Here is a 105,789-nt window from a genome sequence, read left to right as displayed (position 1 = left end):
GGGGGGGGGGGGGGGGCGCGCCCCCGCGGTCAGTGGATGCCGTGTGCCTGGAGCCAGAGCTCCAGGGTGGCGACCTGCCACAGCGTGTTGGCTCCGCGCTTGGCGCGGTGCCGGTCGGGTTCCGCCAGCAGCCGCGCCACGTACCGCTGGTCGAAGACCCCGCGCCGGCGCGCCTCCGGCGCGGTCAGGGCGTCCCGTACCCGGGCCAGCACCGGCTCGGCCATGTGCCGGACCCCGGGCACCGGGAAGTAGCCCTTGGGGCGGTCCACGACCTCCGGGGGCAGGATCTTGCGGCCGATGTCCTTGAGGACGGCCTTGCCGCCCTGCGCCAGTTTGAGCTCGGGCGGGCACGCGGCGGCGAGTTCGACCAGCTCGTGGTCCAGGAACGGCACCCGGGCCTCCAGGCCCCAGGCCATCGTCATGTTGTCGACCCGCTTGACCGGGTCGTCGGGCATGAGCGCGTGGACGTCCATCCGCAGGGCCGCGTCGAGGGCGGTCTCGGCGCCCGGGGCGGCCATGTGGGCGCGGACGAAGTCCGTGGAGGCGTCGCGGGCCGCGCCGGTGCCCGGGTCCAGCATGGCGGCGAGGTCGTCGTGCGTCCGGTCGAAGTAGGCGTCGGCGTACGCGGCGGGCGCGTCCTCGCGGGCCACCGCGGCGATCGGCGGATACCAGTGGTAGCCGGCGAAGACCTCGTCCGCCCCCTGACCGCAGAGCACCACCTTGACGTCCTTGGCGACCTGTTCGGACAGCATGTGGAACGCCACCGCGTCATGACTGACCATGGGTTCGCTCATCGCGGCGATGGCGCCCTCGAGTGCGGCGGGGAGCCGGTCGGAGGGGATCATGAACTGGCTGTGGTCGGTCGAGAAGGTGCGGGCGATCAGGTCCGAATAGTGGAACTCGTCGCCCTCCTCGCCGTTCTCGGATTCGAAGCCCATCGCGAAGGTCGGCACCTTCTCGTGGCCCTCCTCGGCGAGCAGGGCCACGATCAGGCTGGAGTCCAGGCCACCCGACAGCAGCACGCCCACCGGGACGTCCGCGACGGTGCGCCGGCGTACCGCCGTGCGCAGCGCGTCGTGCACGGCTTCCCGCCAGAGCGCGGGGTCCGCGCCGAGCACGGAGTGCCGGGTGTAGGAGGGCTGCCAGTAGCAGTGGTCCCGGTGGGTGCCGTCCGGCTCGATGACGCGGACGGTGGCCGGCGGGATCTTGCGTACGCCGGCCAGTACGGTGCGCGGGGCCGGCACCGTGCCGTGCCAGCTCAGGTACTGGTGCAGCGCCGCCGGGTCGAGGGAGGTGTCGACTCCCCCGGCGGCCAGCAGCGCCGGCAGGGTGGAGGCGAACCGCAGCCGGGCGGCGTCCTGGGTGACGTACAGGGGCTTGATGCCGAGGCGGTCCCGACCCAGGACGACGCGGCCCGTGTGGTGCTCGACGAGCGCGAAGGCGAACATGCCGATGAGGTGGTCGACGCACTCACGACCCCATTCGGCGTAGGCCTTGATGAAGACCTCAGTGTCGGACTCGGAGAAGAACCGGTGCCCCACGCCTTCGAGCCGGCGGCGCACCTCGCGGTGGTTGTAGACGCAGCCGTTGAACACGACGGTGAGACCCAGCCGGGCATCGGTCATGGGCTGGGCGCCGCGCTCCGAAAGGTCGATGATCTTCAGCCGTCGGTGCCCCAGGGCGACCGCCCCCTGCGACCAGGCCCCGCGGCCGTCGGGTCCCCTCGGCTCCAGCATGTCGGTCATGCGTTCGACGGCGGCGAGATCGGGGCGGCCTCCGTCAAAGCGCACCTCACCGCTCAGGCCGCACACGGAGTGCCCCCCGACCGGTGGGCGTGCGGCAGCGGACAACCTTCGACGGCCCTCGCATCGGAGGGCCCCACCACGTCCATCATGTTCTTCGCTCCCGTGCCCTTCGATCCGGGCCGTGTGCGGCCCGGCCGAACGGGCGATCGACTCCTCGGACGCCTGCCCGCCCACTCGCGCCTTAAGCCCCGGGCCTGCTCAGCCGGGGCGCGGACCCGATCGGCGCGCGGCGCCTACAGTGGTGAGTCCCTGTCGGCCGCCGCCGACGCGAGTCCTCGGGACGCGACGTCGCCGGCGCGAGGATCACGGAGTGCGGTCATGTTCGACCCTGCGGCCTCTGGCGTCCCCCGGCCACCGGACGGGACCGGCCGGGACCGCGCGTCGCGGGCCCCCGAGGACGACGCGGACGCGCTCTTCGGCTTGGAGGAGCTGCGGTCCGGGCCCGGGGACACCCCCGCCGACCGGGCCGCGCGGGAGCCGTCGTACCGCGACTCCCCCGCCGCCCGCCGGTTGCTGTCCGTACGGGAGATCCACGCGGAACCCGCCGCCGCGGCGTCGCCCCGCGGCCGGGCGATCCTGGCCCGCTTCCCCGACGCCCGGGTCATCGACGTGGACTCGCACTGGCGGATCCCCGAACTCCACGGCAACGAGGGCAACCTCGAACGCTGGGTCCGGGTCAAGAGCGAGGTCCTGGTCCTGGGCGAGAAGAAGACCCTCGCCACCCGCCCGAACGGCAGATCGGCCGACTGGATCGCCCCGGGGCCGTCGAACGGCTGCGCGATGGCCTGCGCCTACTGCTACGTGCCGCGCCGCAAGGGCTACGCCAACCCGATCACCGTCTTCACCAACATCGAGCGGATCATCGCCCACCTGGACCGGCACATCACGCGCCAAGGGCCCAAGCGGGAGCCGAACCAGTGCGACCCGAGCGCCTGGGTCTACGACATCGGCGAGAACGGCGACTGCTCGGTGGACGCCCTCATCAGCGACAACGTCGCGGACCTGGTGCGCGCCTTCGCCCGCCGGCCCACCGCCAAGGCCTCCTTCGCCACCAAGTTCGTCAACCCCGACCTGCTGCTGCTCGACCCGCGCGGCCGCACCCGGGTGCGGTTCTCCGTGATGCCGCCGCGGGACTCCCGGCTGCTCGACATCCGCACCAGCCCCGTCGAACAGCGGATCGCGGCCGCCGGCGATTTCCTGGAGGCCGGGTACGAGGTCCACTTCAACCTCTCGCCCGTCGTCGTCCGGCCGGGCTGGGAGGCGGACTGGAGCCTGCTCCTGCGACACATGGACGACGTCCTGCCGCGGGCGGTCAAGGAGCAGGCCGCGGCCGAGGTGATCATGCTGACGCACAACAAGGACCTGCACGAACTGAACCTCGGCTGGCACCCGCGCGCGGAGGACGCCCTGTGGCGCCCCGAGCTGCAACAGCCCAAGCGTTCCGAGAACGGCAGCTGGAACGTCCGCTACCGCAACGACACCAAGGCCGAGGCCGTCGACACCGTCCGCCGTCTGGTGGCCGCGCACGCCCCGTGGCTGCGGATCCGCTACGCCTTCTGACGCCGGCCGCCGCCCGGGCCCGGCATCCCGGTCCGGTTGCCGCGCCTCAGCCGTCGAGCTCCGCCAGCCCGTCCCGCCACCGCGCGGCGCGCTCCGCCGCGCTCTGGTCCCACCACGGGGTGCCGCGTTCTCCGAGGGCCACCTTCGCGATCCGCACCCGGTCCCGGGCCGCTCGCTCCGCCCCGGGGTCGTCGGCCCGCAGTGCGACGCCGACCGCTCGGCGGGCCGCCATCAGGTGCACCCGCAGCCGGGCACCGGCGTCCTCGGGCACGGCCGGATCGGTGGCTCGCCAGCGGCGGCCCCCGACGATGATGTAGCGCCCGTCGGGGGTCAGCGGCGGCGGTGGCTTGCGGGTCACCGGGAGCGACTGCCCCCGGCACCCGGGATCAACCCTCCCGGACCGGCGTACGGCTCAGTCCCCTCCCCCGGACGGGTGTCCCCGCCGCGCCTCACGGAGAGGCGGCCGCGAAGAGCCCGCCGGGCCGGTCCCCTCGCCGTTCCCAGCGCCGACCAGTGGCCGACGTCTCCGGCCGGCGTGCGGCGACCGGAGCGGGGCAGGCGCCCCACGACGGCCGCGAAGGCGGCCCCCGCGACGCCGAGGAGGACCACATGGCCGGACACGATGACGAACTGCACCGGGGCGACGAGGTCACCTGGAAGAGCCACGGCCGGCGCGTGGCGGGGGAGGTCAAGCGTCGGATCACCCGGCGCACGCGATCCTCCGGCCGGACGGTCGCCGCCTCGCCCGAGGAGCCCCAGTACGAGGTGGAGAGCGAGAAGACGGGTCGCACCGCCGTCCACAAGCCCGGCGCACTGCGACGCAAGGGCGGCGCCTGACCACTGCCGGCGCGCCCCCGCCGGCGCCGGGCCGCAGGGTGGGCCATCGCGGCCGCCCCGTACATGGCCCCGCGTCCCGCGCGCATACGAACGCCACGGGCGGGCACACGGTGCACACAAGGTGTGATTGGCGTAGAGAAGGAGTGCCCGTGCTGCCCAGCAAGGTGACCGACAGTGGCGTGCTGATCATCCGTCTGCGAGCGGACCTCGACATCGGCGGCCGCGCCACGGCCGCATGGGACATCGACGACCTCCTCGCCGCCCACCGCGCGGCGCCCGTCGTCCTGGAACTGTCCGGTGAGGCGATCAGCCCCGCGGCCGTGAGCACCGTCGTACGGGCGCACCGCACCTGCCTGGGCTTCGGTGTGCCGCTGGCCGTGGTCACCCCGGGTGTCGAGGCGCGCCGCACCCTGGAGGCCGGCGTCGGTGTACCCGCCCCGGACGTCCACGCCACCACGGCGCAGGCCGTCGCCGCCGTGGAAGCCCGCTGCGCCGCGGTCGCCGTCGCCGCCTAGCACCCGTGCGGTGATCACGCGCCGGCACCGACCCGGCCGGAGCCGCCGCCTGAACAGGGAGCACGACCATGCGGCTGCGTACGAGTCGCCCCGACCGACCCGGCTACGGACGGGTGCGCCACGGACGCGGCTTCCGCTACCTGGACACGGCCGGTGCCCCTCTGCGGGACCCGGACGAGACGACCCGGCTTCAGGCGCTGGCGATCCCGCCCGCCTGGGCCGACGTGTGGATCTGCCCGTGGCCGACGGGTCACATCCAGGCCATGGGGACCGACGCCGCGGGCCGGCGCCAGTACCTCTACCACGAAGGTTTCCGGGAACGGCAGGAGACCGCCAAGCACGCGCACGTCTTGGAGGTCGCGACGCGGCTGCCGCGGCTGAGGAAGCAGATCGCCGCCGACCTCGCCGCGAGCGGGCTCGGCCGGGACCGGGTGTTGGCCTGCACCGGCCGCCTGCTGGACCTCGGCTTCTTCCGGGTCGGCGGCACGACGTACCGCAGGGACCACGAGGCCTACGGGCTGACGACGCTGCTGCACGAGCACGCCACCTGCCGTCGGGGAGAGGTCGCGTTCAGCTACCCGGGCAAGTCCGGCCAGGACCAGGTACGGGCGCTCGTGGACCCGGCCGCCTACGAGGTCGTCAGGGCCCTGCTGCGCCGGCGCGCCATCGAGTCCCAGCTGTTCGTGTACCGCCAGGGTCGGGTGTGGCACGACGTCCGGGCGGGCGACGTCAACGACTACCTGCGCGCCCGGTCCGGCGCGGACATCACCGCGAAGGACTTCCGGACCTGGCACGCGACCGTCCTGGCGGCGGTGGCCCTGGGTGTCTCCAGCAACGTGGCATCGGGCTCCCCCACCCAGCGCAGGCGGGCGATGACCCGAGCGGTCCGCGAGGTGAGCGGCTACCTGGGGAACACCCCAGCGGTGTGCCGTGCCTCCTACATCAACCCGCGGCTCTTCGAGCTGTACGAGAACGGCGTCACGATCGGACCGGCCCTGGACCGGATCGGAACCGGCGTCCTGTACGGCCATCCCGCCACGCACGGCGAGGTGGAGGCGGCCGTCCTAAGGTTGCTGGGGTGACGCGCCGCCACCCGGGAGCCGCGCGGGCGGCCGGGCTTCGCGGGCCCGGCCGACCGGCCGGGCTAGTGTGGGAACGTCCGTCACCCGTGAGCGGCAGATGGGGCTGGTGACCGTGTCGACATCGAGCCACGACATCTCGGGGGCGCCCTGCTGGGTCAGCCTGCTGGTCCGGGACCTCGGCTCCGCGCAGCAGTTCTACGGCGCCGTGCTCGGCTGGGAGTTCCGGCCCGCACCCTTCGGTGACGGCTTCAGCGTGGCGTTCCGCGACGGTGCGCCCGTGGCGAGCATCGGCGCCGTGACGGACGTGTTCAACGTGCCGGCCGCGTGGACTCCGTACTTCGCCGTCCAGGACGCCGACGTGGCCGCCTCCCGGATCCGCGAGCGGGGCGCCACCATGGCCGTCGGTCCCCTGGCCTTCGGTACCGGGCGGGCCGGGCTGGCCGCGGACCCCGCGGGAGCCGTCTTCGGGCTCTGGGAGGGCGACGTGCTCCCCGACTGGTCGGTGGGCCGCGGCAGCGCCCCGGCCTGGCTCGAACTGCGCACGCGGGACGCGTTCGCCGCCGCGATCTTCTACGGCGAAGTGCTCGAATGGGCCGGCGAGCGGCCCGGCTGCTGCACGGTGTCCTACGAGCACGACCACGTCGTCCTGCGCCACGGTCGGGACACCATCGCCCGCATCCGCGGCGGGGCGCTCGAAGCGGCGCCGGATCCCGCGGTCCGTGCCCGCTGGCACGTCCACTTCCGGGTGAACGACCTGGAGGCGGCGGTGGAGGCCGCCGGACGGCTGGGCGGCAGGGCCGGCTCCCCGGTCGAGACCTCCCCCGCGAGCCGGCGCGTCGTCCTCATCGACCCCGACGGGGCACCGTTCACCCTGGTCGCCCCCGGCAAGACGGCCCGGACCGCGCAGACCTGACCAAACCACGGATCTGACCGGACGGATCTCGGCCGTACCGGTGGACGGGCAGGCACGCCGGCCGCCAATCCCGTCCGCCCGATCGGCCTCAGCGGTGGGCGGCGATGGTCCGGTCGATCCAGCCCTTGTACGCGGACACCGACGTCCAAATGCCGGGACCGCTCCCGCAGTGCGGGTCGACGGCGTAGTCGCCGTCGCCGGAGGTCACGCCGACCAGCTCCCAGCGGCCGCCCACCCGCTGGACCTGCGGGCCGCCCGAATCCCCGGAGCAGGCCATCGCGCCCCGCACCTTGCTGCTGGTGCAGAGCTCGCCCTTGCCGTTGATGTCCATGCAGTCCGACGTCGCGGTACGCCGCGTGTCCAGTTCCTGGAGCCGGTCGGGGAACACCCACCGACTCGGCTCGGGGTCGTCGACCACCGTGCCGAATCCGATCACCCGGGTGTCCGCGCCCACCTCGGGCGCGCTGCCCGCGATCCGGATCGGCCGCTCACGGACGGGACGGTCCAGTTTCAGCAGGGCGATGTCGTCGTTCGAGCGCCTGTCACCGACGGCGTCGAACCCCGGGTGGACGATCTTGGCGACGATCTTGCGTACGGTGCCGCCCGCCTTGCGGTGGTCACTACCGACCCGCACCGTCCCGCTGGGGTGCGCCGGCATCACCTCCTGCGCGCAGTGCCCGGCCGTCACCACCCACTGCGGGGCGATCAGGGCCCCGCCGCACATGGCGTCCATGGACCCCTCGCCGTCCCCGGGGGTCATCGGGATGGCCACCATGAACGGGTACGGCTCGGAGGAGTCCGTTCCGCGCACGATGGCCTGCGCTCCGGTCCCCGTAGCCGCCGTGTACAGCACCGCGACCGCTCCGACGGCCACCGCCCGGGTCAGCAGCCGACGTCCCGGTCGGGGCCGGACGGCTCGCTGTCGGTGCTGAGCGGGCAGGGGGGCGGAACCAGCCATGACGGGGACTTTCGAACGGGGGCAGGTGGATGATCGGATTGAGTGCTTCCGGTCCCGTTCCCTGTTCCCCGTCCACGGCGCGCTACACCTCCGGACGGCAGGTCACGGCCGCCAGTACGTACCCGCTGCCCGTACGCGACACGGCATCCCGGCCGCGCCGCGGTTTCACCGTCGTCGACGGCAACTACGTCTGCGCCCGCCGGCCCGGCGACTGCCACCGTCCGGCGGCGGACTACCTGGCCCTGGTGCGGGCCCACGCGTCGGGAGCGGCGCAACCGTCCGCGTGAGTCCGGTCCGCGCCCGGCCGCCGGCGGGTCGGCGTCCGCGACCGACCGGCCCGGCCGCACGGCCGGGCCGGTCCCGCACGTTCGGCCGAGTCGGATCCGGGCACATGGTCGTATCCCGTGTTTACCTTCCTTCATGGAGATATCCGCAGGACGTCCGTACCCCCTCGGCGCGACCCACGACGGCTCGGGAACGAACTTCGCCCTCTTCTCCGACTGTGCCCACAAGGTGGAGCTCTGCCTGATCGGCGAGGACGGCGGCGAGCGTCGGATCGCGCTGCCGGAGGTGGACGGCGGTGTGTGGCACGGCCGGGTGGCGGATGTGGGTCCCGGGCAGCGGTACGGCTACCGCGTCCACGGGCCCTGGAACCCCGACGAGGGCCTGCGGTGCAACCCGGCCAAGCTGCTGCTCGACCCGTACGCGCGGGCGGTCGACGGTCAGATCGACGGTGACCCCTCGCTGAGCGGACACAGCACCGAGGAGCCGGGCCGGCCCGACGACCGCGACAGCCTGGGCCACGTCCCGCTGGGCGTCGTCACGGGCGGGGAGTTCGACTGGGAGGGGGACCGCCCACCGGGCCACGCGTTCCACGACTCGGTCATCTACGAAGCCCACGTGAAGGGGCTGACCCGCCGCCATCCGGAGGTTCCCGAGGAGCTGCGGGGCACGTACTCCGGGGTCGCGCACCCGGCCGTCATCGCACACCTGCGGGCGCTCGGCGTCACCGCGCTCGAACTCATGCCGGTGCACCAGTTCACCCAGGACGGCTTCCTCATCGACCGGGGCCTGTCCAACTACTGGGGGTACAACACCATCGGCTTCTTCGCCCCCCACCACGCCTACGCGGCCGGCGGCAGCCTCGGGGGCCAGGTCTCCGAGTTCAAGTCCATGGTGAGGGAACTGCACCGGGCGGGCATCGAAGTCATCCTCGACGTGGTCTACAACCACACCGCCGAGGGCAACGAGCAAGGGCCCACGCTGTCCTTCCGAGGCATCGACAACCCGTCCTACTACCGTCTCGTCGACGACAGCCCCGGCCACTACTTCGACACCACCGGCACCGGCAACAGCCTCCTGATGCGGCACCCCGCCGTCCTCCAGCTGATCATGGACTCGCTGCGGTACTGGGTCACCGAGATGCACGTGGACGGCTTCAGGTTCGACCTCGCGGCCACCCTGGCCCGTCAGTTCCACGACGTCGACAAGCTGTCCGCCTTCTTCGACATAGTCCACCAGGACCCGGTCATCAGCCGGGTCAAACTCATCGCCGAGCCCTGGGACATCGGCGAGGGCGGCTACCAGGTCGGCAACTTCCCCGCTCTGTGGAGCGAGTGGAACGGGCGCTACCGCGACGCCGTACGGTCCTTCTGGCGGGGGGACGAAGCGGCCCTGCCGGAGTTCGCCGCCCGCATCGCCGGCTCGGCCGACCTCTACCAGTCCGACCGCAGGCGCCCCCGCGCCGGCATCAACTTCATCACCGCACACGACGGTTTCACCCTGCGCGACCTGGTCTCCTACAACGACCGCCACAACGAGGCGAACGGCGAAGAGGGCCGCGACGGCGACGCGGACAACCGGTCCTGGAACTGCGGGGTCGAGGGCCCCAGTGACGACGAGGAGATCCGCCGCCTGCGGGCGCGGCAGCAGCGCAACATGATGGCGACCCTGTGCCTCTCCCTGGGCGTACCCATGATCGCCCACGGCGACGAACTGGGTCGCACGCAGGACGGCAACAACAACGTCTACTGCCAGGACAACGAACTCGCCTGGATGGACTGGGACCTCGACGAGGAGCACGCCGATCTGCTCGCCTTCACCCGCCGGGCCCTGGACCTGCGCCGGGCGCAGCCCGTCCTGCGCCGACGGCGCTTCCCGCAGGGCGCGCCGACGGACGCGGCCGCACCGGAGGCCGACATCGTCTGGCTCCACCCGGACGGCATGAGCATGACGCAGGAGGACTGGGACCGCTCCGATGCCCGCAGCGTCGGCGTCTACCTCTGCGGGGACCGCCTCACCGCGGACGGCGGCGACGGAGCCGGCGCGCCGCCGGACTCGCTGCTGCTGATGTTCAACGCCTCGGCCGAGGACACGTCCTTCCGTCTTCCGCCAGCCGCCTACGGCGAAACCTGGACGGTGGCCCTCGACACCGCCCTCGACGGTGACGACGCCCAGGACGAGACGGAGATCAAGGCGACGGCGACGACCGTCCTCGGCGCCCGCAGCATGCGCGTCCTGCGCCGCCCGGGCAGAAGGCCCTGAGGCCCTGAGCGGGGGACACCTCCGCGGACGGGACCGCTACGCGTACGGGCCGTCGTCCGGGTCGCCGGGCTCGATCGACTCGTCCGGCCGTACGTCGACCACGTGCATCGCGGCCTCTTCCGCACCGGCCGCGCCGCCGTCGATGCCGTGGTCCTCGGCGACGAGTTCCTTCGTCGTGTTCGGGTGCGCGCCCTGGTCCGGAGCGGTCAGCCGGCCCGCGCGCACCGTGCCGACCTCGGCGTCCCACAGTTCTCCGTCGCCTCCGGGCAGGTCACCGAGCCCGTCGCCCGGGTCCGGCGCGTTCTCGGCCACCTCCTGGGCCAGCCGCTGGTCCAGGGACTCCCCCTCGTGCTGCTCGGCAGCGGTCGTTCCGTACTTGGTCACGCCCAGCGGTTTCTCCGGCGGTGACCAGCCCTCGTCCAGCCTGTCGTCGTACGTCCGCTCCCCCACCGCGTTCTGCAGGTCCAGCGGCGCCGCGTCCTCCTGGTCCTCGTTCCCGCCGGTCGGCTGGTACACGTCGTCCGCCATCTGTTGCTCGTCACTCATGGCGCTCACCCGTCCCGTTCGGTCCGGCCGTCGCGCCCTGGGCCCGCCTCGTCGTCGTCCTTGTCGTTCCCGGCGTCCCCCGTCCCGGGAACGATCGCGTCCTGAGCCTCCTCGCGGGCCGCACGGTCGCCGCTCTCACCGGGCGCCTCGGAGGGCGGGGTCGGCTTGCGCTCCTGCTTCTTCTCGCTCATGGGGCGTTCCTCTCGTCCGGGCATACGTACCGTTCAGCACACTCGGCGGCCGGTCCGGCCGGGCCTGCGCACCGACCGACCTCCGAGACAGGGCGCCTACCCCACATCGTCCCCCGCAAGCGGGTACGGGCCCGTGGCTGATCGCGGAGATCGACGCCCTCAGCGAGGAGGAGGCCGCCGACCGGTTGAACTGACCGCACCCGCCCGCCCGCCCCACTCCCTCCCCCGCACCGCACCGCATCGCACCGCATCGGAGAACGCCATCGCCACCACCGTGCCGCCCGCCGCGACGACCGTCCCTGAGCTCCTCGACGCACGGGCCGCCGAGCACCCGGACCACAGCGCGCTACGGGTCGTCGGCGGTGGGGAACTCACCTTTCGCCGCTGGCGGGAGGAGGCGCTCCGCGCCGCCGTCGGACTGGCCGCCGCCGGGGTCGCACCGCGCGACCGGGTGGTGCTGCGGTTCTCCAACGCGTGCTGGGAGCGGTACGCCGTCGCCTTCCTCGCCGTCCAGTACGCGGGCGGGGTGCCGGTGCCGGTCCGCGAGGACCTGTCCGAGGCCGACGCCGCCGCACTGGCCGCGCTGGCCGAAGCCCGCACGGTCCTGCGGGAGGGCGGGGCACCCGCGCTGCCGGGGTCGGCGGACCTGTGTCTGGACGCCCTGCTGGCGGCGCACCCCGAGCCGCCGGCCGGCCCGCCGCACCGGGTCGGTCCGGGCGACCCGGCCCAGGTGATCGGCACCTCCGGCACCACCGGCGCGCCCAAGGGCGTACTCGCCGCGCACGGCAACCTGACCGCAGGCCTGACCACCCACCCCCGCCGCCGTGCCTACGCGCACTCGCGGCACGCCCTGCACGCCTTCCCGATCGGCACCAACGCGGGCCAGGTGATGCTGCTGGGCGCGCTGACCGCCGCGCCGACCACGCTCAGCCTGCCGCGTTTCGACGCGGACCGGTTCGGCGCCGCCGTGGAGGAGTTCGGGATCGGCACGGCCTTCCTGGTGCCCTCGATGGCGATCGAACTGGTCAACGCGGGCACCGCCGGGCGGTACGACCTGAGCAGTCTGCGCCTGGTCAACTCCTCCGCCGCCGCACTGCCCGTGCCGGTGGCGGCGGCGCTGGCCGCGGCGCTGCCGGGAGCGACGCTGGTCAACACCTACACCGGAACGGGGACCGTGACGCCGTACCTGGCCGCGCTCCGTGCGCAGCCGCACGCCGTCGCGCTCACCTCCCAGCAGGAGAACTTCTTCCGCTGGATGGCCGAGGCCCCCGGGCGGGACGCCGGCGCGGTGACGGCCCTGTTCCGGGTCACCGACCGGCTGGAACCGGAGACGCTGGGCCTGGCGCTCACCGAGGCGGTCCGCCGCCATCCGGCCCTGCGGACCCGGTTCGAGGCGGTCGGCGAGGGGGTCGTGCGGGCGGTGCTGGACGAGGAGCCCCGGGTACGGATCACGCTGACCCGGGCCCCGGGGGCCGGCGACGCGGAGGTCGACGCCCTGCTGCTGGCCGAACGCGACCGCCTCACCGACCTGGCCCGTGACCCGATGGCGCGCCTCCTGGTGGTCAGCCGATCGGAGACCGACCACGTGGTCCTCGTCGCGATGCACCACATGGTCGCCGACGGCTGGTCGGTCGGTGTGCTGCTGGCCGACCTCGGGGTGTTCTACTCCGCGCTGCGGCGGGGCCGCTCCGCCCCGCCGGCCCGATCGGGCCCGGGCTACGCCGAGTTGGTGGACTGGGCGAACGCGCACTGGCCGGCCTCCCGGGCCCACTTCGGGACCGCGCTCGCCGGTGCGCCGGAGGCCGTCGAGCGGTTCGCCGACCGCCGGTCGGTGGACGAAGTACTCACCGCCGCGCACGAGTTCGAGGTGCCGACGGCGTTGGCGGGAAGCCTGCGGGCCCGGGCGGCCGAGCTGGGCGCCACCCCCTTCCTCGCCGTCGCGGCGGCCTGGACCGCACTGTTGGCGCGCCGCGGCGATCAACCCGACCTGGTGGTGATGACCCCGGTGCCCGGCCGTCCGCGCCCGGACGCCGAGCGGACGGTGGGCTGCTTCGTCCAGTCGTTGCTGCTGCGGGTGGACGCGAGCGGGGGACCCGGCTTCGCCGAACTGGTGGACCGGCTGAGAACGGTGCACAGCGAGGCGTTGGACCACCAGCTCCACCCCTTCGCCGAGTTCAGCCCGTCCGTCCCCTTCGCGGCCTGGCTCCGCTACGAGGCGTGGGCCGCGCCCGCTCAACTGCCCGGCCTGGCCTGCGAGCCCTGGGAACTACCGCGCGGCAGCACCGTCCCGTGGCCGCTGCCGGGCGGCGACCGGGGCGTGCCCGAGCTGACCGTGGTCGAGCAGCCGGACGGCGGCATGCGGTGCTGGCTGCAGTACAACGCCCTGGCCTTCGACCTCCCCGTGATCACCGAATTGGCGACGGAGTTCACCACCGCCCTGACCGCCGCCTGCGGTTGACCTGCGGACGCCCCCCATGACGCCGACCGGCCGCCAACCACCCGCCGACCACTGCCTCGCCGGAGGCGGCCGGGATCCGGCCCGCTGACGGTCCGGTAGATTCGGCGACACGGCTGATCTTCAGGGGAGCGGCAGGATGCCGCGCGTGCGACACGGGGGCAGTGGGTGCGGAGCGGACACGCGCAGGACCGTCGGCGGAAGGCCCTGCTGGAGTGCTGGCGCGCGATCGAGCTGTTCGGTCCGCCGACCATCCCGACGCTGCCCCGCCGACGTCCCGCCGCGCGGTCAGGGCCGAGGGACGAGTACGTCGTCGACCTGACGCCGGAGCCGGGCCGGGTACCGCCGCCCCTGCCGTGGGCCCCGGATCATCCGGAGACGGGGGCTCGGCGGGCACCGTTCGGTCGGATGTGGCGCCACGAGGTCTACGGCGGGGTCTTCGACCTGGAGTTGCTTCGCCGAGCGATGATCGCGGTACTGCCGCCGGGAACCGATCCCGATCCCGGCGTGCCGCAGTCCGAGCTGGTGCTCTCCGGACAGAGCGCGATGTTCGCGCTGGTCCTGGATGACGAGGGCCGGCCGATCGAGGACACGTCCGTGGTCTCCGCCTGCGCTTGGGCCACCGGCCGACTGTTCGATCCGGGGCCGTCCGCACCAGGGTGGTTGGACGGATTCGAGGAACTCGACACCGCGTTCGGCCAGGCGATCGGTGAACTCACCGCCACCACGATCCCGTACGGCCCCACCGCGTCGACCGCCGGCACCGCGTACGAGCGGTGGCCGGACTCCGCGGGTGCGCGGGGCGCGACCGACGGCAGGAGCTGGCAACTGCTCCTCGCCGAGATTCTGGGCGGCGCTGCCGTCGGCGCGGTCGGGGCCCTGTTCGGGGAGGTCGCCGGCGCCGCGCTGCAGGGCGCGGCGGAACCTCTGGTTCGCCGTGCCGCGGACTGGGTCGCGGCCCGGCGCCCCACCGAGGACCGGGGGGAGTCCGGGCAACCGGACGGCACCGGCGGCGTCCCCGAGGGGGCGCCGACCGACGGTCCGGACATGCCCACGGATCAGGGGGCCTGCGCCGGTCCCCGTGCGCTGGGGTTCGCCGACCTGGTCGCCCTGACCGCCCAGATCGCCGACCTGTGCGGGGTACGGGACCATTTGCGGCCGCAGGTGCTGCGGGTGCGCAGCAGGCTCGTCCGCCGACCGCAGGACCCCGGTTCGAAGGTCACCGCCGCAGCCCCGTTCCTGAACAGTCTGCTCCCGCCCGATCTGGCCCGGGTATCCGCGGCCGTCGGCACGGACATCGGGCCGGCGTTGGAGGCGTACCTGACCGAACTGGACGCCGTCGCGGCGGAGGCTCGAACGGATGTGCGCCGGGAACGCGGGATCGTGCTGGAAGGAGTGGCTCCAGACCTTGTCCCGGCCGGCCGTTGGCCCGCACCGTCGAAGTTCCCGCTCGCTCTGAGCCAGCAGTTCGCGGTCAACCGCCTGCTCGCCGACCGGGCGGGGACCGAGGGCGGCATGTTCTCCGTGAACGGTCCGCCGGGCACGGGGAAGACCACGATGCTGCGCGACCTGGTCGCCGCCCTGGTCGTCGAGCGGGCCGCGGTACTGGCCACCTTCGACCGGCCCGAGCAGGCGTTCACCGGTCCGGTGTGGCGCGGCAAGGACCGCCAGGGCCGGCACGCCCGGTTCGTGTCGCGGCTCGACCCGCGGCTGACCGGGTTCGAGATCGTGGTCACCTCCTCCAACAACGGCGCCGTGGAGAACATCACCGCCGAACTGCCCGGCATCGGCGCGCTCGGCGAGCACTGGCACGACGACCCCGACCACTTCTCCGACCTCGCCTCCGCGCTCCTCGGCGGGCCGGCCTGGGGTCTGGTCGCGGCGGTGCTCGGCAACAAGTCCAACCGCAGGGAATTCGGGGACCGGTTCTGGTGGGGCCGGTTGCCCGACAAGGAGACCCAGGCCCGCAAAGTCGCGGGACAGCCGCCGCTGCGCGGCATGCGGGAGATCCTGAGCGATTGGATTCCACCCAAGCCCACGCCCGGCGGCCGGCGCGCTGTGACCCCCGCGGACCGAACTGCGGCGGCCGGACCCGCCCAATCCGTACCGTCGTGGACCGACGCCGTCGCGGCGTTCCGTACCGCTCTCGCCGAGGTCGAGCGACTGCGGGCCGGCCGCACCCGGCTGGCCGGAGCCTTGGCCGCCGTCGAGTCCCCGTCGGCCGGGCAACGGATCGCGGGCCTGGAAGCCGCCGTGACGCGGGCCGACCATCTGGCCATTTCGGCTGCCGCGGACCTGGACCGGGCCGCTGCCGCCACCGCCGCCGCCCGGACCGCCACCGCGGCGGCCGAGGCCGGACACCGGGCGGCCTCCGCATACGTGCCGCAGGCTCGCCAGGAACTGGCCACCGCCCGCGCGGAGCTGTCGGTCGCCCGGGAACTCGCCGCTCAGCAACGTGAGTACGCCGCCGCGCTCACCGCCCACCACGACGCGCCCCCGGCCGTCGAGCAGGGCCTGCGCGGCGGGCTGCGCCGGCTGCTGCGGAGCACGGCCGAACGACAGGCCGCCGAACGGCAGCAGGAGCTCGCCCGGGCCGAGATCGCGTACCTGCTCGTCCGGCAGCGCGCCGCACTCGACGACTCCCTGGAGCGGGTCGCCGCCGCCGTACGCGCCGAGTCCGCGGCCGCCGACCGGCACAACAGGTCCGGCACCGCCGTCGACGCCGCCGCCACCGGCCTCAGCGCCGCCCTCGACCACGAACGGGCAGCGCGCACGCGGGAGGCCGCGGCGGCCACGGCCCTGCGGCACTCCCGGCAGGCCGCCGACTCCTCCCGCCGCGGCCTTCGGATCGCCGTCACCGAACTGGACGACCGCCACCGAGAACTGCGGGAGGCGGCCCGGACGCTGCCGTCCCTGCCGCGCGGCTGGTCGCACCTCGACGAAGCCCGACAGGAACTCGGCTCGCCCTGGTCCGACGAGGCATGGTCCACCGCGCGCAGCGACCTCTTCCTGCGCGCCCTCGACCTCCACCGCGCCTTCGCCGCCGGGGCCGCGAAGAAGATCCGGGGCAACCTCCAGGTCCTCATGGAACTGATGACCGGGACCAACGGGCCCGTCCCCGACGCCGAGGTCGAGAGCGCCTGGCAGACCCTCTTCCTCCTGGTGCCCGTCGTCTCGACCACCTTCTCCTCCATCGGCAGCATGTTCGCCCGTCTCGGCCGGGAGTCGATCGGCTGGGTCCTCGTCGACGAGGCCGGCCAGGCCACCCCGCAGGCCGCCGCCGGCGCACTGTGGCGCGCGCGTCGTGCCGTCCTGGTCGGCGATCCGCTCCAGCTCGAACCCGTCGTCACCATGCCCACGGCCCTTCAGCGCCGGCTGCTGCGCGCCTACGGCGTCGACGAGCACTGGCTTCCGTCGGCCACCTCGGCCCAGGCCGTCGCCGACCGGACCAACCGCTACGGCACCTACCTGCCGGCCCCGGACTCCGACGACGAGCACGTCTGGGTGGGCGCGCCCCTGCGCGTGCACCGGCGCTGCCAGGACCCGATGTTCACGGTCAGCAACGAGGTCGCGTACGGCGGCCTCATGGTGCACGGCACCGATGACAAGCCGTTCCCCGACGCGGAACGGGACGGTCTGCTCCCCAGCCGCTGGCTCAACACCGACGACCCGGCCCGCCCGGCCGACGCCCCCTGGGGCGAACGCGACCGCCGGGCCTTCGAGTTCGTCCTCGACCACTTGCACCGGCACGGCGTCGGCGTCGAGCGCGTGCGCGTCATCGCCCCGTTCCGAGCCCTCGTCGGCGCATGCCAGAAGGTCTGCCGCGGCCGTGCGGGCTGGACGTCGGAACTGATCGAGGAGCGCTGCGCCACCGTCCACCGGGCCCAGGGCAAGGAAGCCGACGTGGTCGTCCTCGTGTTGGGCGGCGGCCGGCCCGGAGCCCGCGACTGGGCGGCCCGCACCCCGCACTTGCTCAACGTCGCGGCGAGCCGCGCCAAACGCCGCCTGTACGTCATCGGCGAGCGCGGCCTGTGGGCCCCGCTCCCGCACTTCGACGTCCTCGCCTCCGAGCTGACGGAGTTCCACCATCTCCGTGACCGCGCCACCTGGCCACCGGACGGCGTTTGACCGGACACGCACCGCCGCGGCGTTCAGGACAAGACGTCCGACGCGCGGAGCCTCCTCTCCCGGCCGGCGGAACCGATCGGTCCGCCGGACGGGACCCGGGCCCGTCGAAGGACTCAGCGCTTGAGCATGAAGGTGAAGTCGCTCGAGAGCTTGCCACCCAGGCGAACCGTCGACACGAGGTTCCCCTCGGCGAGCAGCCTCTCGACCTCGGCCCGCGCACAGCCGAACCCTTCGGCGATCAGTCGCACGGGCCGCACCGGCACCCGCGCCGCGAAACGGACCCGGACCTCGATCGCCTCACCGTCCGGCCGATCCGCAGGCTCCGGCGTGCCGCGGTCGAGGCGCCAGGCGTTGTCCCAATCGAGGGCGACGCGGTTGCGGCGCAACAGGAGGGGATCCTGCAGCAGTTCGGCTGCCAGGCCGAGGTCGTTGTCGTGCATCAGGTTCAGCAGCTCGGGTCGTACGGAACGCACGCGCGTCCGTTCCAGGACGGCGAGTTTGGTGGTGTCCCCGCAGCCGGCGCACAGCGCCAGGAGCCAGGCATCGAGGAGTTTGTGGTGTGCGTTGACGCGGAACTTGCCGTGCGTGCGGAAGCGCCCGGAAGGGCACCTGTGGCAACGGTGAAGAACGATCGGAGGGCAGGTGGGAACGACCACCCAGGTTCTGGACATGCGAATACACCGGTTCCAGTGAGAAGACCGCAGCGAAAAGGAGCACGGCGCACAGGTGCGACGCGCGACGGTTCAGCGCTCGGGGGGTCTCACTTGGTGTACAACGGCACGTCCTTGCCGGGGGCGACCACGGGCGGGAGCACGTTAGCGGCGTACAGGAGCAGGGCTCCACTGAATTTCGGACGGATGGCCGTGCCTCGCGGCAGCCGACCGCGAACGCCACTCACGCCTCCGGGGGTACACTGCCGCCGGCTCCGGCGGGGCCGTCCGGGCGCGCTCCTGGTTGAACCGCTGGTCACCGGTGGCCGTCTTGGGGCCCAGTAGCGGCCGCGGCGCGGTGGAGCCGCTCCGCTCCGGCCGGGGGCCGGAGCGGGTCTCGGGCCGGGGTCAGCCGTTCCTTGCGCGTCGTTGGCGTCGGAGGATCACGGCGGCCGCGCCCCCGAGGGCGAGTGCCGCACCGGTACCGCCGGCGAGCAGGGGGGTGGGGGAGGTGCCGGCGTCCGCCTGGTGCGGAAGGGTGTAGCCGCTGGAGTAGCCCTGGGAGTCGTACTGTGAGCCGGGGAGCTTGTCGGCGTAACGAGCCTTGACCAGCTGTTGGTAGTCGCTCAGCGAGACCGACGTCCGGCCGTCCAGTCCTTGTCGGGCCTGGTCGTTGAGCGGTTCGACGGTGGTGAGCTTGAGCTGGTACCAGCCGCGGATCTGCGGCTCGGTGAACACCAGCGTGCCCAGGGTTGCCTTGGCGGCCTGGGCGGCGTCTTCGTCGCCGTCGCGTACGGCGGCCAGGTGCCAGCCGCCGCCCTGGGTGGGGGCGAGCATGACGGTGGCGTTGCGACCGTTGACGGTGGTGCTCAGCGACGAGACCAGCTGTGTCAGCTTGACCGCTTCGGTGGGCAGTGCCGGGGAGGTGCCCGCGACGAAGCCGGGCGTGATCTCGTTCACTGCCACCGGGTCCTTGATGGTGAAGGCCGGCAGTCCCTGGCACGGCTCGGCCGTCTCGGGGATCGTCTGCACCGGCTCGCCGGCCCCGGCGGGCAGCGGAGTGCTCAGGAAGCGGCAGACGGTGTTGCGGACGTCGGCGGACTTCACCGCGTCGAGAGCGGCCTGATAGCCGGGGATGTCCGCGGGGAGCGGGTCCTTGACCGGCGCGGCGTGGGCCGGGTGGGCAAGGGAGAGCAACGCGGACGCGCTCAGTGCCAGGAGGAGGGACAGGCGCCAGGAGCGGGGGTTCGACCGCTCGCCGACTGTTTCAAAGGTGCTGGTGTCGCGCATGTCGCCTGCCTTAACGGGAGATGCCGATGCGGGAATGGGTCCACTTGGACGAGCTGTTGCTCACGTAGTCGTTGTAGTTCCACCACGTGTAGGTGGTGGTGTCCGGCCACGGGTCGGCCACCGCGATCGTGTTCTTCGACGTGTCGAAGCCGTAGACCACGTTCATGTGGCCGCCCCCGGACGTCCACCCGATGCGGGCACCGATCGGCCGGGCCGCCTTGACGTCGGTGTAGACCTGGTTGAAGGTGGCCGCGCTGCTCAGCCCGGTGCCGGTGTGGGCCATACCCAGGCTGCTCCAGCCCTTGGCCATGTCGTCGAGCGTGGCGGGCTGGTTGTTGCAGCCGTAGTAGGGCTGGGCCCGGGTGCAGAAGTCGCTCTGGGTGGAGCCGACGCCGTGGAACTTGGCGATGGTCAGGCCGGAGGCGACCCAACACCACTGGGTCTTCTCCTGCTTGTACATGTTGATGGTGTCCTGGCCCGCTTCCGCGTGAGCTGTACCTCCTGCGGCTGCGAGCAAGCCTGAGACCGCCAGCGCGACGGCCGACACTGCGGTTTTGCACCTGAAAGTGCCCATGGTTCTGCCTTCCCCTGCTGGGTGCGACGAGACGAGCGGGGCAATCCTGCAGGGAATATGACAGCGCAACATGTCACGGCCATAAAGGGGCATCGCATAAGTTCACGCCTTCTGACTATTTGTCAGGTGATCGCCCGAAACGACTCGTCACCCAGGCCGGGGAACACCCTGGAGGGCAAGATCGAACCCGGCGTCCTCCAGCAGGCCACAGGACGCCGGAGGAGAGATGAACTCCTGCCCGTCGACATCGGTCAGGCGGGACGTCGCCGGAGGTCGCCTGGGCGGAGGGTCACAATAGCTTGGCGGAGGGTCACAACAGCTTGATCGTCGGCGGGACACGACCGGCATCACCCGGCGGTCCGGTCGATCGGGAGCGGCCCGCGCCGCAGTGCGCCTCGATGCCGTGCCCATGCCTGTTCACGACGCGCGCACCGCTTGGCGGACGGCGGGGGCCGTTGCGACGTCGACGTCTCCCGCCGCGATCACCCGGCAGATGCCGGACCCAAAGCCGCGCTTCGCGCGCGGCGCGCGGGCCGTACCTTCACCGTACGCCCAGTACGGCCCACGGTGCCGGGCCGCCGTTCGGGCATCGTCCGGCGACACGACTTCGCAACTGTGGAGTAGCCGCATGCCACGCAGTTCTTCGGGGCAGGCGAAGGGCACAGTTCGCACATATGGAAGGACTGTCGATCATGCCTACAGCGCGCGAGATCGTGACTCCGATGCCACCTGCGTCGGCGCCCAGGACAGCGTCCTGGACGCCGCGGAGAAGATGACCAGCATGAGTGTGGGTGCACTGCCCAGCCGCGGCAGGGTCAGGCTCTCTCCAGCGACCTGACAGTGCGCTGGACGCGCCTTTTCGCGTAGCCCTCGGGAGTGCGGCGGCCGGCCATCGAAGGCGGTGAGGTCATGAAGGACACGGCACTCGTCGTGATCGACATACTGAACACGTACGAACACGAGGACGCCGACGCACTCGTCCGCTCGGTCCGCGGCACCCTGCCGGCGGTCGAGCAGCTGATCAAGCGGGCCCGGGACGCCTCGGTGCCGGTGATCTACGTAAACGACAACTTCGGCCAGTGGCGTTCCCACCACGGCGAACTCGTCGAGGCCGCACTGGCCGGCCGCCACCCCGAACTCGTCGAATCCATCGTGCCGGACGAGGACTCCCTCTTCGTCGTCAAGGCCCGGCACTCGATCTTCTACGAAACCCCGCTCAACTACCTGCTGGGGCAGCTGGGCGTCCAGCACCTGGTGCTGTGCGGGCAGGTCACCGAGCAGTGCATCCTCTACTCCGCCCTCGACGCGCACATCCGCCACTTCGACGTCAGCATCGCCCCCCAGACCGTCGCGCACATCGATCCGGAGCTGGCGGATGCCGCACTGCGCATGATGGAAACCAACATGTCCACCACCCTCTTCCAGCCCGACGAACTCGCCTTCGACAACACGAAAGCGTGACCGGCGGGCCAGGCGCGGCGGGCCCAGGGCGCCGGGACGCGTTCGCGTGCAGCCCCGCCGTCAGTGGTCCGGCGGGAGCCGGGCGTGACGCATCACCCGATGGCTCTGCGGGCAGTCGCGGAGCCTGAACCGACTTCCCGGTGCGAGCCGACGTGGTACTGGTCGGCGCGGGAACCGCCGGTCCCAGCACCGGGTGGGAACTCTCCCCTGTCGGCTTGCGCGTGATCGTGCCTGAAGCGGGCCGGGTCGCGGCAGGGGTCACCCGGCCATACGACGGGAAAAGTCACCGCCTGCACACGAGCATCTACGGTCAGCTCCGGCTGATCAGCAAGGCCCCGGTGACGCGGCCCTGCGCGCCCCGTTCACCCACGTGGAGGGGGCCGGTGCGCCGGCGGAACTCAACGAGACCCCCGCGAAGATCCGGGCCGCAAGACAGCGGGCGAGCTGATCAGCCGCCCGTTCCGCCTGGGCGTATGGACCGTGACCACCCTCACCGGAGCCCGCACCGCATGGCCCGGGGCCACCCGAACGGTGAAGTTCGTCCTGACCGTTTCAACCCTCTCGAACCCCTCGCCGACGTCGCCCCCAGCCCCCGCCTGTCGCAGGTCGGCGACACCTGGCCGCTGGACGGCCGCGTCGTCGGCATCGTCGCAGGCCAGGACATCGACATGATCGGTGTGGACGCGCTCCGCCAGGTCATCCTGGACGCGGGGATGGTCCCGCTGGTCATCGCCGCGGCGGGCGGGGTGCTCGGCGGCGCCGAGCCGGTCATCGTGCAGCGCACCTTCGCCACCGCCCGCTCCGTCGAATTCGACGCCCTGGTCTTCGCCGGTGTGCCAGGAGCCGGTGCCGACGCCTACGGAGCCCGCGACGCCAAAGCCGGAGCTCCCCAGCCCCCCGTCAGCGATCCTCGGGTCCTCGCTCTCCTCACCGAGGCCTACCGGCACGGCAAGGCACTCGTCGGCCTGGGCGACGCGGGGAGCCTCTTCGAGGCCGCCGGAATCCTGGTCGGTGAACCGGGCGTCGTCGTGACCGACGGAGCCCAAGGAATGCGCCGGCTTACGGAACTGCTCGCAGCCCACCGCGTCTGGGAACGCTTCCCCGCCGCTGTGTGACCCCCTCGCCTCCGTCGGCGGCCGGGTCCCCCCGTGGGGCCCGGCCGCCCTCGTGAGGCCCGGCCGCGGCCGGAACGACAGCGCTCGGTCGGACCAGGCGGCGGCGCCCCGACGTGAGGCAGGGTTTACGGTCTGGCTTCGTGCAGTGAGTCCGTCAGGGCTGCTGGGCGCGGATCAGGATGAGTTCTTCGTGTTCCTCGGCCTCGTCTGCCGAACCCCGCCTTTGCGGCCAGACCCGGCGGGAGCGCGGGACCGGGCCCCGAGATCCGGCCTCGTCTCGACGAAGAGGCCGGGGCGAGGCGGGCGCCGGGGTGGGAACCCCCTGCGGCGCGGCCTGCGCCCCGGCCTCGTGCCGGTCGCGTGATCAGCCCTGCCCGGGCGGACTCTGTGTCCGGGGGTCGCTGCGTACTTCGGCGGCCGTGTCCTGTCCGGCCTGGCGCAGACCGTCGGCCGTTTCCCGGCCCGCTTGCTGTGCGTGGTCGGTGGTCGTCGACACGGCGTCCTGAGCCGTACCCTTGACCGATTCGACGGCCTGGGCCACCGGCTCCTTCAACTCGTCGCGGACCTCGTGGGCGGCGTCAAGGGCAGTCTGCTTGACGGGCTCCAGCAGTTCGTCGGAGTGTTCTCGCAGGCGCTGCCCCGCGTGCTCCTCGGCCTCGGTCGTCGGCAGCAGGGCGGCGGCGAGCATGCCGGCGCCGAACGCCATCAGGCCGGCTGCCAGCGGGCTGCCCTGGGTCTGCCGCTTGATCCGGGCGGGAGCCTGCTGGATGGCGTCCTGAGCGCCACTGCCCGCTTCCCGGGCGGTTTCGGTGATGCTGTCGGCAGCCTGGTGCAGGCTGCCGGAGGTCCCCCGCGCGGTGTCCTGTGCAGTGCCCATGACGCGCTCCTTCACTCCGGTCACCCGGTCGCGCATCGAGTCGACCTTGCGCTGGGCGATCCTGCTCGGGGTCATCCTGTCGGCCAGGAGATCGACGTTGCGCGCGAGGTGCGCACGCCGGTACTCGACGTCGGTCCTCAGCTCGTCGGGTGTCGCGCCCATCGGGCATCCTCCTTCAAGGTTTCCACGGTCTGTTCGGGCTTGAGGTTGACGCTCCGCAGGCGCTTGCGGCCCGTGGAGTAGAGGACGCCTCCCACCACGGCCCACAGGGCCGTAACGATCAGAGCAGCCCAGGCGGGGTCCATCACGTTGGCGAGGGCGAAGACGACGGTCAGGCTCGCGAAGAGCAGCACCGCGTGTCCGGCGTAGCCGGCTCCGCCCAACATCCCGACGGCCTTGCCCGCCTTGGCGGACTCCTGCTTGAGCTCCGCCTTCGCCAGCTCGATCTCGGTACGAACCAGCTGGGACACGTCCTGGCCGATCTCGCCGATCAGGTCGCCCAGCGAAGGTTCGGCCTCCGTCGGCGGGGGCGGCGCGGGCGCCGCCGGTCGGTCATGGGAGGAATGAACCATGCTCAGATCCCTTTCCCGGGCCGCGGGGAGCCGGTGGCGGGCGGGCCGGCCTGCGGATAGGCCGGGGGCGCCGGAGCGATGTGCGGCGGCTGCGACGGGCCGTGGGTGTCGAGGGGGTCCTCGTACCCGGCTGGTATGCCGCTGCGGTCAGGGACCGGACGCTGGACCGGTGCGGGGGTGCCCGTCCCGGCGGTCGGCCGGTCGGCCCCTGCAGCGCTGCCGCTGCCGGCCGCAGTGGTGCCGGCGGTCTCCGCGGAGGCTGCGGCGCTGACGCTCTTTCCGGCTCGGGCTACGACGAAGCCGGCCAGCGCCGCTCCGGCGAGGAAGACACCGGGGCGGCGGCGGGCGAAGTTCTGCAGATCGCTGACCAGGCCGTCCGGACCCCGCGTGTCCATGTGCGAGGCGACCTTGTGTCCACCGTCAGCCAGCTGACGGGCCACGTCCGCCATGGTGGAGTCGGGTTTGCCGTTCTCGCCCAGTTCACGGAGCTCCTGCGAGAGGCGGCGTACGTTTTCCGCGAGGCGCTGCGTCTGGGTCTCGGCCTGGCCGGTCAGCTGGGTCCGCAGCTCGCCTACGAGATCGCGTGCCTGCGCGGTGGCCTCCCCGACCACGTTGGCGGCCTGCTCCTTTGCCGTACCGCCTACCTCGGCGGCCTTGTCACCGACCAGCGAAACGCTTTCGCCGGCCTTTTCCTGCACCGTGTGTGCTGCGGCCGTCGTCCTGCTCTCATCCTGACGGCGCGCATCCTGGAAGTCACTCAAGGCTCCTCCTCCTGATGAATGGCGGTGATGCGTCTCGCACCGCCGCCTGCCCTCCTTTCACCGCCTCACCCTCCGATGCGGGACTTCCGATGTGTTTGTCGCAACGAGTGGAGGCAGACGCGGAGCCCCGAGGCCCATGGCGGGAAGGGCCGCCTTGGCCCATCGGCAGAAACGGTGGGACGAACCGAGGGCCCGGTCGTACACCCCTCCTCCGACCGCCGGCACGGGCCGGACGGGACCGCAAGGGGCAGTCACCATGCGCCCGGAATTTCACAGTCCGTTCGATGCAACGGGGAGCGGCCCGTGATCCGCCGTCCGGCGGCGCCGGTGTGCCTCGGCCCGGCCAGTGGCCCGGTACCAGGACACGGCCACGACGGTGGCCAGGGCGGCCTCGACCAGGTCCCCGCCGTAGTACATGAGCTGTGCTCCGGCGTGCACGTCGGCAGCGGCGAAGGCAGTGCCTGGGGGTGGCGTCGCGTACAGCGTCTTGGCCAGCACGGCGTGCGCGGCGCCCGCGGCCAGCAGGCTCGCCCCTCGCACGCCGATGCTCCAGCGGCGGGCAACGGGTTCGAGTTGGCAGACAGCGAAGGCGAACAGCAGGCCGACGGCAAGGACGTGCGCGTGGACGAGGGCGTGCAGCCAGGGCTCGTGGCTCATGCCCGCGAAGAGCTGGGTGCGGTACAGCACCCAAAGCCCCGCGGCATTCAGGAGGGCTGCCAGCGGGGGAAAGAGCAGCCAACCGACGAGGCGGGAGCGGACGAGGGCCAGCAGTGCGCGGCGCGGTGTGCCGGGGGCCAGGACGCGGAGGGCCAGGGTGAGGGGGCGGCCGAGCACGAGCAGAAGCGGTGCCACCATCCCGACGATCAGGTGCTGCGTCATGTGGGCGGTGAACGGCCCGCCCGGCAGTCCCCCTGTGGCGGCCCAGGCCACCCCGGCGCTACCTGCGGCGAACGAAGCGTCTCTCCGACGGTGCCAGGCGTCGCCGCGCCGCCGCAAACGGCACGCGGCCGGCATGTAGACCGCGCAAACCAGCATCACGGCCACGGCCGCACCCACTACTACCGCGCCGGAAACCGCCGTCGGGTCGGAACGGACATGCGGGAGGATCACGGCGCCGGCTCTGCTTCGGGGTCGCGTCCTGCCCGGACGGCCAACGCCGTGCCGATCAGCAGCAGGACCAGGGCGACGGTGTTCCAGGCCCAGTCGTAGGGGGTGACGTCCACGCCGTAGCGGATCTGGTGAAGGCGCAGGAGTTTGTGGTCCACGATCCCGTCGAACAGCTGGAAGATGCCCAGCCCGAGGAAGAACCCGGCCCGGGCATGGCCCGGAGCCAGGGCTCGGCGCCGTCGGAGATCTGCGTACAGAAAGAACCCGGAGACCAGAGCCAGCAGCTCGGCCGTGTGCAGCAGACCGTCGGACATGAGGCCCACGCCGAGGGTGGAACGGTCATAGAAGTGATGCCAGCCCAGAATCTGGTGGAAGACGATCTCATCGATGGCGGCCATGACCCCCATCCCGATGAGGCCGCACACCAGAAGCGATCTCCCCCGCTCACACGGCGGGCCGGGCGTCGTGGAACTGTGGGCCGGTGCACCCATGGACTTCACCTTCCGCCGTAGTGGGATCGCGAATGACCAGATCCTCGAGAAGTTACCGGCGTTGAACCGCCCCAACCCTGGCGAGCGACACCCCGAAGCACCACCGGGGTTGCCGCCCAACGGGGAGGGCTGTCAGCCGGCGACCCTGCCGAACAGGTGATTGGCGGGAGCGTCGGGGTCGTTGCCGTAGAAGAACTCGGTGAGCGCCTGGTGGAACTCCGCGCGGTCGAGTGCACCGGAGCCGTCACGGTCCAGAGCGGCGAAGACCGTCGCGCAGTCCTCGCTGGGGACACCGGCGACTGCGTCGAACATCTGCTGGAACTCGGCTCGGTCGATCTTGCCGTCGGCGTTCAGGTCGACGAGGTCGAAGAAGCAGTTGGTCACCGGCGCGATCTGTTCCGGGTACAGGGCGGGGTCGGTCAGGACCTGCTTGAATCCTTGGGTCATCTCGCGCAGATCGACCTTCCCGTCACCGTCCTGATCCATGGGGGCGATGACGTTGGCCCAGAACCCGTCCATTCCGTCGGTGAGTCGGCGCGCGGTGGCCGGGTCCGGTACGGCGCTGCGGGCGCCGATGTAGCGCTCGCTCATCATGCGAACGTCCTGACGGGTGATGAACCCGTCGCCATCGACGTCGGCGCCCTTGAACCACTGGCCGTACTTGAGGTCTTGAAGTGCAGTCACGACCACGTACGGTATTCAGTCGGTCACTCAAAACACAAACGGGCTCGTGATGGGCCCCTCGGCGGGCTTGGGCGGGGAGAGCCCTTCGTGTCACTGTTCGAGCTCGGGTGGGGAGAACGCCCGCACGTCAGGAAGGGGATCGTCGTAACGTTCGACATCGACCAGCGCACTGAGTGCACTCGGCCCCTGGGACAGGCGCGAGCACGGTCGATCCGCTGTGAGGACGTTCGGGTTGCCGTGGCGGTCCAGTGTTCCGCTCAGGCCCGGCCGGACCGGATCCCACCACGCTCCCGTGGAGAGCTGTACGACGCCCGGCATGACGTCGTCCGACAGGACCGCGCCCGCCAGACAGCTGCCCCGATCGTTGTGGACGCGTACGATCATGCCGTTCTCGATGCCGCGCGAAGCGGCGTCCGAGGGGTTGAGTGTGACGGGTTCCCGGTCGCGGATCTTCGAACTGAGGCTGTGGCCGCCGTTGTCGTACTGGCTGTGCAGGCGTGAGGCGGGCTGGTTCGAGATCAGGTGCAGCGGGAACCGGGCCGACAGGTCGGCATGGAGCCATTCCACCGGTTCGTACCACGTCGGATGCCCGGCGCAATCGTCGTAACCGAACGAGTCGATCTCCTCGGAGAAGATCTCGATCCGGCCCGAGGGCGTGGGCAGCGGGGAACGCCGCGGATCTGCGCGCAACGCTTCGAAGCTGCCGGGGAACGGTCCGGTCAGCGCCGGCAGCTCGGCGGTGGAGTTCCGCCAGAAGTCGTCGAAAGCCGGCAAGGCCGCATCGGTGCCGAGCTCAGCCCTCGTCTGCTCGTAGAGGTGCCGGACCCATTCGAACTCGGAACGCGACTGGGTGAACTCCTGCTCGTATCCGAGCCGGGAGGCCAGGGCGGCGAAGATCTGGTGGTCGGTGCGCGACTCGCCTTCCGGCTCGCGGACCTTCGGCATCGCGACGAGGTGTGGGTCGGAGAAGCCGGCGGCGAAGTCGTCGCGTTCCAGGGTGGTGGCGACGGGCAGGACGATGTCGGCGAACTTGGCCGTGGCGTTCCACCAGGCTTCGTGGACCACCACCGTGTCAGGGGTCTGCCAGGCGCGGGTCAATCGATGCAGGTCCTGGTGGTGGTGGAACGGGTTGCCTCCGCACCAGTAGATCAGGCGGAGCTCGGGCAACGTGAGGCGTTGGCCGTCGTAGTCGATGGTCCTGCCCGGGTGCAGCAGGGTGTCGGCGATCCTTGCCACCGGGATGAAGTCCGCCACGGGGTTGGAGACTTTGGGTACGGACGCCACGGAAGGGCGGCCGGGGGCGACGCCGGTCGCGTCCATGGTCGCGTAACCCGCGCCCCAGCCGCAGCCGGGCCGGCCCATCGAGCCGGCCATGGCGGCCAGCACGACGGACATCCAGATGGGCTGTTCGCCGTGGTCCGCCCGTTGCACCGCGTAGTTGACCATGATGAGGGAGCGCTGGGTGGTGAGGCGGTGGGCCAGGTCAACGAGCGTGTTGCGGCTGATGCCCGTGATCTCCGCTGCCCAGGCGGCGTCCTTGGGGATGCCGTCGAGCTCACCGCGAAGGTAGGAGGCGAAGCGGTCGAAGCCGACGCAGCACCGGCGGAGGAAATCCTCGTCGTGCCACCCGTTGACCAGCATCGTGTGGGCGATGCCGAGCATCGCGGCGGTGTCGGTGTTGGGGACGACGGGCAGCCATTGTGCGTCGAGGAAGCCGGCGACGTCACTGCGTAAGGGACTGACGTTGACGAACCGCACCCCCGCCTCGCGGCACCGGCGCTGCAGGTTCCGCGTCTGATGTCTGGCCAGCCCGCCGGGGTTGATCTGGCTGTTCTTGAGAGCCAGCCCGCCGAACGCCACCACCAGCTCGCAGTTCTCGGCGATCTCGTCCCACATCGGCATCCGGGACTGGTAGCTCCACGGGTGCCCGCCGATCACGTGGGGGAGAATGACCTCCAACGCCGCGGTGCTGTAGGTGTTGCGGGAGTCGGTGTATCCCCCGCCCAACGCCAGGAACCGTTGCAACTGACCTTGTGCGTTGTGGAAGCCGCCCGCGCTCGCCCAGCCGTAGGATCCGCCGAAGACCGCGCTGTCTCCGTGCTGTGAACGAACCCGGGACAGTTCATCGCTCACCATCGTGAGCGCGTCGTCCCAGCTCACCTCCACGAACGCGTCCGCACCTCTGGCCGTGTCCTGGATGCGCGGCAGGCCCTTCAGCCATCCCTTGCGCACCGCCGGGCGCAGCACACGGGCGTGGTCGTCGGCGGCCATCACCATTCCAGGGCCGATGGGCGACGGCGCCGGGTCATCAGCCCGGGACTCAATGCGTACCAGCCGGCCGGAATCGACCACCGCGATGAAACTGCCCCAGTGCGTCGCGACCGGCAGACGTCGTTCCACGTGCATCAACTCCACATACGAAGTTTCCGCTGCTCTCGGACAACGGATGTCGACCGACGGTCCGCGGGACAAAGACTTCCCCTGTCACCGCCTGCGCAACCCCGCCGGCCGGCGCGGCCGCCGCCTGGTCGCTGAGGTCCGGGTCCCGGGACGCGGGAAGGCCCTAGGTCAGCGGCGCCCCGGGCACGCTTCGCGTCCACGCCGGCGGGCGGCGCCCGCCCGCGGTAGGTCGTCGAAGCCGAGAGGCCCGCAGGAGCAAGGCCGGCCCGAACAGCCCTCAACCGAGGCCGTTTCGCTTCAGCCTTGGGAGATCGGCTTCGTTCGCGGCCGTGTGTGGAACGCGGACCGCACGACGCGGGCCGCGGCGAAACTGATCAGGGCCGTGGCTGTCGCCAGGCCGATGCCGGTCCAGTCGAGCGGCTCGGTTTCCAGAATCGATCGGAGTGCTGGTACGTAGAGTGCGGCCGCCGCGAGGAGTGCGGAGGAGAGGACCGCCACGGGGAGGAACAGATTCTCTCTCGTCAGGAGGCGGGCTCGAAGGCCCAGGACGACTCCGAGCTGGGCGGCGAGCAGGGCGAGGAAGAGCACGCTCTGCCAAGGCAGGTCCCAGGCGCGTGCGGTGAGGGCTGCCGCGAGGCAGGAGGCGGTGACGACGGTGGCGAGCAGGAGGAGTCGCTGCCAGGCGCCGGCGCCGAGGATGTGCTGTCCGGTGGGGCGGGGAGGCCTGTTCATGGCGCCCGGTGAGACGGGTTCGGCGCCCATGGCGACGCCGGTGAGGCCGTGGGTGAGGAGGTTGATCCAGAGGATCTGTCCGGCCCGCAGCGGCAGGGGGAGCCCGATGAGGGGGCCGGCGAGCATGACGAGGATCTCGGCTGTTCCGCCGGCGAGGCCGTAGATGAGAAAGCGGCGGATGTTGTCGTAGACGCGCCGTCCCTCCTCGACGGCTTTGACCACGGTCGACAGTTCGTCGTCCGTGAGTACGAGGTCGGCGGCCTGCCGGGCGACCTCCGTGCCACGCGCGCCCATGGCGACGCCGATGTCGGCCTGGCGCAGCGCGGGGCCGTCGTTCACGCCGTCGCCGGTCATCGCGGTGACGGCCCCGCGGGAGCGCCAGGCTTCCACGATGTCCAGCTTCTGCTGGGGATTCGTGCGGGCGAACACCCTCACGGCGGTGAGGTCGTCGACCTGGTCGGCGGCGATGTCCGCGCCGGTGACCACGTCCTTGGACGAGGCGCCGGCAGCGAGCAGTCCGACCTGGGTGGCCACGGCGCGCGCGGTGGCGGGGTGGTCGCCGGTGATGAGGATGGGGGTGATGCCCGCGGCCCGGCAGGCGGCGATGGTGGCTGCGGCCTCCGGTTTGGGCGGATCATCAATGGCGACCAGGCCGAGCAGGTGGAGGCCGGACTCGGCGTCGGCGGCGTCGTCCGGCAGGGCGTCCCGCGTCCCGGAGGCGACGGCGAGGACGCGGAAGCCGCGTGCGGCCAGCAGCGCGGCCTGCTGGTCCGCCCTGTGCAGCAGGTCGGTGTCGTCGGCGAGGACGGCGGGGTCCAGGATCGCCTCGGGTGCGCCTTTCAGGCAGACGAGCACCCGGTCCTCGGGCGTGGTGTGCAGGGTGGTCATGCGTTTGCGCAGGCTGTCGAAGGGTGCTTCGTCGGCGCGCGGGTGGCTTTCGAGGAGGGTGGCTTGATCGGCGCAGCCCGCTTTGGCCGCGGCCGTCAGGAGGGCCGCCTCGGTGGGGTCGCCCAGTGCGGTCCAGCGGTCGTCGGGCGGGGCGGGGCCCGTCGGCGGCCGGATCGAGGCGTCGTTGCAGAGCGCCGCCGCGGTCAGCAGTTCGCGTAGCGGCTCCCATTCGGCCGGCGTCGGGGGTCGGCCGGCGATCAGGACGTCACCCTCCGGCTCGTAGCCGACGCCGGAGAGGTCAGCTGTGGAGTGGGGTGTCCAGACGTGCTGGACCACCATGCGGCCTTCGGTGAGGGTGCCGGTCTTGTCCGTGGCGAGGACCGATACGGAACCGAGCGTCTCCACGGCGGGAAGGCGGCGGACGAGCGCGTGCCGGCCGGCCATGCGGCGGGCGCCGAGGGCGAGGGCGAGGGTGACGACGGCGGGCAGGGATTCCGGTACCGCGGCGACCGCGAGACTGATGGCGGTCACTGCCATGATCCCGACGGGCAGGCCTTGCAGGAGGCCGAGTACGAAGACGACCAGGCAGAGTCCGAGGGTGGTGGCGGCCAGGATCCGTCCGAGGGAGGCGAGGCGGTGTTGCAGTGGTGTCGGCTCCCGTGCTCCGTCCAGGAGGGCGGCGATGCGGCCGAGTGCGCCGGCCGCGCCGGTCGCCGCCACCGTGGCCACGCCCCTCCCCCGTACGACGACCGTTCCGGCACTCAAGGTCGTACCGGGATCCTTGTCCACGGCGACGGACTCCCCGGTGAGCATGGACTCGTCGACGAGGAGGGCCGATGCCTCGGTCAGCTCGGCGTCGGCGGCGACGATGTCACCTTCGCCCAGCAGCAGCACGTCACCGGGTACGACGTCGGTGGCCGGGACTTCGCGTGGCGTGCCCTCTCGCAGTACCCGTGCTCCCGGGGCCGACATGGCCGAGAGGGCTGCCACCGCGTTGTCGGCGCGGATCTCCTGGGTCACGCCGACGGTGGTGTTGAAGAGGATCACCAGGCCGATGACGATGGAGTCGGCGTGGTCGCCGATGGCGATCGTGAGCAGGACCGCCCCGATCAGGACCATGATCAGAGGGTCTTTGAGCTGCGCCAGAACCCGGACGTACAGGGGGGTCGCCGACTGGGCGGCGACTTCGTTGCGGCCGTGCTCGGCGAGGAGGCGCGCGGCCTCCCGTTCGGTGAGTCCGGTGGACTTCTGCGAGGTGGCGGGTGCCTGGCCGGCCGCGGGCGCGGACATCAGGTCCCCCGCGGGACGGGGACCGTGATGACCGGGCAGTGGGCCCGGTGCAGCAGTCCGTGGACGACGGAACCGAGCCGCATGCCCGTGTAGCCCCCGTTTCCCCGTCGGCCCAAAACCAGCGCCAGGGCGTGTTCGGCCGCCTTCGCGAGTTCCTCGACCGGGTGACCTGCCAGCACTTCATGGGTGAGGGTGACGTCCGGGTACTTCCCCGGCCGGCCGGCGACGGTCTCGGACAGCATGCGGCGCTGCGCCTGGAGACCCGCGTTCTTGTCCTGGAACGAGAGGAGGGGCTGGTGCCACACCGAGATCGCCCGCAGGGCGCACCCTCGTATGCTCGCTTCCTCGAAGGCGACGGCCAGCGCCGCCCTCGACGACTCGCTGCCGTCGACCGCGACCACCATGTACGGCGGCTGTTGGCCGGCATGTTCGGCGTCGCCGACCACGACCACCGGGCAGTGCGCCTGCGCGACCACGGGCACCACCAGGGAACCGGCACTGAGGAATTCCTCGGTGCGGCTGAGGTGTCGTGACCCGAGCACCACCATGGGGGCCTTTCGGGACAGCTGACCGAGGGCGGGCGCCGGGAACCCGTCGAGCAGGTGGGTGGACAGTTCAAGATCCGGGTGCCGCGCGCGCGCCCATGCGGCAGCCGCTTCGAGGGTCTCCGATCCGGACCGGCGCAAGTCGATGCGATTCGCGGTCCCGTCGACGTGCTGCGTGTCGTGTTGCGGCGACACCGCCAGTGCCAGAGCCAGTCCGAGCGACCGGCGGTGCGCCTCGTCGGTGGCCCAGGCCAGGGCCATGTGCCAGTCCCTGACCGGGTCGATGCCGACGACGATCTCACGGCCTGTCATATGCGTCATCACGACTCACTCCCCTGGTCATTGCCCTGCCGCGGGATGAGCAGCACGGGACACGACGCGTGGTGCAGAAGGCTGTGGGTCACGTGCCCCAGCGTGCGGCCGATGTAGCCCGGCGAGCGCCTCCCGCCGACGACCAGCAGGTCCTCGCCCCGCGAGGCCTCGGCCAGTACACCGGCCACCGAGAAGCTCTTCTCCAGGTCGGCGTACACGGTCAGATCCGGGAACTCCTCGCGGATCAGTTCGGCCATGACCGACAGGCGGTGGGCATGCCGGTCGCTGATCTCCTCGACATCGTCGAGCATGCTCACGACGTCGCCCACGGACTCCAGCAGGTTCCATACGTGCAGCAGCCGCAGCGACGCCTTGCGCAGCTCTGCCTCGCGCGCGGCGTACCGGACGCAGTCGAGGTCGTGTTCGTCCCGGACACCGACCAGCACGCTGCCCGTCTCGACTCCCGGGTCCGTACCCCGCACCACGGCGAACGGGGTGGTGGCACTGGCGGCGGCCTTGAGCCCGACGGAGCCGAGCATCAGCGAAGCGAACCCGCCGAGCCCGCGGTTGCCGACGACGACAGTGCCGTGGACGCCGGCGGCCCGGCGGAGGCTGGGTACGGCCGGGCTGCGGCTGAATTCCGTGGTGACGTGCAGACCGGGATGGAGATCCGCAACGGCCGCGGCGGTGTCATCGAGGAGTTCGCGGCCCGCTGCGCGGACCCGTTCGATGGTTTCCACCGAGGCGTAGACGGCTCTGCTGTCCGTGTCGGCGGCATGGACGATGTGCAGGGCCTTCCCCCGCCGTGCCGCTTCCGCCGCGGCCCACAGGGCGGCCCCGCGTGCGGGGTCCGACCCGTCGACGCCGACGATGACCGTCCCGAGTTCCGGACCGGCGGTGGTGCCTTCCATGGATTCTCCTGATCGAGGGCGATCGTGCTTCTCCTCCCACGCTGGCATCGCGGACGTGTGGACGGCGAGGGCCGTAGAGGCCAGGACGAGGGCCGACCGGTCCCTCCCTCGCTCCCAGAGCCGACGCAAGCCCACGTAGACGCACCCGGTCGGCCCCCGTACAGGACCGTTCGGCCCTCGATAGGGGCGTCGGCCGGGGGGATGGTGGCTGGTACGGGTGGTGCACACCAGCCCTCTGCGCCCCCGCACGACGACGTACAGGAGGTCCGCTCGTGAAGCACACCCAGGTCGGCGAGGTGATGACGGCCGCCGTCATCTCGGTGGATCGCTCGACGACGTTCCGGGAGATCGTCAAGCTCCTCGCCGCCTACGACATCACCGGAGTGCCCGTCGTGGACGAGGACGACCGGGTGGTCGGCGTCGTATCCGAGAGCGACCTGCTCGCCCGTACGGCCCGTACGGCCGCGGAGATCATGTCGGCTCCCGCTGTCACGGTCCGCACACGGGAAAGCGTCACCGGGGCCGGACAACTGATGACACGACGGGGCGTGGAACGCCTTCCGGTCACCGACGAGGAAGAACGCCTCATCGGCATCGTCACCCGGCGGGACCTCCTGCGCGTCTTCCTTCGCCCCGACGCCGAGATCCGGCGGCACGTGAGCGAGGACGTGCTCTCCGACACCATCGGAGCGGGCACCGGGGCGGTGGACGTGCACGTCCTGGACGGCGTCGTGACCCTCGCAGGCCGGCTGGAACGGCAGAGCCAGATCCCCCTCGCCCTGCGACTCACCGCACGACTGGACGGCGTCGTCGCCGTCGTGGACGAGCTCACAGCGCGCACGGACGACTCCCGACTGATCCCACCGGAGCGCGGAGCGCACCCCATCACCTGGTGACAGCGAAGTGCTCCGCCCAGCCTGAGGAGGCCACCCTCATGAACCACCACGTAAGCGTCGGAGTCGACGGCTCCCCCGAAAGCCTCGCCGCAGCCCGCTGGGCAGCCCGTGAGGCCACGCTCCGCCAGGCACCCCTGCGGATCGTCCACGCCGAGGACTGGTCCTCCGCCGCGCTGGTACCCGAGCTGGATCCCGGGACGCGCGACCGCTGGGCCGATGAGGTCCTGGGCTCCGCCACCGACGAGCTGAAGCGGGCGTATCCCCGTCTGGAGATCTCCACGCGTCGCCTCTCGGGAAGGCCTTCCACGGCCCTGGCGGCGGAGGCCGAGAGCGCCGGCCTCCTGGTGCTCGGCTCCCGCGGGCTGGGCAGTGTGGTGGGCTTCGTCGTCGGCTCCGTGAGCCTGTCCACCCTCACCGCCACCGACACGCCCGTCGTCCTCGTACGGGCGGCGGAGGACGGCCGGGAGAACGCGGCCCGCACCCCCTACGGCGACATCGCCGTGGGTGTCGACATCCACCAGGCCTGCGACAGGGTCCTGGCCTTCGCCTTCGAGGAAGCCTCGCGCCGCGACTGCGCGTTGCGGGCGGTGCACGGCTGGAAGCTCCCTCCCGCGTCCGGCTACTCGCCCGTCCTCAATCCCTCGGTCGCCCGCGAGGTCGACCGCACCGTCGCCCAGATGCTCGACGACATGCTCATGCCGTGGCGGCTGAAGTTCCCGGACGTGCGACTCGAGGAGAAGACGTTCATCGGATGGGCGGGACGGGAGCTCGTCCAGGCCACCACGGGCGCGGACCTCGTCGTCATCGGACGCCGCATCCGCCGCTCGCCCATGGGCACACACCTCGGCCCGATCGCCCACGCCGTCCTCCACCACACGGCCGCGCCGGTGGCCGTACTCGCCCACGACTGACCATCCACCAGAACCGACCGGTGCCTCACCGTCCCCGGTGGCCCCGCCGAGGACATGCATGCCCGCTTTCGGAGGAGGGCCTGTGAAGCGCGTGAGCACCAAGGTGACAGCGGAGCTGGAGCCCCGCCCCTCCCGCCGGTTTTTGGTGGCTGCTCGCCGTCCCCCCGGACGTCACCCCGTAAGGGCCGGTCGGCTCCACAACGGGCTCCTCGGCCCCTCTCGGAAGCGGTGGCCGGTGGACGAGATGATCCGCCCCTGGTGCGAGAAGTACCCCTCGGTGGCGGTCACCCCCGAGGTCCGCATCGGCCAGTCCGCGATCCAACTCGTGGACGCCTCCCAAGGGGCCGCGCTCGTCGTCGTCGGCAGGCGCATCCGACGGTCCGCCTACGGCACCCACATCGGCGCGATCGCGCACGCGGTCCTGCACCACTCCGCCTCGCCCGTCGCCGTCATCGCCCACGAGTGAGCGCGCCGGTCGTCCCTGGTCGTCAGGCGTGCGCGGGCTTACGGGTACACCGTCTCAGGCGCCGCAGTTCGTCGGTGCCCCGGACCAGGACGGGGAAGACCACGATGAGGGCGACCACGTAGAGGGGCAGGGCGGCGGTTCCGAAGAGGCCCTGCAGGGCCGGGACGTAGACGAGGGCCACTGTTCGGCCCTCTCGGGTCGGCCCGCCCCGGGGGCTTCCGTGGTGCGGGGGTCAGTCCGACGGGAGACGGAACCAGTGCTCGTCCCCGGCCGCCGCCACGACGGCCTGTTCCCCGGGCAGCACGAGGTTCACGGGACCTTCGAGGGATTCGGGGACGGTGATGCCGAGCCTTCCGGGGAGCAGCCGGATGCGGACGCCGCGGTGTCCGCGGTGGCAGAGCGTGAAGGAGACGGGCTCGATCTGCCCCAGGGGGACGGGTTCGACGTACAGGCCGGCGGGGCCGGTCTCCAGGCCTGTGACGCCGCGTTCCGCGAGGTCGAGGGTGCCGGCCATGGCGCCCAGGTGGATGCCTTCGCCGGTGGTTCCGCCCTGGATGTCGGTGACGTCGCCGAGGAGCGCCTCTTCGCAGTGCTTCCAGGCATCGGGCTCCTCCAGGCGGGCCAGTACCCAGCCGTGCACGAGGCTGCTGAGCGTGGATCCGTGGCTGGTGCGCGGCAGGTAGTACGCGACGGTGGCCCGCCATGTCGCGTCGTCGAGCCGGTAGCCGAGCCGGTCGAAGAGGCCGTACAGCTCGGCGGGCCGGAAGAGGTAGCCGAGCATGATCACGTCGGCCTGTTTCGATGCCTGGTAGCGGTTGACCGTGTCGCCTTCGGATTCGAGGATCCGGTCGAGCCGGCGCACGTCGCGGTAGCGGGCGCGGTAGGCCGCCCAGTCCAGCTCGGCCAGCTCTCCGTATCCCTCGAACTGGCTGATGACGCCACGGTGGAACGGGACGTACAGACGGCGGGACACCTCGTCCCAGTGCTCCAGCGCGGCGCGGTCCAGGGCGAGGTTGCCTGTCAGCTCCGTCCGGCGCGCGGGGGGCAGCTCGTCGAGCAGTTCGAGCGCCTGCTGGATGACCCATGCGGCCATCACGTTGGTGTAGGCGTTGTCGTCGATTCCGGGAGCCGTGGCATCCGGATAGGCGTCGTGGTACTCGTCCGGGCCGAGCACACCGCGGATGCGGTACCGCTTTCGTCCGGTGTCGTAGACGGCGGCTCCGGCCCAGAACGCGGCGATCTCCAGCAGGAGTTCGGCGCCGGGGCCGTGCATGAAGCCGGTGTCCCCGGTGGCGCGTCCGTACCGGCAGACGTTCAGGGCGATCGCGGAGCCGACGTGGCGTTGCAGGTGGGAGTGGTCGGGCAGCCAGCGGCCTGAGCGGGGATTGAGGTGCAGGGCCTGGCTCTCCTCCTGGCCGGAGCTTCCGCTCTGCCAGGGGAACATGGCCCCGCTCCGCCCGGCGTGACGGGCGGCGGTGCGGGCGGCCGGCAGCCGTCGGTGGCGGTACATGAGCAGGGCCCGCGCCACGTCGGGAAAGTGCAGGGTGATGTAGGGCAGGATGAAGAGTTCGTCCCAGAAGACGTGGCCCCGGTAGGCCTCGCCGTGCAGCCCTCGGGCGGGGACGCCCACGTCCAGCTCGGCGGTGTGCGGGGAGAGCGTCTGGAGCACGTGGAAGAGGTGGAGCCGCAGGATCCGGCCCTTCTCCCCCGAGACGCTGATCTCGCCTTCTTCCCAGAGCCGTTCCCAGGCCGAGTGCTGTGTCGTGAGCAGTGCCGGGAATCCAGGTGCCTGTGAGGCGTGTTCGATCGCGCGCTCCACGAGGTCCCCGGCGGGCCGGTCGAGGGAGGTGTACAGGGCTGCTGTCTTCACCACCGTCGCGGATCGCCGGGGGGCGACGGGCAGCCGGAACGTCTGTACCGTTCCGGTCGCGGTGGGGCTCGTCACGGCGGGTGCGCCGGGTCGGGTGACCGTCCTGGCGGCGAGGGCGATGTCGATGTGGGAGGAGGTGGTGCGGCAGGCGATCCATGCGACGCCGTGCGGTGCGAAGCCCGTCCGGTGATCCGTGAGGTGGTGGCCGTCGAGCCCGCTGTAGCGATCCACGCCCGCATTGGTCACCGCTCCGTCGAGCCCTGATTCCACCTCGACCAGGCCGCTCCAGCCGTACGCACGGAACGTGGTCCGCTGGGCGGCCAGGAACGGGTCCCCCATGTGCACGATGCGGACGTGGGTGACGCCGAGGCGGCGGCCCTGGCCGTCCTGGAAGAGCATGTGCCGGGTGAGCGTCCCCCGGCGCAGGTCGAGCACCACCTTGTAGTGCAGCATCCCCGGGTCGTCGGGAGTCAGCCAGCCGCCCGCGAGCCCGTCGTCGGCTACGCAGCGGTACCGCAGTGCCGTCCAGTTGGGCAGGTTGACCATGTCCTCGTTGTCGACCTGCTGTCCGGCCACGTGCGAGGTGAGCCGGTTGTAACAGCCGGCGGCGTACGTGGCGGGATAGTGCATGGGGCCCGCCGGGGTCTCGGGGGCCGCGCCACGCGTGGCGAACCTCCCGTTGCCTACGGTGCACAGGGCTTCCACGAGTCGCTCGGTCTTGGGCTCGTAGCAGTCGTACTCCCACGTCCACGAGGCGGTCACGGTCCTGCCCCACAGACGGTATCGGCGACGGCGAGGAGTTCGGCGGCGACCAGGTCCGCTCCTCGTTCTCGCAGTGCCCGCGCGGTGGTGGGGGTCATCGTCCGGTCAAGGCCGATCACGAGGCCGAAGTGACCACGCCGACCTGCTTCGACACCCGCGAGGGCGTCTTCCACCACCGCGCAGCGGGCGGGGTCCGCCCCGAGCCGCTCGGCGGCTTCGAGGAACAGGGCGGGGTCCGGCTTGCCCGCCAGTCCCAGCTCGGCGGCGTCCGTGCCGTCCACCACCGCGTCGAAGAAGCCCAGAAGCGAGGCTGATCCGAGAAGTGGCCTGGCATGCCGGGAGGCCGATACGGCGGCACATGCCACACCTTGATCCCGCATCCGGGCAAGCGCCGGAGCGACGTCGGCGAAGGCGTCGACGGTCCCGGCCTCCAGCGTGCGTACGAACTCCTTCTCCTTGCGCGCCGCGACCGCCCGGACCGTGTCGTCGCCCGGTGCGCTGTCGGGGCTCCCCGTCGGCAATTGGATGCCGCGGGAGGTCAGGAAGGAGTTCGCCCCGTCCAGCCGGGGCTTGCCGTCGACCCACTGGCGGTACTCACGGTCCGCGTCGAAGGGCGGCTGCCTCCCGTTGCCGGACGCGGCCCAGGCGTCCAGACAGCTGTCGAAGGCGGTCTTCCAGGCCGCGGCGTGCAGTCGTGCCGAGTCGAGCAGCACCCCGTCGGTGTCGAACACGACGGCACGTAGCGCCATCACGCGGATCGCGCGCGACGGCCGCTGATCCGGTCGGGGGTGATGGACATCCAGTGCGTCCGGGGGCCGCCGGCCCAGGGCAGGGAGCGCGCGACCGAATACAGGTGGCTGACGCGCGCCCCGTCCGTGACGCCGGACACCTCGCCGACGGCCATGACGCTCCAGCCCTCTCGCATCGCGTCGTCGATGTGGTCCACCTCGAAGGCGACCTCGGTCCCGGATGCCTCGGCGAGCCGTGAGTTGGCCGCCGTGCGGAACGCGATCTCGTTTCCCACAACGACATAGTTGACAGGAAAGACGGCAAGTCCTTCCATGCCGGAGAACCCGACCCGGCCGATGCCGTGGGTGGAGAGCAGGCGGAGACACTCGGCCTCACTCAGCACCGTCAGCTCGGAATCACGCATCGCGGTCCCCATGCCGGGGGGACTGTCGGTCGTTCTCCCGGTCAGCTCGGCGACGGTGGTCCCCAGCCCGTCCGCGAGACATACGAGCATGCCCATGCTGGGCGCCGCCGCCCGCTCCTCCACGTACACGATGTACGACGTGGCGGCTCCGCAGCGCTCTCCAAGTTCTTCGCGCGTGATTCCCAGCTCTTCGCGGCGGGCGGTCACGCGTCGTCCGAGGTCGCCGCGGGCAGCCGGAACCTTGATCGGGGACCTACCTGCTGTGGCCTCTCCCATGATCGTCACACCCTTGCAGTTGGTAGCCGGTACAGAATTTTTGCGACGCACCAGGCGTTAACCTCAGGCTGTACCCGGCACCGGTGCAAGCACAGGGCCGGACGGTCCCCTACCGGGGCCGGTCGGGCCCATTCGGCCCACACGCGCTCCCCCGAACCGCGGCCCGAGGTCCTGGCGCGGGGTGTGGGCGCCATCAGCCCCCGCGGGTCCGGTACGTCACTGTGCGGGAGATCCACTACCGCTGTCCGCTTCCGGAACCAGTCGGCGGTGGAGTTCCGTGGTCATCGCGTGGATGGCCCGCGTCAGTTCCGTATTGGTCTTGAGCTCCAGCTCCTGCTCGACGAAGTCGTGGTCGGCCTTCGCCTGCTGGAACGCCGCCTGCCGGTTCTGGCCGATCATCACGAACGTCGACAGGAAGATCGCCTCCAGGGAGACGACGAGCGTCAGCATCGGCCAGGGATCGGCCTCCACGAACAGCATCCAGAGAGCGAAGCCGATCGCGTGGAGATAGACGAACGGCATGGAACCGGCGAACCTCGTGATCGCGTCGGCGACGCGCAGCTGGACATCGGCGGCCCGGTTCGTGCGGTGTGCGACGACCACCGGATGATGCCGCGCCTCTGCCTCCGTCTCGGCCTCGGCCTTTGTTCCCTTCACCTGCCTGCCTCCCCGGGACGAGCGCCCTGACACGCTCCCGCGTCGTTTCCCGGCGTACCGCCAGGGCCCGCCGTCAGCCGGGGCGGCGGGCCCTGCCGGTACGCCTGCCCACACTCCACCCCCGGCCGCCGGCACAGAAGGGGCCGACCGGCCCCCATACAGGGGCCGCACCTGCCCTTCCCTCCCCCGGCCCGCGGGAGCACGGTTCGGATATCGCCTCGTCCGACGCATGCCGCAGCAGCCCGCGGTTCGAAGGAGCACTGATGACCACCACGTACCGGATCGCGGAGCTGGACGCGCACTGGCGCGCCGCGAACTATCTGGCCGCCGGCCAGATCTACCTCCTGGACAACCCGCTGCTCACGGAACCGCTGCGGCCGGAGCACATCAAGCCCAGACTGCTCGGCCACTGGGGCACCGCACCCGGCCTGAACCTCGTCCACACCCACCTGAACCGGGTGATCAAGGAGCGTTCGCTGGAGGCCCTGTGCGTCTGGGGACCCGGCCACGGCGGGGCGGCCGTCCTCGCCAACTCCTGGCTGGAGGGCACGTACAGCGAGGTCTACCCGGACATCGGCCGGGACGCGGACGGGATGCGCAGGCTGTTCCGCCAGTTCTCCTTCCCCGGCGGCGTGCCGAGTCACGTCGCGCCGGAAACGCCGGGCTCCATCCATGAGGGCGGCGAGCTCGGCTACTCGCTGGCCCACGCGTACGGGGCCGCCTTCGACCACCCGGAGCTGCTGGTCGCCTGCGTCATCGGCGACGGCGAGGCGGAGACCGGGCCACTGGCCGCCTCCTGGCACTCCAACAAGTTCCTGGACCCCGTCCACGACGGTGCCGTCCTGCCGATCCTGCACCTCAACGGATACAAGATCGCCAACCCGACCGTGTTGTCACGCATCCCCGAGGCGGAGCTCGACGCACTGCTGCGCGGCTACGGACACGAGCCCTTCTACGTCTCCGGCAGCGACCCGGCCCTCGTCCACCCGGCCATGGCCCGAGCCATGGACCAGGCCCTCGACCGTATTCGCGCCATCCAGCAGGAGGCGCGGGCCGCGGGCACGGATCCGGGCGCCGAGCGCGCACGATGGCCGATGATCGTCCTGCGGACCCCCAAGGGCTGGACCGGCCCCGAGACCGTCGACGGCCAACCCGTCGAGGGCACCTGGCGGGCGCACCAAGTGCCGCTCGCCGGGGTCCGCGAGAACCCCGGACACCTGAAGCAGCTGGAAAGCTGGATGCGCTCCTACCGCCCGGAGGAGCTCTTCGGCTCCGAGGGCCGTCCGGTGCCCGCCGTACTGGCCTGCGTACCGGAGGGTGAGCGCCGCCTGGGCGCGAGCCCGAACGCCAACGGCGGCCGGCTCCTGCGCTCGCTCCCGCTGCCCGGGCTCGACGCGTGGGCCGTGCCCGTGGAGAAGCCCGGAAGCACCCTGCACGAGCCGACCCGCGTCCTGGGCCGCTACCTCGCCCAGGTCATGAGGGACACGGCCGGACGGCGGGACTTCCGGGTCGTCGGACCGGACGAGACGGCGAGCAACCACCTCGACGACCTGTACGACGTGACGGGCAAGGCCTGGCAGGGCATGACGGAACCCACCGACCAGAACCTGTCCCACGAGGGCCGGGTCATGGAGATCCTTTCCGAGCACGTGTGCCAGGGCTGGCTGGAGGGCTACCTCCTCACCGGCCGCCACGGCCTCTTCTCCACCTACGAGGCCTTCGCCCACATCGTCGACTCCATGGTCGGCCAGCACATCAAGTGGCTCAAAAGCGCCCGCGAGCTGTCCTGGCGCGCGCCGGTCGCCTCCCTCAACTACCTGCTCACCTCGCACGTCTGGCGCCAGGACAGCAACGGCTTCTCCCACCAGGACCCCGGATTCGTCGACCACGTCCTCAACAAGAGCCCGGACGTCGTACGCGTGTACCTGCCGCCGGACGCCAACACCCTCCTCGTGGTGGCCGATCACGCCCTGCGCAGCCGCGACCAGGTCAACGTGATCGTCGCGGGCAAGCAGCCCTGCTTCGACTGGCTGCCCATCGCGGATGCCCGCGCGCACGTGGCGCGCGGCGCCGGCGTCTGGGAGTGGGCGGGGACCGAAGACGGCTCCCGCGAGCCGGACGTCGTGCTCGGCTGCGCCGGCGACGTACCCACCATGGAGGTCCTCGCCGCCACGGCCCTGCTCCGCGAACACCTCCCTTCGCTGGCCGTACGGGTCGTCAACGTCGTCGACATCGCCCGGCTGCTGCCCCACGAGGAACACCCGCACGGCATGACCGACACCGAGTACAACGCCCTCTTCACCACCGACAAGCCCGTGATCTTCGCCTACCACGGCTATCCCTGGCTCATCCACCGCCTCGCCTACCGCCGGACCGGCCACGCCCAGCTCCATGTGCGCGGATACAAGGAGTCCGGCACCACGACCACCCCCTTCGACATGGTCGTGCGCAACGACCTCGACCGGTACCGGCTCGTCATGGACGTCATCGACCGCGTCCCCGGCCTCGCCGGGCGCGCCGGGGTACTGCGCCAGACCATGTCCGACCAGCGGACCCGCCACCACGACTGGATCCGAGCCCACGGAACCGATCTCCCGGGGGTCGCCGACTGGTCCTGGCCTTACTGAGCGGCCGCTCCGGGGCAGAACACGGGGGCCGCCCGGGTCCGGGAGGGTACCGAACGGCCCTTCCCGGGCCGGCCGCCACTGGCGGAGACTGAAGGCGGACCCGAACGGAGAACCGCCATGAGCACCTCTTCCCAGCACCGGCTCACCTCCTCCCCCAACCGCTTCGACCACGCCTTCTCCCCGGAGCAGCGGGGCAGCCTGCTGGCCCTCGCCCACGAGGCGGACTTCCCCGCCGGCGCGCGCCTGTTCAACCAGGGCGGCCACACCAGCCACTTCTGGGTCATCCGGTCGGGCAGCGTCGGCATGGACGTACATGTCCCCGGCCGGCAGGCCGCGGTCGTCGAGACGGTCGGCCCCGGCGAGCTCGTCGGCTGGTCCTGGCTGTTCCGTCCCTACACCTGGCACTTCGGCGCCGAGGCCATGACGCCCGTGCGCACCGACGAGTTCGACGCCGCCGCCGTGCGCGAGCTGATGGACGCCGACCCCGCGCTCACCTCCGCGATGTGGCAGTGGGTGGGCCAGGTGCTCGCCCACCGGCTCGTCTCCGCCCACATCCGGCTCCTCGACCTTTACGCGCCCCACGGCAGCGGAAGCCACATCTGAGATGATCGACCCCAGACGTAACCCGACCCGAGGGCGTGGCGCGGATGTCCGATGCACCAAATGCGGCCCCGGCACCCACCCGGGTGTTCCTCCTCGACGACCACGAGGTCGTCAGGCGCGGCCTGCACGACCTGCTGGACTCCGAGCCCGACATCGAAGTGGTCGGCGAGGCCGCGACGGCCGCCCAGGCCCTGGCCCGGGGGCCCGCGCTGAGGCCGGACGTCGCGGTGCTCGACGTCCGGCTGCCCGACAGTGACGGCATCACCGTCTGTCGTGAGCTGCGCTCGCGCATGCCGGATCTCGCCTGTCTCATGCTGACGTCCTTCGACGACGAGGACGCGCTGCTCGACGCCATCATGGCCGGCGCCGCCGGGTACGTCCTGAAACAGATCAAGGGCTCCGACCTGGTCGCCGCCATTCGCACCGTGGCGACGGGGCAGTCGATGCTCGACCCGGCGACCACGGCCCGCCTGATGCGCTCGCTCCGGGATCCGGGCGGCAGCAAACCTCAGGAAGACCAGCGGTTGACGGTGCTCTCCGAGCGCGAGCGCGCCGTACTGGAGCTGATCGGCGAGGGCCTCACCAACCGCCAGATCGGCAAGCGGCTCTTCCTGTCCGAGAAGACGGTCAAGAACCACATCTCCCGGCTCCTCGCCAAGCTCGGGGTCGAACGCCGCGTCCAGGCAGCCGTGATCGCCGCCGAGGTCCGCGAGCGCGACGAAACCGGTCGCTGACGCGCGTACTCACATGGGAGGAAGGAGCGGGATCCGCCAGTCCAACCGGGTTCCGTCACCGTCCGCGCGCGGGGAGAGGGACAGCGCGCCCGCGCGGGCCTCGGCGCGCTCCGCGAGGTTGCGCAGCCCGCTCCGACGGCCGCCCTCCGCGACGCCCACGCCGTCGTCACTCACCGTCACGGTCAGCACGCCTTCCGCCAGGACGATCCCGACCTCCGCACGAGCCGCCCGCGCGTGCCGGGCCACATTGGTCAGGGCCTCGACGAGGACGGCGACCACTTCGTCGGCGACCGGGGCCGGCACGTCGGTGTCGATCAGCCCCTCCATGCGCAGGGCGGGCGTGAATCCGAGCAGCGCAGCCGCCTCGCCCACGGCCCGCACCGCGCGGACCCGGAGTCTCGGCGTGCTGTCCGCCGCGTCGTGGTCACGGAGTCCGAAAATGGTCGTACGGATGATCTTGATGGTCTCGTCCAGGTCGTCGATCGACCGGCCCAGCCGCTCGGACGCCTCGGGGTGCTCCACGAAGCGCTGGGCGCTCTGCAGGGTCATCCCCGTCGCGAAGAGCCGCTGGATCGCGAGGTCGTGCAGGTCACGGGCGATCCGGTCGCGGTCTTCGAGCAGGCTCACCTGTTCACCGTCCCGGCGCCGGTCGGCCAGTTCCAAGGCCAGGGCGGCCTGACCCGCGAAGCCGGGCAGGGGCGCCACCTCGGTCGCGGCGAACGCCCGCCGGCCGGTACGCCGCGCCAGCATCAGTACACCCCGTAGCTTCGCCCGGGTGCCCACCGTGACGGCCACGGCCGGCCCGAAGCCCGTCCAGACGTCCGGCTGCGCCGCCACCCGGGTGTCGGTGGCCACATCCGCCAAGGTGACGAGTCCGTCCCGCGCCATGCCAGGCCCGGCCAGAATCCCCTCACCGCCGGGCAGGACGATCCCGCGGTGCGCTTCGGCGCCTTCCCCCAGGGCCAGCGAGCCGCGCAGCTCGCCGCTGGGCCCCACCTGGTAGAAGACGCACATCTCGGCCGAGATGATGTCCCGGGCCCGCTCCAGCATGCCTTCCAGCACTTCGATCTCGGAGGCGCCGGACAGCAGCGCGCTCGTGAAGTCGGAGCCGGCCGCCTGCCAGCGCTCCCGGAGGCGGACCTCCTCGTACAGGCGGGCGTTGTCGATGGCCACTCCCGCGGCGACCGCGAGGGTCGACAGGACCCCTTCGTCATCCGCGTCGAAGTCCGTGCCGCCCCGCTTCTCCGTCAGGTAGAGGTTGCCGAACACCTCGTCCCGGACCCGGATCGGCACGCCGAGGAAGGAGCGCATCGGAGGGTGGTCATCCGGAACACCAGCGGAAGCCGCATGTTCCGAGAGGTCTCCCAGGCGCAGTGGCCGCGGGTGCCGGATCAGCTCGCCCAGCAGTCCGTGCCCGGTGGGGAGGGTGCCGATCCTCGCCCGGAGCTGGTCGCTGACGCCCACCGGGATGAACTCGGCGAGTTTCTCGTCGTCTCCCACCACGCCGAGCGCGCCGTACTCCGCGTCCACGAGGACGACAGCGGCCTCCACGATTCCGCGCAGCACCTGGGCCAGGTCCAGCTCCTGCCCCAGCGACATGACCGCCTCCAGCAGGCCCGTGAGCCGGTCACGGGTGCCCCGCGCGTCACGGATCTCCGCCTGCAGCGCGTCCAGCCTCGGCTGCGGAATCGGGCTCGTCGGCGCATCGCGATCGTCCCCGACCATGGACACCTCCGACGGTATCGAGGGGCTCTGCGCACCAGTCCGGCCTTCAGCCTAGCTGTGGAACGGCGTCGGGGGCGCTTTCACACCATCACCCGGACCGGCGCGAGGAATGGGCCGCGGGGGGGCAGTCATGGGACCGAAGGTCCCTTGTCCGTCACGCACCGATTCACCGACCGCACCCGGCCGGGACCGGTCAGCCTGGCAGAGGGCCCGTTCGGCCCTCGCACTGTGGGCGGACGCGGCGGATGGTGGCTGGTGAGGGCGCTCCACAAGGTGCGCTCACCGGCCGGAGCCGACAGGAGGGCCGCTGATGAAGCATGCCAAAGTCGGCTTCCTCATGACCGACGAGGTCATCTCGGTCGTCGGGCGCACTCCGTCCGCGGACGTGGCCGCGCTGCTCGTCGAACACGACATCAGCGGGGTGCCTGTCGTGGACGCGGACGAGCGCGTCCTCGGGGTCGTTTCGCGGACCGATCTGCTCGTCCAGGGCCGCCTCACCGCTCAAGACGTGATGACCGCGCCGGCCGTCACGGTCCACGCCGAACAGACCGTCACCGAGGCCGCCCGCCTCATCACACGACGGGGCGTGACGCGACTGCCGGTGGTGGACGAGGAGGACCGTCTGGTCGGCATCGTGACCCGACGGGACCTGCTGCGCGTGTTCCTGCGCCCGGACCACGAGATACGCCGCGTGCTGGTCGAGGACGTGCTGGCGGACACGATGGGCATCGCTGCCGACGCCGTGAACGTGCGTGTCGTGGACGGGATCGTCACCTTGGACGGCCGACTGGCCAAAAGCAGCCAGATTCCCGTCGCGCTCAGGCTCGCAGGGCAGTTGGACGGCGTGGTCGCGGTCATCAACCAGCTCACGGCCCACTCCCACGACGCCCGCTCCCTCACCGCTCCACCGGCCCGCAGCGCCGAGGACGTACCCCGCTGACGCAGGATGCGGACCGTTCGGCCCCTGCCCGCCCCGCGCGACCATGAGAGCGAGGCGGGCTCGCCACACCCGGTCGCACCGTGCCGAGCCCCGCGGACGGACCCGGGTCATCCCCCTACTCCGCCAACACGCTTCGTGAGGAGCACCTTCATGAAAGTCCTGATCTTCGCGCTGATCGCCCTGGCCGCCGTTGCCCTGATAGGGCTGTCGATGGCCCTGAAGATCGTCAAACAGTACGAGCAGGGCGTGCTGTTCCGCTTCGGCCGGCTCATCGGCACCCGCGCGCCGGGCCTACGGGCGATCGTGCCGTTCGCGGACGTCCTGCACCGGGTGTCCCTGCGGATCGTCACCATGCCCATCCAGTCCCAGGGCATCATCACCCGGGACAACGTCAGCGTCGACGTTTCCGCGGTCGCCTACTTCCGCGTCGTCGATGCCGTGAAGTCGGTCATCGCCATCGAGAACGTCGGCGCGGCCATCAACCAGATCGCCCAGACCACCCTGCGCAAGGTCGTCGGGCAGCACACCCTCGACGAGACCCTCTCGGAGACCGACCGCATCAATCTCGGCATCCGCGAGATCCTCGACGTCACCACCGCGGAATGGGGCGTCGAAGTCACCCTCGTCGAACTGAAGGACATCCAGCTGCCCGACAGCATGAAGCGCGCGATGGCCCGCCAGGCCGAAGCCGAACGGGAGAAGAGGGCCAAGATCATCAACGCGGAGGGCGAATCGATGGCCGCCGCGGCACTCGGGGACGCCTCCGACACGATGATGGCCCACCCCCTCGCCCTGCAACTGCGCAACCTGCAGAGCCTCGTGGAGATCGGCGTCGACAAGAACACCACCGTGGTCTTCCCCGCCCCGCTCATGAGCACCATCGGCGAACTCGGCGCCTTCCTCGCCCGCGAGTCCTCCGCCGCCGCGGCCGCGCCGGTCCAGGCACCGCCCGTGGTGGAACTCGCCCCGCCCCTGCCCAACGGAGCGGCCAAGACCGTGTAACCGACAGTTGGCACCGCCGGCCCGCGTCAGCACCGGCGACGCGGCACACCCGGGTCCGTCAGGCCTTCTGGATGCGCGACGGGTTCGACACGACCAGGTCGTCGTGGAGCGGCCCGCCCAGCACGACCTTCAGCGCGCCCGTCTCACCGGCGCGGGAGAACACCTCGTACGCCTCCTCCATCTGCCCCAGCTCGAAACGGTGCGTGATAAGCGACGAGGTCGGCAGCCGGCCCGCCGCCAGCATGCGCAGCAGCATCGGCGTGGAGCTGGTGTCCACGAGCCCGGTGGTGATGGTCACGTCCTTGATCCACAGGTCTTCGAGGTGCAGGGTCGCGGGTTTGCCGTGGACGCCCATGTTCGCGACCCGGCCGCCCGGACGGACCATGCGGGTGCACATCTCGAAGGTCTCGGGCACGCCGACGGCCTCCATCACGACATCCGCGCCGAGACCGTCGGTCAGGGCGCCCACGAGCGCTTCCGGTTCCTCGGCGGCGTTCACGACCGCGTCCGCCCCAAGCTCTCGGGCCTTCGCCAGCCGGGACGGCGCGAGGTCGACGGCGATGACGCGGGCCGGCGAGTAGAGCCGTGCCGTGGCGATGGCCGCGAGTCCCACGGGGCCGGCCCCGACCACGACCACGGTGTCCCCGGGCCGCACGTTGCCGTTCAGCACTCCCACCTCGTAGGAGGTGGGGAAGATGTCCGCGAGCAGAACGGCATCGGCGCTGTCGACCGTGCTCGGCAACGGGTACACGGAAAGGTCCGCGAACGGCACACGGACGTACTCGGCCTGGGTTCCGTCGATGGTGTGGCCGAGCACCCACCCGCCTCCCCCGCGGCACTGCCCGTAGCGGCTCTCACGGCAGAACCGGCACCGGCCGCACGAGGAGATGCATGACACCAGCACCCGGTCGCCGGCCCGCACCGAGCGGACGTCACCGCCGCTCTCCACCACCGTTCCCACGGCCTCGTGACCGAGCACCCGCCCCGGACCCACATCCGGCAGGTCACCCTTGACGATGTGCAGGTCCGTACCGCAGATGGTCACCGCGTCGACGCGCACGATCACGTCGCCGGGATCCTTGATGCCCGGATCCGGGACCTCGTGCCACGCGGTGCGCCCAGGCCCCTGGAAGACGAGTGCCTTCATCACGCCACCTCTCCTCGTGTCGTGCACGCTCCGGCAAAGTTCACCTCATGCTGTCCCCGCCGCTCGGTTCCCGGCCAGGGCCGGACGGCCCCGCACCGGGGCCTGACAGGCCCGTCCGGCCCTTGCCGTGGACGTGTGATGGTGGATGGCGGGGCCGCCTCCTCCACCGGAGCCCGGCCGCCGCTCTCCAGGACAGCCCGGAGAACCTGTCGCCGTCTCATCGAGGACCACGCCATGACCTCCAGTCCGCACCTCGTCCGCGACGTGATGACGAGAATCGTCATCAGTGTCACGCCCCTCGCCGAGTTCAAGGAGATCGTCGCCGTCATGAACCAGTGGCGAGTGACGGCAGTACCGGTCATCGAGGGGGAGGGCGCGAGCAAGGTCATCGGTGTGGTCTCGGAAGCCGATCTGCTTCCGAAAGAGGAGTTCCGCGATCACGACCCCGGTCTCATCGAGCAGATGCAGCGGCTGGGAGACACGCTGAAGGCCGGCTCGACCCTGGCCAAGGACCTGATGACTACCCCCGCCGTCACCGTCCGGCCCGACACCACCCTGGCCCGGGCGGTCCGGATCATGGCGGAACGGCACATCAAACGACTGCTGGTCGTCGACCCGGACGGCACCCTCCAGGGCATCGTCAGCCGCACCGATCTGCTCAAAGTGTTCCTGCGCCCCGACAGCGAACTCGCCGACGACGTACGGCGCGAGGTCGTCGGCCGACTGTTCCCGCTCGCCCAGCACCGGGTGCGGGTCGATGTCCACCACGGCGTGGTCACCCTCTCCGGCGGCATCCTCGACGCGTCACTCATTCCGGTGGCAGCACGGCTCGCACGCGCCGTGGAAGGCGTGGTCGACGTCAACTGCGCCCTGACCACGTCGGCATGCCGAGGCCTACACGCCTTCGACTCCTCCGATGGCACGGCAAGATCCGGCGAGCCCAGGGGAAACGGGATACCCGGACGGTGATCGCTCCGCCGCCGCGTCAACGTTTTGTGGGCCCTGATCCGTGACCGTCGCCACCGCCGCACATCACCGGTTAGCGGCCGTTCGCTGGAGATCCACGAGATCCCATAGGCGTGTGCGAGCGCGAGTGATGGGCCAACGTGGCGAAGCGACCCAGCATGTTCATCGGCCGGACTACGCCCTCGACGTAAGCACTCCCCCCACCAGTTCAACGACTGGGTGCGGCAGTCGGTAGACCGATCCGCAGCGTGGACTCCTTCGACTGGACCTGACCACAGCCTGCTTCACATGAGACACGACCTCAAGATCAGGAAGCCCCTCCAAAGACGGCGTTCCCTTCCGCCGGACCTCTGGAACCGGAACGAGATGACAGCCGCCTCATCCGACCGCAACCCCGGACATCAGTGCAGTTCAGCGCACCCTTCCCCTAGGCTTCAGGCGAGTTGGGGGCAGTTCCGGAGCCGGAATCGGAGGGCCGTCGTAGCCCTTGACCTCGCCGTAGCGGGTCCCGTTCATCCAGTCCTCACGGAAGCCTGCGACATCCTCCTGGGACCGTCCGATCCAGTTCCAGAACGTAACACGAGATTTCCGTCTTCGTGCAGGTCAGGAACGCATTGCACCCTCCAGTGTCAGCAAAAGGTCAGCATTGGCGCCCGAGGAGTCCCGCACCGCATGGCAACGAAGTCGCGCGCCCACGGCATGGGCACCTTCTACAAGGACTGCGAGCATGCCCAGTCCCGCTGGTCGAAGTGCCCGCACGAGTACAAGATCCGCTACCGCAGCGCGGCTGGGAAGCAGACCGAGGAAGCCGGGTTCTCCACCCAGGAGAAGGCGATCGCCCGCCTCACGACGGTCTACCAGGAGAAGGCCGCACCCCGGAACCAGAGCAAGGCCGAGCGCATCCAGAAGTACGGCGCGATGCAGTTCCGCGAATACACCGCGGAATGGAAGGCCGGCCAGCGCGACCTCGCCGAGTCCTCGCTCCGCACCCTGGAGTCCCTGCTCGAGCACCACATCCTCCCGACCCTGGGCAGCCGCCGGATGAGCACCTTCGACCACAAGGTCGTCGACGGCTTCATCCGCACCATGGAACGCAACGGCGCCGGCCTGGCCACCCAGTCCAACGCCTTCGACAAGGTGAAGTCCGTCCTCCTGGACGCGTACCGCCTCGGCATCTACAGCGAGAACCCCGTCCTGGGCGTCAAGCCCCCGCAGTACGACCCCGAGCGCGCGGTCATCCCCTCCCCCGCCCAGCTCCGCGCCATACGCACGGCCGGTGACGACCGGTTCCTCCTCATCGCCGACCTCATGAGCGGCTGCGGCATGCGCAACGGCGAGGCCTTCGCCGTCAACATCAACAACCTCGTCGCCAGCGACGTCTACCGCATCACCGAACAGGTCAACCAGACGACGAAGACCTACGGCCGCCTCAAACACCGCAAGCTCACCGACTACCGCGACGTCCCCCTCCCGGCCCGCGTCCGCGAGACGATCGAGTGGTACGCCGACAAGCACGGCACGGTCGACGGCTACCTCCTGCGCCACCCCATCGACCCCACGAGGCCGTTCCTGGCCTACTACCTCCAGAACCAGTGGCAACGCATCAAACGCGCCGGCGAAGTCGACATCCCCGACGGCATGGTCATCTACAGCCTCCGCCATTTCTTCGCGTCGAACTGCCTCTCTAACGGCATCCCCATCACGGACGTCGCCGAGTGGATGGGCCACAAGATCCTGGACATCACCTTCAAGATCTACCGCCACCTCATGCCCGGCTCCATCGGCAAAGCCGCCAAGATCCTTGATGTTGGTCTGGCTGCCTGAGACGTGATGGGTGACGACCAACATTCACCACTTCGGCCGGGAAGCCGCAGAGCGCGCACACCTGGCCCGCGACAACGCTGCACATCATGCCCTCAGAGCTCGTGCCGCCGCGAGTTGCAAAGCAAGCAGTTGATCCGCTGAGCTGCCCAAACCACCGGCCCGAGCATCGCTGCTGCCTCCCCACCCTGTCCTCGACCCCGAGAAGCACCCCTGCATCGTGCCCATCGTGGTCCTGGGGCGGGCTCTATCACTTCCTCGGTGGGCTCCTCCTTAGAATCATTCACGCTTACCCAATCTGGACGGATCTCCCGATCTAGTGATCCTTCCAGTACAGCGGACATCGCACCCCAGCCAAAATGACGGCGGCCACGGCCGCGGAGTCGCTCAGCGGCGGACGGTGAGGGCTGCCAGGCCTGCTGGTCCGCCGAAGGCGATCACCGGGTCCGTGGTGTCCGACATGCTGCCGTCGGGCAGGGCGCAGAGGGAAGTGAGGGGCGTGCCAGTGACCACCCGCATAAGCTCTTCCCCTGTCCACGGGTTCCAGAGGCGCACGGTGGTGTCGCTCGAACCCGCGGTGGCGAGGAGCGGCTGCGGCGAAGTGGGGGTGGGCGGCAGGAGGCTGATGGCGGACACCGGGCCGTCGTGCCCGTCGAGAACGGGGTACGCCTCCGTCCGAGGAGCGTCCGGAGACCAGAGCCGGACGCAGCCGTCGCTGCCGCCGGTGACCAACAGGGAACTGCCGTCCTCCGCGGGGCACACGGCGAGCGAAGGGGCGGGGCCCGTGCGGCCGGGCAGGCGCAGGTGCGGCGGCACACCGATGCGGCTGAACCCCACGGTACGGCCGCTAGAGAAGGCCACGAGCGGGCCCGTCTCGGTCGACAGAGCCGCGAGGGCGCGCACGGCCGCGTCCACGCGGACGGGCTCCCCGCGTTGCTCGCCGCTGGCGAGGTCATGGAAGCAGATGCTTCCCGCGCTCGTGCCGCTGACTAGGACGACGTCGTCGGCACCGGGGAGGGAGAGCGTGGCGAGAGAGCGCACGCTCGCCGCTTGCCAACTCTGGCCCACCGGAAGGGACTTCCAGCCGCGCTGTTCGTCCCAGCAGCCGATCAGGCCGTTCTTCAGTCCGATGACGACGGACGCCGACCCGTCCGGCCAGACGTAGGTGGCCAGGGCGGTCAACGCGTCTCGGTCCCATTCGGCGGGCCACGTCAGCTGCTGGGGGCGCGGTCGCGTACGCCGCGGCTGTCCCCGCGCCGCCGACCGGATGCTGACGGCACCTGAACGGGCGGGCGTCAGCAGACTGGGGCCGTCGTCCGATCCGGGGAGCACGGCCAGGAGGGAGCCGTCTCCCGACGCCTCCAGGTCGAGTTCCAGCTCCGACGTGCGCCCGGCGGGATTCCAGATGCGGACCGTCCGGTCCAACGATGCGGACACCACGAAGGGCATCCGCTCTCCCGTAGCGATCGCGACCACAGCCTTGACCCTTCCCGTGTGGTCGGGCGCGGATGTGTACACCTCTTCTCCCGTGGCCGGATCCCAGAGGCTCACGGGCCCCCCGTCACCGCCGCCGAGTGCCAGCAGTGTTCCGAAATCCGGATGGGGGTAGAGCCCGAGGGAGGCCGCCGGCCGCAGGATGCGCGCTGCCTTGTTCTCCTCGCCGGTGAGCGCGTCGTAGGTGCGTACGCTGCGCGTCGTACTCGAAGCCGCAGCGAGCTGGGGCCGGTCCTGCCGGTCGAGGTACAGGGCGAGCGCGACCGCTCCCCTGCCCTGCCCGTGCACCACGGTGACGACGTCGAGCGATTCTGCGTCAAAGATCTCCAACGTGCTGTTCTTGCCGCCCGCGGCGAGCAGCGTCCTGCCCGAGGCAAGCCGCAACGTCGCCAACGCCTTGACCGAGGGACCCATCACGCCGTCGAGGGGCCTGAGGGGCAGGACCGGTGTCTCCCCGTCGAAGGGGTCACAGGTGATCAGTCCCGCGTCAGTTCCGACGGCCAGCCGGACCCGTCCGGTCCTGGTCCTGAAGGCGGCGAGGGCGAACACTGCTCCTGTCACCGGTAGCTGGGTCGCATCCCCGCTCTGCGGGTCGTAGATCCATACGCCGTGGGCGGTGCCCACCGCGAGCAAGGGACTCTCCGCAGGGGCGGTCAGCACGGCCAGGGCGCGTACGTACGGGGCCGGCCGGAAGGGCAAGCCGAACTCCGTTCCCGTGCGTGGGTCCCACACGCGCACCTCACCACGCTGGTCGCCCGCCGCGACGAGCGGGCTGCCGTCCGGAAGGGTGAAGGACACCAGCGAAGCGAGGGGGGTCGACGTACGTGCCAAGAGGTTGTCGGGCACCCGCAGTTGGTTCCACCGCGGTGTGACGCCGGAGCCGTAGCCGGGTAGAGGCCGCGTCGCGACCAGGTTCCCGGCGGCACCACGCCCGACAGCCGTGCCCAGGAGGGACAGGCTGAGGCTGTCGGCCCGGGCCGCCGCTCCCGCATCACCCAGGAACGCTTCGATACGAGCCCACGCGGCAAGGTTCGCAGCACTGGCGTGGAAGTCGGCTGGGAGTCCGAGGACTGCCCGGACCGTGCCGCTCGTCTCCCATGGCAGGAACCGCCAGGGGACGTGCAGGTCGTCGACCAGTCCGGCGGCGGCGACGTGCGCAATGAGGTGGCGTCGCAGGTACGGGTGTGGGGGCTGGTTCAGCTCCGGCGGGAGGAGCTCTTCAAAAGCCTGTACGAGTTGCGCGTGCGTGACGGCTATCGAGATCTCGGGGATACGCTCCGGCGGGTCCGTGTCCGCGTCCGGGAGGCCGAGCAGGTACTGCGGTGAGTACCGGAGGGTTTCGCTGATCCGTTCGTGGATCGGCCGGTACACGGTCCGCTCGTCCTCGACCGCGGTGGTCAGGTAACCGTTGAGACGGCTGGCCATCACCTGGCGGATGACCGCGTCTGGGTCGGCCACGGGGGTCAGACACAGCGCCCTCACCGCGGCGGGCCAGATGTTGGCCCAGGGCAGTCCCGCCCCCTGCCCGAAGGCGGACGTCCGCAACACAGCCATCAGGTGTTCGGCCGGGGTGTCGTGCCAGCGTGCCACCTCACCAAGGTCCTCGCGGAGGAGCGCCTCGGTCCCCTCACGCAGGGTCCGGCGCCACGGAACGTCGTCGGGGCTCGGAAGGACACGCATCGACCGAAGTCGCTCGGCAGCGATCCGGGCGTCCAGGAAGGACGGGGACACCTCTTCGGCGACCGCTGTGGCCAGCGAGCGGTGCTGGTATCGGAGCTGGGGCGGGGCGGGGTCCAGTCCCGGGAGCTCCGGCCGCCCTTCCTCGGCGCCGCCCTGGCCTTCATACGAGGCCCGGAGCAGCGCGCGGACGTACCCGGCGATGTCGCCCCGGGTCGCCTCGACGTCGTCCGTGCGGATCAGGTTCCTGGAGTGAGTGGCCCGGAGGAGGAGCTCGAGCAGGTCGGTGGAAGGGGCCGAGGAGGTGGAGGGGCGCCGTGCTTCGCCCTCGGCAGCCGTCGTGTACTCCCTGGGGCTGCGGACGCCTAGGAGCAGCCGAACCGCGGGGCGTCCGCCCATATACGACTGCTGGGTGAGGGGGCGGAGCAGGTCGGTGATGACGCGCGTCGGGTTCCTGGCCTCGTCGATGCCGTCGACCACGAAGGTCAGAGGTCGTCCCCGCAGCAGGGCGAGCTCCCCCACGAGCTTGCACAGGGCCGCCACCGGGCCCTCGTCCCGGGGCTTCGCCGGCCCGCTGGATGTCGTCCGGGTGCGTGCCGTACGCGCCGTGCCGAAGACGCTCGGGGAGCCGCCGAGCGCCTCATACAGGGTCTGGGCGAGTTCGTCCGGATCGGAGTTGCGGGCGAGGACGGCCGCGTCCACCGACCCCACCGGGACGTCGAGTTCTTCGGGGATGTCGGCGATGAGCGGACCGTAGTGCGGGTCCGCACGGAAACGCGCGTCACTGAGGGTCACCATGCGGGCCAGGAGGGCGGACTTCCCCGAGCCGGCCTCGCCGGTGACGACGAGTACGTTCTCGGTGCCGACCAGGAACGCGAGCACCCGCTTGACCAGTTCGGTGCGCCCGGTGAAGTACCAACCGGGGCCGCCGGCTCCCGGCTGACCGGCGGCGCGCGAGATCCAGTACGTGTCCAGCTCGGTCCGGGTCCACCCGACCTGGCTGAGGGAGGCACCGAGTACCGGTTCGACGGCCGCGTAGCCGGGGTTCGGAAGGCAGGGGCTCGGCTGTTGGTGCGCCCTCTGGACCGTGGCGGACGGGGTCGGCCAGATCTCGTGGACGTCGGCCATGGTCTTCGCGTCGAACACCGCGCCCACGACGCCCTTCCAGTCCTGCCAGCTGAGGTGGGACCCGGCGTAGCCGTTGGCCCGGTCCGCGCAGTGCTCGTGGGCGGCCCGGAGCAGGTTGGTGAACTGACCGAGCCGGGGCCTGCTCTCGTCGTTCCCGGCCGTGAGGACGACGAGCGAGCCGAGCGAGCGGCGCCCTTCCCGGAGCGCCTTCAGGTTGGCCTTGAGCTCGGTCTCGAGCCGGCCGGAGAAGCAGGAGTCGACTATCACGAGGACATGTGTGGCCCGGGAGTCCAGCACGGTCGCGATCAGTTCGGCGGTCGGGAAGGCGGTGCTGAGCGGCCGGTCCTCGTAGGAGTCGGGCAAGCGCAGGAAGTGCTGCGGGGAGTTGGCGGGGGCCAGACCGTGACCGGTGACGTAGACGACGAGGGCTTCGTCGTCGTCCACATCGGCGAGTTCCTCGTCCAGGAGGAACTCGCGCAGGTCCCTCAGGTCACGGAGCTGCTTGGGCCGGGCGGGGGTGAAGCGGCGCCCCTCGTCGAGGCCGGGATCGGCCCACCAGTCCTCCACGACGGTCACCTGGGCCGAGACGCCCGTGCTGAACTCCTGCTGCTGTGCCGGGGTCCCGTCGTCGTACTCGGTGACGGCCATGACCAGGAGACGACGGGCGTACGTGCCGGGGACCGGGTCGCGCGTCATGGCCGACCGCCCGCCACCGCGCGGGCCACCGGCTCGCTGCGGAGGTAGCGCACGGCGCTGTGCGGGTCGCCCACGCCGTTGCGGACCGCGGCATCGACCAGGCCCGGCGCCACCCGGCACAGCCCCGCGCCACCGGTGACCACGTCGTCCGGGTCGTAGACGTTGATCCACCGGACGTGGTCGGGCAGGCGCAGGTGGTCGCCGTCCTCGATCTTCATGAGCCGCCGCACCGAGGGGATGCCCAGCGGGGAACCGCAGGTGATGAGGGTGTGGACGGCGGGCCCGGGAACGTCTCCGGGTGTCCGACCCGCGGCGTCGTCCTCGTGGCGGAACAGGTCGAAGGCGATGACGCTGCCGAGGGAATGGCCGATGACCACGGAGGTGGTCGGGGTGACGTGGTCCCGGACGAGTGCGCGGACTTTGACGGCCAGGTCCGGCTCCGTCAGATACGAGCGGACTTCCCGCATCCGCTGGACGAAGAACCGCCCGCCGCCGCCGGGGAAGCGGTGGTCATAGGCCATCAGCAGTCGGGTGATCCGGGGCGGCCAGAGCTTCGGCGGGCCCAGTACGGCCAGCGGCTGTTCCTCGGCGTAGGCGAGGTCCTGCAGCCCGACGACGTCACCGAGGGCCTCCGCTACGAACTGTTCCTCAGCCGGTGTCATCGACGCGGCGTAGGGGTCGTCCTGCGGCCCCAACCGGTCCGTGCCCTGAGCGAGCAGGGAAGTCCAGTGCGGCGTGCGGAGCGTGGGCGGGCGGTCGGGCCAGTCCGTGAACTCCTTGATCCCGCGCCCGAGCGCCTTCCCCCAGTCCCGGTTCAACTGCTCCCCCGAGGTCCTGGACTGCCCGATTCCGTGCACCCCGACGATTTCCACTGCCCGCATCCGTTCCCCACTCCGCCCAGCCCGTTCCGTGCCGGCATCCGTCGGCCGTTACTGGCGACCGTCGGCCATCGTCACTTGGTCGGTTTCCGGGCCGTCGGCCGGTTCATGATTGTGCTGTATCCGGAGAGCACTTGTCGCTCGATCGGCCGGACTCCCGAAAGACCCTCGCCGCGACCGTGGCTTAGTAAGCAGGGTGGTCGGTGCCCCGCTGGGCGAGCGGGTACATCCGATCACTGGCAGACGGGTCTCGTACACGGCCTGCGAGCTGACCGGCGGGACCGCGCATGTCGCGGACGTAGACGAGATCGCCGAAGTCGCATGGGTGACCCCTTTCAGAGATCCCGCAGTGCATTCCGTACGGACTCTTCGAGCCGGTCCAGCGACACCTGAACACCGTCCTCCAATCTTGACCGCAGCTACCAGGACGAGAGCCGCCACCGCTTGACCCAAGCCTGCACGTTCGACACCTTGAACTGGGTCTTCGCGTTACGGCCAGCGCCGAGCAGCGGTACCAGTGAGCGGTCCAGCACCCTGGGGTAGAGGGCGTGATCGCGAACTAGGCCAGCCGGGCGGTACCTTCGGTGGATCGGGTGGGAGTACAGAGAAGGGGAGGGGCAGCATGTCGACGGACAATGTGTCGTTGGGTGCGCAGTTGTGGCGCGGGCTCGGCCTGGCGGTAAGAGATGCGGCCAAGGAGAGCGTACTGGCGACCTACCGCGACGAGTACGATCTCGGCTTCAACGAGGCGGCGCAGATCTGCATGGGTGTCCTGTCGGACGCCACGGACGAGCTGCTGGCGAAAATGAAGTCCGGGAACCTGTCCAAGCAGGAACAGGCGCTGTACGCGCGGCTGACTGAGCTCACGAGTGAGATGGACCGGCGCCTCCGGAGCGCCTGCGAGGCAGAGCCGACAGGAGAAGCCCTGCCGCCGTCGTCCAGCACCCGTCCCCGCCAGCCGAATCAGCTGTCCTAAATCTCACTTCCGGGGGTCGGCCCCCATACGTCACGGCGTCGGACACGCAGAGGACCGTGCCAGGGGTGCAGCCCAACAAGGACGGTGCGGACACGGTGGATCGGTGACTGGCTGACGGTACGGCGCCGGTCACGAAGTGGCAGACGCCGCGGACGCCTCGTCCGCCTCCCACGGCAGGACGGCCTGCTGGGGCATCCTCGACAGCGTCTGCACCAGGTCGGAGCGGTGCAAGGAGTCGCCGGACGCCAGAAGCAGCCGAACGTAGGCGTCCAGTACTCGCAGCAGTTCCTCCGGCACCCCGCGCGATGCAGGAGCCTCCCAGACGCCGGCGAGTACTCTGTCGGCCTCGTCCCCGGTCACCCGGAAGAACGAGTGTCGGTCCCAAGGCGCCATACGCTGCAGGGCGCCTCGGTCGCTCCGACTGTTCCGGCCCATCAGGCGGTTGCCTGCCAGTTCCAGGACCCGGACCACCACCATCTCAGACACCCCGACCACCGCTGCCGTCGGCTGAGCCATTCCCTCTCCCCCAACTGTGCAGATTTCACGCTCGGCCGCGGTCTCCCGGCTCCGGCTGAGCGAAGCACTGTAGAGCCCAGTGGATCTCCTCGAAGCAGGACGTACATGCGTCTCTGACAGTCTGCCAAATAGCAGACCACGGCGAAAAATACGAAGAAGCACTGAGATTTCGACCACTACGCTGGGCCCAGTATCAGCTGAACCGACGCGGGCGCCCGCCGCTTCCGCCTCGGTCCAGATGGCGTTCGGGAAGCCTCTAGGAGAGGGAGTCATGATCATGATCGACAGCGCCACGCTGGACGCCCTCAACACGGCGTCCCAGGGTTTCGTGCTCTACTCCGACATCTCCGACCGGCTCGGTGCCGCGTCGAGAAACGCCACCGGAGAACTCGACGAGGAGCACGCTGAAACGCTCCGGGCAGGGTTCCTGTTCTACCTACGCACCGATGACAACTTCGTCGGCGCATACGTAGGGGCCGGATCGCAGCCGTGGCCACGTGACCTGTCCAAGATCAGCGGGCGGGCGATGGAAATCTGGGCTGAGTACGCCGAAGAAGCCGACCACCCCGGCGTCCGTGGCCGCCTCCACGACCTTCTGCACACCGTCAGCGCTGGCCGCCCCAAGATCGATCACCTGCGTGCGGCAGTGGATTCCTACGTCGAGTCGGCGGACTGGTTCGAGGCAGCACCCCAGGTGTCGGGCGGAAAACTGTACGCGGCGAGATCGCTCGTGCGCGCGTTCAAGCTCGCCCTCTCGGCGAACCTGCCCGCCGCCGCGGACATCGCCGCGACCATGGTCACCCGGGCCAACACAGAGATGGACAGGGACGACGAGCGCCCCGGTGTAGTGGGAACCCTACTCAATCCTCTCGTGGAGAGGCCCAAGTGGCATGGCCACGCCCTGTCTGTCGCGGAGCGGGCAGCCAAGCACTACCGGCGCGACCCACACGTCCGGGTCTCCTTCCTGCGTGACCTCGCTGCGGTGACCAAGGGCGCCCCCGGTGGTGTCGAGCGGATCAACCGAGCCATCGTCGCCACCTACACCGACGCGGCCGAAGGATTGACCGGCGTAGCGAAGTTGATGATGCTCACCGACGCCGCCGTGCATGCCCGTGACAAGGGCCTCACCGACCTGCACACGAGCATTCGCATGAAACAGCAGGCGCTGACCCGCGAGGACCTGGACCTCCAGAAGGTGCGCTTCGACGCCGGCATGCCGGAGGAACTCTTCGACGCCGCCAGTGCCTACATTGGCGAGGCCAAGGACCTGGAAGACGCGCTGCGGCGCATCGCCGGCCACCCGGTACCTCCGCAGCCCGAATCGACGGACGAGGGCGACGAACAAGGGCTGCAGCCCTCGTTCCTCCGCCTCGCCACGAACCGGATCAACACGGCCGGCCCTGTGCTCGTCCACAACACGGGACAGCAGGAGGTCCCAGGGCAGGACCAGCGCGTCATCGGCCTCGAACTGACCGCCGTCTTGATCAGCTACCAGCTGGATGTGCTGTGGGAGCGCTTCGAGCCCAGCGTCCGGGAAATGACAACGGCGCTCGGTCCGGTCGTTCTTCCCGCCGAGCGCGCCAGACTGCTGGCCCGCGCCTTTCGGCTGTACTGGGAGTACGACGAGATCGCCGTGTTCGTCGCCGTCCCCCTGGTCGAGGGCATCCTGCGCCGCTACCTCCAGCAGCACATTCCTGTGATCCATCTGGCCAAGGGCGAATCCGCCGGAGGGGTCAACCAGTTGGGGGGACTCCTGCGCTCGCTGGCCGATAGGCCGGACCTGGCCGGAAGCACATGGGCCAGGAGCTTTCTGCTGCTGCTTGCCGAACCGGCCGCGGGGCCGAACGTTCGGAACATCATCGCGCACGATCTGTGGGAGTCGCTTCCCCCGCGCCACCAGACAGCGATGGTCCTGTTGGCCGCGTTGGTCTTTCTCCGCGCGGCATCGGCCGATTCGACCGGCGAGGCAGAAGGGCGAGGCCGATGACGATGCTGATCTTCGGCGAACGGGGACTTGAACGCGCCCGGCGCGTAACCCACACACTCTTCCAACATCCGGCGAAAGGGCAATCGCCTCAACGCGTTCATCGACCGGGCCGTCATCTACGGCGTGCTCACCCATCTGCTGTCGCCGCCGCGTGCGCACCTTCGGGTGCCGTGTTCAAACTGGGAACCAGTGCTGTGCCTGATGATCATTTGGGCACAGACTCGAAAAAGCAGGGCAGGCCACTGACTGCCGCGCACCGGCATGCCGCAGTGCGCGGTATGTGAGCTCCCTTCCGCGCCAGGACTCACGAGGTCATCCTGATGACATGGCGACCCTCCCGAAGGCTCCCTGCCCCTCTTGCGCCGTCCCGCACGCCCTGCTGCCTACGAAACGAATCGGGTACGGGTCGGTCAAGGACCACAAGATCGAGCCCCGGGCACTGGTGCTGTGTCCGGGCAGCATGGTCCACGTCGCTTACGCCGAGGCGCGGGCGTGGCAGCTCGAGTTCGAGCGCGCCGAGCAAGACGCAGCAGCGTCGGCCTCGGTGGAAGAAAGACTCTTCGAGGGATGACGATCGGCCAGCGCCCCTATTCAACTCATCACGGCAACAACGAGGAGCACGCGAGGGTGACCGGCCACAACGGCCAGTCGGCCATCGCCCACCTCCTCGCCCCGCCCCGACGACGGGAGCATCGTGAGTGACAGAGAGGCGTCACTGAACAACAATGCTGCACCTGCGCCTTGGGTCGCAGGTGCGGTTGTGGTTCACCAGGGCCGTGTATTGCTCGTACGGCGACGAGTCGCAGAGGGCCAACTCTCATGGCAGTTCCCGGCGGGCAAGGTCGAGCCGGGCGAGTCCTTCCAGGAAGCCGCCGTACGCGAGACGAAGGAGGAGGCCGGGGTGGACGTGCTCGCCGTGGCCCCGCTCGGAGAGCGGGTACATCCGATCACCGGACGACGGGTCTCGTACACGGCCTGCGAGCTGGCCGGCGGGACCGCGTATGTCGCGGACGTCGACGAGATCGCCGAGGTCGCGTGGGTGGCCCTGTCAGAGATCCCGCAGTACATCCCCTACGGACTCTTCGAGCCCGTCCAGCGGCACCTGGACGTCGTCCTTCAACCTTGACGTAGCTATCAGGACGAGAGCCTCTGCTGCTTGACCCAAGCCTGCACGTCCGACACCTTGAACTGGATCTTCGCGTTGCGGCCAGCGCCGAACTTGTAGGGGGTGAGCCCCAGGCGTGGCGCTTCCCTGTAGACCCACTGAACCGACATGTTCAGGTAGGTCGCCGTCGACTTGACGTCCATGAATTGCGGCGTCACGTGGCACTCCGGGGCTTGCGTGAAAGACCAGAGCCCAGCGCCCTGATGTCCAGCAGCCTCGCAGCGGCCCTCGGGCTTGGTGAGGCCGCGCATCTCCGGTACATGGTCCTGAGCGAGTAGATGCGCCCTGCCCCGCGCCCGGGGGGAATACCTGGCGGACCTCGCCGATTGTCGCTTCGGATGATCCGAGGACTTGCATGGGGGCGGGCGTGAGTGATCTGAAGGCGTTCCGGATACGGGACGGCCGGGCGGTGGAGATGGCAGGGTCCTCCGTCGCGCTGGAGCGGGAACTGCAGTCTCTGATCGAGGCCAACATGGAAGCCATGCTCGGCATCCGCTTCCTGGCCAGCGAGTACTTGACCGGACGCCACCGCGGGCGGATCGACTCCCTGGGCCTGGACGAGACCGGGACTCCCGTGATCATCGAGTACAAGAGAACCCGGGACAAGGAGGTCATCACGCAGGCGCTCTCTTACCTGGCGTGGCTCGAGGACAGTCACGCGGAGTTCGAGGGCCTGGTGCGTGACCGGCTCGGGGCGGCCGCCGTGGAGACGGTCGACTGGACCAATCCGCGGCTGGTCTGCGTAGCCGGCGACTTCACCTCGCACAGCGCCGTCGCGCTGGAGGTCATCGGGCGTCGGATCGACCTCATGGCCTACCGGATGTTCGAGGACGTCGTGACGCTGCAGTTGGTGGCTTCGGTCGGCGGCCAGGCTGCGCCGGTCCGTCGGCGGGTGTCCGCTGCCCCGGAGCCGGCGGGGACGACGGTCCCGAAGTCGGTGCAGCAGTACCTCGACGAAGCTCCGCAGGACCTGCAGGACCTGTTCGCGGATCTGGACGCCGTGCTACTGGCATACGGGGACGTCCGCCGGGAGGCCCAGGTCCACTACTTCGCGTACCGCAGGATCAAAAACGTCGCGACCGTGCGCGTCCAGCCGCGCAATCGGGTCCTGGTGCTGAACTTGAAGGTGGATCCACGGACTGTCCAACTGGTCGAGGGGTTCTCCCGGGACGTGAGCAGTATGGGGCGCCTCGGGACCGGAGACCTGGAGGTGCGGATCAGGTCGCACGAGGATCTGGAGCGGGCTGGTGAGCTGATCCGGCAGAGCATCGACGCAGGCTGATCACCACCAGGGCAGAAGGGCGGGCCATCCGGTGAAAACCGGATGGCAGCCGCCCTTCTGTCGTTGCACCCTGCGGCCCAGGCGCAGCCGTCTCACTTGCCAGGCCCGGCCAGGGCGAAGTCGTCCTGGAGACACGTCTCACGGAGACGCTCTTCGGCGATGCCGGCGTAGTGGTCGGAGAGCTCGACGCCGATGAAGTTCCGGCCCTCCAACACAGCGGCCACGCCGGTGGAGCCGCTGCCGGTGAAGGGGTCGAGGACCGTGCCTCCCGGTGGGCAGACCTGGACGAGCTGCTGCATGACCTCGACCGGCTTCTGAGTGATGTGTACGCGGTCCTTGCGGGGCTGGGACACGATGTAGTGGCCGGGCAGGTAGAGATCGCGGGTGTTGTCGAGGCTTCCCTTGACGCCGGGTGTTCCAGCAAGCGGCCGTGCGCCGGGTCGGCGGCGACGGACGCCGTGTGGGCGGCAGCCACGCGCGTGTTGAAGTCCCCCCAGGAGGGCGGGGCGGCATCGAGGACGAGCCGCAGGTCCAGGTCGGAATGTGGGGCGATGAGGTCGGGCTGCTGCCACTTATGCGTAACCATCACCGGGTGCAGCCCAGCAACGCGAAGGTGACGTACATACAGGGCGCTGGTGGAGCCGTAGCCAACGTTCACTGGCCGGCCCCGGCCGGCTGCTGGCGGACTGAACAGCCCGTGCCGCTGTTGGTGGCGACGACGGGGAGGAAGACGGCAGCCCCCTGGGGGCGTTCCATGCGGTCCCACCGCAGGTCGTAGTCAACATAGTGGTACCCGCCCCAGGCCGGGTTGGCGTTGCGTTCCAGCATGGCGGTGAACAGGTGCGCGAACGCCGTGTCCAGGGTGCCGGGGGCAAGGTGCTCGCGGAGCTGGATGTCCTGGTTGTGGAGGATGCAAGGGCGCGCTACCCCGCTCGGCGTGATCTTGATGCGGTTGGCGTCCGAGCACGTTGCGCACGAGGAGTTGGAGATGAAGCCGATCGAGCCCTTCCAACCGTCGGGCTGGAGGTAGCGGCCAGGGCTCCGGACTCCGAGGTCGGCACGGGAAACCTCCCCGGCCCCTGTGAACCAGTCCCCGAGTAAATCCCGGACCTGCGCCTCGGGGATGAACTCGGCATCGAACATTTCCTTGGCGGGCCCGATGTTCTGCAGCTCGATCAACCTCACCGCTACCGGCAGGCTGCGGGCCAGCGCCGCGACGGCGAAGGCGTCCTCGATGTAGGACCGCATCAGCACGCAGTTGATCTTTACTTTGAGGCCGAGGTCCAGCGCCTCCCTGATGGTGGCAAGCGATATGCCCGGGTCACCGCCGCCCATGATCTCCGCGGACCGGCCGGGGTCGGTGCTGTGGAGGCTGACGTTCAGGTACGTCAGCCCCGCCTCCGCGAACCCCTTCACCGTCAGCCCCTTGCGGAAGTTTCCGTGGCTGGTCATGCCGATCTGAGCGCCTGTACCCAACCCTTCGGCTAGGACCCGGATGATGTCGAGGATGTCCTTGCGCAGGGTCGGCTCCCCGCCGGAACAGTGCGCCTTGCGGACCCCCCACTGCCCGGCGGTGCGGGCAATGGCCGCGTACTCGGGCACCGAAAGCACGGTGTCCTTATGCCCGTAGTCCGGCATGCAGCGCGGCTTGCAGAACACGCAGTCACGGTCACAGATCCCGTTCAACGTGAACGCCAAGTAGGGGTGGTTGCGCCCCGTCGCCGCGAACGCGGCCAAGAGCTCTGTGTACTCGCTGGCAAGCACCATCAGCGGATTCCTTCCATCCGGTCGGGGATCAACTCGTCGACCGCGCCACGCAGTGGGCAGCCGGAGAGGTAGCTGTGCAGGTTGTCCGCGAAGAACCGAACCGCCCCGTCCATGTAGGCCTCGGAGAACCCGGCGGTCTTGGGGGTCAGCAGCACCCTCGGGTGCCGGCGGAGCCGGTCACGTCGGGGCAGCGGACGAGGGTCGGTTACATCGAGACCGGCGCCACGCAGCCGGCCGGTTTCGAGGGTGTCTAGTAACGCCGCATGGTCGACGGTCGCCCCCCGGCCAAGGTTCACGAACACCGAGCCGGGCTTGAACGCGGCGAATGTCGCTGCATCGAAGGCGCCCGCCGTGTCTGGTGTCGCAGGCAGCAGATTCACCACCACGTCCACGGCCGGCAGAGCCTGCCTCCAGTGGGAGGCGGCTATCCACTCGATGTCGCTCTGTGGCCCGTCGGGCGGGGTGCGGCGGACGCCCAGGACCTGCATGCCGAAGGCCCGTCCCATCCCGGCGAGATGGGTGCCGATGCTGCCACAGCCGACGATCATCATCGTCGCCCCTGCGAGGTCGAAGAACTCACCCGCCAGGTCGTCCTTCCACCACCGATGGGTGCGCTGGAGCCGGGAACTGACCAGAAGCCCGCGGGAGAACGCCAGGATCATGCCCATGGCGTGCTCGGCCATCGGCTGGGCGTGGAAGCCGTACGAGCGAGTCAGCACGGCGCCGAATTCTGAGATTCGCCGAGCGGGAAGGTGGTCGGTTCCGGCGGCCGGGGTCGCGATCCACTTCAAGTGGGGGCCAAGGTCAGCCACCGCTCCTCGAACCGCCACCCGAAATACGCTTCCGCGGCCGCGAGGGCGGTCGGTAGCTCCTCATCCGAGGCCATGCGGAACTCCAGCGCAGGAAACGCCTCCCGAAGCCCGGCCATATGACCGGGCCCGATCGCCCAGAATGAGTGCGGCGAGTTCAAGGCGATTACGACCGGCCCGATCATCGGCTGACCCCCGCCCGGGCGGACAACGCCCACGGCGCGCACTGCTCGAGGACAGCACGGACCGCAACTGCGTAATCGTGCCGCTCGGCCAGGAGCCGCGCCCCGGCCTCGGCGAGCCGGGCACGGTCGGCGGGAGAAGCATCCAGAGCGCGGAAGAGCGCCCCCGCCAGAGCCTGGGGCGAGGCCGGCGGTGCGGAGTAGCCAGTGACACCGTCGAGGACAGTCTGTGCGAGCCCTCCTGCGGTGGTGGCCACCACGGGTCCGGCTCCAGCAGCGAACGCTTCCAGCGGTATCCGGCCGAACGGCTCGGCCCTTGACGGCACCACCACCGCCCGCAGGTTGGGGTCGCCCAGCCAGCCGCGCACGCGCGAATCGAACCGGGTGAGCAGCGTGGCTTCGATACCGAGTCGGTCGATGAGTGCGCGCAGTTGCTGCTGGTGCGCGTTCCCCTCACCTGTGCTCGCGGCCACGAGCACCAGGTGCGGGACCGCAACGCCCTGGTCGCCGAGAATGCCCACGGCGTGGAGGAGATCCTCGAATCCCTTGGACTCCTCCGAACGCCCCATCGCGAGGACGAACCCGTCGGTGGCGCGAGCAGGCAGGGGCAGCATGGGGCCGTGCACCAAGGCCTGATCAGCGGGCAGAAGCCCGTTGGGAAGGTCCAGCACCACACCGACGGGCAGCCCGTAGGTGCTGGTCAGGTGATCCCTCATGTGGTCGGAGATTGCCGCAACCAGGCCGCCCCCGGCGACGGTCGCGGTCAGCCCGCGCCGCTCCCAGGCGATCTGTCGGCTGTCCGCCGGGCGGACCATTGCGGCCGTGGAACGGGGCACGAGGAGCACGTCCGCGCCCTTCGGAGCATAGGAGCCGACGGCCAGGAAAGGCACATCGCAACCGACCAGCAACGACCGGCCGTGGAGGTAGGGAGCGGCTCGGCGAACAGCCATTGCGCACAACGCCTCACAGCCGACGGGCGACGTGAGCAGGGCCTCCCCATGAAGCGGCAAAACTTGGGCTCCGGCCTTCGCCAGCATCCGCTCGACGTCGGCCTCCCACTGCGGATCACGGCCGGGGTGGCCGAGCGGCAGGACAACCGGTACGACCACCAGGAGCCCGTACGGCAAGTCCTGTGCGAGGACGGTCAGGAAGGCCCGGTTGCTGAAGCCGCTGCCCGACAGAGCCCCATAGAATCCCTCGTGGAGCAGGACCACGACGTAGCCGGGCTCCGGGCTGAGTTCGGTGCTCATATGGCTCTCCCATCGCGCTGCGGCGGGATTCCGACCCGTGCGAGGACCGGCTCGCACGGCAGCAAGTTCGGCCGGGAGACAACCGCGGCCGGGGCTGGAGCAGCGTTGACGCAGGCGATGGTCAGCAACAATGCGGCCGGGGCGTTGCTGGCCAGCTCACAATGCCGCGATCGTTCAACACGCTGTCGTAATGACGGATGCATGGTGTCCTCGAAGCCGGGAGATGGAAGATGCGCACCGCTGTCGGCGCGTCCTGGCGGCCGATGACGATTCGGTGATGGGGCAGGCTGTGCCCTGGTCGATCCGCACCGCTGCGTAGCCGAGCACGCCGGTACTTGCGGAAAGACTCGGAAGTACGGCCTAGCCTTCTCGGTCAGCTGGCCTGGATTCGCGCGGCGTTGGAGAAGAGCAGCGTGGGCTCGCCGAGAATGTTTCGGCCCGCCTCGCTCTCGTAGATCTCCTCCACGCTGCCGAAGCGGGCTTCTGCGGCGCAGAGTTCGATCAGTGCGGCAGCCTGGCGAGTGGACGCCTCATCCGGGGCCTCGATCTCGAGGAACGTGGGAAGGTCGGGCCACGTCTCGAAGTTGTAGCCAGCTTCGCGCAGGCGCCACCTCTCCCGGTAATGCTCCTGGTAGCGGGCTTCACGCAGGCCGAGCCGGCGGAGGATTTCGGCCATCGCGTGCAGGTCGGCAACCTCGGTCTCGGTATTGCCGGCTTTGGCGGCGTCAGCAACCTGCTTGAGCGTGAGGATGGACCGGGTGCGCTCATCCCTCAGTCGGAGCCAGGCGTCGCCGAGAAGGTCATGCTCGAAGATCCTGCAGGTGACGAGGGTAGGAGGGAACACCTGGACGGCCCCCAGCTTGGCCAACTTGACCTGGAGGTGGGCGACATCAACGGCCAGGAACTTCGCCCGTCTCTCGCGCTTCATCAGATCTTCTTCCCGTCACGGTGGGGGTCGTGGACCGATCGGAGCAGGGGCACACGCTGCGGAAGCGTGCTGGGACTCCCCACATGACCAGCCCCGATCACGTGTAGGCCTGGTTCGGCCGGTCGCGTCGTCGAGGACCCGATATTCCCTGAGCCCTGTCGGACCTCATCACCGCGTATTAGGACGCCACGAAGGGCGTCCTGGGACGTTTTCACCGCTGCGCGAAGTCCTCCAGCAACGCGAGTACCTGCGCGGTGTCCGACAGATCGGGTAGCACGACGGTCGCACCGGCGGCAGACAGCTCCTCCTGGCCATGAATGCCTGAAGCAACGGCGATGATTCCGGACCCGGTGGCAAGGCTCGCTTCGACGTCCCTGGGCGTATCCCCGACCAACACCACGGGCACATCGCCCCGGACGCCGCGGAGGCGCTGAGCGCGCTCACGCGCGATAGCCACGAGGTCGGGTCGCTGATCGGCGTCGCCGCCGTACGCCCCGATGGTCAGGTCCAGCAGCTGATCAAGGTTGAAGGCCGACAGTTTCACGCGGGCATTGGCCGCGATGTTGCCTGTCAGAACCGACGACACCCAGCCGGCGCGTTGGGCCACCGCACCAAGCACCTCTCGTACCCCCGGCAGCGCGGTCCCACGACGCCGGAGATCCTCCTCGCGCCCCTCGCCAGCCCTGATCAGGGCTGCCTCGATAGTGGACCAATCCGGTTCTGCCACTTCGTGTTGCCGAAGCATCTCGCGCATGATCATGCGGTCCGTCCGGCCCTCCGTTGGCGCCGGCCCCATCGCGGGACTGCCAGCGAGGGCCGCAAACGCCTCGGCGTAGATCTCCTTGCTCACCCCCGCGTTCTCGATGAGTGTGTGGTCGATGTCCCACAGGACGATGAGCTGCATGGCGCAAGCGTAGGGAGCCGTCCCAGCCTCATCCCGCGTGCACGTCCCAAAACGTCCTTGCCCGATCGCTCCTCGCTCCGCTTGCATGACGTGTGTGAACGAGCGACTGCACTCCGTACTCGCCCAGCGTGGCGTCTCACTTGAGTCGCTCGCGGAAGTCTGCGAGGTCGACCCCAAGACCGTTGGACGCTGGCTGGGCGGACGCGTCCCCCACCGGCGCCACCGGTTTCGCGCCGCCCTACACCTGCGGGTGGAGGAGTCCTTCCTCTGGCCGGCCCCACAGCCAGAGATCCCCACGCCCAGCAGCGCCGTGGGCAGCGAGCTGGTCGGCACATACCCGAACCGGGCCAGCGTCCCTCGGGACACGTGGTTGACCCTCCTACAACAGGCCCGGGAGCAGATCAGCGTGCTCGTCTTCTCCGGCACCTTCTTTGCACAGTCCAATCCACACGTCGCCAAGATGCTCGCCGAGCGGGCCGCGAATGGCGTTCACGTGCGTCTGTGCTTCGGCGACCCGGGCGGCCAGGCAGTCGCCATCCGGGGCCGTGAGGAAGGCATCGGCGACACCCTCGCCGCCAAGATCCGCGCCTCCCTCACCTACTACCGCCCCCTACTCCCCGAGGCCGGCTGCGAAGTGCGCCTACACGACACCACGCTCTACACATCGTTATTCCGCTACGACGACAACTTGCTGGCCAACCCGCACGTCTGGGGCCAGCCCGCCAGCGCCAATCCCCTCCTGCACCTCAAGAGAGGTGACAGGACGGGGTGGTTCGACAACTACGCTGAGAGCTTCGAAGCCGTCTGGGCCGCCTCGCGGGCCTGGACTCCCGACCAGGAGGGGACCGCCGCACATGGGCAGGACTGAGTACTACAACGACCCCGCCGCACCTAAGGCAAACACCCTCATCCCCGCCAGCAACCTGCTCGTCGTCGACGAAAGCGGCGCCATCCTGCTGCAGCGTCGGCGCGACACCGGCCAGTGGGCCTTGCCCGGCGGAGCCCAGGACATTGGCGAGACCGCAGCCCAGTGCGCCGTGCGTGAATGCCTGGAGGAGACGGGCATCGAAGCCGAGATCACCGGCTTCCTCGGGGTCTACACCAACCCCCGCCACATCGTCGCCTATTCCGATGGCGAGATCCGCCAGCAGTACGAGAACACCTACATCGGCCGCCCGGTCGGCGGTGAGCCCACCATCAACGACGAGGCTGACGGTGTCCGCTTCATCCAGCCCGCCGACCTCGACCAGTACGACATCCACGCCAGCATGCGCCAACAAATCGGTGACTACCTCGCCGGCACCTTCCCCTACCTCGGCTGAGCCACCAGCGCCGCCTCCACCCGCTCCACAGCCGCCATAATCTGCGGCGACGCCCGACGGATGAACCGCCCCACAAGGCCGTCGGCCCCGTAACGGCCGACGATCTCCGCCACCCGCTCCTCAGTGGTCGTCCGCTCCCCATCGGGCGTCGTCGTCATGTCGCAGTACACGAGAGCGTCCACCAGCAGTGGCTCGTCCAGCAACGGGAACTCAGCCTCCAGCCTCCCCCGGAGCCCACGCTCCTCGGCTTCCAACTGGGCGAAAGAATGGTTCGCCACCAAACGCACCAGCCGCTCATCAGCGCCATGCTCGTCTCGGAGGAACCGTGCCCCATCAAGCGGATGAAAGCCCGTCGCCGCCAGCCGGGGCGCGTACCCCACGTCGTGCAGCACCGCCGCAGCAGTCAGAAGGTCAGCGTCCCTTCCCAGGAGCTGCCCAAGCGCGGTCGCTCGAGTTGCCACCCCTTGAGAGTGCGCCCACCGCCTCGGAAGCACAACGCTGAGCTCCGTGCCTGCAACCCGCGTCGCCCAACCAACCATCGACTCATCCATGGACTGCTACCTGCCCCGCAGCCTGCCGGGCCACTCCCCACACCATGACTTCCCTCATGATCCCCGTGCGGCGGTCTATGATCCGAACGTTGCCCAGGCGGCGGCTCGGGCGTCCAGGACTGCGACTCGGAGACTCTCCGTCGTCCATCGGCAGCGACGGGCCCACTCAGTACACCCCTTCACCGACGAATCAGCCGGTGAAATCAGCAACCGCTGTGAACGAATCCCAGAGAGGTGCCGGAGATGACGATCACCAAGCGAAACGCCAGGGCTATCCTTTTGGACGGCGACGAACTCGTCCTCATCAAGCGGACCAAGCCCGGCCGGGACCCATACTGGGTGACGGTCGGCGGAGGTGTCGAGGCCGAGGACGCAAGCATTGAGGACGCCCTGCACCGCGAGGTGTTCGAGGAGCTCGGGGGCAAGCTGAGCAAGGCGGAGCTCGTGCACCTGATCACCGACTCACTGGAGGACGGCCTGGGCGTCCAGCACATCTTCGCCGCGCGCCTGGAACAGATGAACATCGAGGCGCGTACGGGCACCGAGTTCGACAAGCCCGAGCGCGGCTGCTACGAGGTTGTGCGCGTACCGTTCACCGCAGAGGCGATCCGACAGCTCAACCTGCTGCCCCCCGAACTCGCCGAGTTCACCGCCGGCAACATCGAAGCCATCACGACCGTGCTCAACACCCAGATCCGCGCCTCTTGACCGCCGTTAAGTTCCTCAGCCTCAACGGCTTCCCGACGACAACCTCTTCGTGAACGGCCGGACAGAACCTTAAGGCTGCCCGGTCATCGTCGTCAGCGCGGCGATGCCCTCCAGAACCCGTGCCACGTCTGCGAGGGAGTCGAGGACGAGGTCAGCACCGGCCTGGGTGAGTTCGGCGGCCGTGGTCTTGCCCGATGCGATGCCGATGACGGGGGCGCCGCCTTCGAGGCCCGTTCGGACATCCTCCAGGGAGTCGCCGATGATCACGGTGTTCGACCGGGTGAAGACCGTGCCGTGCTTGGCCTGGGCGCGCTTCTGGGCGATGGCGACGAGCGCCGGCCGGTGGTGGTCGTCGGAGGCGAAGCCGCCGATCTCGGTGTCGAGGAGGCCGTCGAGGTCGAAGGCCGCGAGCTTGAGCACGGCGTTCGGCTTGAGGTTCCCGGTCACAGCGGTCGGAATCAAGCTGGGCTGATCGTGCACTGCGCGCAGCGCTGCGGCGGCTCCTGGCATGAGGACACCCTGTGCACGCAGATCCTCAGCGTGTGCAGCGAGGTGGACCGGCAGGAGATCCACCATGCGCGGCAACAGACCGTCGACTTCGCCTTCTGGGACTCCATTGTCGACAAGGAGCGATCGGATCGCCAGTGGCATTGTGACTCCGGTGCCGCGGGCCGGCAGGTGTTCTGCGGTGCGGCCGACGATCTCGGCGAAGGTCTCGCGGTAGACCTGCCGGTCGATGTCGCCGACGTACAGCAGCGTGCGGTCGATGTCCCACAGCACGAGGACCTGCTGGGCCTGGGTCACGTTCAGCTCCTTGCACCTGTCACGAGAGCGGCACGGTCGATCAGCTCCCGAGCGTACGGGCTCCGCCGGACCGGGGCGAGCTCGCCGATCATGCCGTCGATGTGCTCGTTGAGGCGGGCCGATTGGAGCTGTTCGGCAAGGTCGAGCGCCTGGTGTGCCGTGGCGCAGCCTGCTTCGAGCTCGCCCTTCCGAAGGTAGGCGGACGCCGCGCGGGAGAGGAACAGGGCGTTGGTGCGCTGGTCTGCCGGGTTGAGCGCTTTTCGTGCCTCGGTGAAGCTGACGGCGGCGTGGGGCGCATCGTCCAGGTCGAGATAGGCGCTGCCGGACTGGCCGTGGATCTCGCCTTCGTTGATCCAGTACAGCCAGTGGGGGTCGAACTCGGAACGCCCCCGGGCGCAGAGTTCGGCTGCCTCGCCGAGCGCGATGAGGGCTGCTTGCCGTTCGCCGAGCTTGGCGTGCCCGCGCGCCTGCCGGGTTAGCAGCATCGACTCCAGGGCGGGAGTGCCCAGGGTCCTGATTTGCTCGCGGGCGGCTCGTGCCGCGGTGACGGCGGTGCGTGGCTGGCCGGTGGAGTAGCCGTGGATGGCCAGGTAGGACAGGGCGCCGGCCCCCAAGCGGTCGTCACCGGAGCGCTTAGCCGCGCGGAGCGCGGCGAGCAGGTAGCTCTGGGCGTGGTTGTGGCGCCCGGAGTCGAAGGCGAACCAGCCGGTCTGTGTAGCGGTGTCGGCGACGATGGCGGCCAGGCGGCGGCCGATGTCTCCCGTGTATGACGCCTTCTGCAGAAGGCGTTTGAGGAGTTCGAGGTGCGCGTCGCCGAGCTCGGTGAGGGTCCCACTGCCGGCGCTGGCATCCATGATGCGCAGGTGGTCGGTAGTCGCCTGCAGGTTGTCAAGCAGTTCCGGGGCGAACTGGCTTCCCTCCGCGGCGCGTTGAAGGGGCTCTGCCTCTGCGGTGCCCCAGTGGTGGACGAAGGCGGTGAGCGCGATGCCGCTCACCGTGAGGAATTGCCGGCGGTCAATCACGTCGCCTCCAACCGCGTTGTCCAAGGCCGCCACCATACGGGCCGCGGTCCAGGGCAGGGTTGGGTCGAGATCTCCGGCCGACTGGTCCGTGGGCTGTTGAAGCGGTCTGCCCACTGAGCGTGGGACCGGGAGCTGTACGAGCTCGGCGGGTGCACCAATGCCTGCGACAAATACGATGATCTTGTCGATGTTGGTGAGGCGGCGGCTGCCCGACTCAAGCATGGACAAGAACGCCTGGCTCAATCCTGTGAGCTGGGACAGGTCCTCCTGGCGCAGAGAGCCTCGCTGCCTGATCAAACGGCTGGCCTTGCCGAAGTCCAAGGCTGCAAAGGCCTTTCGGACATCTACGTCGTGCCACACCCGCTCCGGTACGGCGGGTAACGCAGGGGCGGAAGGGATGCGAGATCGCGCGCAAGCGGAGCAGAGCCCGTCCGGGTTGTACTGGCTGAGCCGGCAGCCGCAGTCGTCGCACTGTCGCAGCGCCTGCTGGGCCACCTGTACCTCCCCTAACCAAAGTGCGCCGACCGCCGGCGTAGACCGCCGAAACCGAGATCACCTCAGTGATATCACCGGCGGAATGTGCGCACCGGGCGTTTCCTGGTCAGTCTTGTGCCTCAATCAGCCTCTGTTCAGGGCCGATTACCACTCGCAGCACGAACGCATCCGGGCCTGTGTACCTCTCGCACCGGTTCGTCGGCAATGTCGCCGGGAATGGGCTTGGGCTCCGCTGCGGGGGACTTGGGCCGGGAACGAGCCGCATCACCGACGGTTCGGAAGGGGGACACATCCATGGCGGTCAGCATCTCCGCTGTCGTGCTGCTCGCGGTTCTCGTCATCCTCTTCGTCAAGAAGGACGGACTGAAAGCCGGACACGCCGTCGTGTGCGTGCTCCTGGGGTTCTACCTGGCCAGCTCTTCGATGGCCCCCGCGATCGCCGAGGTCGCGACGAACGTCGCGCGCCTGATCAGTGGGATCAAGTTCTAGACCGGGCGCTGGCAGTCCGGTGGCCCTCTCCGGCCGCGCAGCGATTCCTGTCCCGTACCAACGCCCCCCTCTCTGCCGAGGAAACATTCGATGACCGAGAAAAGCATGACGCAGCTCTGTGCCGCGATCGAGAGCACAAGGTTTCAGCCTTCCCGGCCCTCGACTGCGACCGGCGACCACCCCGGTCTCAGGGCGCACTGATGCGCCCCGTGTACCACCCGGCCGGCACCGATGAAGCCCTCGGCATGGCCATGGTCGAGTTGCAGGCCGGCCGGTGGAGACCGGCGCGTGACTTGCTGGCCGCAACCGGTGGGCAGTGGGCGCTGCGGACGTCGCGTACGCAGGTGCTGGCGGTCACCGCTGCCCACTCCGACGTGATGGGCGTGTGGGTGGCGGAGGAGCCGAACAGTTACGACGCCCAGGTGATGCGTGCCCGCGTCTCGGTGGAGCGAGCCCTGCGCGCCCATCACCAGCAGCACGCAGGCGCTTCGGCATTGAAGGAGGCCGCACGGCAGGCCTCGCTGCTGATGGCGCACCGGGAGCCGCGGGATCCGGTGCCCTGGATCTGCTTGCTCACCCTCGCCCAGGTCGACGGGCGCCAGGTGCGCCGGGAGCACCGTGAGGTCTCGACAGAGCCGATGCTGCCGACCGGCCCGTGGGGGCTGCTGCACGGGATCAACCAACGCGACCCGTACAACCGGGAGACGTACCACCGGATACTGCAGTTCATCCTGGCCCGCCCCGTCCCACCGGCGGCCTCACTCGCCGCGGTCTTCGACTTCGGCCGATGGGTGGCCTCGTGGTCGCCGGCGGGTTCCCCGTTGCTGCTGTTGCCGCTGTACGCGCTCGTCGAGCAGTGCCGGCAGCAGTCCCTCCAGCACCGTGCCGATCCGCTGTGGCGACGGCAGTGGGCGCAGGAGCCGACGATCACATACACGGTCAAGGCGTTCCACCACTGGTTCAAGCAGCCGGACACCGCGCCGCGCTCGGTGACGGACCTGCACCACCTGGCGTACGCCTTGTGGGCCGGCCACCGGTTCGTGGAGGCCGCCGAGGTGTTCACGGCCGTGGGCACCTACGCCTCGCGGGAGCCGTGGGCGTCCGTCCACGAGGACCCGAACCATCCCGACGGCGGCGAGTCTCTGCTGCTGCGGGCACGCCGGGAGTCCCTGTCCTTCGCACGCACCCACGCCCCTCGCGCCGGACCGGTGCGCTGACCGTCGCGCACAGCAAACACGACTTGGCATGCACCTGACCTTGTGTACTCGTTCCGCCCATTCCATGGAGGATGCCCTGTGTTACGAACACGCCCGACTCGCCGCGCGGCGGGGGCCCAGGCAGATGACGCGTTCCTCCGGGAACTGGGCTACGAGCCAGTGCTCGCCCGCCGCATGGGCCCGTTCGGCAACTTCGCCATCAGCTTCTCGGTGATCTCCGTGCTCAGCGGCTGCATGACCCTGTACGGCTTCGGCCTCTCGACCGGGGGGCCCGCCGTGATGATGTGGGGCTGGATCGCCGTCGGCGCCATGGTGATGCTCGTGGGCGCAGGCCTCGCCGAAGTCACCTCCGCGTACCCCACCTCCGGCGCCCTCTACTACCAGGCCGAGCAGCTCGGCGGCCGCAAGTGGGGCTGGTACACCGGCTGGCTGAACCTGCTGGGCCTGCTCGGTGCGATCGCCAGCATCGACTACGGTGCCGCGCTGTTCACCGGCGCCTTCTTGAACCTGCAGTTCGGCTTCGTCCCGACGCCCGGCAAGATCATGGCGATCTACTTCTGCATCCTTGCGCTGCACGCCACCCTCAACCTCTTCGGGGTCGGGCTGGTGAGCATCCTGAACTCCATCAGCGTGTGGTGGCACCTGGGCGGGGTCGCCGTGATCGTCGGCGCGCTGGCGATCGTGCCGTCACACCACCAGTCGCCGTCCTTCGTCTTCGGGGAGTTCGTCAACAACACCGGCTGGTCCAGCTCGCTGTACGTGGTGCTGATCGGGCTGCTGCTCGCCCAGTACACCTTCAGCGGGTACGACGCCTCCGCTCACCTGTCGGAGGAGACCACCAACGCCCAGGTCTCCGCGTCCCGCGGGATCATGCGGGCGATCGGCTGGTCGTGGCTCGCCGGGTTCGTGCTGCTGGCCGGACTGACCTTCGCCATCCAGGACTACGCCGCCACCCAGGCCAGCGCCACCGGGGTGCCGCCGGCGCAGATCTTCCTCGACGCCCTCGGCATCGCCGGCGCAAAGGCCCTGCTGCTCGTGGTGATCGTCGCGCAGTTGTTCTGCGGCAACGCCGAGACGGCCGCCGCCAGCCGTATGGTGTTCGCCTTCTCCCGGGACGGCGCGCTGCCCGGCTCGAGGCTGTGGCGTCACGTCGATGCCCGTACCGGCACTCCGACCCGCGCGGTGTGGCTGGCGGTCGGCGTGGCCGCGCTCCTGGCGCTGCCGTCGCTGTACAGCCCGACCGCGTACGCCGCCGTCACGGCGATCAACGTCATCGGGATCACGCCCGCGTACGCCATCCCGATCTGCTTGCGGATCCGCAACCGCCACCGCTTCCAGCCCGGCCCTTGGAACCTGGGCCGGTGGGGCGTGCCCGTCGGCGCGATCGCCGTGGTCTGGGTGGTCTTCGTGACAGTGCTGTTCTGCCTCCCCCAGTCCCGGCCCGAGTCCGGTCTCGTCTCCGTGACCACGTTCAACTACGCGCCCATCGCCCTTCTGGTCGTCCTCGCCCTGGCCACCGTGTGGTGGCGTGTCGCGGGACGCGACTACAAGGTGCCAACCGCGGCGGCCGACGCGGGCTCGGGCATGGCCCGGATCCAGGAAGAGGTCGTGTGATGACCGCTCTGTCCACCCAGACCGGAGCAACACCGCGCCCGATCGGCCCGTCGCACCGTGATGCCGATGCCGCCTCGACCACCCCGCAGCGGCCGGCCCGGGCGTTCAACGTCGACGAGCTGCGCAAGGCCGTCGGAGCCGGTGTGATCGACACCGTCCTCCTCGCCGTTCCGGACCTGCAGGGCCGCCTCAAGGGCAAACGGTACGGGGCGCGGCACTTCCTCGACCGCGTACTCGACGGCGGCGCGGAGATGTGCGCCTACCTCCTGGCCACCGACGTCGACATGACGCCCGCCGACGGGTTCGCGCTCACGTCCTGGGCGAGCGGGTACGAGGACATGACGGTCGTACCCGACCCGTCGACGCTGCGAACTCTGCCGTGGATGCCGCGCACCGCACTCGTCCTCGGCAACGCGATCGGTCTGGGCGAGGAGCCCATCGAGGTTGCGCCGCGGCAGATTCTGCGCCACCAGCTGACCCGGCTGGCCGCCCACGGGCTGCACGCCCAGGCCGGCCTGGAGACCGAGTTCATGCTCTACCACGGCACCTACAAACCGGCCGCTGGCATCCGCCCGGGCGGACTCACGCCGGTGACCGCGGAGAACCTGGACTACGCCCTCGACCACACACCGGACACCGACCGGCTCTTCCGGCGCCTCCAGGGCTCGCTGTCCAAGGCGGGCATGCCCGTCGAGGCGATCAAGACCGAAGGCGCCCCGGGTCAGGTGGAGGTCACCTTCCCCTACGGTGCCGCGCTGCCCGCGTGCGACAACCACCTCGTCTTCAAGCACGCCGTGCGTACCCTGGCGGGCCGGTCCGGCATGACGGCCACGTTCATGGCCTCCCCCCAGACCGGGCTGGCCAGCGGTCTTCACCTGCACATCTCCCTCACCCGCAGCGGCAACCCAATGATCACCGATCCGACCGGACGGCTGTCCGAGATCGGCGAGCAGGCCATCGCCGGGCTGTTGACGGCGCTGCCCGGGCTCGCCCCGCTGTACGCACCGAACACCAACTCCTATAAGCGGTATGTGCCGGGCTCCTTCGCCCCCACTCGCATGACGTGGGGGTGGGACAACCGCACCTGCGCCGTGCGGGTCACCGGCCACGGGCCGGGCATGCACCTGGAGATCCGCGTTCCGGGGGCAGACGCGAACCCGTACCTCGCCCTCTCCGCGGCGCTCGCTTCGATGATCCACGGCATCGAGCGGCAGCTCACTCCGCCAGCGCCCTGCACCGCCAACGCCTACGAGGCCACCGACGCGGCTCTCCTGCCCCTCACCCTCGATCAGGCCCGCTCCGCGTTCCGGCACAGCCCCGTCGCCCAGGCGGCGTTCGGGAAGGGCGTGGTCGAGCACTACGCCCACCTCGCGCAGCTCGAACTCGACCACCACCGCGGCATCGTCACCGACGCGGATCAGGCCCGCTGGTTCACCCGCGCCTGAGCCTGCCGCACCGGCCGGGAGCGTTCCACCCTCGGCCGGGGTCTGCCCAACCTTCGCGGGCGACGCCCACCGGTTGCGGCCCACGCGGACGGCCTCATCCAGAGTCCCAGCAGGACCTCGCCGCGGGCGGCACGCAGGTCTGCCATCCCGCTGCCGTCGGCAGACGTCAGGTGACGCTGGTGGAGAACCCTTCAGACCGCCAGCACATGAGGCTCGCCACAGCCACACATCGTCGCCGCAGCGCTGATCCGCGGGTTCGGAATTGCACCTTAAATGTGGCCGATTTCGATCGCAAGTTTCCGGACCAGTTGCACGTTCGCGGCATCGCGACGCCTAATCGGCAATCAAGCCGGAAATGATCACCCGTGACTCCGAGGGTTCCTGCAGAGACCCCCGCTCGGGATCATCAAAGCCCCGCAGCGTGTACACCAGTTCGAATATCTGAGCAGGTGTCAGTGGCGTGCCCTAGCGTGAACTCATGGCCGTGAAAGGCGAGTGGGGAGCAGCTTAGTGATCTTTGAAGAGCCGTCTGCAGTCTACGAAGGCATCACGTCCCGGATGAAGGCCTTGGCGGTGGCACGTCCACTACTGGCTCTGGATTCCAGTAAGGCCAAGGCGGAACGCGGTTGGGAGAGATACCGGCTGACCGAGTTGGCTCTCGCTGCGATCGACGTGGTGACGCTTCGAACAGACACGCACACGGCGGTCCGACAGGAGACCGTGGTGGAACACGTAGCCGAATTCGCGGCCCTGCAGCTGCCGGGAAGGTCGGACGAGGAGTACCGGGCTGTCGCGCACTGGGTGACCGAGCGACTGATCAACACTGAGGAGCGCGACCGTGCGTTCCAGCATGAGATCGGATGCGTGACGGCCGACGGATTCGAGACGCGCACGGCTTCCTTCCAGATCCTGAAGGAGGTTCCGGATCACGTTGGGCAGGCGGCGCTCATCGTGACCGACGCGGCGATCACGGTGCTCGTTCATGCGATCGATGTCGATATCGCCTCGGAACAGATCGCGGCTGAGGCCAAGCTGGGAGCCCTTCTCAAACGCGCCCGCATCGGCGAGGCATGGCAGGTCGCCCAGAATGCCCGCCTTCAGAGCATTCGATACGCCAAGGATATTCATGGGCGCATCGAGGCGATGAAACGCAACGTGCGGGCTCTCGACTGGGACCGGGAGGTCAAGGACACAGTCGAGGAAGCGCTCGAGCATGTAAGGAGCAGATCCGATGCTGAGACGCAGTTGAAGGCTCGGGTTGCTCAGCTGCTGGAAGCGACCGGCGAGGATCACAAACGCCTGCAGTTGGAGGAACTGAAGGCGCTGATCACCGATTGCATGCAGCGCCATTCCGTTCTCATCGACATGCTGTTGAAGATCGGGCCGGAGTTCCGGCGCCAGCAAGACCGCCAGGTGTTCGTGGTACCAGCCATCCACACCCGCGTACATCTTCATGATCAGCTTCTTCAGCCGACACTGGAGCTTTCTCTCGACGCCTGTCTGGGGCCTTTAGAGGCTTTCACGCGGGCTGTGTTGGGTCCCGTACAACCACGCGTGATGTATCTCCCCGACTACTTCGAGGCACTGACAAAGGTCTCCGAGCACCCGGATGTGGAGCTGGTGGCGGTGGAAGGCGACGACGACCGGATCGCCACGGATGACGCTGCGCGGTTCAGCGAGGAGCAGCACCGGGCAGTGGACACCTTGCTCGACACCATCACGGAGCAGGGGGTACGGCTCTCCACGCTGCTGAGGAGCGCGCGCCGTTCCAGCTTGGTAACCGGCCCTGAGGACACCACCGATCAGCTCCTCGCCATTCGAGTCCAACAGCTGTTTCGACATGTCCCGGTGCAGCAACTCGCTTGCGGCGAGGCCGTCGTAGTGGCGATCAGTGACGGTGCAGTGCTGGACGACGACGTATTTGGCGGCAGCGACTTCCTGCTGATCCGCACCAGCGGGGAACCCCCTTCTCCCCGGTCCGCGGCGGCACATCACCCACCCACCATCCCCGCCCCTCGCCGCTCTGGATACGAGGGCCCCCAGGATGCAGTCCAGGAGAGTGCATGAACCTTCACGAGGTCGTTGCCGAGGCAGCCAAGATGGTCGCCTTCGCCATGGCGCGCGGCAAGGCGCCGGCCCGTTCCGGCGAGTACGCGCGCCTAGTCCAACGCTTCGATACAGAGCCTGAGTTCGCCCAAACGGTCAGGAAGATCGCGCAAGGCTTCGATCTGACGGTGCTGGAAGTCCATCACATGCCGGGCCTTGTCCTGGGGACTACCCCGGAGACCGCTTTCGCGGTGTCTGTTTCCGAACTGGTGCCGCAGACTGCCGACCGGCCGCTGTACCTGTTGGCCCAGCTCACAATCGCCTCGCTGGCCTTTCCCCACCCCGAGGACCTCGATGACGACGAGTACATCGGCCGCGTCTCTGTGAGGCAGGTCGACGAGGAAGTGCGTGCGTACGCCACCGTCATCGAGCGCCGCCTCGTGCAGACCGGCAGCGACGCTGATCCTCCCGCGGAGCAGCCCGGGCTGGAGGGTCTCTGGCGGGCGTACTTGCGCCGCAACGCCACTGGCAAGACCCAGGGAGAAAAGACCACGCCACGTGCGGCGACCCGCGCACTGGCCCGCAAGGCGTTCACACATCTGGTCGAACATGGGTTCGTACGCAAGGTGAGCGACGAGGATGGCGGAGTCTACGTCACCAACGTGAAGTACCGACTGCAGATCCGCGACCAGGCCGCAGGCGACATGCTGCGGGAACTGGCAGCCCTGGGTGTGGCGGCCATGCCGCGGGGAGACAGGGATACCGACGCCCAGCCCGACGAGATCACCACCTTGCCGGATGGCGGGCCCTTGCCGTCCGCCGGACTCATCAGCTGATCCAGACGCATCCCGAGGATCCCACACATGTATGAGCTCAATCGCATCCTGCTGCGCAACTTCGGCCCCCGGGATGCCCGCTACGAAGACGTCCCCCTGGATTTCTCCGGCGCTGGCGCCCCTGTGGAATCCGCGTCGCTGATCCCGGACGCCGGTCACGTCAGCGAACGCCCCGCGCCAGCCAGCCTCGTCATGCTGCAAAACGGCGGAGGCAAAGGTGTCCTGCTGACCGGCATCATGTGCACCACCATTCCGCACCACCACAACGATCTGGAGACTCTTCGCGACTTTGTCGTCTCCCTTGCCCAGCCGTCTCACGTGGTACTGGAATGGGCCGACGCTCGGACTGGCCGGCTGCTGGTCACCGCGCAGGTTCTCGCTCCGGATGGCCAGGGGAACCTCCACCGGCTCTTCTATAGCTTTCACCCGTCAGCCGCGCTGGACGCCGACAGGCTCCCATTCCACCGCGACGGCCACTGGCTGCCATTCGAGGACTACTGCACCGAACTCCGTGACTTGAAGAGCCGGGTCGAAGCGCTCGAGCTATGGATCGAGGAGGGCCAGGAAAAGTGGGAAAGGCATCAGCGCGGACTGGGGCTGCAGCCTGATCTCTTCGACATTCAGCGCCGAATGAACGCAAAGGAGAGCGACGCCGCAGCGGCGTTCACCACGAACAGCGCCGACGCGTTCGTGGACTGGCTACTGCGCAAGGCCACCGACGATGACCAGTACGCGGATCTCGGCTCGGCCTTTCGCACCTACTCAGAAGCGAACGATCAACGTACCCAATGGGACAAGGAGCGACAGTTCGCCCAGGTCATGCATGTGGCATGCGGCGAGGTCGGTGGACTTCACCAGACGATGCGGGACCACACCGACGCAGCCGAGCACGCTGAAAAGCAACTGGTCGCAGTCACCGCCGCGCTCAGGCTGCGTCATCAACAGTTGTCCGCCACCGCGGAGGAGCACTCCACCACGGTGAACACGACACATCGTGGACTCGAGGGTGCGAAACACAGCCGCGCGGTCGCAGAAGAGCGTCTGCGTCACGTGCAACGACGTACGTACACCCTGGAACTGGATGCGGTCGCCAAAGACACGAAGGACACGGAGACCCAGAGGAAGCACTTGGAGAACAAGCGTGCCGCCTGGGAGGAGGTGCCCGTCGCGCTGCGGCACATGCAGGCCGTGGACAACCACAGTCGCGCCCAGCAGGCTCTCACGAAGGCCGAGCAGACCGCCGCCCCTTACGTCCGGGCAGTGGACACTGCGGCGGCAGCGCTTCGCGCGGGCTATGCCCAGGCCGAAGCAACTGTCCGAGAGGAGATCGGCAAGCGCCAAGAGGGCACTCAGGACACGCAGCGCAAGATCGACGTGTGGCGGGACCACATTGCAGAACTGTTCAAGAAGGACGGCTCCGCCGAGACGGAGACTGGCACCCTCCAGGAGCAGATCCAGTCCTTCGCCTCCGACCTGGCAGTTGCCCGACGCGAGGGGGTCGTCGCTGCGGACGAGAGCGCCGCAGACGCTGCGGCACGTACCGACGGCCACGCTCGACACCTCGGCCTGCTCGTTGAAGAGGCCAAACGGACACGCCAGCTCAGCAGGGCCGAACGCGACCAGGCACACGAGGCCGTGGCAGAGAAGCGGCAGCAGGAACTGACGAGCCGCAATGCCGCAACCGCAGCCGACTCCGGGGTCAGCAACCTGCGCGCCCGGGCCGAGACTGTGAGGCGCAACCCGATGTGCGCCGAGCTATTGGAAACGCATGTCGACGAGGTTCTCGGCGGGGATCCGCTGCGCTGGCTGGATGATCACGCCTCTGTACTGACGGATCTCGCCCAGCGGCGGGTCCGCAACCTCGACGGTACGACGACGCGCAAGCGCATCGACCTTGGCGCGGACCAGGACCTTCTGTCGGCACTCGACACCAGCGAGGGTTTACTTCCCGCCGGGAAAGAGGTCCGTGGCCTGTGCGCGGACCTTTCCGCGCACGGCATCTCGGCTGTGCCAGGGTGGCAGTGGATGCGCGACAACGTACCCGCCGACGAACATCGGCAGGTCATCACCGCCCATCCGGATCTGGTCGGCGGAATCGTGGTGGGCGGCCATGACGGCCTGACGGAAGCACGCCGCCATCTGGAACAGACGCGCCCTTGGCCGGCCACCGCCATCGCGGTGGGCACTGGGGAGCGGTTGCTGCGCCTGGATTCCTCGGGTGAGGACGGCCGCTTTGTGGTCGAGCCGACGCCAGCCATGCACGACGAGCAAGCCGCCGCACGCGAACGCGCCCAGGTCGAGTCCCGCATCGCCGCCGTTACGGGCGAACTGCACGAGCTTGAGGAGCGCCTCAAATCGGCGCGAGACCTCGGTGGTCAGATCGCGAACTGGCAGGACGCCTGCGGAGACATGCCCGTCCCCTCACAGCTCGAGCGTCTTGAAGAACTGCAGGCCACCGCCGCAGAGGCCAAGGAGGCACTGGAGGCGGCCTGCCGTGCGGCCAACGAGCAGGATACCGCGCTGGCCGCCGCCGAAGAGGCGTACGAAGGCCTGATCGATGAAGCACAGACGGCTCGGCAAACCGCTGGCACCCTGGCCCGGCTGACTCTTGCGGAAACCACCGCCGACCAAGCACAGGCCCGCATCGCGGCGCTCGCCGCTGAAAGCGAGGCACGACAGCGAGACCTCAACACCCTGCGCAATCAGTGCGCCCAGGCAGAACAGGAGATCCTCCGCCACGCACGTGCGATCGAGGCTGCGGAGCAGCAGGCGCACGGCTACGCGCAGGCCCGCACCGAGATCACCGCAACTCCCGAAGCGCAAGAGGCGCAGGCAGCGCTCGGCGTGCCCCCTGAGCCCCTTACCGTTCTCCAGCATCGTTATCGGCAAGCACGAGGTGAGCTGCTGGGCATGGAAGTCGGCGAGGACCACCAACAGCGGGCCTCCGAGGCCCAGCAGGCTCTCCTCGATAGTCAGGAGAAATGGGGAAAGATCTCCGAGGAAGTGCAGCGTCTGGCACAGGAGTTCAGCTGTGACGCGCGAGCCGGCAACAAGGTCCAGCGCCATGCCGTCCTGCGCGATCTGGCCGCGCAGATCCATGGCGAGGACAAGTGCCTCCAGCAGCTGAGGGACCGGGAAAGTCGGCTCAAGGCACGAGCCGAGAGCCTTACGTCCACCACCGTCGCTCCCCGGCTCACCGACGAGGATATTGCCGCCTGGACACCAGCCTCCCTCGACGAGGCCCGAACCCTGACGGCTGGCGCTACGAGCGAGTACGACACAGCCCAAAAGGACGAACGCACCGCCGCAGAGGAGTTCAACAACGCCCGTCGAAACCAAAACGACTCTGACCGGGAGCGCTCGGCATTCGACCGCGTACTGGCCTTGCTGGAGTCCACAGTCCACGGCCTCAGCATTCCCGCAGCTCAGGCCCCGTACCAGGGTACGGCAGAGGCAGCCGAGACATCCGTTCGCCAGGCAACAACCGTGTACGGCACCTCCCGTACCAAGGCACAGCAGACAGAGCGCGACCTCGATAGGAGCGTCAACCGGCTCAAAGAAGAGGCTGCCAATGTCCGCTTCGAAGGGCTCGATATCCCGTTGCGTACACAGATTTCCGCCCTGAACGGCCGGCAGATCCCCGCCATGGCCGAAACATGGGCCGAAGCACTCCGCTCACGCATCGCTGCCCTGACCACGGACCTGGAAGGCATGGCCAAGACCCGCGAGGCCCTAGCCTCGCAGCTCCGCGGCCACGTGAGTGACCTTCTGCAACGGCTTGACCAAGCCAGTCGCTTCTCTGCCTTCCCCGACGGGGACACACCGTGGGCCGGGCAGAAGTTCCTCACCATCCGCTACAAGAAGCCGGACCTATCTGTACTGGCCGCCCAGATGCGTGAAACCGTCGACACCCTGGCCCGCAACCCGCGCACCCGCAAGTTCAAAGGCATCGACGTCGTCATGCGCTGCCTCAAGGACGCCGTACCGCGGGGATTCACAGCCGAGGTCATGAAACCCAACGCCACTCAGCGAGTGGAGCGCGTGCCTGTAGAGAAGATGGGCAAGGTGTTCTCCGGCGGCCAGGAACTTACCGGCGCCATCCTGCTGTACTGCGCCCTTGCCGCGCTCCGCACCTCACCTGGCCCTCGCAGTCGCACCCGCAACGGCGGACTGCTGCTGCTCGATAACCCCATCGGCCGCGCCAATGCCGGTTATCTCGTCGACATCCAGCTGGAGATGGCCGCAGCCCTCGGTATCCAGCTCATCTACACCACCGGCCTCAGCGACGAGGCCGTCACCTCCCGCTTCCCCATGCACATCCAACTCCGCAACGACGCCGAAGCTCGAAGCGGCCTGTCCTTGATCAGGCTTGAAGAACGGGTACGCCGCGCCCTCGTTCCCGCACCCCGCATCGCCTCAGACGACGAGAAGCCCGAACCATCCGGATACCTCACCTCAGCCCGGCTGTATTTCAAGCAGGACAACGTCCGATGACCGCGCTCCCCGACCACACACCGGTTCCCCTATCACCGGGGGCAGCACGCTTCAGCGCCACGCTGCAGGCCCGCGCCGACCGCGTCACGGTCAGCCGGGCCACCCTCATGGAAGCGTTCACCGCGGCACTACCAGGAACAGCGAGTGGACGACACGCGAGAACCGCCCTCTCCACGCTCCTGAACGAACTCGCGGAATACCAGATCCTGAGCCTCCCCTCAGACCCGGCCAGATGGGACGTGGGCCGTCCCGCCCTTCCAGATCGGGTACGGATGAATGCCGTTACCCCTACAAAGACCAATACGGCGCGAAGGCAGATCTCATGGCGTCCCGAACTCGACTGGGCCCATAGCGTCCGCCTCACCGCCGCGCAGACCGAGGACCTCAGTGCCATCAATCGATGGTTCCGCGACACCAGCCACCGCCCGGAGGAGCGCAAACCGATATCCCTGCGCGAGCGATCCCACGAAATCTTCAAGGACGAGAAACGCCTCGACACACTTATCTCGGGCGCTCTCTTCGCTCCGGAGCGACTCTCCCTCGATCAACTCGCCACCTACCGCGAGCCACCCCCACTGACCTACCGCCAGCTCGGGAACGGCGACACCCTGCTCGTAGCGGAGAACAGCGACACCTTCGCCACACTCCGCAGCCTACTCACGCCGTCCCCCGGCAACATCGGCTCCATCGCCTTCGGTTCTGGCCGAGCATTCGAGGCATCTGTGGAAAACATCAGAGAGCTCCCCGCTATCAGCCACATCAACTACTACGGCGACCTCGACGCCGAAGGCTTGGCCATCCCCGCCAGGGCCTCCATCGCCGCCACCCAACGGGGTCTGCCCCCCATCGAACCTGCCACCGAGCTGTACCGCCTACTCCTGGGCCGCGACGCCACCCCCGGCGAATGCATCGGAGACCACAGGGCTAACACTCTCGTCGAGTGGCTGCCGCCAGATCTCAGACCGTCAGCTCACGGGATCCTCACGACGGGCAGGCGCATCGCGCAGGAGGCAACGAATCGCAACCTGCTGGGCTCAGAGTCGCGCTGGCGACTGTGACCCGCCCGCTCGCCCGCCGCAAAGCCGTACCGAGATCCGGACCGTTCTCGGGCCAGCCCAGTCCGTCTACGGCTCACCGTCACAGTTCTGGCAAGTCAGCGGAGGCGCCTCCCGTGCCCCAGCAGCAGACCAAGAACGTTCTTCGCAGCTACCCACGCAAGAAGTTTGGGCTCGTAATGACGTGAAGCCGCGTGCCTGGAGGGGACGTTGCCTTCTCCAGGCATGCGCAGCCAGACACAAGATGCCTTGGAACACCAGCTGGCAGGGGGCCGCCTGCGCCTGGAATGGCGAGTCCGCCGCTCGATGACCCGTCTGGCTACAGCAGTTCGGGCCGGAACCGGCACCGCCTTCGGGTCAGGCAGCCGCTGCTGTACGGAGGGCTCTGGCCAGGAGGGACGAGTTGCCCAGGCGGCGGCGCAATTCCCGTTCCAGACCGGCGACCGGGACGAGGTTCTGCGGGGCCCGGGGGTCCTTGTACTCACAGCCGGCGTACCGCGGCAGCACGCGTTGCGAGAGGTCGGCCAGAGCTACCGCCTCTTCCCGAGGGACATTGGCGGCGCATTCCAGGCGAACCACCCCGGCCCACGGTGGGCCGGGCGTGCACGGCAGGCAGGTACCAGGCGTGGCGGTCCCAGGATGTACCCATGAGGAACACGGGGGTGCGTTCACCGGGGGCGAGGTGGGCAACCATCGCGTGGAGATCAGGCGGCAGGTAGGCGGTGCGGTGGGACTTGATGAAGCCCAGGGCACGCGGCAGGTGGGTGCGGCCGCGCAGCGGGCCGTCGACGACCAGCAGGTCCGAGCCGTCGGCGACGCCGTGCCCGTCGAGAGCGGTGCGGGCGTTGGTGGCCGCGAGGACCTCCAGGTCCCGGAGGCTGCTTTGGAGCGCCGACGAGAGCAGCACTGCCAGGTTCTCCTCCATATCGTCGGCGGTGACGTGCGCCCGGTAGGTGCCAGCCGTGGTGGGTACGTCGACAGCGTTGGGGGCGGTGGTAAACAGGCCACGCCGGGACTCGACCGTCAGCAGGTGTGCGCCGTGGCCGGGGCAGCAGCACACAGTGCCAGCGGCGTACGAGGCGCACAGGGCCATCGTGGCGTCGGCGGCATTGGCGGCGGAGTGGTGCGAGTTGGCGGCGACTAGTACCGGCCGGTCGGCAGGCGTGGGTTGTTCGATCCAAATGCGGGCCTCGACGCGGCGCACGCCGTCAACAAACAGGACGGCACCGGGGGCGGGACCGTACGAGGGGGAGATGGGCTTCCAGTCGGCGGAGACGGTTTCGACGTCGGGGACGACCCTTGCGGTGGAGTCACCCACGGCGTTGTCAAGGCTTTCGGCGTTCTCGACGCTGGAGCCATAAGTGGGGTCCCAGCCGTCGACGTGGAACCGCATCGGGGCCGGGCGCGCGGTGTTCGTCATGCGCCCTCCCGGGTGACGACGGAGCTGTGGGTGTCGCGGTGCACCCGGAAGCGCACCGGTACGCGTTCGGCGAGCCCGGGTACGTGGGTGATCAGTCCGACCATGCGGTCGCCCTGGGCGAGGGTCTCCAGGGTATCGGCGACCGTGTCGAGGGATTCGGGGTCGAGTGTGCCGAAACCCTCGTCGAGGAAGATGGACTCCAATTTCGTTGTCCCACCTAGACTAGCCAGCTGTTCAGACAGAGCCAGCGCCAGGGCGAGGCTGGCCTGGAACGTCTCGCCGCCGGACAGGGTGCGTACGGAGCGCTCTGTATCGGCGTCGGAGTGATCGACGACGTAGAACTCGCCCTTGCGGTGACTCAAGTCGAAACGGTCGCCCGAGAGACGGCGGAGCGACTCCGAGGCGCCCTCGACCAGGGTGTCGAGGGCGGATTCAGCGAGCCATCGCGGGAACCGTTCGGATCGCATCAGCCTGGCCAGTTCGGTGGCCACCTGTTGCCGGGCGCGGGCAGTGTCGATCCTTTGCTGTACCGAGGTGGCCTCGGCGAGGTCGTGGACGATCCGCTGCACCTCGGCACGAGCCCGTTCGACAGCGATCGCGACCACCATGGGTGCGTGCGCGGTACGGCCTGGCCCTTCGCCCAGGTCGCCGGGGTCCAGACCGTGTTCGGTCAGCTGTGACTCCAGCCGGGCCAGGAGCGTCTCGGCCTCGTCGGCCGCGGCCCGGGATTCGGCATGCCTGCGTACCGCTTCGGCCCGGCGGCCGGCGGCCTCACGGGCGGCCCAGTGCACGAGGCTGGCCCAGGCAGCGGCAAGGTCAGCGGTGTCGGGGCGGGGCGGGGCGAGTGCTGCCACAGTGTCCCGGGCGGCCGTCAGTTCGGAGAGGGCGGCCTCTGTTCCGGCCAGCGAACGCTGCTGCTCGGCCAGCGCCTCGCCGAGTTTGTCGCGAGTGCGGTCGGCCCGGGCTTCGGCGTCCGTCACGGCGGCGTCGAGGCGGGCGCGTTCAGCGAGCAGGCCGGAGATGGCTTGCGTTGACGGCGCGCCGGACAGCAGTGCGTCGAGCTCGCGAAGCCGGGCGGTGAGGGCTGTACGGGCGTTTCCGGCGGTCATGGCGTCCTGCACGGTCCGGGCATGCGCGCCCTTTCCTTCCTGGTGTGCCCGGTCGGCTGAATTGAAGCGGACGGCAGCGTGCCGGTGGGCCGCGTCAGCGGCGGCAACCGCGCTCGCGGCAGCGGACAGGTCGGCCTCCGCCCCGGTGGTGCCGGTGCGGGCCCAGGCTTCCAGTGCGGCCCAGGCAGCCGTCAGGTCGGCGGGGGCCCCGAGAGCCCCTCGGTGTGCGGAGTCGGCGGGAACAGCCGCCTCCACGGTGGGCGGTTCGAGGTCGGTCAAGGCGCCCAGTTGCCTGTCGAGCACGGTCCGGGCCCGGTCGAGCTCCCCCCGGAGCGCACCCGCGCCGGCCAGTGCGGTCCCGTGCACCGCCCCAGCCTCACCTGCCGCGGCTCGGGCCTGCTCTTCCGCGGCAACGAGCCGGTCGCGTGCCGCGATGAGCCGGTCGAGCCGGATACGGTCGGCTCCGGACTCTCCGTCCTCACCGGGTCCACGGACGTCGCCGGGGAAGGCTTCGGCTTCACCCGCGGCCTCTCCGGGCAGATCCGACAGCAGGCCGGCCAGGCGCTGCTGAATGAAGGTGCGCCGCTCGGTGACGGTGTCGACCGTACGCTGCCTGCCGGTGACCGAGGCCGTTGCCTCCTGATACCGGGACAACGCCTCACGGTGTTCGCGGGTCGCCTCGTCCGCCTTGTCCTCGGCCGCGGCGAGCGCCGGGTCGGGCAGCAGCGGCGGGAGCACGGTGACGTTCTGCTCACAGACCGGGCAGGCGTGGCCGACCTGGAGCGACGGGCGCAGCCGACCGGCGCCGGCGAGCGCACGTGCCTCTTCCACGGCGGTCGCGGCGGCTTCGGAACGGGACCGCGCAGCGGTGACCGCGGCCTCGGTCCGGCCGGCCGCCTCGACGACGTGGCCCAGTTCGCCGATGGCCGCGGCGAGGTCGGCGGTGGCCTGGTCGAGCCGGTCGAGCACCTCGCGGGCCTCGGTGATGCGCCTCCCGTCGCCGGCGTCAGCGAGCGCGGAAGCCGCCTGCTCATGCCGGTCGCGGGCTTCGGCGAGTCGCTTCTCCGCTTCATCGGCCCGCTGGGCGAGCTCCGCCGCCCGACGGGCCAGGGCGGGCAGTTCCTCGGGGGTGCGCACACCGGCCAGCCGGTCCCGGCGGCGCCGGACCTCATCGTGCGCCTGACGGGCACGTTCGAGGTGGCCGTGAGCCTCCGCCTCGTCCGTGCGGGCGGCGCCGACGGCGACTTCAAGGCTGCTTAACTGCTCCTGGCACCGGGCCAGTTCCCGGTCGGCGCGATCCGCAGCCGCGAAGACATCCTCGCGGCGCGCACCGAGGTCCGCCCTCTCCGCGTGGAGGTCACGGGTGTGTTCGAGGGCGGCGCGCTCAGGGGCGGTCCGGCCGGCCGCGCGGGCGGCGGCGAGTGCCCGGACGGCCTCGTCGCCGGCCTCGCGCGCCTCCTCGACGGCGGTCTTCGCGTCGTCGGCGGCGCGCTGGAGCTCTTCGATACCGTGCGGGGCGCTGACGGAGGCGAGCAGGTCGGCCTGGGCGCGCAGCGTGTCTGCGCGGGCGGCGGCTTCGACGGCACGGGCTCGCGCCCCGTCGGCACCAGGCACGAGTTCGTCGACGGTGGTGGCCAGCCGTTCCCGTGCCGAGAGCCGCGCATGCGCGTCAGCCTCGGCTCCGGGGGTGGCACCCGCATAACGACCGAGCTGTTCGGTGAGGACGTCGACCTCCTTGGCCGCCGCGTCCCTCTGGATGCCGGCACGCTTGCCGATGCCCTCGTAGTGGGCGGCGCCGAGGAGCTTCAGCAGGATCCGCTGGCGGTCGACGGTGTTCGCGGAGAGGAACCGGGCGAAGTCACCCTGGGGCAGGACGACACATTGGCAGAAGTCATCGAAGGACAGGCCGAGCAACTGCTCGACGACTGCATTGAGTTCCTTGATCTCGCCGGCCAGGACCTCGGGTTGCGGCCCGCTCGGGTCTACGGCGATCGCGGTGGGGTCGGCGAACCTGACCAGGCTGACGGCCTTCTGCTGGACCTGCCCGCCGATCCGGCGAACCTCCCGGGCCACCTGGTAGCGCTGGGACGCGACGTCGAAGGTGAGCGAGACGGTGCAGCGGTTGCTGGTGGGGGCGAGCGCATACGAGATGGCATTGCTCCGGCCCCAACGGTAAGCCGAGCCGTACAGCGCGAACGTCAACGCGTCGAGGACGGTGGACTTCCCCGACCCGGTGGAGCCGACGAGGGCGAAGTAGTCGGCGTCGGTGAAGTCGACCACGGTGGCGACGCGGAAACCGGCGAAGCCGTTGAGCTCCAGGCGAACGGGGCGCATCTGGGGTGTTGTTCCTTACCGGGCGTGTGGGCGTACCTGGGGTGGCGGAAACAGGAGCTAAGGGGGCCAATCAGGGGTGGGCGGTCGAGCGGGTGAGGTCGTCGTGGAGTTCGTTGAACAGATCCACAATCCGAGCGTCGCTGACGCCGACGCTGTGGCAGTAGTCGGTGAATAGCTGCGCGGGCGTCATGGCCGGCCGGTCGACGGCCATCCCCGCCTTGGCGCCGGAGCTCGCATGTTCGGGATGGATGCGGATCTCCAGGGCGTTGGGAAGGGCCTCGGTCAGGTCGTCCCGCAGGCCGGCGTACGCAGGCTGGGTGACGACGAGTCGGAGGTAGTCCTCGCCGTAGGCGGCTCGGTCGGCAATGAGCCCGGCGACAGTCCCCTCAACGGTGCGCAGACGGCGGCCCGCGGTGACCGGGACGTCCATGACCTGCGCCGGAGTGCCGGGGGCGGCTTCGACGAGGCAGACCACGTGCGAATTGTCCTGCTCGCCGAAATCGACCGGGTACGGGGATCCGCTGTAGTGCACCGGGCAGGCTGCCGGAATCCGCTGTCGGCGGTGGAGGTGGCCCAAGGCCACGTAATGGGCCTCCACGGGAAAGATTGCGGCGGGGACGTGGTACTCCATGATTGATTGGGCGGCCCGTTCGCCGCCTCCGAAGGCGCCGCCCGTGCACGTGAGGTGCGCCATGACGATGTTGACGGCGTCCGGGGTGAACGCCGCCGTCAGACCGCCCAGGACATCGCGGACCAACTGATCGTACGCACCGACGTTCTGCGAGGGGGTGTTCGCGATGATCTCGGCGGCGCGGACGGCGTAGCGGCGGGAGAGGAAAGGCAGGACCGCGACGTTGACAGGCTCGTTCGTGGACTTGGCACGAAAGGTGAGTACACCACCCTTGTCCGCTGGCCTCGCCTGGCCGTAGACGTGGATGCCAGCGACCCCCATCAACGGCTTGTACGCCTCGAACGTGGCACCGTGGTCGTGGTTGCCGGCAATGACGACGACCTCGATGTTCCGCCTGGCCAGTTGCATCAGGGTGCGCACAACGAGTTTCTGGGCGTCGGCACTCGGTGCAGAGTGCTCATAGATGTCGCCGGCAATGAGCACGGCATCGACCTCGTTGCCGAGCGCAATCTGGGTCATCTCGCTTAGTGCTGCGGCCTGTTCGTCGAGCCGGTTGCGGCCCTTGAGGATCTTGCCTATATGCCAGTCTGAGGTGTGGAGGAACTTCACCGGGACGGTCCTTCCGGAGGGACGAAGCAGGCCGGGTGGGCAGGCATGAGGTGGTATGCGGGATGGGGTGAAGCGGACGCTCGGGGTGTCCGGTGACGCGGACGTTCAGAGCGGGCCGTCAGACTGGCCTGTCCGGACAGCCCTTCATCACGGAAATCCACGACCAACAAGGTCAGGGCGCGGCGGACCTCAGATGATGAACCGTCAGAAAGGTGGGGACTCTTCGACGGCGCCGTCGTCGAAATCGTCGAGCCACCGGTCGTCGTCGGCCGCTGGCAGCTTGCCGAACGGGCCTGGCCGTATCTCCCCAGCGGCACCCCGGGGGGAGGCCAAGCCGTTGGCGGAGGCAGGTTCGGCGAAGGCCAGTTCGCTGACCTCGGAGAGCCGTGTGGCCCAAGCTGGAAAGGGAAACTCGACGGCCAGCGGCACCGGGATTTCCGGCTGGGAGACGAACATGGTGCCGGGCCTTGCGAGGGTGGCGCGCTGCCGCTGCCCCTTGGGTAGGAACCCGTACTCGGGACGGGTAGCTTCCGCAGGGTCGAGCCGTCCAACGATCTTGATCGAGGAGTTCGACACGATACGCCGTTCGACCTCGGAGGCGGTCTGCTGGGCTCCGATGAGGATGATGCCGAGCGAACGGCCGCGCTCGGCAATGTCGAGCAGCACATCCTTGATCGGAGAAGAGCCTTCACGGGGCGCATACTTGTTGAGCTCGTCGATCATTGTGAAGAGGAGCCCGCCCGGCCCCGCCTGTTCCTTGCCTTCGGTCTCCTCGGCGAGGACGACACCGACGACGAAGCGCTGAGCGCGCTCGGGCAGGTTGTGCAGGTCAACAACTGTGACCTGGTGGAGCGACGTGTCGACAGAGTGGCCAACCGGCCGGTCGGTGACCGTGCTCAGGTCCCCCCGGAGTAGGGGGGTGAGCGGCCGTTGAGAGGACCTCAGCCGCCGGACGAACGCATTCACGGTGCCGGTTCCTACAGCCGGCCCCGCCCAGAGGGAACGGGTGGCTTCGTCGGTGACTCGCTCGGAGATGAAGTCGATCATCTCCTCCCAGGTACGGAGGACGATGCCATCGACGGTAACGGCGCCATCGTTGCCGGCAGGTCGGGCTTCGCGGCGCAGCCGACCGGTGACCTGGTGAACAACCATCGTGTACTGGTTCTTCTCGTCCGCGACGTCGGTGAACACGTACGGGAGCAACTCGCTTTCGCAGAACTCTGCGAGGGTCCACCAGAACGCAGTGACGCCGCTGGTCCGGCCGGTTACGTGGGGGCGTCCGGTGGTGTCGCCGGGGAGCGGTGGGGCGTAGAAGCCGACAGAGACAAAAGGTCGGGCGGGCAGGCCGAGCCGGCCGTAAGCGGCGCGTAGGGGGTCGTTGAGGCGGGCGTTGGGCTGATCGACGAACAGCAAGTCCTCGCCCTTGACGGAAAAGATCAGGGCCTTGGCGTTGACGGCTCGGCCGCCCAACGCGCCGGAGGTGAATAGGGAGTGGAGGAGGAACAGCGCAAAACTGGTCTTGGTTGCCACCCCCGAGATGCCCGAGATGGACACGTGGGCACCACGGGTGCCGTCGAGGAACTCGAGGTTGAGGTAGATCGGTGCGCCGTCGCGGCCAATGCCGACGGGGATGCGCGTGTCCATCCGGTCGAAGTACAGCGCAGCGTCCCGGTCCGCCCCCGTGGCCCGGATGGCCACTTCACCGGGACGGGGCGGCACGTAGCACTCGGGGTCGACGCGGGTCGTGGTGACCTCGGCGATCTCCTGCACGTGCGCCGGCAGGATCCCGTCGGCAATGAGGAACACGTCCGAGTCGAACGCGGCACCCTCGTGGCGGGCAACAACCTCAGTGACCACACCGGAGGTCGTGACGGTCCCGTGTCCAGGGACCTGTCGACGGGTGCTGACCACGTCGTCGAGTTGGAGGTAGGCGTCAGCTGCCACGGCTACGTGGAACTTCAGGGGTGTGGAGTCCTCGGTGCCAGCCACCTTCCCGACCTGCTGCTCAATTCTGCCTGTGTGACCGGCTGCGGTTGCGGCCACGTGGACAGCCGCGGTAGTGCCGGCGTGGGAGATCCCGGAATCGGTGTCGGTCATCGGCGAGCTCTCCCTGTGTGGTGCGGTTTCGGAGGTGCATCGTGGTAGCGGCCCGGCCTCCCGAGGCTGGCGGGCCGGTGAATGGACACTGGGTGCCGAGGACGCCTGATTATGGAGGCGGCGGGCTGAGGAGCGGGCCCGTCAGGGACCTGCGGCCTTGTAGGACCCGGGAGCCCGGCGGGTGCCGGGTCACAGAGATTGCGCTATCGACCTGGTCGTGAGGCGGGACCCTGTGGCCGGGACGGGGCAAGCCAGATGGGCTGAGCAGCGCCAGTCAGGGCTGCTCCGGTCCCCTGGTACCCGTCGTGCCGGATTGTTGCCGCTTGCCGGGCGCCCGAGATCGTCAGGCGATGGTGCGGCGTCTATCGGCGGCGAGATGCGACGCAGGCCTTGTGAAGTAACCGTCCGCACCTGAGGAAACGGATGGATGCCCCCGCCAGCAGGCGGTAACGTCCTGACACCCGTCGTTGTCATCGATGACAACACCCGTGAGCGGGCCAAAGCCGACCTGTAGACACACGTTCCGTGCCCCCCTCGTTCTGGCAATTCCCGCGCGCCGGAAAGCGCACACGGTGATAACCGCCTCAAGTACCCCACCCTCATGCGGTTCGACGTATCCTACGTAGATTCGTCCGACCCCACATACGGATTCCACGATCCGTCACCCAGCTTTCAGAATTGGGGCGATGCGTTTGCGCGCTCACCCGCCGAGCTTCCCATCGGATGCGAGAACAGTCTGAGGATGCGGTCGGGGCTACCGGCCTGAGGATGACGAACGCCGTCTCAACCGAGCGGCGTCGCCCTGCGCTCCGATGCCGGAGCCATAGCGGAGCGCAGGGCGATGACAAAGCCAGCCCCGAGTGTCAGTCCCGCGTCAGGAAGGGGTGCCGCCCGGATTTCGCTACGCAGGCCCGACGCGGGCGCTTACGGACGCCGCGTCTCGGCCCTTTGGTACTCCCCGTCTTGCAGCAGGCGGATTCGAGAGGCCCTGCCTAACGAGCTCGTGCATGGTTGGCGGTGCGGCGCCGGGGCTTGATCCCTGATCATGTTCGTGTGGTGGGGAACGGGGCTCGTGCAGCGATCATCAGCGACCGAAGGATCACAGAGCTCTCGGCCGACGTGATCGCCGAACTCGTTTCCGAGGTAGCCCCGTTATGGGGCGAACGACACCAGGCGAGGCTGGAGTCCAGGCCACGCCAACGAGCCGTAGGAGCCGGTGCGAAGCACCGGCTGGTCTTCATCGACCGGCTCCTGGCCACGCTCGTTCACCTTCGCCACGGCGTCACTCACGATGTACTGGCCTGCTGGTTCGGTGTTGACCGCTCCACGATCACCCGGGCAATCACCGAGGTGCGGCCCCTGCTCGCTGCCCGAGGCTGCGTCATTGAGTCCGGTATTCGGCTTCGTACCCTCGCCGAGGTCATCGACCACCTCGCGGCCAACGGACAGACCGGGATTATCGACGGCACCGAGGTCCGAGTCCGTCGGCCCGCCGTCGGCCGCAAGGATCGGGAGAAGTTCATCTCCGGCAAGAACAAGCAGAACGCCGTCAAGGCGATGGTCCTTACCGACGCCGACGGCAGGCTGCTGTTCTGCAGTCCAGCCCAGCCGGCAAGCTGTGCCGACATCACCCACGCCCGACAATTGGGCCTGGTCAAGCACCTGACCGGCGGCCCGACCGTGGAGATCCTCGCCGACGCCGGCTACCAGGGTCTGGGCGCCCAGACCGGCGGCCGCGTGGTGACACCACCGCACCGCAAGTTCAAGAAGAACCCGCCGGACTGGTACGAGGAGATCTACGAGCGCCAGCGCAAGGCGCACTCTTCACGCAGGATCCGCGTGGAGCACGGCATCGCACACCTCAAGAACTGGCGCTCGCTCGCTCGTCACCACGGCCGACGCGAGCACATGAGCGACACCATCCAGGCCGTCGCCGGACGGCTCTCACATCAGCAAACGTCTACCCGCGGCACCCGACAAGGACGGTGACCATCGAGCCGACCTGCACCTTTCGACGCGTCACCGCCAACCATGCACGAGCTCGTTAGACGGGCCGAGCATCAACGATTTTCGGTCAACAATGTCCGGACGCAGTGAGACACAGCCGGACTCAGGCGGACGCCGGCGAACGCAGACGGACGGGTTCTGCGGGGTTGCGCCTGGCCGGTCTGCATCCGGCCCTCGTTTTGACCGGAGCGAGCTGCGCAACACTTCACGTCATGCCGAGCTTTCAGCAGAGGAAGGCCGTGGGGGACGCCCACGAGCAGCGCATCGCCGAGGAACTGACCGCGCGCGGGTGGGCGGTCAACCCGTGGGGGCAGGGAGTCCTCACCCAGCCTGTTCAAGCCGCACTCCGAAAGACCGACAGCTCCCTCCGCTGGACTCCCGACCTCCTTGCCGCCAAGGAGGGCCACGTCGCAATGATCGACTGCAAGAGCAGCATGACCAGTCGGGCGACGCACCGCCACGCGATCGAGAGCGCCGCCGTCCGCGCACACCTCCAGCTCGTCGCGTGGACCGTGCTGCCCCTCTACTACGTGTTCGACAGTCTCGACGTTCTCACCCCGTACGACGCCCTCGCGGCGGGGCAGACCGGCCCCCACTCGGTCGCAGGTTCAGGGGCTCCGTATCTGCTCGTGCCTACGACGCACTGTCGCACCTTCGACTCGACGTTCGGCTCGCGGAGGCGGCCGCCCGCCGTGAGCGACGCGGCCTGAGCCCAGCGCCCCGCCAGTCCCGCTGCTCGGTACAACACGTTGCACCGAGCAGCGTCGCGCTTCAAACGCCACCGAGAACCTCATGGCGGGACACCAGCGGATCTGACGAACTGTCACCAAAGTCAGCATTGGGTCAGCATTGGTCCTGGCAAAGCTGACCCCAGCTGGTCATACCTGGGAACCATAGAGGGCCCAGAGAGGGTCTCCCGGAACCCCCGTCGCCCGCCCCGCCGGAACGATCTCCGCGCGGGATGTGATCTCTGCTGGGCTGTTCTCGACTGGTAGGTCCCTTCCAGAAAGGCGCAGGTCAGCGTACCCGACCCCGTGCTTTCAGCGGCACCGGCGGGAGTTGCGGAGCGGGGATCGGGGGGCCGTCGTAGCCCTTTACCTCGCCGTAGCGGGTGCCCTCCATCCAGTCCTGGCGGGCCTGTACGATCTCCTCGTTGGAGCGCCCGATCCAGTTCCAGAACATCACGATCTCCTCCTCGAACGGTTCGCCGCCCAGCAGCATCAGGCCGGCGTCCGAGGTGGCGCGGAGGGGGAGTTCGGTGCGGCCGCAGCCGAGGTAGAGCATGGCGCCCGGGAGGACGGGGACGCCGTCCACGTGGGCTTCGCCGGACATCGACAGGACCGCGTACTCGAAGTCCGGGTCGAGGGGCAGCCGGGTTTCGGTGCCGCCGGCTAGGGTGAGGTCGGCGCCGACGATGGGGGTGTACGCCGTACCGGGCGAGGTTGCCCCGTCCAGGCTGCCCAGGATCACCGTGGCGGTCAGGCCGGGGGCGGTCACCTGCGGGAGTTCGGGGTGGTGCTGGAAGTGGGGTGCCACGTTCCGGTGCTCGTCGGGCAGGGCCACCCACAGTTGGGCGCCGTGCAGGAAGCGGGCGTGCGGGCGGGGGCTCTCCTCGGAGTGGCTGATGCCCCGGCCGGAGGTCATCAGGCCCAGCTCGCGGGGGCGGATCGTGGCGAGGCTGCCTTCGCTGTCGCGGTGCAGGACCTCCCCGTCGTGCAGCCAGCTCACGGTCTGCAGCCCCGAATGGGGGTGGGGTGCGACCTGCATGCCGGGCTCGTCCGCGATGTCGTCCGGGCCGTAGTGGTCCACGAAGCACCAGGCGCCGACCATGCGGCGGCCGAGGTTCGGCAGGAGTCGGCGGACCTCGGTGGACCCGCCGAGTGTGACGGTGCGCGGGCTGAGGAGCTCGCGGACCGGTTCGGCCACGACGAAACCGCGGCCGCCGCAGGCGGAGAGAGCTGGCTGGCGATCGAGATTGCTCATGTTGGACAACTTAGTCCCGCTCGGTGGCGATGTGACCGGTCCTTTGCCTGGAATGTTCCGGCAGGACGGCGTGTTGGACGGACCGACACCCCACCGGGAGCGAGCGGAAGGGACGCGATGAACGCACCGACGGCATACCACGAGCACGGCACGGCGGCGGAGCGCTGGGAGCGCGCCGGGCTGTTCTTCGAAGCGAAGGAGTACGCGACGGCGGCGCGCGTCCTGGTGACGGTCGCCGACGAGGCTCCGGAGCAGTTGGCCCCCCGGCTGCTGCTGGCCCGGGCCTATTACCACTCCGCCCAGCTGACCCGCGCGGAGCGCGAGCTGCGCGCGATCCTGGAGCGGTGGCCGGTCGAGGACTACGCGCAGCTGCTGCTCGGACGCACCCTGCAGCGACAGGGCCGGGCCGCCGAGGCCGCCCCGCACCTGCGCATCGCGGCGGCCATGGCGGGCGACTTCCCCGAGTAGGTCAGCGAGCGGGTGGGCCCGGTGGGCCTGCCCGGCTCGCCGAGGCGCGTCCCCGACCCGCCCCCGCCCCTCCCCCGCAGCGCTCCGGCCTGCGCAAACGCGTGCCGTCGGGTGTGCTCGTCGAGTCGTACCGTCCCTCCGGCCCCGCGTGTGCGGGGCCGGGCGGCCGACTCGGATAGCCTGGGTCCCATATGAACCGCCTGACCACGCCCTTCGGCTCCTACGAACTCACCCGCTTCCCCGCGGACCCGCGCGACCGGCTCCAGGCCTGGGACGCCGCCGACGAGTACCTGCTGCGTCATCTCGACGCCGGTACCGGCGAGCGGGGCCCCGTGGACCTGGCCGCGGCCGGGCAGATCACCGTGCTCGGTGACCGCTGGGGAACCCTGACGACGGCCCTGGCCTCGTACCGTCCCACGCAGATCACCGATTCCTCGTTGACCCGGGCCGCCACCGAGGCGAACCTGGACCGGGCCGGGATCGGGACGTCCAAGGCGACGGTGTCCCTGCTGACCACGCAGGACGCGCCACCGGAGCGGATCGACGTGCTGCTCGTGCGGGTGCCGAAGAGTCTGGCGCTGCTGGAGGACCAGCTGTACCGGGTCGCTCCGCACGTGCACGCGGGCACCGTGGTCGTGGGCGCCGGCATGGTCAAGGAGATCCACACCTCGACGCTGCGCCTCTTCGAGAAGATCCTCGGCCCGACGAAGACCTCGCTCGCCGAGAAGAAGGCCCGTCTGATCTTCTGCACCCCGGGGAATCCGGGCGCCGCGCGGCCCACCACCCCGGGCCCGTGGCCGCTGACGTACACGGTGGACGAGGACGGCGGCTCGGGCGCCGGCCTGAAGGTCGTCAACCACGCGGGGATCTTCTGCGCGGACCGGCTGGACATCGGTACGCGCTTCTTCCTCCAGAACATTCCCACGAACACGGACGGCGCCCGGGTCGTGGACCTGGGTTGCGGCAACGGCGTCGTCGGCACGGCCGTCGCGGTCGCCGACCCGGACGCCGAGGTCGTCTTCACCGACGAGTCGTACCAGGCGGTCGCCTCCGCGCGCGCCACCTACGAGGCCAACGTGCCGGCGGGTCGGCGTACGGCGGAGTTCCTGGTCGGCGACGGCGTCGCGATGCTGCCGCCCGGTTCCGTGGACCTGGTGCTGTGCAACCCGCCCTTCCACTCGCACCAGGCGACGACCGACGCCACGGCGCTGCGGATGTTCGCGCAGTCGCGCAAGGCGCTTCGGCCCGGCGGTGAGCTCTGGGTGGTGGCCAACCGGCACATGGGCTACCACACCCATCTGCGCCGGCTCTTCGGCAACAGTGAAGTGGCCGCGAGCGAACCCAAGTTCGTGGTGCTGCGGGCGATCAAGCGCGAGGAGCGCACACGCCCCATGTGACCTGCCGGTACGTCCTACACTCGGCCGCGTGAGCAGCCAGGTGCAGACGGACGGATCGGTCGAGGGCATGGCCGCGGGCCCGGGACGGCGCTACCGCCGGGAGGACGTGGCCCGCGCGGCCGGGGTGAAGGTGCGCAACCTGCGCTACTACCAGGAGCGCGGGTTGCTGCCGCCGCCGCGGCGGGAGGGGCGGATCGCCTGGTACTCCGACGATCACCTGACCCGACTGCGCCTGATCAGCGACCTGTTGGGGCGCGGGTACACGGTGAACGGCATCGGGGAGTTGCTGACCGCCTGGGAGCAGGGTGACGGCCTGTCCCAACTCCTCGGGCTGGAACGGGAGATGACCCGGGACTGGGTGCACGAGGAGCCGGTGACGATGACCCGGGCCGAGTTGCGCGAGCTGTTCGGCCCGGAGGCGACCGCCCAACACACCCGGCGGGCGGCGGAGTTGGGTTACGTACGGGTCGACGGGGACCTGGTGACGTATCCGAACCGGCGGTTGCTGGAGGCGACGCTGGCGTTGGTGCGGCAGGGGGTGCCGCTGGGGGACATCCTGGACGCGGGTGACTTCGTACAGATCCAGGCGGACGCGCTCGCGGACCGCTTCGTCGGGCTTTTCCGGCGGCATGTGATCGGTACGGAAGGCCTGGAGCCACTTTCGGCCACCCAGTTGGATCACGTCCGGGAGGCGGTGGCGGCGCTGCGGCCGGTGGCCGGCGAGGTCGTGGCCGCAGAGTTCGCCCGGGCGATGGCGCGGCGGGTGGAGGCGGAGGTCGCGGAATTGCTGCGTACGGAGCAGTAGGAGTCGGCTCAAAAGGTGCACTCGCACAACCTTGCCAACCACCATTGGCACTCTTACATTCAACTCGTCGGTAACAAAGGTGCACAGCCGAGATAAGGGACGATCTCATGGCGGATTCACCGAACTTATCCGAGCCCCCCGGCACGATCGGCGGGGACGGAACGGGCGACGCGGGAAGAGGCGAAGGGCGGGTGCGCTGGCGCAGGTTCGCCCTGCTGACGGTGCCGGCCGTGGCCGTGACGGCGGGACTCGGCATCGCCCTGGCGCAGGGGGCGCTCGCCGCGTCCTTCGCGGTGTCGGGGCAGCAGTTCAAGGTGTCGGCGAAGAGCTTGGAGGGCGAGGGCTTCGCGCAGTACGGCAGCGTCGACGTCAATGCCCGCGAGGAGCTGATCCCGGTGGCGGTCACCGCCATCAGGGAGGCGAAGTTGAACAGTCTGTGCCAGTCGGTGGTGACCACCCTTCCGATGATCGGCGACATCTCGCTCAACCTGACCGCCGGGCAGAAGAAGCCGGTCGAGGCGACCAACCTGTTCGTCGACGCGACACAGCTCTCGGGTGACGCGGTCTTCACGAACATCGAGATCGGACGCGACGCCTCCACCCTGGACAAGGGGCCCGCGGAGGCGCAGGGCATGCAGGACCTGTTCGCCCAACAGGCGGACACGGTGAGCATCACCGGTCTCCAGCAGACGGCGTGGGCGACCAACGCCGGAACGTTCAAGCTGTCCGGGCTGAACATGAGCATCAGCAAGGGCAAGAAGGAATGCTTCTGAGCCGCTGGCGGCGGTGGCGGCGCGGCCGGCCGTTCTGGGGCGGGCTCTTCGCCGTCCTGGCCGGAGCGTGGATCTGTGTCCTGCCCCTGGCACCGCTGAAGATCATGCTCCAGCAGGGGGTGGCGGGCATTCCGTCCGTCCTGATGGGGATCGTCATGATCGTCCTCGGGGTCACCGCCTGGTTCTCCCCCCAGCAACGCTCCCTCGCCGGGGTCCTGACCACGCTCATCGCCACCGCCGCGCTGGTCCTGTCGAACCTCGGCGGGTTCCTGATCGGCACCCTTCTCGGCATCGTCGGCGGCGGCCTGGTGTTCGCCTGGCAGCCGTCCGCGGTGCGTAGTCCCGGGGGCTCCGCCGCCCCCGGGACGGACGACCCACCCCCCGCTCCCACCCCGCACCACGATCCCCAAGGAGCTCAGCCATGAGCCGTACGCGTACCGCGCTCGCCCTCGGGATGGCGGCCGCGGCCGCCCTGACGGTGGCCTCGGCCACCGCCACCGCCTCGCCGTTACCGCTGGCCGGGTCGACCACCGTCACTCCGGCCGGGCACGCCTTCAAGGCCACCCTCAGCGGGAAGGCCACCCTCAAGGCCGGTTCGGTCACGGTGACCTGCACGGTCTCCGTGTCCACCGGTACGGTGCCGGCCGCCCCCGGCAACCAGAACCCGGCCGGGCCGGTCTCCTCGCCCATCACCCCGCCGACCTACAGCTCCTGTACCTCCAGCGTCTGGGGCGTGACCCCGACGGTCACCACCAGCGGCGCCTGGTCGGTGTCGATGCAGCACGGTTCCCCGATCACCGCGACGATGAACGTCCCGGTCGGCGGGCTCGTCGTCACCACGACGGGCCTGGCCAACTGTGTCGTCACCACCGCGCCGACCGCCCCGGCCGGTGTCAACGGCACCTGGACGAACGGCGCACCGCCCAGCCTGACCTTCACCAACGCCACCGTGCCGGTCACGGTCACCGGCGGCTTCGGCTGCCCGACGAGCGCGACCACCTCCACCTTCAACGCCGTCTACAAGGTCACCGACACCACGAACCCGGCGCAGCAGATCACCGTCGGCCCCTGAGCGGAGTCCTTCGGTCCGACCGGGCCGTCCCGTCCCTCCGCGCGGTGGAAATTGCGTTGCTCCGGGGGGAAGGGACAGGCGAAGCTCGCTGACATGTCACAGAGCACCGAGCATCTCGATTTCCCCGGAACCGCCTCCACCCACGCTTCCGTACCCGCCGTCCGGCACGGGCGCGGCGTGGAGGACCTCTTCTCCGCCGGGCGGCTGCTCGTGATCCCGCGCAAGGCGGCCCGGCGCGAGCAGTTGCTCACGCACCTCACGGAAACCCTGTTCGCGCCGGACCGGGACTACACCGAGCCCGAGGTCAACGAGGCACTGCGCACCGTGCACGAGGACTGCTCGGCGCTGCGGCGCCACCTCATCACCTCGGGCCGGCTCACCCGGACCCGGGACGGCAGCAGCTACCGCCGTCCGGTGACCACCCGGTAGTGGGTCGTCAACCGCCCGTCGTCGCCCAGCACATGGAAGGCGACGGCGGGCGGTTCGTCGAGGTGGACGTGGTGGTCGGGCCCCGCCGCCCTCTCCCACGGGAGCCGGATCGTGGACACCACGCCGGGCGCGACCAGCAGCGGTCGGCCGGCGAAGGTCGTCACCGCC

At 69.8% G+C, this 105,789-nt stretch carries 89 protein-coding genes and 4 pseudogenes (1 of these 93 only partly in view); 48 read left to right on the top strand and 45 right to left on the bottom strand.

Features of this window, described 5'->3' with window-relative positions; genetic code table 11:
- Nucleotides 1-29: 29 nt before the first annotated feature.
- Nucleotides 30-1,811 carry an N-acetylglutaminylglutamine amidotransferase gene (locus tag AB0D46_RS11785; RefSeq protein ID WP_362877133.1) on the bottom strand — a complete coding sequence of 594 codons (1,782 nt, stop codon included), beginning with the start codon at nucleotides 1,809-1,811 and terminating at the stop codon, nucleotides 30-32.
- A 312-nt stretch (nucleotides 1,812-2,123) separates the two neighbouring features.
- On the opposite strand from AB0D46_RS11785, the gene AB0D46_RS11780 reads away from it, so the two are divergent.
- Nucleotides 2,124-3,365, top strand: coding sequence for a spore photoproduct lyase family protein (locus tag AB0D46_RS11780; RefSeq protein WP_362877132.1), 1,242 nt, complete (start codon nucleotides 2,124-2,126; stop codon nucleotides 3,363-3,365).
- 46 nt (nucleotides 3,366-3,411) lie between these two features.
- Here AB0D46_RS11780 and AB0D46_RS11775 read toward each other — a convergent pair whose 3' ends face one another.
- Nucleotides 3,412-3,723 (bottom strand): hypothetical protein, encoded by a 312-nt coding sequence (locus AB0D46_RS11775; protein WP_362877131.1) that lies wholly within the window; start codon nucleotides 3,721-3,723, stop codon nucleotides 3,412-3,414.
- Nucleotides 3,724-3,974: 251 nt separating this feature from the next.
- Here AB0D46_RS11775 and AB0D46_RS11770 point away from each other — a divergent pair, with 251 nt between their 5' ends.
- The 4 genes from AB0D46_RS11770 (at nucleotide 3,975) to AB0D46_RS11755 (ending at nucleotide 6,712) form a co-directional block, all read left to right on the top strand.
- Nucleotides 3,975-4,202 carry a DUF2945 domain-containing protein gene (locus tag AB0D46_RS11770; RefSeq protein WP_362877130.1) on the top strand — a complete coding sequence of 76 codons (228 nt, stop codon included), beginning with the start codon at nucleotides 3,975-3,977 and terminating at the stop codon, nucleotides 4,200-4,202.
- A gap of 149 nt (nucleotides 4,203-4,351) precedes the next feature.
- Nucleotides 4,352-4,717: an STAS domain-containing protein gene (locus AB0D46_RS11765; protein ID WP_362877129.1), complete on the top strand. Its 366-nt coding sequence runs from the start codon at nucleotides 4,352-4,354 to the stop codon at nucleotides 4,715-4,717.
- A gap of 68 nt (nucleotides 4,718-4,785) precedes the next feature.
- Nucleotides 4,786-5,799 carry a DNA topoisomerase IB gene (locus tag AB0D46_RS11760; protein ID WP_362877128.1) on the top strand — a complete coding sequence of 338 codons (1,014 nt, stop codon included), beginning with the start codon at nucleotides 4,786-4,788 and terminating at the stop codon, nucleotides 5,797-5,799.
- Nucleotides 5,800-5,962: 163 nt separating this feature from the next.
- The gene (locus tag AB0D46_RS11755) at nucleotides 5,963-6,712 is read left to right on the top strand and encodes a VOC family protein (protein WP_362877146.1); all 750 of its coding nucleotides are present in this window, start codon (nucleotides 5,963-5,965) and stop codon (nucleotides 6,710-6,712) included.
- Between the two features lie 88 nt (nucleotides 6,713-6,800).
- Here the strand turns inward: AB0D46_RS11755 and AB0D46_RS11750 are convergent, their stop codons facing one another.
- Nucleotides 6,801-7,670: a serine protease gene (locus AB0D46_RS11750; RefSeq protein ID WP_362877127.1), complete on the bottom strand. Its 870-nt coding sequence runs from the start codon at nucleotides 7,668-7,670 to the stop codon at nucleotides 6,801-6,803.
- Between the two features lie 29 nt (nucleotides 7,671-7,699).
- Between AB0D46_RS11750 and AB0D46_RS11745 the strand changes: the two genes are divergently transcribed.
- Together AB0D46_RS11745 and glgX are read left to right on the top strand one after the other, a co-directional pair.
- Entirely contained in the window at nucleotides 7,700-7,957 is a 258-nt protein-coding gene (locus AB0D46_RS11745; protein ID WP_362877126.1) for a hypothetical protein, read from the top strand.
- A gap of 133 nt (nucleotides 7,958-8,090) precedes the next feature.
- Complete coding sequence (gene glgX / locus AB0D46_RS11740; RefSeq protein ID WP_362877125.1) at nucleotides 8,091-10,214, top strand: glycogen debranching protein GlgX; 2,124 nt, start codon at nucleotides 8,091-8,093, stop codon at nucleotides 10,212-10,214.
- Between the two features lie 36 nt (nucleotides 10,215-10,250).
- Here glgX and AB0D46_RS11735 read toward each other — a convergent pair whose 3' ends face one another.
- Nucleotides 10,251-10,760, bottom strand: a complete 510-nt coding sequence (locus AB0D46_RS11735; RefSeq protein WP_362877124.1) for a DUF5709 domain-containing protein — start codon at nucleotides 10,758-10,760, stop codon at nucleotides 10,251-10,253.
- A gap of 5 nt (nucleotides 10,761-10,765) precedes the next feature.
- Entirely contained in the window at nucleotides 10,766-10,951 is a 186-nt protein-coding gene (locus tag AB0D46_RS11730) for a hypothetical protein (protein WP_362877123.1), read from the bottom strand.
- 274 nt (nucleotides 10,952-11,225) lie between these two features.
- Here AB0D46_RS11730 and AB0D46_RS11725 point away from each other — a divergent pair, with 274 nt between their 5' ends.
- Nucleotides 11,226-13,409: a condensation domain-containing protein gene (locus tag AB0D46_RS11725; RefSeq protein WP_362877122.1), complete on the top strand. Its 2,184-nt coding sequence runs from the start codon at nucleotides 11,226-11,228 to the stop codon at nucleotides 13,407-13,409.
- 165 nt (nucleotides 13,410-13,574) lie between these two features.
- A complete protein-coding gene (locus AB0D46_RS11720; RefSeq protein ID WP_362877121.1) occupies nucleotides 13,575-17,534 on the top strand; it encodes an ATP-binding protein in 3,960 nt (1,319 codons plus the stop codon).
- A 113-nt stretch (nucleotides 17,535-17,647) separates the two neighbouring features.
- On the opposite strand, the gene AB0D46_RS11715 is transcribed toward AB0D46_RS11720, so the two are convergent.
- The 3 genes from AB0D46_RS11715 to AB0D46_RS11705 form a co-directional block, all read right to left on the bottom strand.
- Nucleotides 17,648-18,205, bottom strand: a complete 558-nt coding sequence (locus AB0D46_RS11715; RefSeq protein ID WP_362877120.1) for a DUF1062 domain-containing protein — start codon at nucleotides 18,203-18,205, stop codon at nucleotides 17,648-17,650.
- Nucleotides 18,206-18,592: 387 nt separating this feature from the next.
- The gene (locus AB0D46_RS11710) at nucleotides 18,593-19,474 is read right to left on the bottom strand and encodes a hypothetical protein (protein WP_362877119.1); all 882 of its coding nucleotides are present in this window, start codon (nucleotides 19,472-19,474) and stop codon (nucleotides 18,593-18,595) included.
- 10 nt (nucleotides 19,475-19,484) lie between these two features.
- Complete coding sequence (locus AB0D46_RS11705; RefSeq protein WP_362877118.1) at nucleotides 19,485-20,048, bottom strand: papain-like cysteine protease family protein; 564 nt, start codon at nucleotides 20,046-20,048, stop codon at nucleotides 19,485-19,487.
- A gap of 909 nt (nucleotides 20,049-20,957) precedes the next feature.
- On the opposite strand from AB0D46_RS11705, the gene AB0D46_RS11700 reads away from it, so the two are divergent.
- The 3 genes and pseudogenes from AB0D46_RS11700 (at nucleotide 20,958) to AB0D46_RS11690 (ending at nucleotide 22,624) form a co-directional block, all read left to right on the top strand.
- Entirely contained in the window at nucleotides 20,958-21,509 is a 552-nt protein-coding gene (locus AB0D46_RS11700) for an isochorismatase family cysteine hydrolase (RefSeq protein ID WP_362877117.1), read from the top strand.
- Between the two features lie 444 nt (nucleotides 21,510-21,953).
- Nucleotides 21,954-22,013 (top strand): annotated as a pseudogene (locus AB0D46_RS11695) (hypothetical protein); the annotation flags it as partial.
- A 5-nt stretch (nucleotides 22,014-22,018) separates the two neighbouring features.
- On the top strand, nucleotides 22,019-22,624 hold the full coding sequence (locus AB0D46_RS11690) for a hypothetical protein (protein WP_362877145.1): 606 nt from the start codon (nucleotides 22,019-22,021) through the stop codon (nucleotides 22,622-22,624).
- 364 nt (nucleotides 22,625-22,988) lie between these two features.
- Here the strand turns inward: AB0D46_RS11690 and AB0D46_RS11685 are convergent, their stop codons facing one another.
- From AB0D46_RS11685 to AB0D46_RS11640, 10 genes are all read right to left on the bottom strand, one after another.
- Nucleotides 22,989-23,663 (bottom strand): DUF3618 domain-containing protein, encoded by a 675-nt coding sequence (locus AB0D46_RS11685; RefSeq protein WP_362877116.1) that lies wholly within the window; start codon nucleotides 23,661-23,663, stop codon nucleotides 22,989-22,991.
- Nucleotides 23,639-24,073 carry a phage holin family protein gene (locus AB0D46_RS11680; RefSeq protein WP_362877115.1) on the bottom strand — a complete coding sequence of 145 codons (435 nt, stop codon included), beginning with the start codon at nucleotides 24,071-24,073 and terminating at the stop codon, nucleotides 23,639-23,641. The genes AB0D46_RS11685 and AB0D46_RS11680 overlap by 25 nt, the downstream gene beginning before the upstream one ends.
- A 2-nt stretch (nucleotides 24,074-24,075) precedes the next feature.
- Nucleotides 24,076-24,834 carry a hypothetical protein gene (locus AB0D46_RS11675; RefSeq protein ID WP_362877114.1) on the bottom strand — a complete coding sequence of 253 codons (759 nt, stop codon included), beginning with the start codon at nucleotides 24,832-24,834 and terminating at the stop codon, nucleotides 24,076-24,078.
- 270 nt (nucleotides 24,835-25,104) lie between these two features.
- Nucleotides 25,105-25,848: a cytochrome c oxidase assembly protein gene (locus AB0D46_RS11670; RefSeq protein WP_362877144.1), complete on the bottom strand. Its 744-nt coding sequence runs from the start codon at nucleotides 25,846-25,848 to the stop codon at nucleotides 25,105-25,107.
- A gap of 92 nt (nucleotides 25,849-25,940) precedes the next feature.
- Complete coding sequence (locus AB0D46_RS11665; protein WP_362877113.1) at nucleotides 25,941-26,432, bottom strand: DUF2243 domain-containing protein; 492 nt, start codon at nucleotides 26,430-26,432, stop codon at nucleotides 25,941-25,943.
- 132 nt (nucleotides 26,433-26,564) lie between these two features.
- Nucleotides 26,565-27,116: an EF-hand domain-containing protein gene (locus tag AB0D46_RS11660; RefSeq protein ID WP_362877112.1), complete on the bottom strand. Its 552-nt coding sequence runs from the start codon at nucleotides 27,114-27,116 to the stop codon at nucleotides 26,565-26,567.
- A 90-nt stretch (nucleotides 27,117-27,206) separates the two neighbouring features.
- Nucleotides 27,207-29,522 (bottom strand): molybdopterin-dependent oxidoreductase, encoded by a 2,316-nt coding sequence (locus AB0D46_RS11655; RefSeq protein ID WP_362877143.1) that lies wholly within the window; start codon nucleotides 29,520-29,522, stop codon nucleotides 27,207-27,209.
- A 291-nt stretch (nucleotides 29,523-29,813) separates the two neighbouring features.
- Nucleotides 29,814-32,426: an HAD-IC family P-type ATPase gene (locus AB0D46_RS11650; protein ID WP_362877111.1), complete on the bottom strand. Its 2,613-nt coding sequence runs from the start codon at nucleotides 32,424-32,426 to the stop codon at nucleotides 29,814-29,816.
- Nucleotides 32,426-33,292, bottom strand: a complete 867-nt coding sequence (locus AB0D46_RS11645; protein WP_362877110.1) for a universal stress protein — start codon at nucleotides 33,290-33,292, stop codon at nucleotides 32,426-32,428. Before AB0D46_RS11645 ends, AB0D46_RS11650 begins: the two co-directional genes overlap by 1 nt.
- Complete coding sequence (locus AB0D46_RS11640; RefSeq protein WP_362877109.1) at nucleotides 33,292-34,194, bottom strand: universal stress protein; 903 nt, start codon at nucleotides 34,192-34,194, stop codon at nucleotides 33,292-33,294. The genes AB0D46_RS11645 and AB0D46_RS11640 overlap by 1 nt, the downstream gene beginning before the upstream one ends.
- A gap of 272 nt (nucleotides 34,195-34,466) precedes the next feature.
- On the opposite strand from AB0D46_RS11640, the gene AB0D46_RS11635 reads away from it, so the two are divergent.
- The 3 genes from AB0D46_RS11635 to AB0D46_RS11625 all read left to right on the top strand — a co-directional run bounded on the left by AB0D46_RS11635 (nucleotide 34,467) and on the right by AB0D46_RS11625 (nucleotide 36,467).
- Nucleotides 34,467-35,090, top strand: coding sequence for a CBS domain-containing protein (locus AB0D46_RS11635; RefSeq protein WP_362877108.1), 624 nt, complete (start codon nucleotides 34,467-34,469; stop codon nucleotides 35,088-35,090).
- A 38-nt stretch (nucleotides 35,091-35,128) separates the two neighbouring features.
- Nucleotides 35,129-36,001: a universal stress protein gene (locus AB0D46_RS11630; protein WP_362877107.1), complete on the top strand. Its 873-nt coding sequence runs from the start codon at nucleotides 35,129-35,131 to the stop codon at nucleotides 35,999-36,001.
- Nucleotides 36,002-36,245: 244 nt separating this feature from the next.
- Complete coding sequence (locus AB0D46_RS11625; protein WP_362877142.1) at nucleotides 36,246-36,467, top strand: universal stress protein; 222 nt, start codon at nucleotides 36,246-36,248, stop codon at nucleotides 36,465-36,467.
- A 22-nt stretch (nucleotides 36,468-36,489) separates the two neighbouring features.
- On the opposite strand, the gene AB0D46_RS11620 is transcribed toward AB0D46_RS11625, so the two are convergent.
- The 5 genes from AB0D46_RS11620 to AB0D46_RS11600 all read right to left on the bottom strand — a co-directional run bounded on the left by AB0D46_RS11620 (nucleotide 36,490) and on the right by AB0D46_RS11600 (nucleotide 41,185).
- Nucleotides 36,490-36,648, bottom strand: a complete 159-nt coding sequence (locus AB0D46_RS11620) for a hypothetical protein (protein WP_362877106.1) — start codon at nucleotides 36,646-36,648, stop codon at nucleotides 36,490-36,492.
- Between the two features lie 51 nt (nucleotides 36,649-36,699).
- Complete coding sequence (locus AB0D46_RS11615; protein ID WP_362877105.1) at nucleotides 36,700-39,099, bottom strand: glycoside hydrolase family 65 protein; 2,400 nt, start codon at nucleotides 39,097-39,099, stop codon at nucleotides 36,700-36,702.
- Nucleotides 39,096-39,848, bottom strand: coding sequence for an HAD-IA family hydrolase (locus AB0D46_RS11610; protein WP_362877104.1), 753 nt, complete (start codon nucleotides 39,846-39,848; stop codon nucleotides 39,096-39,098). The genes AB0D46_RS11615 and AB0D46_RS11610 overlap by 4 nt, the downstream gene beginning before the upstream one ends.
- Nucleotides 39,848-40,528, bottom strand: coding sequence for a pyridoxamine 5'-phosphate oxidase family protein (locus AB0D46_RS11605; protein ID WP_362877141.1), 681 nt, complete (start codon nucleotides 40,526-40,528; stop codon nucleotides 39,848-39,850). Before AB0D46_RS11605 ends, AB0D46_RS11610 begins: the two co-directional genes overlap by 1 nt.
- A 216-nt stretch (nucleotides 40,529-40,744) precedes the next feature.
- Nucleotides 40,745-41,185 (bottom strand): DUF1003 domain-containing protein, encoded by a 441-nt coding sequence (locus AB0D46_RS11600; RefSeq protein WP_362877103.1) that lies wholly within the window; start codon nucleotides 41,183-41,185, stop codon nucleotides 40,745-40,747.
- 263 nt (nucleotides 41,186-41,448) lie between these two features.
- Between AB0D46_RS11600 and AB0D46_RS11595 the strand changes: the two genes are divergently transcribed.
- From AB0D46_RS11595 to AB0D46_RS11585, 3 genes are all read left to right on the top strand, one after another.
- A complete protein-coding gene (locus tag AB0D46_RS11595) occupies nucleotides 41,449-43,812 on the top strand; it encodes a phosphoketolase family protein (RefSeq protein WP_362877102.1) in 2,364 nt (787 codons plus the stop codon).
- 117 nt (nucleotides 43,813-43,929) lie between these two features.
- Nucleotides 43,930-44,415 carry a cyclic nucleotide-binding domain-containing protein gene (locus AB0D46_RS11590; protein WP_362877101.1) on the top strand — a complete coding sequence of 162 codons (486 nt, stop codon included), beginning with the start codon at nucleotides 43,930-43,932 and terminating at the stop codon, nucleotides 44,413-44,415.
- A 44-nt stretch (nucleotides 44,416-44,459) separates the two neighbouring features.
- Entirely contained in the window at nucleotides 44,460-45,149 is a 690-nt protein-coding gene (locus AB0D46_RS11585) for a response regulator transcription factor (protein ID WP_362877100.1), read from the top strand.
- Nucleotides 45,150-45,158: 9 nt separating this feature from the next.
- Here AB0D46_RS11585 and AB0D46_RS11580 read toward each other — a convergent pair whose 3' ends face one another.
- Entirely contained in the window at nucleotides 45,159-46,874 is a 1,716-nt protein-coding gene (locus AB0D46_RS11580) for a GAF domain-containing protein (RefSeq protein ID WP_362877099.1), read from the bottom strand.
- 310 nt (nucleotides 46,875-47,184) lie between these two features.
- Between AB0D46_RS11580 and AB0D46_RS11575 the strand changes: the two genes are divergently transcribed.
- Together AB0D46_RS11575 and AB0D46_RS11570 are read left to right on the top strand one after the other, a co-directional pair.
- Nucleotides 47,185-47,814: a CBS domain-containing protein gene (locus AB0D46_RS11575; RefSeq protein ID WP_362877098.1), complete on the top strand. Its 630-nt coding sequence runs from the start codon at nucleotides 47,185-47,187 to the stop codon at nucleotides 47,812-47,814.
- 150 nt (nucleotides 47,815-47,964) lie between these two features.
- Nucleotides 47,965-48,816 carry a slipin family protein gene (locus tag AB0D46_RS11570; protein WP_362877097.1) on the top strand — a complete coding sequence of 284 codons (852 nt, stop codon included), beginning with the start codon at nucleotides 47,965-47,967 and terminating at the stop codon, nucleotides 48,814-48,816.
- 58 nt (nucleotides 48,817-48,874) lie between these two features.
- On the opposite strand, the gene AB0D46_RS11565 is transcribed toward AB0D46_RS11570, so the two are convergent.
- The gene (locus AB0D46_RS11565; RefSeq protein WP_362877140.1) at nucleotides 48,875-49,963 is read right to left on the bottom strand and encodes an alcohol dehydrogenase catalytic domain-containing protein; all 1,089 of its coding nucleotides are present in this window, start codon (nucleotides 49,961-49,963) and stop codon (nucleotides 48,875-48,877) included.
- Between the two features lie 234 nt (nucleotides 49,964-50,197).
- Here AB0D46_RS11565 and AB0D46_RS11560 point away from each other — a divergent pair, with 234 nt between their 5' ends.
- Nucleotides 50,198-50,932, top strand: a complete 735-nt coding sequence (locus AB0D46_RS11560; protein WP_362877096.1) for a CBS domain-containing protein — start codon at nucleotides 50,198-50,200, stop codon at nucleotides 50,930-50,932.
- A 408-nt stretch (nucleotides 50,933-51,340) separates the two neighbouring features.
- Here the strand turns inward: AB0D46_RS11560 and AB0D46_RS11555 are convergent.
- A pseudogene (locus AB0D46_RS11555) lies at nucleotides 51,341-51,508 on the bottom strand (pirin family protein); the annotation flags it as partial.
- Between the two features lie 93 nt (nucleotides 51,509-51,601).
- Between AB0D46_RS11555 and AB0D46_RS11550 the strand changes: the two are divergent.
- The gene (locus tag AB0D46_RS11550; RefSeq protein ID WP_362877095.1) at nucleotides 51,602-52,753 is read left to right on the top strand and encodes a tyrosine-type recombinase/integrase; all 1,152 of its coding nucleotides are present in this window, start codon (nucleotides 51,602-51,604) and stop codon (nucleotides 52,751-52,753) included.
- A 384-nt stretch (nucleotides 52,754-53,137) separates the two neighbouring features.
- Here the strand turns inward: AB0D46_RS11550 and AB0D46_RS11545 are convergent, their stop codons facing one another.
- On the bottom strand, nucleotides 53,138-57,745 hold the full coding sequence (locus AB0D46_RS11545; protein ID WP_362877094.1) for an AAA family ATPase: 4,608 nt from the start codon (nucleotides 57,743-57,745) through the stop codon (nucleotides 53,138-53,140).
- Complete coding sequence (locus AB0D46_RS11540; protein WP_362877093.1) at nucleotides 57,742-58,626, bottom strand: hypothetical protein; 885 nt, start codon at nucleotides 58,624-58,626, stop codon at nucleotides 57,742-57,744. Before AB0D46_RS11540 ends, AB0D46_RS11545 begins: the two co-directional genes overlap by 4 nt.
- Before the next feature lie 208 nt (nucleotides 58,627-58,834).
- Between AB0D46_RS11540 and AB0D46_RS11535 the strand changes: the two are divergent.
- Together AB0D46_RS11535 and AB0D46_RS11530 are read left to right on the top strand one after the other, a co-directional pair.
- A pseudogene (locus tag AB0D46_RS11535) lies at nucleotides 58,835-59,036 on the top strand (NUDIX hydrolase); the annotation flags it as partial.
- A 209-nt stretch (nucleotides 59,037-59,245) separates the two neighbouring features.
- Nucleotides 59,246-59,599 (top strand): hypothetical protein, encoded by a 354-nt coding sequence (locus AB0D46_RS11530; protein ID WP_362877092.1) that lies wholly within the window; start codon nucleotides 59,246-59,248, stop codon nucleotides 59,597-59,599.
- 129 nt (nucleotides 59,600-59,728) lie between these two features.
- On the opposite strand, the gene AB0D46_RS11525 is transcribed toward AB0D46_RS11530, so the two are convergent.
- Nucleotides 59,729-60,115, bottom strand: a complete 387-nt coding sequence (locus AB0D46_RS11525) for a hypothetical protein (protein WP_362877091.1) — start codon at nucleotides 60,113-60,115, stop codon at nucleotides 59,729-59,731.
- Between the two features lie 271 nt (nucleotides 60,116-60,386).
- Here AB0D46_RS11525 and AB0D46_RS11520 point away from each other — a divergent pair, with 271 nt between their 5' ends.
- The 3 genes from AB0D46_RS11520 (at nucleotide 60,387) to AB0D46_RS11510 (ending at nucleotide 63,228) form a co-directional block, all read left to right on the top strand.
- Nucleotides 60,387-62,102: a hypothetical protein gene (locus AB0D46_RS11520; RefSeq protein ID WP_362877090.1), complete on the top strand. Its 1,716-nt coding sequence runs from the start codon at nucleotides 60,387-60,389 to the stop codon at nucleotides 62,100-62,102.
- A gap of 567 nt (nucleotides 62,103-62,669) precedes the next feature.
- Nucleotides 62,670-62,804: a hypothetical protein gene (locus AB0D46_RS11515; RefSeq protein ID WP_362877089.1), complete on the top strand. Its 135-nt coding sequence runs from the start codon at nucleotides 62,670-62,672 to the stop codon at nucleotides 62,802-62,804.
- Between the two features lie 58 nt (nucleotides 62,805-62,862).
- Nucleotides 62,863-63,228 (top strand): NUDIX hydrolase, encoded by a 366-nt coding sequence (locus AB0D46_RS11510; RefSeq protein WP_362877088.1) that lies wholly within the window; start codon nucleotides 62,863-62,865, stop codon nucleotides 63,226-63,228.
- A gap of 8 nt (nucleotides 63,229-63,236) precedes the next feature.
- Here AB0D46_RS11510 and AB0D46_RS11505 read toward each other — a convergent pair whose 3' ends face one another.
- Nucleotides 63,237-63,518 (bottom strand): helix-turn-helix domain-containing protein, encoded by a 282-nt coding sequence (locus tag AB0D46_RS11505; protein WP_362877087.1) that lies wholly within the window; start codon nucleotides 63,516-63,518, stop codon nucleotides 63,237-63,239.
- A gap of 116 nt (nucleotides 63,519-63,634) precedes the next feature.
- On the opposite strand from AB0D46_RS11505, the gene AB0D46_RS11500 reads away from it, so the two are divergent.
- A complete protein-coding gene (locus AB0D46_RS11500) occupies nucleotides 63,635-64,549 on the top strand; it encodes a DUF5655 domain-containing protein (protein ID WP_362877086.1) in 915 nt (304 codons plus the stop codon).
- 92 nt (nucleotides 64,550-64,641) lie between these two features.
- Here AB0D46_RS11500 and AB0D46_RS11495 read toward each other — a convergent pair.
- The 6 genes and pseudogenes from AB0D46_RS11495 to AB0D46_RS11470 all read right to left on the bottom strand — a co-directional run.
- A pseudogene (locus tag AB0D46_RS11495) lies at nucleotides 64,642-64,959 on the bottom strand (site-specific DNA-methyltransferase); the annotation flags it as partial.
- Between the two features lie 244 nt (nucleotides 64,960-65,203).
- The gene (locus AB0D46_RS11490) at nucleotides 65,204-66,313 is read right to left on the bottom strand and encodes a radical SAM protein (protein ID WP_362877139.1); all 1,110 of its coding nucleotides are present in this window, start codon (nucleotides 66,311-66,313) and stop codon (nucleotides 65,204-65,206) included.
- 2 nt (nucleotides 66,314-66,315) lie between these two features.
- A complete protein-coding gene (locus AB0D46_RS11485; RefSeq protein WP_362877085.1) occupies nucleotides 66,316-67,128 on the bottom strand; it encodes an NAD(P)-dependent oxidoreductase in 813 nt (270 codons plus the stop codon).
- A 178-nt stretch (nucleotides 67,129-67,306) separates the two neighbouring features.
- A complete protein-coding gene (locus AB0D46_RS11480) occupies nucleotides 67,307-68,557 on the bottom strand; it encodes a glycosyltransferase family 4 protein (protein ID WP_362877084.1) in 1,251 nt (416 codons plus the stop codon).
- A gap of 373 nt (nucleotides 68,558-68,930) precedes the next feature.
- Nucleotides 68,931-69,485, bottom strand: coding sequence for a CYTH domain-containing protein (locus AB0D46_RS11475; RefSeq protein ID WP_362877083.1), 555 nt, complete (start codon nucleotides 69,483-69,485; stop codon nucleotides 68,931-68,933).
- Between the two features lie 211 nt (nucleotides 69,486-69,696).
- Nucleotides 69,697-70,389 (bottom strand): haloacid dehalogenase-like hydrolase, encoded by a 693-nt coding sequence (locus AB0D46_RS11470; RefSeq protein WP_362877082.1) that lies wholly within the window; start codon nucleotides 70,387-70,389, stop codon nucleotides 69,697-69,699.
- A 94-nt stretch (nucleotides 70,390-70,483) separates the two neighbouring features.
- Here AB0D46_RS11470 and AB0D46_RS11465 point away from each other — a divergent pair, with 94 nt between their 5' ends.
- Both AB0D46_RS11465 and AB0D46_RS11460 read left to right on the top strand, forming a co-directional pair.
- Entirely contained in the window at nucleotides 70,484-71,257 is a 774-nt protein-coding gene (locus AB0D46_RS11465) for an XRE family transcriptional regulator (RefSeq protein WP_362877081.1), read from the top strand.
- Nucleotides 71,244-71,711: an NUDIX domain-containing protein gene (locus tag AB0D46_RS11460; RefSeq protein WP_362877080.1), complete on the top strand. Its 468-nt coding sequence runs from the start codon at nucleotides 71,244-71,246 to the stop codon at nucleotides 71,709-71,711. Before AB0D46_RS11465 ends, AB0D46_RS11460 begins: the two co-directional genes overlap by 14 nt.
- Here AB0D46_RS11460 and AB0D46_RS11455 read toward each other — a convergent pair.
- Nucleotides 71,699-72,262, bottom strand: coding sequence for an HD domain-containing protein (locus tag AB0D46_RS11455; protein WP_362877079.1), 564 nt, complete (start codon nucleotides 72,260-72,262; stop codon nucleotides 71,699-71,701). The genes AB0D46_RS11460 and AB0D46_RS11455 overlap by 13 nt on opposite strands.
- A 243-nt stretch (nucleotides 72,263-72,505) precedes the next feature.
- Between AB0D46_RS11455 and AB0D46_RS11450 the strand changes: the two genes are divergently transcribed.
- Nucleotides 72,506-72,970, top strand: a complete 465-nt coding sequence (locus tag AB0D46_RS11450; RefSeq protein ID WP_362877078.1) for an NUDIX hydrolase — start codon at nucleotides 72,506-72,508, stop codon at nucleotides 72,968-72,970.
- Between the two features lie 69 nt (nucleotides 72,971-73,039).
- On the opposite strand, the gene AB0D46_RS11445 is transcribed toward AB0D46_RS11450, so the two are convergent.
- Nucleotides 73,040-73,774: an HAD hydrolase-like protein gene (locus AB0D46_RS11445; protein ID WP_362877077.1), complete on the bottom strand. Its 735-nt coding sequence runs from the start codon at nucleotides 73,772-73,774 to the stop codon at nucleotides 73,040-73,042.
- 2 nt (nucleotides 73,775-73,776) lie between these two features.
- Nucleotides 73,777-75,291, bottom strand: coding sequence for a helix-turn-helix transcriptional regulator (locus AB0D46_RS11440; protein ID WP_362877076.1), 1,515 nt, complete (start codon nucleotides 75,289-75,291; stop codon nucleotides 73,777-73,779).
- A 294-nt stretch (nucleotides 75,292-75,585) separates the two neighbouring features.
- Here AB0D46_RS11440 and AB0D46_RS11435 point away from each other — a divergent pair, with 294 nt between their 5' ends.
- The 8 genes from AB0D46_RS11435 (at nucleotide 75,586) to AB0D46_RS11400 (ending at nucleotide 88,490) form a co-directional block, all read left to right on the top strand.
- The gene (locus AB0D46_RS11435) at nucleotides 75,586-75,780 is read left to right on the top strand and encodes a hypothetical protein (protein ID WP_362877075.1); all 195 of its coding nucleotides are present in this window, start codon (nucleotides 75,586-75,588) and stop codon (nucleotides 75,778-75,780) included.
- Nucleotides 75,781-75,980: 200 nt separating this feature from the next.
- Entirely contained in the window at nucleotides 75,981-76,997 is a 1,017-nt protein-coding gene (locus AB0D46_RS11430) for a hypothetical protein (RefSeq protein ID WP_362877074.1), read from the top strand.
- Between the two features lie 78 nt (nucleotides 76,998-77,075).
- Nucleotides 77,076-78,611: an amino acid permease gene (locus AB0D46_RS11425; RefSeq protein WP_362877073.1), complete on the top strand. Its 1,536-nt coding sequence runs from the start codon at nucleotides 77,076-77,078 to the stop codon at nucleotides 78,609-78,611.
- Entirely contained in the window at nucleotides 78,611-80,056 is a 1,446-nt protein-coding gene (locus AB0D46_RS11420; RefSeq protein ID WP_362877072.1) for a glutamine synthetase family protein, read from the top strand. The genes AB0D46_RS11425 and AB0D46_RS11420 overlap by 1 nt, the downstream gene beginning before the upstream one ends.
- A gap of 510 nt (nucleotides 80,057-80,566) precedes the next feature.
- Nucleotides 80,567-82,123 carry a hypothetical protein gene (locus AB0D46_RS11415; protein WP_362877071.1) on the top strand — a complete coding sequence of 519 codons (1,557 nt, stop codon included), beginning with the start codon at nucleotides 80,567-80,569 and terminating at the stop codon, nucleotides 82,121-82,123.
- Nucleotides 82,120-82,938 carry a hypothetical protein gene (locus AB0D46_RS11410; RefSeq protein WP_362877070.1) on the top strand — a complete coding sequence of 273 codons (819 nt, stop codon included), beginning with the start codon at nucleotides 82,120-82,122 and terminating at the stop codon, nucleotides 82,936-82,938. Before AB0D46_RS11415 ends, AB0D46_RS11410 begins: the two co-directional genes overlap by 4 nt.
- A gap of 27 nt (nucleotides 82,939-82,965) precedes the next feature.
- Nucleotides 82,966-87,432, top strand: coding sequence for a hypothetical protein (locus AB0D46_RS11405; protein ID WP_362877069.1), 4,467 nt, complete (start codon nucleotides 82,966-82,968; stop codon nucleotides 87,430-87,432).
- Nucleotides 87,429-88,490, top strand: a complete 1,062-nt coding sequence (locus AB0D46_RS11400) for a Wadjet anti-phage system protein JetD domain-containing protein (protein ID WP_362877068.1) — start codon at nucleotides 87,429-87,431, stop codon at nucleotides 88,488-88,490. Before AB0D46_RS11405 ends, AB0D46_RS11400 begins: the two co-directional genes overlap by 4 nt.
- Before the next feature lie 478 nt (nucleotides 88,491-88,968).
- Here AB0D46_RS11400 and AB0D46_RS11395 read toward each other — a convergent pair whose 3' ends face one another.
- The 4 genes from AB0D46_RS11395 to AB0D46_RS11380 form a co-directional block, all read right to left on the bottom strand.
- Complete coding sequence (locus AB0D46_RS11395) at nucleotides 88,969-89,907, bottom strand: hypothetical protein (protein WP_362877067.1); 939 nt, start codon at nucleotides 89,905-89,907, stop codon at nucleotides 88,969-88,971.
- Nucleotides 89,904-93,350 carry an SMC family ATPase gene (locus AB0D46_RS11390; RefSeq protein ID WP_362877066.1) on the bottom strand — a complete coding sequence of 1,149 codons (3,447 nt, stop codon included), beginning with the start codon at nucleotides 93,348-93,350 and terminating at the stop codon, nucleotides 89,904-89,906. The genes AB0D46_RS11395 and AB0D46_RS11390 overlap by 4 nt, the downstream gene beginning before the upstream one ends.
- A gap of 70 nt (nucleotides 93,351-93,420) precedes the next feature.
- Nucleotides 93,421-94,590 carry an exonuclease SbcCD subunit D gene (locus AB0D46_RS11385; protein WP_362877065.1) on the bottom strand — a complete coding sequence of 390 codons (1,170 nt, stop codon included), beginning with the start codon at nucleotides 94,588-94,590 and terminating at the stop codon, nucleotides 93,421-93,423.
- Between the two features lie 204 nt (nucleotides 94,591-94,794).
- Nucleotides 94,795-96,687: an ATP-binding protein gene (locus AB0D46_RS11380; protein ID WP_362877064.1), complete on the bottom strand. Its 1,893-nt coding sequence runs from the start codon at nucleotides 96,685-96,687 to the stop codon at nucleotides 94,795-94,797.
- Between the two features lie 1,119 nt (nucleotides 96,688-97,806).
- Here AB0D46_RS11380 and AB0D46_RS11375 point away from each other — a divergent pair.
- Entirely contained in the window at nucleotides 97,807-98,676 is an 870-nt protein-coding gene (locus tag AB0D46_RS11375; protein WP_362877063.1) for a transposase family protein, read from the top strand.
- 230 nt (nucleotides 98,677-98,906) lie between these two features.
- Entirely contained in the window at nucleotides 98,907-99,404 is a 498-nt protein-coding gene (locus AB0D46_RS11370) for a hypothetical protein (RefSeq protein WP_362877062.1), read from the top strand.
- A 307-nt stretch (nucleotides 99,405-99,711) separates the two neighbouring features.
- Here AB0D46_RS11370 and AB0D46_RS11365 read toward each other — a convergent pair whose 3' ends face one another.
- Entirely contained in the window at nucleotides 99,712-100,677 is a 966-nt protein-coding gene (locus AB0D46_RS11365; RefSeq protein WP_362877061.1) for a pirin family protein, read from the bottom strand.
- 117 nt (nucleotides 100,678-100,794) lie between these two features.
- On the opposite strand from AB0D46_RS11365, the gene AB0D46_RS11360 reads away from it, so the two are divergent.
- The 7 genes from AB0D46_RS11360 to AB0D46_RS11330 all read left to right on the top strand — a co-directional run bounded on the left by AB0D46_RS11360 (nucleotide 100,795) and on the right by AB0D46_RS11330 (nucleotide 105,621).
- Nucleotides 100,795-101,145: a tetratricopeptide repeat protein gene (locus AB0D46_RS11360; RefSeq protein ID WP_362877060.1), complete on the top strand. Its 351-nt coding sequence runs from the start codon at nucleotides 100,795-100,797 to the stop codon at nucleotides 101,143-101,145.
- A 191-nt stretch (nucleotides 101,146-101,336) separates the two neighbouring features.
- Complete coding sequence (locus tag AB0D46_RS11355) at nucleotides 101,337-102,542, top strand: methyltransferase (protein WP_362877059.1); 1,206 nt, start codon at nucleotides 101,337-101,339, stop codon at nucleotides 102,540-102,542.
- 28 nt (nucleotides 102,543-102,570) lie between these two features.
- Nucleotides 102,571-103,347 (top strand): MerR family transcriptional regulator, encoded by a 777-nt coding sequence (locus AB0D46_RS11350; RefSeq protein ID WP_362877058.1) that lies wholly within the window; start codon nucleotides 102,571-102,573, stop codon nucleotides 103,345-103,347.
- Between the two features lie 191 nt (nucleotides 103,348-103,538).
- Nucleotides 103,539-104,120 carry a DUF6230 family protein gene (locus AB0D46_RS11345; RefSeq protein WP_362877057.1) on the top strand — a complete coding sequence of 194 codons (582 nt, stop codon included), beginning with the start codon at nucleotides 103,539-103,541 and terminating at the stop codon, nucleotides 104,118-104,120.
- Nucleotides 104,111-104,545 (top strand): DUF6114 domain-containing protein, encoded by a 435-nt coding sequence (locus AB0D46_RS11340; protein WP_362877056.1) that lies wholly within the window; start codon nucleotides 104,111-104,113, stop codon nucleotides 104,543-104,545. Before AB0D46_RS11345 ends, AB0D46_RS11340 begins: the two co-directional genes overlap by 10 nt.
- On the top strand, nucleotides 104,542-105,192 hold the full coding sequence (locus tag AB0D46_RS11335; RefSeq protein WP_362877055.1) for a hypothetical protein: 651 nt from the start codon (nucleotides 104,542-104,544) through the stop codon (nucleotides 105,190-105,192). The genes AB0D46_RS11340 and AB0D46_RS11335 overlap by 4 nt, the downstream gene beginning before the upstream one ends.
- Nucleotides 105,193-105,285: 93 nt before the next feature.
- Nucleotides 105,286-105,621, top strand: a complete 336-nt coding sequence (locus AB0D46_RS11330; protein WP_362877054.1) for a DUF2087 domain-containing protein — start codon at nucleotides 105,286-105,288, stop codon at nucleotides 105,619-105,621.
- Here the strand turns inward: AB0D46_RS11330 and AB0D46_RS11325 are convergent.
- Nucleotides 105,594-105,789 carry the final stretch of a metallophosphoesterase gene (locus AB0D46_RS11325; protein WP_362877053.1) on the bottom strand. Its footprint extends 569 nt past the window's final position, so 196 of the gene's 765 nt are visible here — the last part of the coding sequence; its start codon lies beyond the right edge, outside the window; it ends in the stop codon at nucleotides 105,594-105,596. The genes AB0D46_RS11330 and AB0D46_RS11325 overlap by 28 nt on opposite strands.

It is taken from the genome of Streptomyces sp. NPDC048383 (genome assembly GCF_040651775.1).
Classification (GTDB): Bacteria; Actinomycetota; Actinomycetes; order Streptomycetales; family Streptomycetaceae; genus Streptomyces.
This window is presented reverse-complemented; position numbering and strand designations above follow the sequence as displayed.

Coding starts and splice junctions, on each gene's coding strand:
- AB0D46_RS11680 (WP_362877115.1), bottom strand. CDS start 24,073: ATGGTTCATTCCTCCCATGACCGACCGGCGGCGCCCGCGCCGCCCCCG.
- AB0D46_RS11645 (WP_362877110.1), bottom strand. CDS start 33,292: ATGACGCATATGACAGGCCGTGAGATCGTCGTCGGCATCGACCCGGTC.
- AB0D46_RS11770 (WP_362877130.1), top strand. CDS start 3,975: ATGGCCGGACACGATGACGAACTGCACCGGGGCGACGAGGTCACCTGG.
- AB0D46_RS11630 (WP_362877107.1), top strand. CDS start 35,129: ATGAACCACCACGTAAGCGTCGGAGTCGACGGCTCCCCCGAAAGCCTC.
- AB0D46_RS11640 (WP_362877109.1), bottom strand. CDS start 34,194: ATGGAAGGCACCACCGCCGGTCCGGAACTCGGGACGGTCATCGTCGGC.
- AB0D46_RS11420 (WP_362877072.1), top strand. CDS start 78,611: ATGACCGCTCTGTCCACCCAGACCGGAGCAACACCGCGCCCGATCGGC.
- AB0D46_RS11455 (WP_362877079.1), bottom strand. CDS start 72,262: ATGGATGAGTCGATGGTTGGTTGGGCGACGCGGGTTGCAGGCACGGAG.
- AB0D46_RS11430 (WP_362877074.1), top strand. CDS start 75,981: ATGCGCCCCGTGTACCACCCGGCCGGCACCGATGAAGCCCTCGGCATG.
- AB0D46_RS11570 (WP_362877097.1), top strand. CDS start 47,965: ATGAAAGTCCTGATCTTCGCGCTGATCGCCCTGGCCGCCGTTGCCCTG.
- AB0D46_RS11450 (WP_362877078.1), top strand. CDS start 72,506: ATGACGATCACCAAGCGAAACGCCAGGGCTATCCTTTTGGACGGCGAC.
- AB0D46_RS11365 (WP_362877061.1), bottom strand. CDS start 100,677: ATGAGCAATCTCGATCGCCAGCCAGCTCTCTCCGCCTGCGGCGGCCGC.
- AB0D46_RS11750 (WP_362877127.1), bottom strand. CDS start 7,670: ATGGCTGGTTCCGCCCCCCTGCCCGCTCAGCACCGACAGCGAGCCGTC.
- AB0D46_RS11550 (WP_362877095.1), top strand. CDS start 51,602: ATGGCAACGAAGTCGCGCGCCCACGGCATGGGCACCTTCTACAAGGAC.
- AB0D46_RS11700 (WP_362877117.1), top strand. CDS start 20,958: ATGAAGGACACGGCACTCGTCGTGATCGACATACTGAACACGTACGAA.
- AB0D46_RS11410 (WP_362877070.1), top strand. CDS start 82,120: ATGAACCTTCACGAGGTCGTTGCCGAGGCAGCCAAGATGGTCGCCTTC.
- AB0D46_RS11780 (WP_362877132.1), top strand. CDS start 2,124: ATGTTCGACCCTGCGGCCTCTGGCGTCCCCCGGCCACCGGACGGGACC.
- AB0D46_RS11585 (WP_362877100.1), top strand. CDS start 44,460: ATGTCCGATGCACCAAATGCGGCCCCGGCACCCACCCGGGTGTTCCTC.
- AB0D46_RS11340 (WP_362877056.1), top strand. CDS start 104,111: ATGCTTCTGAGCCGCTGGCGGCGGTGGCGGCGCGGCCGGCCGTTCTGG.
- AB0D46_RS11330 (WP_362877054.1), top strand. CDS start 105,286: ATGTCACAGAGCACCGAGCATCTCGATTTCCCCGGAACCGCCTCCACC.
- AB0D46_RS11565 (WP_362877140.1), bottom strand. CDS start 49,963: ATGAAGGCACTCGTCTTCCAGGGGCCTGGGCGCACCGCGTGGCACGAG.
- AB0D46_RS11760 (WP_362877128.1), top strand. CDS start 4,786: ATGCGGCTGCGTACGAGTCGCCCCGACCGACCCGGCTACGGACGGGTG.
- AB0D46_RS11335 (WP_362877055.1), top strand. CDS start 104,542: ATGAGCCGTACGCGTACCGCGCTCGCCCTCGGGATGGCGGCCGCGGCC.
- AB0D46_RS11665 (WP_362877113.1), bottom strand. CDS start 26,432: ATGGGTGCACCGGCCCACAGTTCCACGACGCCCGGCCCGCCGTGTGAG.
- AB0D46_RS11545 (WP_362877094.1), bottom strand. CDS start 57,745: ATGACGCGCGACCCGGTCCCCGGCACGTACGCCCGTCGTCTCCTGGTC.
- AB0D46_RS11590 (WP_362877101.1), top strand. CDS start 43,930: ATGAGCACCTCTTCCCAGCACCGGCTCACCTCCTCCCCCAACCGCTTC.
- AB0D46_RS11525 (WP_362877091.1), bottom strand. CDS start 60,115: ATGGCTCAGCCGACGGCAGCGGTGGTCGGGGTGTCTGAGATGGTGGTG.
- AB0D46_RS11715 (WP_362877120.1), bottom strand. CDS start 18,205: ATGTCCAGAACCTGGGTGGTCGTTCCCACCTGCCCTCCGATCGTTCTT.
- AB0D46_RS11370 (WP_362877062.1), top strand. CDS start 98,907: ATGCCGAGCTTTCAGCAGAGGAAGGCCGTGGGGGACGCCCACGAGCAG.
- AB0D46_RS11530 (WP_362877092.1), top strand. CDS start 59,246: ATGTCGACGGACAATGTGTCGTTGGGTGCGCAGTTGTGGCGCGGGCTC.
- AB0D46_RS11710 (WP_362877119.1), bottom strand. CDS start 19,474: ATGCGCGACACCAGCACCTTTGAAACAGTCGGCGAGCGGTCGAACCCC.
- AB0D46_RS11690 (WP_362877145.1), top strand. CDS start 22,019: ATGGCCCGGGGCCACCCGAACGGTGAAGTTCGTCCTGACCGTTTCAAC.
- AB0D46_RS11470 (WP_362877082.1), bottom strand. CDS start 70,389: ATGCAGCTCATCGTCCTGTGGGACATCGACCACACACTCATCGAGAAC.
- AB0D46_RS11685 (WP_362877116.1), bottom strand. CDS start 23,663: ATGGGCGCGACACCCGACGAGCTGAGGACCGACGTCGAGTACCGGCGT.
- AB0D46_RS11745 (WP_362877126.1), top strand. CDS start 7,700: ATGATCGGATTGAGTGCTTCCGGTCCCGTTCCCTGTTCCCCGTCCACG.
- AB0D46_RS11595 (WP_362877102.1), top strand. CDS start 41,449: ATGACCACCACGTACCGGATCGCGGAGCTGGACGCGCACTGGCGCGCC.
- AB0D46_RS11395 (WP_362877067.1), bottom strand. CDS start 89,907: ATGACGAACACCGCGCGCCCGGCCCCGATGCGGTTCCACGTCGACGGC.
- AB0D46_RS11705 (WP_362877118.1), bottom strand. CDS start 20,048: ATGGGCACTTTCAGGTGCAAAACCGCAGTGTCGGCCGTCGCGCTGGCG.
- AB0D46_RS11475 (WP_362877083.1), bottom strand. CDS start 69,485: ATGAAGCGCGAGAGACGGGCGAAGTTCCTGGCCGTTGATGTCGCCCAC.
- AB0D46_RS11735 (WP_362877124.1), bottom strand. CDS start 10,760: ATGAGTGACGAGCAACAGATGGCGGACGACGTGTACCAGCCGACCGGC.
- AB0D46_RS11400 (WP_362877068.1), top strand. CDS start 87,429: ATGACCGCGCTCCCCGACCACACACCGGTTCCCCTATCACCGGGGGCA.
- AB0D46_RS11670 (WP_362877144.1), bottom strand. CDS start 25,848: ATGCCGGCCGCGTGCCGTTTGCGGCGGCGCGGCGACGCCTGGCACCGT.
- AB0D46_RS11515 (WP_362877089.1), top strand. CDS start 62,670: ATGACGATCGGCCAGCGCCCCTATTCAACTCATCACGGCAACAACGAG.
- AB0D46_RS11480 (WP_362877084.1), bottom strand. CDS start 68,557: ATGAGCACCGAACTCAGCCCGGAGCCCGGCTACGTCGTGGTCCTGCTC.
- AB0D46_RS11380 (WP_362877064.1), bottom strand. CDS start 96,687: ATGACCGACACCGATTCCGGGATCTCCCACGCCGGCACTACCGCGGCT.
- AB0D46_RS11730 (WP_362877123.1), bottom strand. CDS start 10,951: ATGAGCGAGAAGAAGCAGGAGCGCAAGCCGACCCCGCCCTCCGAGGCG.
- AB0D46_RS11460 (WP_362877080.1), top strand. CDS start 71,244: ATGGGCAGGACTGAGTACTACAACGACCCCGCCGCACCTAAGGCAAAC.
- AB0D46_RS11560 (WP_362877096.1), top strand. CDS start 50,198: ATGACCTCCAGTCCGCACCTCGTCCGCGACGTGATGACGAGAATCGTC.
- glgX (WP_362877125.1), top strand. CDS start 8,091: ATGGAGATATCCGCAGGACGTCCGTACCCCCTCGGCGCGACCCACGAC.
- AB0D46_RS11610 (WP_362877104.1), bottom strand. CDS start 39,848: ATGGCGCTACGTGCCGTCGTGTTCGACACCGACGGGGTGCTGCTCGAC.
- AB0D46_RS11575 (WP_362877098.1), top strand. CDS start 47,185: ATGAAGCATGCCAAAGTCGGCTTCCTCATGACCGACGAGGTCATCTCG.
- AB0D46_RS11520 (WP_362877090.1), top strand. CDS start 60,387: ATGATCATGATCGACAGCGCCACGCTGGACGCCCTCAACACGGCGTCC.
- AB0D46_RS11540 (WP_362877093.1), bottom strand. CDS start 58,626: ATGCGGGCAGTGGAAATCGTCGGGGTGCACGGAATCGGGCAGTCCAGG.
- AB0D46_RS11650 (WP_362877111.1), bottom strand. CDS start 32,426: ATGTCCGCGCCCGCGGCCGGCCAGGCACCCGCCACCTCGCAGAAGTCC.
- AB0D46_RS11355 (WP_362877059.1), top strand. CDS start 101,337: ATGAACCGCCTGACCACGCCCTTCGGCTCCTACGAACTCACCCGCTTC.
- AB0D46_RS11580 (WP_362877099.1), bottom strand. CDS start 46,874: ATGGTCGGGGACGATCGCGATGCGCCGACGAGCCCGATTCCGCAGCCG.
- AB0D46_RS11505 (WP_362877087.1), bottom strand. CDS start 63,518: ATGCGCGGCCTCACCAAGCCCGAGGGCCGCTGCGAGGCTGCTGGACAT.
- AB0D46_RS11390 (WP_362877066.1), bottom strand. CDS start 93,350: ATGCGCCCCGTTCGCCTGGAGCTCAACGGCTTCGCCGGTTTCCGCGTC.
- AB0D46_RS11655 (WP_362877143.1), bottom strand. CDS start 29,522: ATGCACGTGGAACGACGTCTGCCGGTCGCGACGCACTGGGGCAGTTTC.
- AB0D46_RS11435 (WP_362877075.1), top strand. CDS start 75,586: ATGGCGGTCAGCATCTCCGCTGTCGTGCTGCTCGCGGTTCTCGTCATC.
- AB0D46_RS11605 (WP_362877141.1), bottom strand. CDS start 40,528: ATGGGAGAGGCCACAGCAGGTAGGTCCCCGATCAAGGTTCCGGCTGCC.
- AB0D46_RS11360 (WP_362877060.1), top strand. CDS start 100,795: ATGAACGCACCGACGGCATACCACGAGCACGGCACGGCGGCGGAGCGC.
- AB0D46_RS11405 (WP_362877069.1), top strand. CDS start 82,966: ATGTATGAGCTCAATCGCATCCTGCTGCGCAACTTCGGCCCCCGGGAT.
- AB0D46_RS11625 (WP_362877142.1), top strand. CDS start 36,246: ATGATCCGCCCCTGGTGCGAGAAGTACCCCTCGGTGGCGGTCACCCCC.